The 115343-nt window shown below is 34.9% G+C and carries 98 protein-coding genes, 1 tRNA gene and 2 pseudogenes (2 of these 101 cut by a window edge); 57 read left to right on the top strand and 44 right to left on the bottom strand.

What is annotated here, in order from left to right:
* A protein-coding gene (gene murB, locus H3T80_RS00770) for a UDP-N-acetylmuramate dehydrogenase (protein WP_198199215.1) crosses the window boundary here: on the bottom strand, nucleotides 1-605 show its 5' portion. It extends 406 nt beyond the left edge of the window; the window shows 605 of its 1011 coding nt (coding positions 1-605); the start codon lies at nucleotides 603-605; the stop codon falls past the left edge of the window.
* A gap of 535 nt (nucleotides 606-1140) precedes the next feature.
* Between murB and H3T80_RS00765 the strand changes: the two genes are divergently transcribed.
* From H3T80_RS00765 to H3T80_RS00720, 10 genes and pseudogenes are all read left to right on the top strand, one after another.
* The gene (locus H3T80_RS00765; RefSeq protein ID WP_198199207.1) at nucleotides 1141-2370 is read left to right on the top strand and encodes a phosphopentomutase; all 1230 of its coding nucleotides are present in this window, start codon (nucleotides 1141-1143) and stop codon (nucleotides 2368-2370) included.
* 57 nt (nucleotides 2371-2427) lie between these two features.
* Entirely contained in the window at nucleotides 2428-3141 is a 714-nt protein-coding gene (gene deoD, locus H3T80_RS00760) for a purine-nucleoside phosphorylase (protein WP_110448263.1), read from the top strand.
* A gap of 199 nt (nucleotides 3142-3340) precedes the next feature.
* Nucleotides 3341-4594 carry a nucleoside permease gene (locus H3T80_RS00755; RefSeq protein WP_110448264.1) on the top strand — a complete coding sequence of 418 codons (1254 nt, stop codon included), beginning with the start codon at nucleotides 3341-3343 and terminating at the stop codon, nucleotides 4592-4594.
* Nucleotides 4595-4929: 335 nt separating this feature from the next.
* On the top strand, nucleotides 4930-6099 hold the full coding sequence (gene add, locus H3T80_RS00750) for an adenosine deaminase (RefSeq protein ID WP_198199205.1): 1170 nt from the start codon (nucleotides 4930-4932) through the stop codon (nucleotides 6097-6099).
* Between the two features lie 26 nt (nucleotides 6100-6125).
* Nucleotides 6126-8102 (top strand): bifunctional 2',3'-cyclic-nucleotide 2'-phosphodiesterase/3'-nucleotidase, encoded by a 1977-nt coding sequence (locus H3T80_RS00745; RefSeq protein WP_198199203.1) that lies wholly within the window; start codon nucleotides 6126-6128, stop codon nucleotides 8100-8102.
* A 46-nt stretch (nucleotides 8103-8148) separates the two neighbouring features.
* A pseudogene (locus tag H3T80_RS12285) lies at nucleotides 8149-8525 on the top strand (cytidine deaminase).
* 150 nt (nucleotides 8526-8675) lie between these two features.
* Nucleotides 8676-9977 carry a pyrimidine-nucleoside phosphorylase gene (locus H3T80_RS00735; RefSeq protein ID WP_198199201.1) on the top strand — a complete coding sequence of 434 codons (1302 nt, stop codon included), beginning with the start codon at nucleotides 8676-8678 and terminating at the stop codon, nucleotides 9975-9977.
* 29 nt (nucleotides 9978-10006) lie between these two features.
* The gene (ushA, locus tag H3T80_RS00730; RefSeq protein WP_198199200.1) at nucleotides 10007-11692 is read left to right on the top strand and encodes a bifunctional UDP-sugar hydrolase/5'-nucleotidase UshA; all 1686 of its coding nucleotides are present in this window, start codon (nucleotides 10007-10009) and stop codon (nucleotides 11690-11692) included.
* A gap of 130 nt (nucleotides 11693-11822) precedes the next feature.
* Nucleotides 11823-13370, top strand: a complete 1548-nt coding sequence (locus H3T80_RS00725; RefSeq protein ID WP_198199198.1) for a YjjI family glycine radical enzyme — start codon at nucleotides 11823-11825, stop codon at nucleotides 13368-13370.
* The gene (locus H3T80_RS00720) at nucleotides 13345-14211 is read left to right on the top strand and encodes a YjjW family glycine radical enzyme activase (protein WP_198199197.1); all 867 of its coding nucleotides are present in this window, start codon (nucleotides 13345-13347) and stop codon (nucleotides 14209-14211) included. Before H3T80_RS00725 ends, H3T80_RS00720 begins: the two co-directional genes overlap by 26 nt.
* Nucleotides 14212-14420: 209 nt before the next feature.
* Here the strand turns inward: H3T80_RS00720 and H3T80_RS00715 are convergent, their stop codons facing one another.
* Entirely contained in the window at nucleotides 14421-15908 is a 1488-nt protein-coding gene (locus H3T80_RS00715) for a hypothetical protein (protein ID WP_198199189.1), read from the bottom strand.
* A 639-nt stretch (nucleotides 15909-16547) separates the two neighbouring features.
* A pseudogene (locus H3T80_RS00710) lies at nucleotides 16548-18713 on the bottom strand (Tex family protein); the annotation flags it as partial.
* A gap of 44 nt (nucleotides 18714-18757) precedes the next feature.
* Between H3T80_RS00710 and greB the strand changes: the two are divergent.
* From greB to H3T80_RS00695, 3 genes are all read left to right on the top strand, one after another.
* Entirely contained in the window at nucleotides 18758-19240 is a 483-nt protein-coding gene (gene greB / locus H3T80_RS00705) for a transcription elongation factor GreB (protein ID WP_110448273.1), read from the top strand.
* Between the two features lie 95 nt (nucleotides 19241-19335).
* A complete protein-coding gene (locus tag H3T80_RS00700) occupies nucleotides 19336-20436 on the top strand; it encodes a YcbX family protein (RefSeq protein WP_198199186.1) in 1101 nt (366 codons plus the stop codon).
* A 65-nt stretch (nucleotides 20437-20501) separates the two neighbouring features.
* The gene (locus tag H3T80_RS00695; protein ID WP_198199185.1) at nucleotides 20502-22169 is read left to right on the top strand and encodes a tetratricopeptide repeat protein; all 1668 of its coding nucleotides are present in this window, start codon (nucleotides 20502-20504) and stop codon (nucleotides 22167-22169) included.
* Nucleotides 22170-22279: 110 nt separating this feature from the next.
* Here the strand turns inward: H3T80_RS00695 and H3T80_RS00690 are convergent, their stop codons facing one another.
* Together H3T80_RS00690 and ilvC are read right to left on the bottom strand one after the other, a co-directional pair.
* Complete coding sequence (locus H3T80_RS00690; protein ID WP_198199184.1) at nucleotides 22280-22861, bottom strand: cell division protein ZapC; 582 nt, start codon at nucleotides 22859-22861, stop codon at nucleotides 22280-22282.
* A gap of 293 nt (nucleotides 22862-23154) precedes the next feature.
* The gene (gene ilvC, locus H3T80_RS00685; protein ID WP_065614117.1) at nucleotides 23155-24633 is read right to left on the bottom strand and encodes a ketol-acid reductoisomerase; all 1479 of its coding nucleotides are present in this window, start codon (nucleotides 24631-24633) and stop codon (nucleotides 23155-23157) included.
* Between the two features lie 177 nt (nucleotides 24634-24810).
* Here ilvC and H3T80_RS00680 point away from each other — a divergent pair, with 177 nt between their 5' ends.
* From H3T80_RS00680 to fis, 5 genes are read left to right on the top strand one after another with little or no spacing between them, the layout of a single operon-like run.
* Entirely contained in the window at nucleotides 24811-25038 is a 228-nt protein-coding gene (locus H3T80_RS00680) for a YhdT family protein (RefSeq protein ID WP_198199183.1), read from the top strand.
* A gap of 11 nt (nucleotides 25039-25049) precedes the next feature.
* Nucleotides 25050-26501, top strand: a complete 1452-nt coding sequence (gene panF, locus H3T80_RS00675) for a sodium/pantothenate symporter (protein ID WP_198199182.1) — start codon at nucleotides 25050-25052, stop codon at nucleotides 26499-26501.
* Entirely contained in the window at nucleotides 26476-27342 is an 867-nt protein-coding gene (gene prmA, locus H3T80_RS00670) for a 50S ribosomal protein L11 methyltransferase (RefSeq protein WP_198199181.1), read from the top strand. The genes panF and prmA overlap by 26 nt, the downstream gene beginning before the upstream one ends.
* A 35-nt stretch (nucleotides 27343-27377) precedes the next feature.
* Nucleotides 27378-28376, top strand: coding sequence for a tRNA dihydrouridine synthase DusB (gene dusB, locus H3T80_RS00665; protein ID WP_198199180.1), 999 nt, complete (start codon nucleotides 27378-27380; stop codon nucleotides 28374-28376).
* Between the two features lie 16 nt (nucleotides 28377-28392).
* Entirely contained in the window at nucleotides 28393-28689 is a 297-nt protein-coding gene (gene fis, locus H3T80_RS00660) for a DNA-binding transcriptional regulator Fis (RefSeq protein WP_034883623.1), read from the top strand.
* A gap of 92 nt (nucleotides 28690-28781) precedes the next feature.
* Here the strand turns inward: fis and H3T80_RS00655 are convergent, their stop codons facing one another.
* Genes H3T80_RS00655 through rbsD form a run of 6 tightly spaced genes read right to left on the bottom strand, consistent with a single transcriptional unit; the run spans nucleotide 28782 to nucleotide 34570 of the window.
* On the bottom strand, nucleotides 28782-29774 hold the full coding sequence (locus tag H3T80_RS00655; protein ID WP_198199179.1) for a substrate-binding domain-containing protein: 993 nt from the start codon (nucleotides 29772-29774) through the stop codon (nucleotides 28782-28784).
* A gap of 11 nt (nucleotides 29775-29785) precedes the next feature.
* The gene (rbsK, locus tag H3T80_RS00650) at nucleotides 29786-30715 is read right to left on the bottom strand and encodes a ribokinase (protein ID WP_198199178.1); all 930 of its coding nucleotides are present in this window, start codon (nucleotides 30713-30715) and stop codon (nucleotides 29786-29788) included.
* Nucleotides 30716-30763: 48 nt separating this feature from the next.
* A complete protein-coding gene (rbsB, locus tag H3T80_RS00645) occupies nucleotides 30764-31639 on the bottom strand; it encodes a ribose ABC transporter substrate-binding protein RbsB (protein WP_110448282.1) in 876 nt (291 codons plus the stop codon).
* A gap of 31 nt (nucleotides 31640-31670) precedes the next feature.
* The gene (gene rbsC / locus H3T80_RS00640) at nucleotides 31671-32621 is read right to left on the bottom strand and encodes a ribose ABC transporter permease (protein ID WP_198199177.1); all 951 of its coding nucleotides are present in this window, start codon (nucleotides 32619-32621) and stop codon (nucleotides 31671-31673) included.
* Nucleotides 32608-34122 (bottom strand): ribose ABC transporter ATP-binding protein RbsA, encoded by a 1515-nt coding sequence (rbsA, locus tag H3T80_RS00635; RefSeq protein ID WP_110448284.1) that lies wholly within the window; start codon nucleotides 34120-34122, stop codon nucleotides 32608-32610. The genes rbsC and rbsA overlap by 14 nt, the downstream gene beginning before the upstream one ends.
* Before the next feature lie 28 nt (nucleotides 34123-34150).
* Nucleotides 34151-34570 (bottom strand): D-ribose pyranase, encoded by a 420-nt coding sequence (gene rbsD, locus H3T80_RS00630; protein ID WP_110448285.1) that lies wholly within the window; start codon nucleotides 34568-34570, stop codon nucleotides 34151-34153.
* 255 nt (nucleotides 34571-34825) lie between these two features.
* Between rbsD and H3T80_RS00625 the strand changes: the two genes are divergently transcribed.
* Together H3T80_RS00625 and ruvC are read left to right on the top strand one after the other, a co-directional pair.
* Complete coding sequence (locus H3T80_RS00625; RefSeq protein ID WP_110448286.1) at nucleotides 34826-35569, top strand: YebC/PmpR family DNA-binding transcriptional regulator; 744 nt, start codon at nucleotides 34826-34828, stop codon at nucleotides 35567-35569.
* Nucleotides 35569-36057, top strand: a complete 489-nt coding sequence (ruvC, locus tag H3T80_RS00620; RefSeq protein WP_198199176.1) for a crossover junction endodeoxyribonuclease RuvC — start codon at nucleotides 35569-35571, stop codon at nucleotides 36055-36057. Before H3T80_RS00625 ends, ruvC begins: the two co-directional genes overlap by 1 nt.
* A gap of 188 nt (nucleotides 36058-36245) precedes the next feature.
* On the opposite strand, the gene H3T80_RS00615 is transcribed toward ruvC, so the two are convergent.
* Both H3T80_RS00615 and H3T80_RS00610 read right to left on the bottom strand, forming a co-directional pair.
* Nucleotides 36246-39455 carry an efflux RND transporter permease subunit gene (locus H3T80_RS00615; protein WP_110448288.1) on the bottom strand — a complete coding sequence of 1070 codons (3210 nt, stop codon included), beginning with the start codon at nucleotides 39453-39455 and terminating at the stop codon, nucleotides 36246-36248.
* A 19-nt stretch (nucleotides 39456-39474) separates the two neighbouring features.
* Nucleotides 39475-40671 carry an efflux RND transporter periplasmic adaptor subunit gene (locus H3T80_RS00610; protein ID WP_110448289.1) on the bottom strand — a complete coding sequence of 399 codons (1197 nt, stop codon included), beginning with the start codon at nucleotides 40669-40671 and terminating at the stop codon, nucleotides 39475-39477.
* 375 nt (nucleotides 40672-41046) lie between these two features.
* On the opposite strand from H3T80_RS00610, the gene zipA reads away from it, so the two are divergent.
* From zipA to H3T80_RS00590, 4 genes are all read left to right on the top strand, one after another.
* Entirely contained in the window at nucleotides 41047-41973 is a 927-nt protein-coding gene (gene zipA, locus H3T80_RS00605; protein WP_370547453.1) for a cell division protein ZipA, read from the top strand.
* A gap of 176 nt (nucleotides 41974-42149) precedes the next feature.
* Entirely contained in the window at nucleotides 42150-44222 is a 2073-nt protein-coding gene (gene ligA, locus H3T80_RS00600; RefSeq protein WP_198199174.1) for an NAD-dependent DNA ligase LigA, read from the top strand.
* Between the two features lie 69 nt (nucleotides 44223-44291).
* The gene (gene luxS / locus H3T80_RS00595) at nucleotides 44292-44807 is read left to right on the top strand and encodes an S-ribosylhomocysteine lyase (RefSeq protein ID WP_110448292.1); all 516 of its coding nucleotides are present in this window, start codon (nucleotides 44292-44294) and stop codon (nucleotides 44805-44807) included.
* A 9-nt stretch (nucleotides 44808-44816) separates the two neighbouring features.
* Nucleotides 44817-45005: a 2-hydroxymuconate tautomerase gene (locus H3T80_RS00590; RefSeq protein WP_198199173.1), complete on the top strand. Its 189-nt coding sequence runs from the start codon at nucleotides 44817-44819 to the stop codon at nucleotides 45003-45005.
* Nucleotides 45006-45131: 126 nt separating this feature from the next.
* On the opposite strand, the gene ribA is transcribed toward H3T80_RS00590, so the two are convergent.
* Nucleotides 45132-45737: a GTP cyclohydrolase II gene (ribA, locus tag H3T80_RS00585; protein WP_110448293.1), complete on the bottom strand. Its 606-nt coding sequence runs from the start codon at nucleotides 45735-45737 to the stop codon at nucleotides 45132-45134.
* 101 nt (nucleotides 45738-45838) lie between these two features.
* Between ribA and H3T80_RS00580 the strand changes: the two genes are divergently transcribed.
* The 6 genes from H3T80_RS00580 (at nucleotide 45839) to H3T80_RS00555 (ending at nucleotide 51561) form a co-directional block, all read left to right on the top strand.
* Nucleotides 45839-46558 carry a phosphatase PAP2 family protein gene (locus H3T80_RS00580; protein ID WP_198199172.1) on the top strand — a complete coding sequence of 240 codons (720 nt, stop codon included), beginning with the start codon at nucleotides 45839-45841 and terminating at the stop codon, nucleotides 46556-46558.
* Nucleotides 46559-46635: 77 nt separating this feature from the next.
* Nucleotides 46636-46941: a LapA family protein gene (locus H3T80_RS00575; protein WP_198199171.1), complete on the top strand. Its 306-nt coding sequence runs from the start codon at nucleotides 46636-46638 to the stop codon at nucleotides 46939-46941.
* A gap of 11 nt (nucleotides 46942-46952) precedes the next feature.
* Nucleotides 46953-48131 (top strand): lipopolysaccharide assembly protein LapB, encoded by a 1179-nt coding sequence (lapB, locus tag H3T80_RS00570; RefSeq protein WP_198199170.1) that lies wholly within the window; start codon nucleotides 46953-46955, stop codon nucleotides 48129-48131.
* Between the two features lie 11 nt (nucleotides 48132-48142).
* Entirely contained in the window at nucleotides 48143-48925 is a 783-nt protein-coding gene (locus H3T80_RS00565) for a YchF/TatD family DNA exonuclease (RefSeq protein WP_198199169.1), read from the top strand.
* Entirely contained in the window at nucleotides 48918-50030 is a 1113-nt protein-coding gene (locus H3T80_RS00560; RefSeq protein ID WP_198199168.1) for a cupin domain-containing protein, read from the top strand. The genes H3T80_RS00565 and H3T80_RS00560 overlap by 8 nt, the downstream gene beginning before the upstream one ends.
* A gap of 289 nt (nucleotides 50031-50319) precedes the next feature.
* A complete protein-coding gene (locus H3T80_RS00555) occupies nucleotides 50320-51561 on the top strand; it encodes an MFS transporter (protein WP_110448299.1) in 1242 nt (413 codons plus the stop codon).
* Nucleotides 51562-51623: 62 nt separating this feature from the next.
* On the opposite strand, the gene H3T80_RS00550 is transcribed toward H3T80_RS00555, so the two are convergent.
* From H3T80_RS00550 to H3T80_RS00535, 4 genes are all read right to left on the bottom strand, one after another.
* Nucleotides 51624-52103 (bottom strand): hypothetical protein, encoded by a 480-nt coding sequence (locus H3T80_RS00550; protein WP_198199167.1) that lies wholly within the window; start codon nucleotides 52101-52103, stop codon nucleotides 51624-51626.
* Between the two features lie 182 nt (nucleotides 52104-52285).
* On the bottom strand, nucleotides 52286-53173 hold the full coding sequence (locus H3T80_RS00545) for an SDR family oxidoreductase (RefSeq protein WP_198199166.1): 888 nt from the start codon (nucleotides 53171-53173) through the stop codon (nucleotides 52286-52288).
* Nucleotides 53174-53585: 412 nt separating this feature from the next.
* Nucleotides 53586-53786 carry a hypothetical protein gene (locus H3T80_RS00540; RefSeq protein ID WP_198199165.1) on the bottom strand — a complete coding sequence of 67 codons (201 nt, stop codon included), beginning with the start codon at nucleotides 53784-53786 and terminating at the stop codon, nucleotides 53586-53588.
* A gap of 306 nt (nucleotides 53787-54092) precedes the next feature.
* Nucleotides 54093-54530, bottom strand: coding sequence for a hypothetical protein (locus H3T80_RS00535; RefSeq protein WP_198199164.1), 438 nt, complete (start codon nucleotides 54528-54530; stop codon nucleotides 54093-54095).
* Nucleotides 54531-55021: 491 nt separating this feature from the next.
* Here H3T80_RS00535 and ilvG point away from each other — a divergent pair, with 491 nt between their 5' ends.
* The 6 genes from ilvG to H3T80_RS00505 all read left to right on the top strand — a co-directional run bounded on the left by ilvG (nucleotide 55022) and on the right by H3T80_RS00505 (nucleotide 62232).
* Nucleotides 55022-56698, top strand: a complete 1677-nt coding sequence (ilvG, locus tag H3T80_RS00530) for an acetolactate synthase 2 catalytic subunit (protein WP_110448303.1) — start codon at nucleotides 55022-55024, stop codon at nucleotides 56696-56698.
* A 3-nt stretch (nucleotides 56699-56701) separates the two neighbouring features.
* Nucleotides 56702-56932, top strand: coding sequence for an acetolactate synthase 2 small subunit (ilvM, locus tag H3T80_RS00525; RefSeq protein ID WP_110448304.1), 231 nt, complete (start codon nucleotides 56702-56704; stop codon nucleotides 56930-56932).
* Between the two features lie 157 nt (nucleotides 56933-57089).
* Nucleotides 57090-58019: a branched-chain amino acid transaminase gene (locus H3T80_RS00520; RefSeq protein WP_110448305.1), complete on the top strand. Its 930-nt coding sequence runs from the start codon at nucleotides 57090-57092 to the stop codon at nucleotides 58017-58019.
* Between the two features lie 123 nt (nucleotides 58020-58142).
* A complete protein-coding gene (ilvD, locus tag H3T80_RS00515; RefSeq protein WP_065614101.1) occupies nucleotides 58143-59993 on the top strand; it encodes a dihydroxy-acid dehydratase in 1851 nt (616 codons plus the stop codon).
* Between the two features lies 1 nt (nucleotide 59994).
* Entirely contained in the window at nucleotides 59995-61533 is a 1539-nt protein-coding gene (gene ilvA, locus H3T80_RS00510; protein ID WP_294911959.1) for a threonine ammonia-lyase, biosynthetic, read from the top strand.
* A 189-nt stretch (nucleotides 61534-61722) separates the two neighbouring features.
* Nucleotides 61723-62232 carry a CbrC family protein gene (locus H3T80_RS00505; RefSeq protein ID WP_198199162.1) on the top strand — a complete coding sequence of 170 codons (510 nt, stop codon included), beginning with the start codon at nucleotides 61723-61725 and terminating at the stop codon, nucleotides 62230-62232.
* 96 nt (nucleotides 62233-62328) lie between these two features.
* Here H3T80_RS00505 and H3T80_RS00500 read toward each other — a convergent pair whose 3' ends face one another.
* Nucleotides 62329-62979 (bottom strand): hypothetical protein, encoded by a 651-nt coding sequence (locus H3T80_RS00500; RefSeq protein WP_198199161.1) that lies wholly within the window; start codon nucleotides 62977-62979, stop codon nucleotides 62329-62331.
* 514 nt (nucleotides 62980-63493) lie between these two features.
* Nucleotides 63494-64417 (bottom strand): L-lactate dehydrogenase, encoded by a 924-nt coding sequence (locus H3T80_RS00495; RefSeq protein ID WP_198199160.1) that lies wholly within the window; start codon nucleotides 64415-64417, stop codon nucleotides 63494-63496.
* Between the two features lie 222 nt (nucleotides 64418-64639).
* Here H3T80_RS00495 and H3T80_RS00490 point away from each other — a divergent pair, with 222 nt between their 5' ends.
* The 5 genes from H3T80_RS00490 (at nucleotide 64640) to H3T80_RS00470 (ending at nucleotide 70599) form a co-directional block, all read left to right on the top strand.
* Nucleotides 64640-66736 (top strand): autotransporter outer membrane beta-barrel domain-containing protein, encoded by a 2097-nt coding sequence (locus H3T80_RS00490; protein ID WP_198199159.1) that lies wholly within the window; start codon nucleotides 64640-64642, stop codon nucleotides 66734-66736.
* A gap of 388 nt (nucleotides 66737-67124) precedes the next feature.
* On the top strand, nucleotides 67125-68003 hold the full coding sequence (locus tag H3T80_RS00485) for a metal ABC transporter substrate-binding protein (RefSeq protein ID WP_363317467.1): 879 nt from the start codon (nucleotides 67125-67127) through the stop codon (nucleotides 68001-68003).
* Nucleotides 68003-68899 (top strand): manganese/iron ABC transporter ATP-binding protein, encoded by an 897-nt coding sequence (locus H3T80_RS00480; protein WP_198199157.1) that lies wholly within the window; start codon nucleotides 68003-68005, stop codon nucleotides 68897-68899. The genes H3T80_RS00485 and H3T80_RS00480 overlap by 1 nt, the downstream gene beginning before the upstream one ends.
* Nucleotides 68900-69766, top strand: a complete 867-nt coding sequence (locus H3T80_RS00475; RefSeq protein ID WP_198199156.1) for a metal ABC transporter permease — start codon at nucleotides 68900-68902, stop codon at nucleotides 69764-69766. It begins immediately after the preceding gene.
* A complete protein-coding gene (locus H3T80_RS00470; protein WP_110448314.1) occupies nucleotides 69763-70599 on the top strand; it encodes a metal ABC transporter permease in 837 nt (278 codons plus the stop codon). Before H3T80_RS00475 ends, H3T80_RS00470 begins: the two co-directional genes overlap by 4 nt.
* Before the next feature lie 59 nt (nucleotides 70600-70658).
* On the opposite strand, the gene dnaB is transcribed toward H3T80_RS00470, so the two are convergent.
* The 3 genes from dnaB to H3T80_RS00455 are packed head-to-tail and all read right to left on the bottom strand — an operon-like array spanning nucleotide 70659 to nucleotide 73930.
* Entirely contained in the window at nucleotides 70659-72083 is a 1425-nt protein-coding gene (dnaB, locus tag H3T80_RS00465) for a replicative DNA helicase (RefSeq protein WP_232350066.1), read from the bottom strand.
* Between the two features lie 49 nt (nucleotides 72084-72132).
* Nucleotides 72133-72924, bottom strand: a complete 792-nt coding sequence (gene truA / locus H3T80_RS00460) for a tRNA pseudouridine(38-40) synthase TruA (protein WP_086363187.1) — start codon at nucleotides 72922-72924, stop codon at nucleotides 72133-72135.
* A complete protein-coding gene (locus tag H3T80_RS00455; RefSeq protein ID WP_198199154.1) occupies nucleotides 72911-73930 on the bottom strand; it encodes an aspartate-semialdehyde dehydrogenase in 1020 nt (339 codons plus the stop codon). The genes truA and H3T80_RS00455 overlap by 14 nt, the downstream gene beginning before the upstream one ends.
* Before the next feature lie 179 nt (nucleotides 73931-74109).
* Here H3T80_RS00455 and H3T80_RS00450 point away from each other — a divergent pair, with 179 nt between their 5' ends.
* Complete coding sequence (locus H3T80_RS00450; RefSeq protein ID WP_198199153.1) at nucleotides 74110-75159, top strand: LacI family DNA-binding transcriptional regulator; 1050 nt, start codon at nucleotides 74110-74112, stop codon at nucleotides 75157-75159.
* Between the two features lie 30 nt (nucleotides 75160-75189).
* On the opposite strand, the gene truB is transcribed toward H3T80_RS00450, so the two are convergent.
* From truB to H3T80_RS00395, 11 genes are all read right to left on the bottom strand, one after another.
* Nucleotides 75190-76092: a tRNA pseudouridine(55) synthase TruB gene (gene truB, locus H3T80_RS00445; RefSeq protein ID WP_198199152.1), complete on the bottom strand. Its 903-nt coding sequence runs from the start codon at nucleotides 76090-76092 to the stop codon at nucleotides 75190-75192.
* A 65-nt stretch (nucleotides 76093-76157) separates the two neighbouring features.
* On the bottom strand, nucleotides 76158-76535 hold the full coding sequence (gene rbfA, locus H3T80_RS00440) for a 30S ribosome-binding factor RbfA (RefSeq protein WP_110448319.1): 378 nt from the start codon (nucleotides 76533-76535) through the stop codon (nucleotides 76158-76160).
* A gap of 66 nt (nucleotides 76536-76601) precedes the next feature.
* Entirely contained in the window at nucleotides 76602-79253 is a 2652-nt protein-coding gene (gene infB, locus H3T80_RS00435) for a translation initiation factor IF-2 (RefSeq protein WP_198199151.1), read from the bottom strand.
* 17 nt (nucleotides 79254-79270) lie between these two features.
* Nucleotides 79271-80746 (bottom strand): transcription termination factor NusA, encoded by a 1476-nt coding sequence (nusA, locus tag H3T80_RS00430; RefSeq protein WP_198199150.1) that lies wholly within the window; start codon nucleotides 80744-80746, stop codon nucleotides 79271-79273.
* A 16-nt stretch (nucleotides 80747-80762) separates the two neighbouring features.
* Entirely contained in the window at nucleotides 80763-81224 is a 462-nt protein-coding gene (rimP, locus tag H3T80_RS00425) for a ribosome maturation factor RimP (protein WP_065578449.1), read from the bottom strand.
* 192 nt (nucleotides 81225-81416) lie between these two features.
* Nucleotides 81417-81493, bottom strand: a tRNA-Met gene (locus tag H3T80_RS00420).
* A 216-nt stretch (nucleotides 81494-81709) separates the two neighbouring features.
* A complete protein-coding gene (gene trpA, locus H3T80_RS00415) occupies nucleotides 81710-82516 on the bottom strand; it encodes a tryptophan synthase subunit alpha (protein ID WP_198199149.1) in 807 nt (268 codons plus the stop codon).
* The gene (gene trpB / locus H3T80_RS00410) at nucleotides 82513-83706 is read right to left on the bottom strand and encodes a tryptophan synthase subunit beta (RefSeq protein ID WP_232350064.1); all 1194 of its coding nucleotides are present in this window, start codon (nucleotides 83704-83706) and stop codon (nucleotides 82513-82515) included. The genes trpA and trpB overlap by 4 nt, the downstream gene beginning before the upstream one ends.
* A gap of 23 nt (nucleotides 83707-83729) precedes the next feature.
* Complete coding sequence (trpCF, locus tag H3T80_RS00405) at nucleotides 83730-85112, bottom strand: bifunctional indole-3-glycerol-phosphate synthase TrpC/phosphoribosylanthranilate isomerase TrpF (protein ID WP_232350063.1); 1383 nt, start codon at nucleotides 85110-85112, stop codon at nucleotides 83730-83732.
* 15 nt (nucleotides 85113-85127) lie between these two features.
* Entirely contained in the window at nucleotides 85128-86759 is a 1632-nt protein-coding gene (gene trpD / locus H3T80_RS00400) for a bifunctional anthranilate synthase glutamate amidotransferase component TrpG/anthranilate phosphoribosyltransferase TrpD (RefSeq protein ID WP_110448326.1), read from the bottom strand.
* Nucleotides 86759-88321 carry an anthranilate synthase component 1 gene (locus H3T80_RS00395; RefSeq protein WP_198199147.1) on the bottom strand — a complete coding sequence of 521 codons (1563 nt, stop codon included), beginning with the start codon at nucleotides 88319-88321 and terminating at the stop codon, nucleotides 86759-86761. The genes trpD and H3T80_RS00395 overlap by 1 nt, the downstream gene beginning before the upstream one ends.
* A gap of 403 nt (nucleotides 88322-88724) precedes the next feature.
* Here H3T80_RS00395 and H3T80_RS00390 point away from each other — a divergent pair, with 403 nt between their 5' ends.
* Nucleotides 88725-89633: an SPFH domain-containing protein gene (locus H3T80_RS00390; RefSeq protein ID WP_086359750.1), complete on the top strand. Its 909-nt coding sequence runs from the start codon at nucleotides 88725-88727 to the stop codon at nucleotides 89631-89633.
* 92 nt (nucleotides 89634-89725) lie between these two features.
* A complete protein-coding gene (locus tag H3T80_RS00385; protein ID WP_198199146.1) occupies nucleotides 89726-90190 on the top strand; it encodes an NfeD family protein in 465 nt (154 codons plus the stop codon).
* Nucleotides 90191-90437: 247 nt separating this feature from the next.
* On the opposite strand, the gene H3T80_RS00380 is transcribed toward H3T80_RS00385, so the two are convergent.
* From H3T80_RS00380 to dapD, 7 genes are all read right to left on the bottom strand, one after another.
* A complete protein-coding gene (locus H3T80_RS00380; protein ID WP_198199145.1) occupies nucleotides 90438-92108 on the bottom strand; it encodes a bifunctional UDP-sugar hydrolase/5'-nucleotidase in 1671 nt (556 codons plus the stop codon).
* Between the two features lie 248 nt (nucleotides 92109-92356).
* Nucleotides 92357-94504: a carbon starvation CstA family protein gene (locus H3T80_RS00375; RefSeq protein WP_232350062.1), complete on the bottom strand. Its 2148-nt coding sequence runs from the start codon at nucleotides 94502-94504 to the stop codon at nucleotides 92357-92359.
* 286 nt (nucleotides 94505-94790) lie between these two features.
* Nucleotides 94791-95510 (bottom strand): two-component system response regulator BtsR, encoded by a 720-nt coding sequence (btsR, locus tag H3T80_RS00370; RefSeq protein ID WP_110448330.1) that lies wholly within the window; start codon nucleotides 95508-95510, stop codon nucleotides 94791-94793.
* Entirely contained in the window at nucleotides 95510-97204 is a 1695-nt protein-coding gene (locus tag H3T80_RS00365) for a sensor histidine kinase (protein ID WP_198199144.1), read from the bottom strand. The genes btsR and H3T80_RS00365 overlap by 1 nt, the downstream gene beginning before the upstream one ends.
* A gap of 53 nt (nucleotides 97205-97257) precedes the next feature.
* A complete protein-coding gene (bglX, locus tag H3T80_RS00360) occupies nucleotides 97258-99534 on the bottom strand; it encodes a beta-glucosidase BglX (RefSeq protein WP_198199143.1) in 2277 nt (758 codons plus the stop codon).
* A gap of 248 nt (nucleotides 99535-99782) precedes the next feature.
* Nucleotides 99783-100274, bottom strand: coding sequence for a YajQ family cyclic di-GMP-binding protein (locus H3T80_RS00355; RefSeq protein WP_110448333.1), 492 nt, complete (start codon nucleotides 100272-100274; stop codon nucleotides 99783-99785).
* A gap of 103 nt (nucleotides 100275-100377) precedes the next feature.
* Nucleotides 100378-101202: a 2,3,4,5-tetrahydropyridine-2,6-dicarboxylate N-succinyltransferase gene (dapD, locus tag H3T80_RS00350; RefSeq protein WP_065563367.1), complete on the bottom strand. Its 825-nt coding sequence runs from the start codon at nucleotides 101200-101202 to the stop codon at nucleotides 100378-100380.
* A 218-nt stretch (nucleotides 101203-101420) separates the two neighbouring features.
* Here dapD and H3T80_RS00345 point away from each other — a divergent pair, with 218 nt between their 5' ends.
* From H3T80_RS00345 to H3T80_RS00330, 4 genes are read left to right on the top strand one after another with little or no spacing between them, the layout of a single operon-like run.
* Nucleotides 101421-101897, top strand: a complete 477-nt coding sequence (locus tag H3T80_RS00345; RefSeq protein ID WP_110448335.1) for a prepilin-type N-terminal cleavage/methylation domain-containing protein — start codon at nucleotides 101421-101423, stop codon at nucleotides 101895-101897.
* Nucleotides 101891-102454 carry a prepilin peptidase-dependent protein gene (locus tag H3T80_RS00340; RefSeq protein ID WP_110448336.1) on the top strand — a complete coding sequence of 188 codons (564 nt, stop codon included), beginning with the start codon at nucleotides 101891-101893 and terminating at the stop codon, nucleotides 102452-102454. The genes H3T80_RS00345 and H3T80_RS00340 overlap by 7 nt, the downstream gene beginning before the upstream one ends.
* Nucleotides 102438-102875, top strand: coding sequence for a DUF2509 family protein (locus H3T80_RS00335; protein ID WP_110448337.1), 438 nt, complete (start codon nucleotides 102438-102440; stop codon nucleotides 102873-102875). The genes H3T80_RS00340 and H3T80_RS00335 overlap by 17 nt, the downstream gene beginning before the upstream one ends.
* The gene (locus H3T80_RS00330) at nucleotides 102868-103191 is read left to right on the top strand and encodes a prepilin-type N-terminal cleavage/methylation domain-containing protein (protein ID WP_146208344.1); all 324 of its coding nucleotides are present in this window, start codon (nucleotides 102868-102870) and stop codon (nucleotides 103189-103191) included. Before H3T80_RS00335 ends, H3T80_RS00330 begins: the two co-directional genes overlap by 8 nt.
* A gap of 49 nt (nucleotides 103192-103240) precedes the next feature.
* Here the strand turns inward: H3T80_RS00330 and H3T80_RS00325 are convergent, their stop codons facing one another.
* The 3 genes from H3T80_RS00325 to H3T80_RS00315 form a co-directional block, all read right to left on the bottom strand.
* Complete coding sequence (locus tag H3T80_RS00325; protein ID WP_181414689.1) at nucleotides 103241-103414, bottom strand: hypothetical protein; 174 nt, start codon at nucleotides 103412-103414, stop codon at nucleotides 103241-103243.
* Nucleotides 103415-103445: 31 nt separating this feature from the next.
* Complete coding sequence (locus H3T80_RS00320) at nucleotides 103446-103982, bottom strand: LysR family transcriptional regulator (protein WP_110448339.1); 537 nt, start codon at nucleotides 103980-103982, stop codon at nucleotides 103446-103448.
* A 369-nt stretch (nucleotides 103983-104351) separates the two neighbouring features.
* Nucleotides 104352-105101 (bottom strand): alpha/beta fold hydrolase, encoded by a 750-nt coding sequence (locus H3T80_RS00315; protein WP_198199142.1) that lies wholly within the window; start codon nucleotides 105099-105101, stop codon nucleotides 104352-104354.
* A gap of 123 nt (nucleotides 105102-105224) precedes the next feature.
* On the opposite strand from H3T80_RS00315, the gene H3T80_RS00310 reads away from it, so the two are divergent.
* The 9 genes from H3T80_RS00310 to ispA form a co-directional block, all read left to right on the top strand.
* Nucleotides 105225-107165 carry an exoribonuclease II gene (locus H3T80_RS00310; RefSeq protein ID WP_198199141.1) on the top strand — a complete coding sequence of 647 codons (1941 nt, stop codon included), beginning with the start codon at nucleotides 105225-105227 and terminating at the stop codon, nucleotides 107163-107165.
* A gap of 188 nt (nucleotides 107166-107353) precedes the next feature.
* On the top strand, nucleotides 107354-107596 hold the full coding sequence (locus tag H3T80_RS00305; RefSeq protein ID WP_110448341.1) for a YecH family metal-binding protein: 243 nt from the start codon (nucleotides 107354-107356) through the stop codon (nucleotides 107594-107596).
* Nucleotides 107597-107764: 168 nt separating this feature from the next.
* On the top strand, nucleotides 107765-108430 hold the full coding sequence (locus H3T80_RS00300) for a hypothetical protein (RefSeq protein WP_110448342.1): 666 nt from the start codon (nucleotides 107765-107767) through the stop codon (nucleotides 108428-108430).
* Nucleotides 108431-108450: 20 nt separating this feature from the next.
* A complete protein-coding gene (locus tag H3T80_RS00295) occupies nucleotides 108451-110010 on the top strand; it encodes a glucan biosynthesis protein G (protein ID WP_232350061.1) in 1560 nt (519 codons plus the stop codon).
* 21 nt (nucleotides 110011-110031) lie between these two features.
* On the top strand, nucleotides 110032-112392 hold the full coding sequence (gene mdoH / locus H3T80_RS00290) for a glucans biosynthesis glucosyltransferase MdoH (RefSeq protein WP_198199140.1): 2361 nt from the start codon (nucleotides 110032-110034) through the stop codon (nucleotides 112390-112392).
* Between the two features lie 64 nt (nucleotides 112393-112456).
* The gene (gene epmA, locus H3T80_RS00285) at nucleotides 112457-113431 is read left to right on the top strand and encodes an elongation factor P--(R)-beta-lysine ligase (protein ID WP_110448344.1); all 975 of its coding nucleotides are present in this window, start codon (nucleotides 112457-112459) and stop codon (nucleotides 113429-113431) included.
* Between the two features lie 2 nt (nucleotides 113432-113433).
* Nucleotides 113434-114807, top strand: coding sequence for a DNA recombination protein RmuC (gene rmuC, locus H3T80_RS00280; protein ID WP_198199139.1), 1374 nt, complete (start codon nucleotides 113434-113436; stop codon nucleotides 114805-114807).
* Between the two features lie 118 nt (nucleotides 114808-114925).
* On the top strand, nucleotides 114926-115171 hold the full coding sequence (xseB, locus tag H3T80_RS00275) for an exodeoxyribonuclease VII small subunit (protein WP_065614071.1): 246 nt from the start codon (nucleotides 114926-114928) through the stop codon (nucleotides 115169-115171).
* On the top strand, nucleotides 115161-115343 hold the 5' portion of the coding sequence (gene ispA / locus H3T80_RS00270) for a (2E,6E)-farnesyl diphosphate synthase (RefSeq protein WP_370548243.1). The gene runs 690 nt beyond the window's last position; only the first 183 of its 873 coding nucleotides appear in the window; it begins with the start codon at nucleotides 115161-115163; its stop codon lies off the right edge, out of view. The genes xseB and ispA overlap by 11 nt, the downstream gene beginning before the upstream one ends.

Here is a 115343-nt window from a genome sequence, read left to right as displayed (position 1 = left end):
AAGATCATTTGGGCTGTAACATTCTGCGGATCGAAATTTTTTAATTCCCCATAAGTTAGCACTGGGGTCCACTGTTTTGGTAATTTAATTCCTACATAGACAACCGCATAACCTTCGGCGTATTTTTGTTTAAAAATACTTTCACGATAACCATATTGACCATCAGTAATGCGAATAATTTGACCAGTCGCAAATTCAAGCAATTCAACATAATCTGCTACTTTTTCAAATTCAACACCATAAGCACCAATATTTTGGATTGGTGCAGAACCAACACATCCAGGAATCAGAGCTAAGTTTTCAAGTCCAGAAATATTTTGGTTAATAGTTTGAGAAACAATATCATGCCAATATTCACCGGCACCAACTTTTAAATGCCAGTGTGTTTGCGTTTCAGTAATAGTTAATCCTTTGATTCGATTAACAATGATTGTGCCAGCAAAATTTTCGGTAAATAACGTATTACTACCTTGCCCAATCATCATGATTGGCTGATTATTGGGGTTGTTTTTCCAAACTTGCATTAGTTGTTCAACTGTTGTGATAGTTTCAACTTGTTTAGCATAAACATCTAAGGCAAAAGTGTTAGGAATTTTTTGATTCATTAATAATGACCTTTTATAAAAACAGACTTTTAATTTTGTTTAAACCAATCTTATTTGGCATTTTTATGAATTATTCCATTTGTTTGATTAGTTTTAGCGTTTAAAAACATCAAATTAATGGCTTTATCAATTGCATATATGATATAGCTTCTTTATGCAATTGTATTTACTCTTCATTTAGTTACTATTTTAGCACAATGCAAAACGATCTTTTATTTATTAAAATTTTTTTACAGATCTTAATGAGTTACTTGAGCAAAAAAGTGCCAAAAGATTAAGCAAATAATCAAGTAATGTAGATCGATCTCTTTTTTGTTTTTTTTTATCATGTATTATAGTCAGCCAAGCGATCTTTTTTATAAATTGAGTTAAAATCTATTTTACTCAAACTAATGGTAAACGTTATTATTAAAAGGTTTTTAAAAAGCTGATAAATCAGTCATTGATCCTATTTTCTAAAGATCATGGCTTTAGATGGCTTAATAATTTAGAATTGTTGCTATATTTAAAAAGTAGTTGAGATTTAGAGGAAAATATGAAAAGAGTTTTTATTATGATCCTCGATTCCTTCGGGATCGGTGGTGCAGAAGATGCAAAAAAATATGGTGATGAAGGTTCTAATACATTAGGTCATATTGCCGAAGCTTGTGCTTTAGGTAAAGCTGATAACGGCCGTCATGGACCATTAAGTTTACCAAACTTAGGAAAGTTAGGTTTAATTGAAGCTGCCTACGAATCAACTGGTTCATACCCAAAAGGAATGGCTACTGAAGGTAATGTTATTGGTGCTTATGGCTATGCCAGTGAAATTTCATCAGGTAAAGACACACCATCAGGTCACTGGGAAATCGCTGGTGTTCCTGTGCTATTTGATTGGGGATATTTTACTAATACTACTAATAGCTTTCCGCAAGAATTATTAGATAATATCGTTATACGCGCCAAGTTGCCTGGTTATCTTGGCGATTGTCATTCATCAGGTACAGTGATTCTCGATGAACTTGGCCTTGAACATATGGCTACTGGTAAACCTATCTTTTATACTTCCGCTGATTCTGTGTTTCAAATCGCCTGCCATGAAGAAACTTTCGGTTTAGATAAGCTTTATGAAGTGTGTGAAATTGCTCGTGATGAACTTAATAAAGGCGATTATAACATTGGCCGAGTTATTGCTCGACCATTTTTAGGTAATAAACCAGGTGAATTCGTGCGTACTGGTAATCGTCATGATTTAGCTGTTGAACCACCAGCACCGACGATGATTAAAAAATTGGTTGATGAAAAACAAGGTAACGTTGTGTCAATCGGTAAAATTGCTGATATTTACGCCGAGGTAGGTATCACAAAGAAAGTGAAAGCAACTGGCATTGAAGCACTATTTAATGCTTCACTTGATGAAATTAAACAAGCTAAAGACAACACTATTGTATTTACCAATTTTGTTGATTTTGACTCATCATACGGCCACAGACGTGACGTTGCTGGTTATGCTGCAGCATTAGAATATTTTGACCGTCGTTTACCTGAAATGTTAGAACTGATTCAACCTGGTGATCTATTAATTATTAGTGCCGATCATGGTTGTGATCCTACTTGGCAGGGAACAGATCATACTCGTGAACATATTCCTGTTTTAGTTTATGGTGATAGTGTTCCTGCTGGGTCATTAGGTCATCGAAAAACATTTGCTGATATCGGGCAAAGTGTTGCGGATTATTTTGATTTATCACCGATGGATTATGGTGAGTCATTTATTCGCAAATAGTAAACTGTTTTTTTGTTAGTGTAGTAACGTATTTTAGACATAAATCAGGAGAGTTAAATGCCTACCCCACATATTAACGCCGCCGATGACGCTTTCGCTCAAACGGTTTTGATGCCCGGCGATCCATTACGCGCTAAGTTTATTGCCGAAACTTTTTTAGAGAATGCTAAAGAAGTAACCAATGTTAGAGGAATGCTAGGTTTTACCGGTGACTATAAAGGTAAGAAAATTTCTGTTATGGGGCATGGTATGGGCATTCCATCCTGTTCTATATACACAACCGAACTGATTAAATTTTATGGTGTTAAAAACATCATTCGTATCGGTTCCTGTGGCGCCATCAGCCCCGCTGTCAATCTTGGTGATGTGGTTATTGGTATGGGTGCCTGTACTGATTCAAAAGTCAATCGGTTACGTTTTAAAGATCATGATTTTGCTGCGATTGCTGATTTCGGTTTAATTTGTAATGCAGTTAATGCTGCTAAACAATTAAATGTTAATGTGAAAGTGGGTAATCTTTTTTCTGCTGATCTATTTTATAGCGTCGAGCCAGATCTTTTCGATATCATGGAAAAATACAATATTTTAGGTGTCGAAATGGAGGCCGCTGGTATTTATGGTGTAGCAGCAGAATACGGAGCTAAAGCATTAGCGATCTGTACTGTTTCAGATCATATTCGCAAAGGCGAAGCTATGTCATCTGAACAGCGCCAGCTGGGTTTTAAAGAGATGATTACAGTCGCTTTAGAATCGGTATTAGTTAATTCATAATAAATAATGGCAGAATATCTGCCATTTTTTTTGGTTACTCAAAAAAGAGGAGCCAATAGTTTTAACATTGACGTTATTATTAACGGTAAATGTTGTTGAGCGTTATAACTAGGTTATTAATAGTAATAACATAATTTTATCTTTATTCATTAATTTTTATCTAATAGGTTAGAAAGATCTCATTTAATAAGGAATCGAAATGAATACCAAGCTACAACTGAAAGTTATATTATTCTTACAATTTTTTATCTGGGGGAGTTGGCTAATTACCTTAGGCTCCTATATGATGATTAAATTAAAATTTACTGGTATTGAAGTTGGCGCCGTATATGGCACCATGGGTATTGCTTCAGTATTTATGCCTAGTCTGCTTGGTATCGTAGCTGATAGATGGATACCTGCTAATCGCTTATATGTGTTATGCCATTTGGTTGGCGCAGTAACCTTATTTATCGCTGCATCTATCACATCGCCATTTTTAATGATGATTGTGATGCTTATCCATTGCCTTGCATTTATGCCAACTATTGCCATTTCTAATTCAATTTCTTACTCTTGTTTAGAATCACAAGGACTAGACGTTATCGAACAGTTCCCTGCTATTCGAATCTTCGGCACTATCGGCTTTATCGTAGCAATGTGGATGGTTAGTTTTATGCAATTAGAACTCAGTAATATGCAACTTTATATTGCAGCTGGTAGTTCAGTTTTATTAAGTCTCTATTCATTAACCTTACCTTTAATTGAAGTTGCAAAAAATGATGGCAAAGAAAAGTCTATTGTAAGTTCATTAGGTTTAGATGCATTTGTATTATTAAAACAACCTAGATTGGCTATCTTCTTTTTATTTGCTGTATTATTAGGTGGGATTTTACAAATTACTAATACTTTTGGTAATCCGTTTCTACATGACTTCGACAAAGTACCAGAATATGCTGATAGCTTAGTGGTTAAATTCCCATCAGTGTTATTATCTATTTCACAAATTTCGGAAGTTGTATTTATCTTATTTGTACCATTTTTTATGAAAAAACTTGGTATTAAATATGTCATGTTAATCAGTATGCTGGCATGGGTTGCTCGTTTTGGTTTATTTGCTTATGGCGATCCATCACCATTCGGCTTTGTGCTGTTACTGTTATCGATGATCGTTTATGGTTGTGCCTTTGATTTCTATAATATTTCTGGCTCAATGTATGTTGAAAAAACAGTATCACCTAACATCCGTAACAGTGCTCAAGGTTTATTTATGACAATGACTAACGGTATTGGTGCTTATTTAGGTTCAATGATTAGTGGTATTGTTGTTGATCACTATACTTCAGAAGCGGGTATTGATTGGCATAATGTATGGCTTGTCTTTGCAGGTTATTCATTAGTGCTTGCAATTATTTTTGTTTTCATTTTCCAAAATGATACCGCTCAGCAAAAAACAGAAACCATTAGCAGTTAACTAAAATAAAATTCAAGTCAAAGAACCTTCTTTGACTTGAAATATTCAATTAATATTATAGTAAATAGTTGAATCAGATTATTCGTTAATAACTTGATAACATCAACAATTAGGCAACCGTTAAATAGTTGCCTAATTCTTAACTAGGCTAAAATGTTACCAGCCTCACAGAAATTTGATAAGTCACACAAAATGTATGGAAAATAAGTGTCTTATCAAGGTAGAATAAAACGCTTGTAAATAGGGCTTCAATTCGGCTTTTATTACTTAAATCAATTACCGAAATATGACTATTACAAGTGCCCTATAAGCATAATTGAACAGATTAGAACTAGATGAATAAACAAATAATCCCAAAAGTTATACTTCATGAGCATGTAGAAGGCAGTATTACTCCCTTTATGGCTAAAAAACTAGCCGATAAAAATCATTTACCTTTTCCTGATTCATTGTGTTATCAAATCGGCGATTATAATGAGATCGAGTATAAAAATGGTCGATATAATTATGATGAATCTGACTTTGTTTCATTTATCCAAACCTATGATACTGTTTCTAACTTTGTTAAAAGTCCTGACGATTATTACCTAATTACCTATGATTTTTTAAGTAGAAATGCTAAACAAGGGTTAATTTATTGCGAATTATTTTTGTCACCTTATCATATTTGTGCAATAGAAAACCAAGGTAAAGTTGTTTGGGATCAAGCAAGATTTCAACAAACACTAAATCAAATGGATAAAGCAATCATAGATGTTCAAAAAGAGCATAATATAACCGTACGATATCATGTTATTGGTGTACGCCATCTTGGCGCCGATGTAGTATACGATACATTGCAATTTATCGAAAATAATCCGCATCCATTTATTACTGGATTTAATATTGCAGGTAATGAAAAAGCTGGGCATTTTGATGATTTTGAAAAAGCTCATCAACTTGCTGAAAAATTAAATTTAAAAAAATCCTACCATGCAGGTGAAATTGATTCGGCTGAAAGTATTATTCAAGCCTTAAAACATGGTGCAAATCGAATCGGACACGGTATCGCGGCAATTGAAGATGATAGCTTGATTAAACAATTAGTTGATAATGAAATCACGTTAGAAATAGCTCTTACCAGTAATCGTATTTTAGTCAATAATTTACATGGTGATATTCATAATCACCCAATTCGACAACTTTATGATAAAGGGGTAAGAATTACCCTTAATACCGATGATGCTGGTATTTTTGGTACCGATATCGAAAAAGAGTATCAGCTAGCCGAGCAAGCGTTTCATTTTTCACGTTTGGAATTATTTGATATTACCCTTTGTGGAATTGATGCCGCATTTGTTGAGTCTAACGAAAAATCACGTTTACTCAAGGAGGTTCTATCTTGTTTTAACGACAATGATAAGCAATCTTTACAACAAGCAATTAATGCTAAGCAGTATCATCCGGCTATTATTGCCAGATTAAAAAAATACCAAGATTTATTATTACAACATGTTAATGGATAACCATATCAGAAAAATAGGAAATAAATATGAATAAAACTCGATTAACCCTAAGCCTACTGACCCTATTAATTTCTGGAACACTGCAAGCTGCAACGGTTGATTTAAGAATTATTGAAACGACTGATCTGCACGGCAATATGATGAATTACGATTATTTTAAAGATCAGTATATTGATACCTTTGGTTTAGCTAAAACAGCCAATTTAATTCATCAAGCGAGGGAAGAGGTAAAAAATAGCGTATTAGTTGATAATGGTGATCTGATTCAAGGCAGTCCAATGGCTGACTATGCGCTTAATAAAGGACTAAATAAAGGTGATATTCATCCAGTTTACAAAGCCCTTAATACCCTTGATTATGTTGTTGGTAATATTGGTAATCATGAATTTAATTTTGGTTTGGATTTTTTACAAAAAAGTCTAGCAGGGGCAAATTTTCCTTATGTTAATGCCAATGTTTATGATGCAAAGAGCAATAAGCCTTTCTTTAAGCAATATATTATTTTAGATAAAAAAGTGGTTGATAGAGAGGGTAAGCAACACTCTATAAAAATTGGTTATATTGGGTTTGTACCACCACAAATTATGCAATGGGATAAACTTAATTTGGAAGGTAAAGTGATAGTTAAAGATATCACTGAAACCGCCAAAAAATTAGTACCAGAAATGAAAGAGCAAGGCGCTGATATCATCGTTGCTATTCCTCACTCCGGTGTTTCTGCGGAACCTTATAAAGCATTAGCTGAAAACTCTGTTTATTATTTAACTCAAGTTGAAGGTATTAATGCCATTATGTTTGGTCATTCTCATGGCGTATTCCCAAGTGAGGATTTTAAATCGCTACCTAATACCGATATTAATACCGGAAATATTAACCATATTCCTGCAGTGATGCCCGGACAATGGGGAAGCCATTTAGGGGTAGTCGATTTAGTGATTGAGGGAGACAAATCTAACTGGAAAGTAGTTTCTGGTAAATCACAAGCCCGCCCTATCTTCGATAGTAAAAATAAAAAAGCACTAGTTGATGCAGATAAAAATATAACCAAGGTATTAAAAGATGATCATGAAGGTACCCGTGAATTTGTTGGTAAGCCAATTGGTAAGGTATCAACGGATATCAATAGTTATTTAGCCTTAATCGAAGATACATCTGCTTTACAGATTATTAGCGATGCCCAAATTGATTATGTAAAACAATTTGTTCAAGGTGATCCTGATCTAGATGGGTTACCAATTTTATCGGCTATTGCACCATTTAAAGCTGGCGGTCGCAAAAATGATCCTACAGCTTATGTTGATGTGAAAAAAGGTGATTTAACATTTAGGAATGCAGCCGATATCTATCTTTATCCTAATATTTTATCTGCCGTAAAAATTACTGGAAAAGAGGTTAAAGAGTGGTTGGAATGTTCGGCTGGTGTTTATAATCAAATTGACATCAATTCCTCAAAACCACAATATTTGATTAATTGGGATAAATTTAGAACTTATAATTTTGATACTATCGATGGAGTAAGTTATGAAATTGATATCACTAAACCAGCTCGTTACGATGGTAGTTGTCAATTAATTAATCCTGAATCAGAACGTATTATAAACTTAACCTATCAACAAAAAACAATTGATCCAAATCAAGCATTTTTAATTGCTACTAACAACTATCGTGCTTATACCGGTGCATTCCCTGGTACAGGTGGTAAAAATGTTAAATTTAATTCACCTGATGATTTAAGAGTTATTCTTTCAGCTTACATTACTAATTACACTAAAAAACAGGGACAAGTTGATGTAACTGTTGATAATAACTGGCGAATTGCACCAATTACCAGCCAAACTAAATTGGATATTCGTTTCGAATCATCACCAACTGATGAAGCTAAAACCTATATCGAAACATATTCATTGTATCCAACTAAGTTTGTTGAAAAAGATAATTTAGGCTTTGGTGTCTATCAACTTAATTTACAAGCACCAATAAATTTACAATCTAAAAAACAATAACATCTTGATGATGACAAGGATTATGACTATGCAAATTGAATAATTAATCGAACTAGCAAAAATAGCTCACTTTAAGGCTTATGTACCCTATCCTAAATTTCAAGTAGGTACGGTATTAATAATCGAAGATGACGAAGCAATTTTAGGTTGTAACATTGAAAATGCTTCCAATGGAATTGCTAACTATGCTGAAATAACAGCGATTTTTAAGGCAGTAGCAAAAGGAAAGAAAAAATCCGAAAAATTGTTGTGATTGATGATACTGAAGGGCCAATCTCAATTTATGTTGCTTGTCGTAAAGTAATTAGTGAGTTTTGTGCTAAAGATATGCCAGTGATTTTGATCAATATACAAGGGAAAATCCAAGAAACCACTGTTGGTGAATTGTTGCCTTGGTGTTTTTCACAATGTGATTTAGATTAATTTTATTGTTGAACAATATAATTTAACATATTGAAAAAGAAAAATAGCGATTGATGATAGTTAACCAAGATTAGCTCGCTCATCAGTCCAAATTTTGGATGAGAAGAATATAATACTAATTTGCTTTATTAATATTAAGAGAGAAGTGTAATGAGATTTGTAGATATTATTGAAAAAAAACGTGATGGTAATGCTTTAACAACCGAAGAGATTCAATTTTTTATAACTAACTATACCAATGGTTCTATTCCTGATTATCAAGTCAGTGCCTTACTTATGGCGATTTATTATCAAGGCATGACATCAAAAGAGTGTGCTGATTTAACTAGAGCGATGATGTATTCAGGTGATACCGTTGATCTATCATCAATTAAAGGCATTAAAGTTGATAAACATTCAACCGGTGGTGTGGGTGATACAACTACTTTAGTGTTAGCACCATTAGTTGCTGCATTAGATATTCCAGTAGCTAAAATGTCAGGTCGTGGATTAGGCCATACTGGTGGAACGACTGATAAATTTGAAACAGTACCGGGTTTTAAAATTGAATTAGATAAACAAGAATTTATTGATCAAGTTAATCAAAAAGGTGTCGCTGTTATTGGTCAATCCGGCAACCTAACCCCTGCCGATAAAAAACTTTATTCATTACGTGACGTAACAGGTACGGTTAACTCTATTCCTCTTATTGCTAGCTCAATTATGAGTAAAAAACTCGCAGCTGGTGCAGATGCTATTGTTTTAGACGTTAAAACAGGTGACGGTGCTTTAATGAAGACCATGGAAGACTCAGAAAAATTAGCTCATGAAATGGTTAATATTGGTAATCAAATTGGTCGTAGAACCATGGCGATTATCTCTGATATGTCTCAACCTTTAGGTTATGCGATTGGTAATGCGTTAGAAGTTAAAGAAGCCATAGATACATTAAACGGCCATGGTCCTGCTGATTTAACTGAACTGGTATTAACACTTGGCAGTCAAATGGTGGTGTTAGCGAATAAAGCTGAAACACTAGATGAAGCAAGAAAAAAACTACAAGAAGTGATTAAAAATGGTAAGGCCATTGAAAAATTCAAAACATTAATTGAAGCTCAAGGTGGTGATAGTTCAGTGGTTGATCATCCGGAGAAATTAGCTAATGCGCCTTACCAAATTGATCTACCAGCGCAAAAAGCAGGTTATGTATCACGCATTATTGCTGACCAAATTGGTATTGCAGCGATGCAACTGGGTGCAGGTCGAGCAACTAAAGAAGATGTTATCGATCCTGCTGTTGGTATCGTACTACATAAAAAAGTAGGTGATAAAGTTGAAGTAGGTGAAACACTGTTAACTATTCACGCAAGTAGTGATCGTATTGATACAATAAAACAAAAACTATATGACAATATTACTATTAGTGATAGCGCTGAACAGCCACAATTAATTTTTAAAGTAATTACGGAATAGCTTTAATAAATACGGATTCAGGAGACATCATGCATCGTTTAAAATTAAACAAAAAACTGTCACTACTTGTTATTTTAAGTTTGTTTTCAGTCAATTCATTCGCAGCTGTTGCTACCAAACAGTCTACGGCACCTGCTTGGGAAAAAGACAAGTCCTATTCTTTTACTATTTTACATACTAACGATCATCATGGCCGTTTTTGGCAAAATGATATTGGTGAATATGGGTTAGCAGCACAAAAAACAGTTGTTGACCAAATAAGAAAAGAAGTAGCAGAAAAAGGCGGAAAATTACTTCTGCTTTCTGGCGGAGACATTAATACTGGTGTTCCTGAATCCGATGTGTTACAAGCAAAGCCCGATTTTATTGGTATGAATGAAATTGGCTATGATGCAATGGCAGTAGGTAATCACGAATTTGATCATCCGTTAGCGATTATTCGTGAACAACAAAAATGGGCTCATTTTCCATTTTTATCAGCAAATACTTACTTCAAAAATACCGATAATCGTGTTTTTGATGCCTATAAAATATTTGATTTAAATGGTATTAAAGTTGCAGTATTTGGTTTAACTACTGATGACACTATTTTCCTTGCTTCGCCTAAAAATACCGATGGTGTTGAATTTCGTAAAACACTACCAGAAGCGGAAAAAGTCATTAGCCAAATTAAAAGCAATGAACGTCCAGATATGATTATTGCGGTTACTCATATGGGGCATTATGAAAATGGTGAGCATGGTTCAATGGCTCCAGGTGATGTTGAACTAGCCCGAGGATTAAAAGCTGGTGAATTAGATATGATCGTCGGTGGCCACTCACAAAACCCAGTATGTATGGCTAGTCCTAACAAACGTATTACCGAATATGTCCCAGGAACACCTTGTGCTCCAGATCAACAAAATGGTACGTGGATTGTTCAAGCTCATGAATGGGGGAAATATGTTGGTCGTGCTGACTTCGTATTCTTAAATGGTAAAATTAGCCTCAAAAATTATCAGTTAATTCCAATTAATTTGAAAAAAGAAGTTGATAACGGTAACGATACCAAACGTCTTGAATATTACACCAGTGAAATCGAACAGAATAAAAAACTGTTGGAAACACTAAAACCTTATCAAGAACAAGGTAAACAACAATTACTCATTAAAAGCGGTGAGTTAACCGGTCGTTTAGAGGGCGATCGTAACGTAGTTAGATATCAACAAAGTAATATGGGACAATTATTACTTAGCGCCTTTATTGAAAAGACAAATGCCGATATTGGTATTATGTCCGGAGGTATGATCCGTGACTCACTTATAGAAGGCGATATTACTTATCGTGATATTTTGAAAGTTGAACCATTTGGTAATAGTGTTGTTTACTTTGAATTAACGGGTAATGAATTAATCGATTATCTTAAGGTTGCATTAGGTAAAAAACCGGGTTCGGGTGGTTATACTCATTTAAAAAATATTAGCCTAACTAAAACTGGCGATACTATCAGCGACATTAAAATTAATAATGAACCAATTGATTTGCAAAAATCATATCGAATCGCAACATTAGACTTTTTAGCCGCTGGAGGAGATGGTTACCCTATCGTCAACAACTCGCCAACTTATGTAGATACAGGTTATCGAGATGCGGACGCAGTAAAACAATATTTTGAAGCGCATTCACCAATTAATGCAGCCGATTATCAACCGTCTAATTTTATTTTAGAAAAATAATTTCACGTTTTAAAACAGAAATATAAAAACTAATGGCACTGATAATCATAATTCTCAGTGCTAATAACTAAATGATTAGTCATAAAGATTTAATCTTTGCTTTCAGCATATAGGTAATATAGAGGTATTTATGAACATGACAGAATTTCAAAAAAATTGTTACGATATAGTGACCGATGCCAATTTGTCACCCAAACAAAAAGCGAACCTTCTCGCATTAGCCGCAGAAAATAATTTACCTTATGTTGATTTAGATAGTGAAACGCAAAATGCGCTCAATGAACGGGTAATTTGTGATATGTACGAAGGACATGCACCGTATAAACCTCGTTATGTGTTACCTGATTATGCAAAATTTCTTAAACAAGGATCTGAATACTTAGAACTCGAACCAGCAAAAACCTTTGATGATGCATTAAATATGCTCACTATTGCTTATCATCACGTACCTTCGGTCACCGGTATGCCGGTTTATTTAGGCTGTTTAGATCAAGTGTTACTTCCTTATGTTGGTGATTTGACAGAAGAAGAACTTTATCCACGATTAAAGCGTTTTTGGATTATGCTAGATCGCAATCTTCCTGATGCATTTATGCATGCCAATATTGGGCCAACCGATAATGTGATCTGTCGGGTAATTTTACGTGTTGATCGCGAACTTAAACAAGTTGCCCCTAATTTAACTTTTATTTATGATGAAGATATCACACCAGAATCTTTACTAAATACCGCAATTGGAAACATTTGTGAAACAGCAAAACCACATATTGCTAATAATATGATGATTAAAAAAGATTTTGATGAAAAAGGTTATGGTGTTGTGAGTTGTTATAACTCTCTTCCTGTGGCTGGTGGTGGTAGCACTTTATCAAGAATCAATTTAAAAGAGGTTGCGTTAAAAAGTAGAAGTATCACCGACTTTTTACAAAATACTTTACCTTATTATTGTCAATTGCAATTAAATTTGATCAAAGCAAGATCGGAATTCCTTTATGAAAAATCTAATTTCTTCCAAAATAGTTTTTTAGTGAAGGAAGGATTAATTGACGCTACCCGATTTGCACCAATGTTCGGTATTTATGCCATGGCTGAAGCAGTCAATATTTTACAAGAAAAATCTAACTTAACCGGACGTTATGGTGTTGACGAAGATGCGAATGAATTAGCAACAACCATTTCTAAACAGCTAGCTGACTTTATTGACAGCCATACAATTAAGCATGCTTGGAAAGGTAAAGCAATGTTACATGCTCAATCTGGCATCAGTTCAGATAGAGGCGCTACGCCAGGTTTACGTATTCCTTATGGTCATGAACCAGATCCAGTAACCCATATTATGGCATTATTCAAACACCATAAATATTATGCCTCTGGCATTAGTGATATTTTAACCATTGATGAAACGATTAAAAATAACCCATTAGCCTTAGTACAGATTTGTAAGGCGGCATTTAAATTTGGTTTTCGTGAATTTACCGCTAATATCAGTGGCAATGATCTGGTCCGTGTAACTGGCTATATGGTGAGATTGTCAGATATCAAAAAATATAAACAAGAAGGTTCACGAATTAATACCACATTTTTAGGTAGTGAAGCAGCCGAAGATACCGATAACAATAGTTACTTATGCCGAACACCTCGAGTAATTAGTCATGAACAAGTCATGGGCAATCGTTAATAAACTTTTACCCTTTTCTTGTGTTGACGGACCGGGAAACCGGTTAGTCATTTTTTTACAAGGTTGTAATTTTAAATGTTTAAATTGCCATAATCCTTACACCATTTCACGGTGTAAGAATTGTGGTGATTGCGTTACTACCTGTCCACATCAAGCATTAACATTTATCAATAACAAAGTGATTTGGCAATCTTCAAATTGCCAGCAATGTGATACCTGTATTAATACTTGTAGTTATCAATCCACACCAATGACCTATAACTACAATGTTGAAGATATTCTACTCGAAATTCGTAAATACTTACCTTTTCTAAATGGCATTACAATTAGCGGTGGTGAAGCGACATTACAATTACCTTTTATTGAAAAATTATTTCGAGTAATTAAACAAGCAGATGATTTAAAACACCTGACTTGTTTTATTGATAGTAATGGTTACTTAGCTGAAACTGGCTGGCAAAAAGTTGAAAAGGTTATGGACGGTGCGATGATCGATCTAAAAGCTTGGGATACTCAAGTTCATAAAAAACTCACAGGTCGGGATAATGATCGCGTCAAACAGACCATTGAATATCTAGCCAAAATAGAAAAACTATATGAAGTCAGATTTTTAGTGATTCCCGAGCATACTGATTTGCAAAACAGTGCTAAACAACTTGCTAATTTTCTAATAACACTCAATCCAGAAATTAAAGTCAGAATAAATGCATTCCACAATCACGGCGTACATGGCGTAGCCAAAACATGGCCATTGGCAACACAACAGCAAATCGAATCTTTTGCTGCTGAATTAAAACATTATGGATTGCAGAATATTACTTTGCCGAGTGTTTATTTATAATATCTTTATAGTCACATTAATTATAAGGTCGGATTATTTACAGGTACTTGCTAACCGGTAATTGTGATGGTAGTCATATTGCAAATGCAAAAATAATTATCTTTAATCAATACGAAACGACTGATAAGCATAATTATCCTTCCTGACAAAATAAACTTGCTGAAAGTTGGTAATATTTTTTACCAACTTTAGCAAATCATCAATTTTAATTAATATTTGGTACACATTGTATAGGCATTATCTGGTTCGACAATGACATTACCCTCAGAATTTCCTACACTATAGCGATGGATAAATCCATCGGAGTCAACCACAGAAGTCAATTCATTGGTGAAATAAAAATCATAATTAAATAATTTTTCGTAATCAGAATCACTGATACCAGCCATCATATCGCGCAAGTCACCATTTATTGGCGCATAATAGAAAATTTTACCCCACTCTCCCATTAAACTATTGCCAATAGCACGTTTATATCCATTTCCTTGGAGATACCATTCGGTATTAGTGTTATTATCATAAGCAAGAGGTGAATTAGTTAGTTCTGCTCTCGTTGGTAAGCGGTCACCACTGTTTCGGCATAAGGTTTCCGCATTATTGAAAGAGATGAAGCCAAGATTGCCTTTATGTACATAAAACCAATGTTGTATCGAGAATTGATAGAAGAAGGTTGCGTTTGTTTGCGTGTTGGTAAGTTGAATTACAAATTTATCTCCTTTACTAGGAACATTATTAGTAAAGATAAATTCACTTTTTGAGTCTGCAACCGAACTGCGTGGTACATTTTTTAGGGATGAATTTGGATTTTTAAGTATTTTGTATGTATATTGTGATATCGAATTAACTGGCACAATTCTGAAGCGAGCATATGGAAATGCAGTGCTTGGGAAATGATTACCGGAAGCATCAACAGCCGAGGCTATAAAACCAGTACCTTTAACAAATTGATTTGGATCATAAGGATCGGCTCGATTAACAACGTTACTCCCCCACCATGCATTATTATTGCCTTCCGGCCAGCCAGTTGGATAAAGGGTGTTAACTGCTAAAACGCCAGGTCTTATAAAACAAATACCATCGTTAGCTTTTACGGTAAATATTTTGGAAACTTCTTTAGGCTGAGATTCAGTTGGAACACCATACTGAGTTTTAGCAGAAATACTAAAAGTAAGCTTTAGTGTTGAATCACCTTTATAAGTAGATGAATTGCAAATATTACTACCTAATGGAGCGGTTGAATCAGAAGGAATTATATTATTATTACTATCACGCCATTCAGCTGTTACACTCTCCACTTTAAAATTATTGCTACTTCCCAAATAATCACCATCAATATCAATAATATCATCATTAGTCACAGTCGAAAAATCAACATCAAATGAATACATACTTGGTGAAGTATTAAAAGCAACAGATATTTGCTTAGATGAACCAGGGGTTATAACTAAAGGATCACTGTTTGGTACATTTAATTTTACTTTAATACCATTAAGCGCTTTTGTGCCGCCTGACTCTGAAATCTCCGGCGCATTACCATGAATATACATTTGCGTAGTCACGGATAATGATAAAATTGCAAATAGATTATTGGAAAAAATCAATAACATTAATAGCAATAATCTCTTTTTGAAAAATAATCTCAAAGAAATTTTTTTTAAAACAACAGTACAATTATTCATCGCTACTCCTCTACTCATAAACTTCTCCGCCTATCCGAATAAGATTATTGATTTGAAGCATTAGTGAATTAACAATTTTTATAAGTTGTTCAAAAATTGTTACCCGTTAATATCAGAGCTAAGACAATTAAAATCGTTATTTTTCTAACAGAAATTCATCCATATCTAATATACGGCTCGAACAAAATAATTTGACTACAACAATTTGTTTGTTGTTTAAGACTTAAATCGTAACATCCTAAATTTTAAAACTTGTAAAATAAGAACATCAGACAAAATTTGGAAAAGCTAAAAAGGTAAGACTCAATAAAGAAACTGAATTTGAAAACAGTTACTAATTAATTCAAATTCAGTAGTAGCATTATTATATATGATTATACTTTGATAAGGGAATAGTAAAAAAAATTATTTTCCGTTTATTAATACTAATTCATTGAAGAATTTAAAAGTAATGATATTAATTAAGTTATATCTCAATAATCAAAAAGGGGATAATTCCCCTCTTTTTAATTTGATATATAATTACTTGCCTTTTTTAAATGCGGCAGCAAATGCATTACCCATAGCACTGTTAGTCAGCGTTGCAGCAGATTGATTTTTATTAGATACCTTATTGTTAGCCGATCTGCTACTATCTTGTTTCGGCGTAGCTGCATCATCTAAACGCATTGATAAAGCAATACGTTTTCGGGCAATATCAACTTCTATTACTTTCACTTTAACAATATCGCCTGCTTTTACAATGCTTCGCGGATCATCAACAAATCGATCTGATAATGCTGAAATATGAACTAGACCATCTTGATGCACACCGATATCAACAAAAGCACCAAAATTTGTCACATTAGTTACAGACCCTTCCATAACCATACCGATTTTTAGGTCTTCCATTGTTTCAATGTTATCGGCAAATTGCGCTGTTTTAAATTCAGGCCTTGGATCTCGTCCTGGTTTATCTAATTCTTTAATAATATCAGTTACTGTCGGCACACCAAAATGGCCATCAACATAATCGATAGCTTTTAGTGATTTAAGATAATTCGAATCACCTAAAATGTCTTTTAAGGCTTTATGATTTTTTTCTAAAATCCTTTCAACAACAGGATAGGCCTCCGGATGAACCGCTGATGCATCAAGCGGATTTGCACCTTCCATAATTCTTAAAAAACCGGCACATTGTTCAAAAGCTTTGGGACCTAATCGTGACACTTTTAATAATTGTTTTCTATCAGTAAATTGACCATTTTGGTTACGCCAATCGACAATATTTTGGGCGATCACTTTATTAAGGCCAGCAATACGAGCAAGTAACATCATAGAGGCTGTATTTAAGTTAACCCCTACCGCATTTACCCCATCTTCAACTACTGCATCAAGTTTTTTAGCTAATTGAGTTTGACTTACATCATGTTGATATTGACCAACACCTATCGATTTTGGATCAATTTTCACTAATTCAGCTAATGGATCTTGTAAGCGTCGAGCGATTGAAACGGCTCCCCGAATTGAGACATCTAAATCAGGAAACTCTTGTGCCGCAAGTTCTGAAGCCGAATAAACAGATGCACCAGCTTCACTTACAATCACTTTTTGGCCTTTGACTTCTGGATATTTCTTTTGTACATCAAGATAAAAACGTTCTGTCTCTCGTGAAGCCGTACCATTACCGATTGCGACAAGTTCAACTTGATATTTTATACATAACGCCGCAACAACCATTGCCGCTTTATCCGCCTGACCGGTATGTGGATAAATAGTTTCGGTAGCAACTAATTTTCCTGTTCCATCAACAACAGCAATTTTAACACCGGTACGTAAACCCGGATCCATACCCATGGTAACTTTCATACCAGCCGGTGCGGCCATTAACATATCATGAAGGTTAGCCGCAAAAACGTTGATAGCTTCTTCCTCAGCTCTTTCTCGCAGCGTAGTCATAAGTTCAGTTTCCATATGCATTAAGATTTTAATGCGCCATGTCCAGTTGATCACTGCTTTTCGCCACTTATCAGCTGGCTGATCGTTGAAGCGCACACCTAAATGTTCAGTAACAATCTGCTCGCAATAACTCTCTTTAGGTGCTTCTTCAAACTGTGGATCAGCATTTAATGATAACTGTAAAAATCCTTCATTTCGACCACGGAACATCGCTAAAGCTCGATGTGATGGTACTTTGGAAATAAGTTCACTTTGGGCAAAATAATCTCTAAATTTAGCACCCTCTTCTTCTTTACCAGTAATAACTTGAGAAACAAGGTGGGCATTATTCCAAAGATAATGACGAACTTTAGCTAGTAAAGCTGCGTCTTCGGCAAAGCGCTCCATTAAAATATAACGAGCACCATCTAATGCTGATTTAGTATCAGCTACACCTTTTTCTGGATCAATATATTTTTCAGCTTCTGCTTCTGGATTGAGATCCGGGCGTTGCCATAAATCATCAGCAAGTGGTTCAAGACCTGCTTCGATTGCAATTTGCCCACGAGTACGACGTTTTGGTTTATAAGGGAGATAGAGATCTTCTAATTCGGTCTTACTAAGGGTATTGGTAATTTTTTGACTTAATTCAGAGGTTAATTTACCTTGTTCCTCAATTGATTTTAAAATCGTTAGTTTACGATCTTCAAGTTCTCGCAAATAACTTAAACGACTATCTAAAGTACGTAACTGGGTATCATCTAATCCTCCCGTTACCTCTTTACGATACCGAGCAATAAATGGCACGGTGCTTCCATCGTCTAATAATTGAATGGCTGCTAAAACTTGTTCTGGTTTTACGGTTAATTCACCCGCTATAATATGGCTAATTTGATTATTTATCATGGTATCTCTGTATATCTTGTCGATTAACGGAATTTATATTCATCATGCAAAAAGCTAATTATATAACAAGAGAAGGCTACTTGGCACTCGATCGTGAGTTGAAATATTTATGGAAAGAAGAAAGACCTAAAGTAACTCAGGCAGTATCTGATGCCGCAGCACTCGGTGATCGTAGTGAAAATGCCGAATACATTTATGGAAAAAGAAGGTTACGCGAAATTGATAGACGAGTTCGTTTTCTAACTAAACGTTTAGAGACGCTAACCATCGTTGATCCAGATCCACGTCAAGAAGGTAAGGTTTTTTTTGGCGCATGGGTAAAACTTGAAGATGAATCTGGAGAATTACATATTTATCGTATTGTTGGTGCTGATGAATTTGATCCGAAAAAAAATTGGATATCAATTAATAGTCCTGTTGCTAGAGCCTTAATAGGTCATAAAATTGATGATGAAATATCAGTTTTAACACCAAATGGTAAAACATATTATGTTATTGTTGATATCAGTTATCAAAAAATAAGATGATTAAGCAAACCAAAATAATTTACCATATTATTCTCCCACTATAAGAAATTGGCTATATAATTTTATTTAATAATAACTTTAAGTTTTTAAACATAATGATCAAAGTTAACCAACTATTTATCTATCCTATTAAATCGATGCAAGGTATAGCATTAACAGCCGCCAATAGTATTGATGGTGGTTTTGAATATGACCGTATTTTGATGATAAGTGAACCAGATGGCATCTTTATTACGGCTAGACAATATCCAGTACTTTTAAAACTTAAAACTACTTTACAAAATAATAAAATAAGGGTTTCGCTGCCAACTAACCAATCAATAACTATTGATTTTGATGAGTTTTCATTAAGCAATGAAGCCACAGAGGTCTGGGGAAATCACTTCACCTCACATATTGCACCAATAAAAGTTAATCAATTTTTTAGTCATATTCTCGAAAAAGATGTACAAATGCGCTGGATAGGCAAACAACTAACCAGAAGAACTAAACGCTACCCAGACGTACCGGTAAGTTTTGCCGATAGTTATCCCTATTTATTATTAAATCAAGCTTCATTCAATTATCTGCAACAGCAATGTCCTGAAACATTGGATATTCAGCAATTTCGTGGCAATATTATTATTGATGGTGCTCTTCCGTTTGCTGAAGATGGATGGAAAACGATTAAAATAGGCGAAGTAATTTTTGATATCGTTAAACCTTGTACCCGTTGTGTACTAACCACCTTCAATGTTAATTCGGCCAAAGCATTACCGAATAATGAACCTTTAAGAACTTTAGGTTACTTTAGAGCTGATTTAGAAGGGAAAATCGATTTTGGCATAAATATGATTGCTCGCAATCATGGCAGTGTATCTATTGGCGATAACATTGAGATACTTGAGCGGCAACCTGCTAAAAATTACATAAAAAACTTCCCTAAACAAACAACAAAAGACTCTCAACTTTGTACAATTACATTCGAAGATAAAAAAATTGTCGGTAATAATCAGCAAACAATTTTAGAACAACTCGAACAACATCATATTTCACTCCCTAATTCTTGTCGAGCTGGCGTATGTGGCCGTTGCTCAGTATTATTAAAAAAAGGAAATGTAAAATCTTTAACTCAATCAGCGGTCAAACAAAATAAACATATTCTTGCTTGTAGTTGTATACCTAAAGGGGATATCACGATAGAATTGGTAAAATGAAAATAACTTTTATTGCAGGACGCAAAATTTATTAAAATTATAAGAAAGATAAAAGGTTATCAAGGATGTTTAGAAAATTATTTTTATTTATATTTCTCTGTTCGCTTTCTACAGCTGCATTTTCTTTGGATCATTATAAAATGGTGTTTGATGATATAAAGGAAGGAAAAGAAGCTAAAATTCTTAAAGAACTAAATGAAGGCAATACAACAAACCTCAGTTCCCTTTCACAATTAGGTATGAATTATATCGAATTAGCGCATAATTTTAGCTTAAAAAATTGTAAAAAGGTTTACAAAATTAATGAGTTGGTGTCTAGTTGGAAGGATCATTTTGTTTTGACCGAAGATATCTACTATAACGAATATGATGAGGAAAAAGAATATAATGACTCCTTATCATATAGATGTAAAAAAGTAGATTATGCAGACATAAATTATTTTATTAAACCTAAATTAGTGGATAAAGGATTATCACTAATTCGAATAGCAATCCTGAATGGTGATTTAAACGCAGTTAGATTATTAATAGATTTAAAAGATTCAGATAAAATACCATACGGTTATGTCATTAATTTAATTGAATGTTTAAAAACAGATAATGAGATAAATGTTAATCAATATGCATCATTTTTAATTGGGCAAGAGTATCTTACCTCCCCACAGATTGATCCAACAAGCGCATTGCAACAATTTGCTAATGCAACAGATATTGATGATCCATCTTTATCCTATTTTATTGCTTACGCTAAAATTGAAAAGCTAATTGAGGATTTATTAGATAATAAATACAGTTTTAGTGACGAAGATTATAAACATGAAAACAAAATAATTGATAAAGATACCTTAGAAAATATTCAAGAGAAAGCTTCTCGAGGCAATATAAAATCCCTACTTTATTTGAGCAAATATTATGTAAACGAAGTAAAGCTAAGTAAAGCTTTGATGTATTTTAATCAAGCTTGCTCACTAGCGTCTTCACGAGCATGTGAAATGTATCAGTTACAGTTCAAGCTTTCAGAAAATCGAGAATTTTACACTTTATTAGAAAAATTTGATAAAGATACACTTGATCCTGAAATAGCCATTGCCATTGCTAAATGGTGTGAATCACACCACAAGTATTTAGCTGCAATTTATTTCTATTCACATGTTGCTGATAACAATCCTCAATTATTTCTTCATATAGCTGATTTATATCCTAAAACAGAGCTTTTTACCTCCGAAAAAGATGCAGAAATATTGAAAAATTATATCAACTATGTGAATTATGTTAAAAGTCCTAAAATCATGGAAAAGATTGCTTTCAAGTATGACGATGATTCAAATCTTGATAAAAAAATTTATTGGTTAGAAGCGGCTGCAAATGCGGGTAGTTTTTCATCTAAACAAACATTATCCGAAATGTATATGAAAGGCGATTATGTAACTCAAAATTATGACAAAGCAATTTACTGGCATCAAAGATACTGTTTCGATGAACAAGATGGATATACATGGGGAAGTTGTATTGCTTTAAATAAATTAAAACAAGATCCTCAATTACAACGTGCATTAGATAATGGTGATATGGAGGCCCAGTACAAAGTAGGTTCAATGTTTATTGAACATACAACATTGTATGAAATAGGGGTAGATTTACTTGAAAAAGCAGCCAAACAAGGTCATAGCTCAGCTGAACTGAGACTAATTTTGAATCGTAGTAAACGCAGCGATTTAAACTTTTCTCAATGATATTAAATTGAAAGTAAAATTATTTTATTAGATGGAATTGTTAATTTAAAAAAGAATAGATTAATAAATGAGTAGAAACTTGCTACTCATTTTGAATAAAATTATATTAATTAAGAAATGGCTTTTAATGCTAATTGCTCATTCTCAGAAACTGCTGAATTTTCTGTTTTTGCTAATGAGTTAACTAAAGCTAATCTGTCATTCATCACTTTGATTGCTTCTGAAAAATAGAAAGTTTTATTCATCGCTACAAATGTTGGTTGGGCAATAATACAAAGTGAGGCGTTTTCACCCGCTTCAACAACTAATAAACATACTTTTTGGCCATTCTCTTGCATATTTACGCTAACAACATCAGCTACTTTAGGTTGGTAAAACATTGGCTGTTGAGAAAAATACCAGCTTTTAGGCATTTGTGGCTTTAAAAAATTTGCTGCAACAATTGCATTAATGGATAATTCAATTTTTTGAGAGTCAGTTAACGCCAACGATTGACAGCTATCATAAAACTGATAATAAGCTGTTGCATCATCAACTGAAAAAGAAAACTCATTAAATACATCTGGAATTAATATTTTGCTAGCATAATTACAACGAAATAGCATTTCTGATGAAATTTCAAGCATTAAACTATCATATTCATTATCAAAATACCAACGCCAGCTGTCTGTTGGTCGAAAAGCCATTTTCATTGATATTTCATCCTTTCAAATTGAACTAAATTTGAACAAAATATATCATGATTTATATAAAAAATAAATAAAAATTTAAAATAAGAAAATTTTAATTATTTAATTTTTAAAAATTTTATGTCGATCCACTCAAGATCAAAATGATCTAAGTTAGATCTAAATTTAGATCTTAATGATCCTTTCGGATCAAATTTAATTTTAATGAAAATAGCATGTATATATAATTATAAATAACAAATTTTTAGCATAAAAAAAGGTGCTATTTAGCACCTTTTTATAATCAGTTAATAGAATTAACTTGCAACATTAATACGTTTCATATCAGTCATATAGCTACGAAGTTTACGTCCAATAACTTCGATTGGATGATGACGAATAGCTTCATTAACATCACGTAGTTGTGCGTTATCAACACTTCCTTCAGGGATTGCTTTCCCTAAATCACCAGCTTGTAACATTGGCATAAATTTCTCTTTTAATAATGGTACAGCAGCATTAGCAAATAAATAGTTACCATATTCAGCTGTATCTGAAATAACAACATTCATTTCATACAGACGTTTACGGGCAATAGTATTTGCGATAAGTGGTAATTCGTGTAATGATTCATAATAAGCTGATTCAGGTAAAATTCCAGACTCAAGCATGGTTTCAAATGCTAGTTCAACACCAGCTTTAACCATAGCAACCATTACAACTCCTTGATCGAAATAAGCTTGTTCATCAATCTTACCTTGGTATTCTGCCGCTTTTTCAAATGCAGTTTCACCTGTTTCTTTACGCCATTTCAATAAATTAACATCATCGTTAGCCCAATCTTTCATCATAGTAGATGAAAACTCACCAGAAATAATGTCATCCATATGTTTACGATAAAGATCGGTCATAATTACTTTTAATTCTTTAGCTAACGCATTAGCGCGTAACTTAGCTGGATTTGATAAACGATCCATCATTAAGGTAATACCACCTTGTTTTAATGCTTCAGTGATCGTTTCCCAACCAAATTGTAATAATTTACACGCATATGCTGGATCTACGCCATCAGCGACCAATTTATCAAAGCAAAGTAATGATCCTGTTTGTAACATACCACATAAAATAGTTTGTTCACCCATTAGATCTGATTTAACTTCAGCAACAAAAGAAGATTGTAATACACCAGCACGATGACCACCTGTTGCCGCCGCCCATGCTTTAGCAATTGCTAGACCTTCACCTTTCGGATCGTTTTCTGGATGCACAGCGATCAAGGTTGGTACACCAAATCCACGTTTATATTCTTCACGAACTTCTGTTCCTGGACATTTTGGCGCAACCATGACGACAGTAATATCTGGTCGGATTTTTTCACCAACTTCAACGATATTAAAACCATGTGAATAACCTAATGCCGCATCTTTTTTCATTAATGGTTGTACAGCTTGTACCACAGCAGAATGTTGTTTATCTGGAGTAAGGTTGATAACCAAATCAGCTGTTGGAATTAATTCTTCATAAGTTCCTACTTTAAAACCATTTTCAGTAGCTTTTTTCCATGATGCTCTTTTTTCATCAATAGCTTCTTTACGTAATGCATAAGCGATATCTAAACCAGAATCACGCATATTTAGCCCTTGGTTAAGACCTTGTGCACCACAACCTACGATGACAATTTTTTTGCCTTTTAAAAAATTAGCTTCTGATGCAAATTCATCACGCGCCATAAAACGACATTGACCTAATTGTTCTAATTTTTCGCGTAAATTTAGTGTATTAAAATAATTTGACATTATTCTCTCCATGAGTTGAATTTCTAATAATTAATTTGTATGCACTATACCGTAAAAGCATAATTGCGGAAATTGATATATTTAGAATATTGTGTTGCATAAATTGCAATATACTTGCTAAGTTAACTACTTTCTTTTACTCTAAGCCACCCCAAATCACTTAACCATTTATTTAATATGGATACTCGTTACAAGCAAGCTAATAAAGAAGCGAAACTTTCATTGCTACTGACTATCATTTACTTCGCTGCATGGGTAATTACTGCATATACTGTCAGAAATCAAACAGGATTTTTGGGTTTACCATTATGGTTTGAACTATCCTGTATATTTATACCATTGGGTTTTATCTTGCTGTGTTTTGCTATAGTAAAAAAACAATTTAAAAATATTCCACTAGAATAGGCCATAAAACCGTGCAAATAGATATTATTCTTCCTCTTGTTATTTATCTTATATTTGTATTTGCATTATCAATTTATGCATATGCAAAACGAAAAAAAGTAAACCAATTTACTGATTATTTTATTGGTAATCGGACTATGGGCGGTTTTTTACTGGCAATGACTTTAGCTGCAACTTATATTAGTGCCAGTTCTTTTATCGGTGGGCCAGGGGCTGCTTATAAATATGGTCTCGGTTGGGTTCTGTTATCGATGATTCAAGTTCCAACCGTATTATTATCACTTGGTATTCTCGGCAAAAAATTCGCAATTTTAGCGCGTAAATACAATGCAATAACGCTAAGTGATATGCTCTATTCTCATTATAAAAGCAAGCTAATTGTATGGCTTGCCAGCATTGCTTTAATTGCGGCTTTTATTGGTGCTATGACCGTACAATTTGTCGGTGGAGCCCGATTATTACAATCATCTGTAGGTATTCCCTATGATATAGGATTACTTATTTTTGGTATTGGTACCGTAATTTACACAGCTTTTGGCGGATTTAGAGCCAGCATATTAAATGATGCATTTCAAGGGTTGGTAATGATGATTGGTGCCATTTTGTTATTAATTGCCATTATTTATGCTGGCGGTGGCATTACAAATATAGTTGATCGTTTAAATCAGATCGATCCTGCTTTATTAACACCTCAAGGGCCTGACAATTTTATGGACTTCCCATTTATGGCATCATTCTGGGTTTTAGTCTGTTTTGGAGTTGTTGGTTTACCTCATACCGCTGTTCGTTGCATGGCTTATAAAGATAGTAAGGCTGTTCATCAAGGCATTATTATTGGTACTGCTGTTGTGACCGTTATCATGTTAACTATGCATCTATCTGGCGCCCTTGGAAGAGCAATAATAAGTGATTTAACCATTCCAGACCAAATTGTGCCAACATTAATTATAAAGGTTTTACCTCCTTTAGCCGCAGGAATTTTTTTGGCAGCACCATTATCAGCAATTATGTCCACCATTAATGCACAATTATTACAAGTTTCATCTGTAATTATTAAAGACCTGTTCTTAACGATGAGACCAAATACTAAATTTAGTGATAAAATGCTTACTCGCATATCAATTATCATCACCTTTATTTTTGGTGGTTTATTAATTGTCGCTGCATGGAACCCACCAGAAATGATCATATGGCTTAATTTATTAGCTTTTGGTGGACTTGAAGCAGTATTCTTATGGCCTCTAGTACTAGGATTATATTGGAAAAAAGCTAATTCAACAGGTGCTTTTTGCTCGATGTTTGCTGGTGCTATAAGCTACACATTACTTGCTGTTTATAACATTAAAATTTATGCTTTCCATCCAATAGTGCCATCATTACTTATTGGATTAGTTATATTTATTATTGCCAATCATTTTGGCCAGACGGGAAAATATTATGCCTTGGATTCAACTCAGAATTAACACAACTAGTGATTTAGCTGAAAGTATTAGCGAACAATTAGAAGAATCAGGGGCAGTGTCAGTCACTTTTCAAGATACTTTTGATAACCCTGTTTTTGAACCTTTACCTGGTGAAACAAAACTTTGGGGGAATACCGATGTTGTCGGATTATATGATGCTGAAACAGATATTGACGAGTTAAAAACAATTTTAAATCTTGAGCAATATTCTTATAAAATCGAACAATTGGAAGATAAAGACTGGGAACGAGAATGGATGGATAATTTCCATCCAATGCAATTTGGTAAACGATTGTGGATTTGCCCTAGCTGGCGTGAAATACCCGATCCCAATGCGGTTAATGTAATGTTGGATCCGGGTTTAGCTTTCGGTACAGGTACTCATCCTACGACGGCTTTATGTTTAACTTGGCTAGACAGTCTCGATCTTAATAACAAAATTGTGATCGATTATGGATGTGGTTCAGGTATTTTAGCCATTGCGGCGTTAAAATTAGGTGCAGCAAGAGTTATAGGCATTGATATTGATCCTCAAGCGATCCAAGCAAGTCATGACAATGCTGAACGTAACAAAGTAAGTGAAAAGATTGAGCTTTATTTAGCAAAAGATATTCCTAATAATTTACAAGCTGATGTGGTAGTAGCTAACATTTTGGCAGGCCCATTGAAAGAACTTAAACCCCAGATTAGTAAATTAGTAAAGCCATCAGGAGAACTTGGACTATCTGGAATTTTAGCTAATCAATCGCAAAGCGTATATGACGCATATCAAACTGAGTTTGTCCTTGATCCGGTTATTGAACAGGATGAATGGTGCCGTATAACCGGTAAAAAATTATAAAAAATTAACATTACCCCTTTTAACTTCGAGAAAAAATGCGTAATATAGCCGGCCTTAATTCGCTTAGTATCGGCAAGGTCAATTTGAAAAATAATCTGATTGCTGCTCCAATGGCAGGAATCAGTGATAAACCGTTTCGGAATTTATGTCACCGCTTTGGTGCTGGAATGACTGTCTCTGAAATGTTTTTAGCAAATTCTGATGTTTGGCATACTGATAAATCAGCATTAAGAATGATTTCAAATGATGATGTCGGTATACGTGCAGTTCAAATAGTTGGCTCAGACCCCGACGAAATGGCGAGAGCAGCTGAATTTAACGTCAAGCATGGAGCTCAGTTAATTGACATCAATATGGGATGTCCGGCTAAAAAGGTAAATAAAAAATTAGCTGGCTCTGCTTTAATGCAGTATCCAGAGCTAATAAAAACTATTTTGCAGAAAGTTGTTGGTGCTGTTGATGTACCAGTAACATTAAAAACTCGGACTGGATGGGATAAAAATAATAGAAATTGCATTGAAATCGCACAAATTGCGCAGGATTGTGGCATAAAGGCCATTACTATTCATGGGCGAAGTCGTGCATGCTTATTCAATGGAAAGGCTGAATATGAATCCATTAAAGCAGTTAAAGAAAAGGTTACTATTCCGGTAATTGCAAATGGTGATATTTGTACCCCAGAACAAGCAAAAGATGTTTTTAAATATACGCAAGCTGATGGTATAATGATCGGCCGAGCGGCACAAGGGCGACCTTGGATATTTGAAGAAATTGCATTCTATTTAGCACATGGACAGTTAAAAAAAAATAAGTCAATTGATGAAGTTGAGCAAATAGTGTTAACACACCTTGAAGAACTTTATCAATTCTATGGAGAATACAAAGGATTACGGATTGCCAGAAAGCATGTAAATTGGTATACCAAGAACTATGCTGACAGCGATCAATTCAGGCGCTTATTTAGTGTACTTAGCAATTCATGTGAGCAAGTAAAAACACTAAAAGCATTTTTTAGTCAAATTAGAAACAAATAAAAGAGTTAAATATACTATGTCAGAACAACGCGTTACAGCTGCAGCACTTAAATTTACAACTGTAAACTCACAAGACCAAATAACACAAAAACCTTTGCGAGATTCGGTAAAACAAGCTTTAAAAAACTATTTATCACAATTAAATGGTGAAGATCCTACTGATCTATATGAATTAGTGTTAGCTGAAGTTGAACACCCATTCCTTGATATGGTTATGCAATATACTCGTGGCAATCAAACTCGAGCAGCAAATATGCTTGGTATCAACCGTGGTACTCTACGCAAAAAATTAAAACAATATGGAATGAGTTAGTCTAAATCTCTAAAACCATATTATAGGATTATTTAAAAGCGTCTTCTTTGGAGGACGCTTTTTTTGTTCTCAATATATCAATTAGATGTTATTTACGCTGAAAAACGTTTAATTAATGTAGGAGTTAAAGTCAATATTTGTCGCGACTCTTGAGGATTTTGAATACGATTTAGTAAAGTTTCGACTGCTAACTGGCCTAATTCTTCTTTTGGTTGATGGATAGTTGTCAAAGAAGGAGTCATGTATTGCGCAATTTCAATATCATCATAACCAATAATAGCGATATCTTTGCCAACTTCAAGACCATTTTGATATAGAGTTTGGTAAGCACCAATTGCCATGGCATCATTAAAACAAAATACCGCTTCCGGCGGAATCGGTAAATCTAATAATTGCTGCATAGCAATCACGCCAGATGAAAAGTGAAAATCCCCTTGTACTTCATAGCCGTCAAGTATGGTTATATTAGCGGCTTGCAGAGCATTTCTAAAGCCTTTTAAACGCAATTGAGATTGGTTATTATTCAATGGCCCAGTAATACAAGCAATCTTTTTATAATTTTGTTCAATGAGATAATTGGTAGCTAAAGTAGCACCATATAAAGAATGATCCTTTATAATATCATAAAGAGCACTAAATGGTGTCCGGTCCACCATAACTATGGCAAGTTTAGGATATTTAGTGAATATCTGTTGTGGGATTGGCTGAGTTTCAGTACACATTGTTAGTAAACCATCAACACGTTTTTGTAATAAATGTTCAATATTAATTAACATTCGTTGCTGGTCACCTTCGGTATGACATAATATCAAATTATACCCCAGTCTATAACAGCATCTCTCAACGCCCTGCACTATTTCTGAAAAGAAGGGGTTATTACTTGCTGTTACTACCATACCAATAGTAAATGTTTTATTACTTTTTAAACTTCGAGCAATGGCTGAAGGTGTATAATTTAGTTGTTTGATTGCCAATTCAACTTTTTTGCGAATAGTTGGACTAACATAACGGTCATTATTAATGACATGAGAGACTGTTGATGTCGATACTTTCGCAAAATTTGCGATATCCTTCATAGTTGCCAAGTTTAAACTACCTATTTACTTTGTTGTTCAAGAAACTCTTCTACTTCATTTCGAGATGGTACTGCTGTTTGAGATCCCGATTTCGTAACTGATAATGCACCAGCTGCATGGGCATATTTAATCGCTTGTTCTAAAGTTTTACCTTCTAACAACGCGGTAACTAACATACCATTGAAAGTATCACCTGCACCAATAGTATCAATTGCTTTGACTTTAAATCCAGCAATGATTGCCCCTTGTTGTGCAGAACTTACCCAGGCACCTTTACAGCCTAAAGTAATAATAACCGTTTCGATACCTTTTTTATGTAAAAAAATCGCAGCTTGCTCGGCATCTTTTTCCGTTAAAACTTTAATACCTGTTAAGTATTCAGCTTCAGTTTCATTAGGGGTAATAATATCAATGTGTTTAAGTAAATCATCTGATAATTTTTGTGCTGGAGCCGGATTTAAAATAACTTGAGTCTGATGTTGTTTAGCCAATTTTGCTGCTTGTTCAATTGTTGCCAACGGTGTTTCCAATTGCATTAAAATAGCATCAGCATTGATAATATCTTCTTTATATTTAAGTAAATATTCTGTAGTAACTTGTGCATTTGCACCAGCATGGATAGCAATTTGATTTTCACCTTGTGCATTAACTAAAATCAAAGCTACCCCAGTATTTTGCCCTTCAATACAAGCTACTGAACAAGTATTAATATTATCATTGTTAAGCTGCTGTTTAATTTTGTTACCTAGTTCATCATTTCCGACAGCAGCAATAAATTGAATATTTGCACCCAATCGACCTGCTGCAACAGCTTGGTTTGCCCCCTTACCACCGAAAGAAATTTTATAGTTTGATCCTGATAATGTTTCACCCGGTTTAGGAAACTTAGGAACATTTAAAATATGATCAACATTAACACTACCTAAGACAATCAATTTTTTACGTTTCATTTATCTAATTCCTAATTAAATAGGACGTTTATCACGTCCTATACTAATCTATTTACTAATTAATTTTAACTCCACAGGAATACTCGGACTGACTTTTTCACCTTTTATAACTTTATCAGCGATTTCGACCCCAATTGCGCCAATTTTATCGGGTTGTTGTGCCACAGTTGCAGCTAATTTACCGCGTTCTACAGATTTGATACCATCATCAGTACCATCGAATCCAACGATCAAAATGTCAGTTCGACCAGCGGTTTGAATCGCTCGCATTGCACCTAATGCCATTTCATCATTTTCTGCAAATACAGCTTGAACAGTGGGATAAGCCGTTAATAAATTTTGCATAACATTCATACCTTTAGCTCTATCAAAATCCGCAGGCTGTGCAGTTAAAATGGTAAAATTATTTTCTTGTTGTGACTGATTAAATCCTTCACCTCTTTCACGTGAAGCCGAAGTACCTACAATTCCTTGTAGTTGAATGACTTTTGCCTGTTTACCTAACTTATTAACAATAAAATCACCAGCCATTTTACCGCCAGCAACATTGTCTGATGCTATATGGCTAACTACCTCACCTTTCACTGAACCACGGTCAAGGGTTATAACAGGAATATTTGCTTTGTTAGCCGCTAGAACAGCGTTACCAACTGCTTCCGAATCTGTCGGATTAATTAAAATAATCTTTGTTCCTTTAACAATTGTATCTTCAACATTTGCTAACTCTTTGGCGGGATTATTTTGGGAATCTAATACTACTAAATCGTAACCTAGTTCATTAGCTTTTTTTACGGCTCCCTCTTTTAAAGTAACAAAAAATGGATTGTTTAGCGTGGATATTATTAAAGCAATATTCTCTTTTGCCGAAGCTTGAAAGACAAATAAAAAACTTATTAATACAGCAATGTACTTATTTAATCTCATAACTTTCTCCTAGCTACTTTTATTAAAAAAATTACTTATTAGTTTTTTTATCAACTAAAACCGCAAGTAATATGACGCCACCTTTGACTATCATTTGATAATACGCATCGACCCCTAACATATTTAAACCATTATTCAAAAAACCTAGAATTAACGCACCGATTAGGGTCCCAATAATTTTACCGCGCCCTCCTGACATACTTGTGCCGCCAAGAACAACAGCAGCAATTGCATCCATCTCGTAACCCGTTCCTGCTGTGGGTTGAGCAGAGGACAATCTTGAAACCTCAATTGTACTGGCAACAGCACACAGTAAACCACTCATCGCATAAACAATAATTTTTACCTTATCAACATTGATACCTGATAATTGTGTTGCTGATTCGTTACCGCCAAGGGCATAAATATAGCGACCTAAACGCGTATATTTCAACAAATACCATGCCGCGGCAAACACAACCAACATAATGATAATTGGTACTGGAATACCGAATACTCGACCAAATGCGATCCATTCAAACATTTCGGAATTATCATTAGTACCAATAGAAATTGGACTTCCTTTTGTATATACCAGTGTTGCACCACGTAAGATTAACATCATCACTAATGTTGCAATAAAAGCTTGAAGCTTTCCTTTCGCGATAATGACTCCAGAAAAGGCCCCTAATATTGCACTTAAAATTAAAGCAGTACATATAGCAATAAATGGGGAAATGTCGGCACCAATCATCGATGCGGTCACAGCGCCCGCTAGTGCAAATATCGAGCCAACTGTAAGATCAATACCGGATGTTAGAATGACTAAAGTCATTCCAACCGCGATAATGGCGTTAATTGAGGTTTGCTGCAAAATATTAAAAATATTATTTAACGTGAAAAAGTTATCACTTAAACATGAAACGATTAAGATTAATACCAGTAACGTTATTAATGACTTCTGCTCAACTAATACATTTTTGAGCGTTTTATTTTGCAGCATCAGATTTCTCCTGTGTTTTTCCTACGGCAGCGGCCATAAGTTTTTCTTGTGTTGCTTCATTAATAGTAAAATTTCCGGTTACTTTTCCTTCATGAATAACTAAAATACGATCACTCATGCCAAGAATTTCGGGCATGTCGGACGAAACTAAGATAACACTTAATCCTTGTTGTTTGAATTGATTGATCAGTTGATAAATTTCCTTTTTAGCGCCAACATCAACACCTCTGGTTGGTTCATCCAAAATTAATATGCTTGGGCGTGTCATTAATCCTTTAGCAATAGCAACTTTTTGTTGATTACCACCTGATAATAAACCTATAGTTTGATTAATTGATGGGGTTTTAATATTGAATAGTCCCACATAATCATCAACCGCTCGTCGTTCATTTTTTAGTTTTAACTGTTTAAATTGATTAACAAAATAACCAAGGGAGTTGAGTGACATATTATCTTTAACTGACATGCCTAAAATTAATCCATCTCTTTTGCGGTCTTCAGAGATATAAACAATGCCGTTCATTAAACCATCTTTTGGCGAACGTGTTTTAATGGCTTTGCCATTTAAAGTTATTGTTCCTGATTTAGCGGGATTTGCGCCATAAATCATCTTCATCAACTCGGTTCGTCCAGCCCCCATAAGACCAGAGATGCCTAATATTTCTCCTTCATGAAGAGAAAAACTAACATCATTCACACCATCACCAATAAGGTGGTTAACCTGTAACGTGATATTTCCTTTTTCCATTTCGATGCGTGGATATTGTTCTTCAAGCTTACGACCCACCATCATCTCAATTAAACTATCTTCATCCAATTGCGTGATCTTCTTTTCACCCACAAATTGACCATCACGTAATACAGTCACTGCATCGCAAATTTGAAAGATTTCTTTTAGACGATGCGAGATATAGACAATGCCACAATTTTGTTTTTTGAGTTTATTAATGACTTCAAATAATGAAGCGGTTTCTGTATCGGTGAGAGCATCGGTTGGTTCATCCATAATGATAACTTTAGAATCAAAACTTAGCACTTTGGCAATTTCAACCATTTGCTGTTCACCAATCGACAAATCACTAATCAATCTTCGACTGTTATAATTCAAATGCAATTGCGCTAATAATTTATCGGCTTCAGCATAGGTTTTTTGCCAATCAATACAACCGAATTTATTGGTAAATTCTCGACCTAAAAAGATATTTTCGGCGATGGATAATTGCGGTATTAAATTCAATTCTTGATGAATTATACCTATTCCGGCTAATTGCGAAGCTTTGGGACCATTGAAGTTAACTTTACTACCTTGATAAATAATTTCACCAGAATCTTTTTTATATATTCCTGTGAGTACTTTCATTAACGTAGATTTACCCGCGCCATTTTCGCCGATTAAGGCCATAACTTGACCAGCTTTAACAGTCAGATTAGCGCCTGAAAGCGCTTTAACACCGGGAAAAGATTTAGATATATCAGTAAGCTGTAATAAAATATCACTCATAAAATTCCCATTATTTTAATTGTTGTTTTTAAAAAATTACTCCCGACTGTAGAATAATATTCGCGTAAGGTGAACATTCACCAGTCCTAATTACCGCTTTGCATTCGCTGGTTTGCTGTTTTAACATTTCGTGAGTGACATATTCTATATCAATTATATTTTGTTGTGATTCCTCAATTTGTTTAATCTGAGCTAATATTTTTTTATTTATCTCTGGATTATGTTCAAGGATCTCTTCTGCCAGAAGAACTTTTTCAATTTGCATAGATTCAGTTACAGTTTCCAAAACTTGCATAAAAGATGGCACGCCAGATGTCAGCGCCAGATCTATTCTTTCAACATTTTCAGGTATGGGTAAACCTGCATCACCAATAGCAATTTGATCGGTATGTCCCATTTTGGCTAAAGTCTGAACTATTACTGAATTGAACAACTTACTTTTATACATAATGCAATCCTAAGAATAATAATGAAATTGTTTATCGAAACGTTTCGATGAAGGCTTAATCTGTCAAGACTAAAGATATAATGAATTAAAACTAAATGAGTTGCAATGAATAAAATATGAATATTTGATACAAATCAATATAATTATTCATTATTAAAATGACATGAACCAATGAAAAAATAGATTGATAATGAACTTTAGTTAAAAGTTTGTTAAAATGATGCGATTTTTAAATTATTTAATCTGGAGAACTCTATGGCAGGTCATAGTAAATGGGCCAATACCAAACACCGCAAAGCAGCTCAAGATGCTAAGCGCGGTAAAATCTTTACCAAAATTATTCGCGAACTTGTAACGGCAGCCAAAATTGGTGGTGGCGATCCAGCGTCTAACCCTCGTCTACGTGCTGCTATGGACAAAGCATTATCTAATAACATGACTCGAGATACCATGAACCGAGCTGTTGCTCGTGGTGTCGGAGGTGAAGATGATACTAATATGGAAACTATCATCTATGAAGGTTATGGACCTGCAGGTACTGCAGTAATGGTTGAATGCTTAAGTGATAACCGAAACCGTACTGTATCTGAAGTTCGTCACGCTTTCACTAAAACTGGCGGTAATCTAGGTACTGACGGCTCAGTATCTTATTTATTTACTAAAAAAGGTGTGATCTCTTATCCTGCAGGCACTGATGAAGATCAAGTAATGGATGCGGCACTTGAAGCTGGTGCTGATGATGTGGTTACTTATGATGATGGTGCAATTGATGTATTTACTACACCTGAATCATTCGGTGAAGTTAAAGATGCACTCGATGCAGCTGGTTTAGTGGCTGAATCCGCTGAAGTTTCAATGATTCCAGCAACCAAAGTTGATCTTGATATTGAGTCTGCACCAAAATTACTACGTCTTATCGATATGCTTGAAGATTGTGATGATGTTCAAGAGGTTTATCATAACGGAGAAGTGTCAGACGAAGTTGCTGCAACACTCTAATGACTATTATTCTGGGTATTGACCCAGGCTCTCGTTTGACGGGTTATGGCGTAATTCGTCAAACGGGACGACAACTCACCTATCTTGGCAGTGGCTGTATTCGCACTGCTGTCGATGACTTACCCACACGTTTGAAACGTGTCTATGCAGGAGTAAGCGAAATCATTCTTCAATTTCAACCGAACATGTTTGCTATTGAACAAGTATTTATGGCACGTAATGCCGATTCTGCTTTAAAATTGGGTCAAGCACGAGGCTCTGCAATTGTCGCAGCAGTCAATCATGATTTACCCGTTTTTGAATATGCTGCACGCTTGGTCAAACAAAGTGTAGTTGGCACTGGAGCTGCCGACAAAAAACAAGTTCAACATATGGTTAGACTACTATTAAAATTACCTGCAAGTCCTCAAGCAGATGCGGCAGATGCACTAGCTATAGCAATTACCCATGCCCATATGAGTCAACAATTAATCAAATCACATAAATAATCTAATACTATTCCATATTAACGCCTGCTTTTATAACTTAAAAACCCCTTTCCTCAACTTTTATTTCAACTGCATAAAAACTGTTAAACAAAATATCGAATAGGTAATCTATTAAAAGTTAAATAAAAAAAGCACCAATATTATTGGTGCTTTAAATTCATATTAATTAGGTATTAATTATTCATTAACTATTTCTCTGTTTTACCAGTATAGTTAGCAGGCAACACCACTTTATTCTTATGTTTAGTGAATAATTTCGTTATAAACAAGAAGAATAACGGAACATAGAATATCGCTAAGAACGTCGCCGTTAACATACCTCCAATAACCCCAGTACCTACCGCATTCTGACTTACAGAACCGGCACCGCTACTGGTAGCCAGTGGATAAACACCGAGGATAAAGGCAAATGAAGTCATTAAAATTGGGCGTAAGCGTAAGCGACACGCTTCTAATGTTGCATCAATTAATGACTTACCTTCTTTTTCAAGCGCATCTTTAGCAAATTCTACGATCAGAATAGCATTCTTAGCCGATAGACCCATTGTTGTTAATAGACCAACGATAAAGTAGATATCATTATCAAGGCCTCTAAACATAGTTGCATATACAGTACCAATAATACCTAATGGGATAACGAATAAGATAGAAATAGGTACAGTCCAACTTTCATATAATGCAGCTAACGATAGGAACACTACGATAAGTGAGATAATATAAAGTGTTGTCGTTTGTGAACCTGTTTGACGTTCTTGGTAAGAAATATCTGTCCAATCATACGAGAAACCTTTCGGTAAGTTTTTAGATAGTTCTTCCATTATTGCCATAGCTTGTCCTGAACTCATACCTGGTGCAGCGGCTCCACTGACGCCCATGGCTGCAACTCCATCATAACGAACAAGAGATGGCGAACCATAACTCTTAGTTGTAGTGGCAAATGCATCATAAGGAACCATTTCACCTTTTTGATTTTTAACATGCCAAAAGCTGAAATCATCAGGTAACATTCGATAAGCCGAATCTGATTGTAAATAGACTTTTTTAACCCGATTGTTATAAACAAAGTCATCAATATAAGCTGAACCCAATGCTGTTGAAAGTACGGTATTTACGCTACTTACTGCAACACCAAGTGCTTGAGCAGTTTCAAAATCGACATTAATCTTATATTGTGGGACATCTAGCATACTACCTGGACGAACTTGTTGTAGATTAGGATTCTGTGCAGCTTGCCCCAATAATTGGAAAAATGCCCCCATTAGTGCCTCATGGCCAAGTCCAGCGGTATCTTTTAACATGTAAGAAAAACCATTTGCCATACCAAGTGATGGTACAGCCGGTACATTCGTAATAATGACCCGACCTTCAGTAATAGTAGAAGCGAATCCCCAACCACTACCAACTAATGCATCAACTTTTTGATCCGGGCGTTTACGTTCATCCCAATCTTTTAATCGAATAAAGCCAAGTCCCATGTTTTGTCCACGACCAACCATGCTAAAACCTGCAACGGTGAAAATCTCTCTGACTGAATCAGCTTTTTCATTCATATAAAATTGAGAGGTTTTGTTCAATACACCCATGGTTTGTTCTAATGTCGCACCGGGTGGTAACTCAACCATTACAATCAACACCCCCTGATCTTCATTTGGTAAGAAACCAGTTGGTAAACGGTTAAAGCCAAATACTAAGCCAACAACTATCAAGACATAGCAAACAAATGAAATCAGTGGATAACGAATAAACTTAATTACCCCTTTTTCATAGGCATATAAACTTTTGTTATACAAATTATTGAACTTATTGAAAAACCATTTAGTTCCAATTGAAAGCCACGTAAACGGAGGTATGGTTTGTAATTTTTCGCCTAATGTTGTTATCTTAACTTTATTTTTCGATGGTGCTTTTAAAATTTGTGCGCAAAGTGCTGGCGTTAATACAATTGCCATCAATACGGATAAAGCCATTGACGTTACAATTGTGATTGAAAATTGACGATATATCCCCCCTGCAGCACCACCATAAAATGCCATTGGTACGAATACGGCGGATAATACCACAGCAATACCCACTAATGCCGAAGTAATTTGTTCCATCGATTTAACCGTTGCATCATAAGGCGAAAGGCCTTCGTCATGCATAATACGTTCAACGTTTTCAATTACTACGATGGCATCATCGACCAGAAGACCGATGGCCAGCACCATAGCAAACATAGATAACGTATTAATGGTAAATCCAAATATATATAAAACTGCAAAGGTACCTAACAATACTACTGGTACGGTAATAGTTGGAATAAGTGTAGAACGCAGATTTTGTAAAAAGACATACATAACGATAACAACCAATATGATTGCTTCAATTAATGTATGCACAACGTTATTAATCGATAATTTAACAAACGGAGTTGTATCATAAGGATAGGCAAATTTGATATCTTCAGGAAAAATCTGTGATAATTCTTGAATTTTTTGGTCAACTTTTGCTGATGTATCGAGTTGGTTTGCTCCTGTCGCCAAATAAATACCTAAACCAGCTGATGGTTTACCGTCATAACGTGAAAGAAAGTTATAATCAGCAGCACCAATTTCAACATTGGCAACATCTTTTAATAAGATGTTTGAGCCATCTGTGTTAACACGTACTAAAATATTTTGAAATTGCTCAGGTGTTTTTAACCGAGATTGAGCTGTAATAGTTGCATTGAGCTCTTGACCTTCAGTTGCTGGTAAAGCACCTAATTGCCCTGCAGTAACCTGCGCATTTTGTGCTTGAATAGCAGCAATAATTTCTTCAATAGATAAATTAAAATAATTTAGTTTATTAGGATCTAACCAAATACGCATTGCATATTCAGAACCAAACAACTGAGTATCACCGACTCCTTGTACACGACGTATCTGATCTTGTACTGTTGAATAAATAAAGTCAGCGATATCTGCTTGTGTTTTTTGAGGATTGGTAGAATAGAAACCAATAACTTTTAAAAAGTTGGTATTATTTTTAGCAACCGATACCCCATTTTTTTGCACGCTTTCTGGCAAACGAGATTTAATACTTTCTACTTTATTTAAAACCTGTACTTGCGCAAAATCAGGGCTAGTGCCGGGAGCAAAAGTCAGAGTGGTTTGTACAACCCCCTGAGCACTACTGGTTGATTTCATATAAATCAAATTATCCAAACCAGTCAAGTTTTGCTCAATCAATTGGGTAACTGTATTCTCAATAGTTTGAGCATCAGCCCCTGGATAAACAGCAGAAACCGTAACAGCTGGTGGTGCGATATCAGGATACTGTTCAACAGCGAGTAGCTTAATACATAAAGCACCGCCCAGCATCATCATGATAGCAATTACCCATGCAAAAACAGGTCTATCAATAAAAAACTTAGCCATAATTAACTCTACCCCTGTTTTATTTCACGCTGCTTTTGATGATATTGTCTAATTGCTCTTGAGAAAGAGTAGCTGGCTTATCTACTACTTGAGCCTTCATTGGTTGCCCCCTTTCTACTGCGGTTAAATTAAGTAAACCGGTAGTAATCACTTGTTCACCAACATCAATGCCACTGGTAACAACCCAATAACCACTGATGCCAGTATAAACTTTAATATCTTGACGATATTCAACTGTATTATCTGGTTTTAAAATCTTAGCTGTATATTGACCTTTTTGGTTACTAGTAATGCCCTGCTGAGGAACTAGTACTGCATTTTTGATAGTACCTAATGTCAATTGTGGTTTTACAAACATCCCCGGTAAAATTTTACCTTCAGCATTTGAAAATTGTGATCGCAGAGTAACTGTTCCAGTCGTTTCATTAACCGTCATATCTGAAAATTTAATATTTCCTGATAGAGCATATTTTGATCCATCATTAAAAAACAATTCAACATTATCGCCTTGAGCTGGTTCATAAATTATATTTTCATCTTGAAGATATTTATTATAACGAGTTGCAGCTTCAGTCATATCAACATAAATTGGATCAAGTTGCTGTACCAAAGCTAATGGAGCAGCTTGCCCTGCTGACACTAATGCCCCCTCCGTGACACTTGATTTACCAATATACCCATCAATTGGCGAGTATACTTTCGTGTAGTCCAAATTAACTTTGGCTGCGTGCTCTGCTGCTTGAGCAACTAAAACACTTGCCTCAGCTTGTTTGGCATCGGCAGCCGCTTTATCATATTCTTGTTGACTGATAGATTTAGTATTCAAAAGTCCAGCATAACGCTTTAAGGTTAGTTGAGCTATATTAGCGTTAGCTTTCGCACTAGCTACACTGGCCACCGCACTATCATAATTCGCTTGATAAATGGCTGGGTCAATTTGATAAAGTGATTGACCAGCTTTAACATTTGAACTTTCTTCAAATTCTCGATTTAGTACAATCCCACTAACCTGTGGTCGGATTTCAGCGATCTGGGAAGCAACGACCCGTCCAGGTAAGTTTATTTTTAGAGTATAGTCTAAAGGTTCAACTTTAAAAACAGTTACCTTTGGTAATTGGCCAGCACCATCTTGTGATTGATTATTATCACAACTTGTTAATAACAATAGACTAGTTAATGCCGCTGGCAGAGTAAGTAATAGCTTATTAAATCTCATATAAAAAAGACCTCGGTAACTTAATAATTATTTTTTAAATAAAAACAATGAATATTATTCAAAAGTGATCGGAGATTTTACAAAAAATATGCATAGATTGTAAGAGTCTTAACGCCTTAATAGCACAGAGTTCTAAAAATTATCTGACTTATTAGCCTTAAAAGCAAATTAATAAAAAAATTCTATTGATAATTATGATTATTGCTAGAAATAAAGTAATATAGACTAATAGTTTTTTTGCGCTGTAATAAGTGAGTATGGATTTAACTTAAATGTAAAAAGTAAAAAAATTTCGTTGTGGTATTTTTTAATCCTTTTTTTTCAATTATATTATTGAATAATTTGAATCTATATTTAATTTAATTCTGAGTGGGTATTATGGATAATTTACGTACTGTTCTAATTGTAGTGGCATCCTTGGTCATCATTGCATTATTAATTCATGGGCTTTGGATCAATAAGAAAGAACGTTCTTCTTTATTTAAGTTAGGCAAAAAAGATAAATTCACAACAAATACTCAGCAATATGAAGACATCTATAATGATGAAGATGATGTGATTTTACTCACGCCAAAAAGCAAAACAAATCAGGACGATGCTAATATTTCTATTAATAAAGCACTAGTAGTAGAAGAAGAACAACTACCCCTTCAAGTTGATCTATTTTCAGATGATGACGAACAACAACCAAAAATCGAAACTAAGGTTTCTAATGAGTCGACTCACGATGTTCAACAGGATATCTTTACTGATGAGCCAATGAAAGAAACTTCTAAAATCGAAAAAACAACCAAAGCTAACGAGGATATAAAAACAGATGCTCCTCAACCTGAAGAAAAACTCGAAAAACAAGACAAACTAACGATAGACGATAGTGAAGAAAGCAAAACTGAAATTATTGTATTAAATGTTACTGGCTTAAATGGCAAGGAATTACAAGGTGATATGCTATTAGCTAGCATCATGCAATCAGGATTTCAATTTGGTGATATGCGTATTTTTCATCGCCATGTTGACCCAGCAGGTAATGGGCCGATATTATTTAGTTTAGCAAATATGATTAGTCCGGGGCATCTAGATCCCGAAACTATGCACGAATTTACAACACCAGGTGTATCAATTTTTATGGTTGCACCAACCCATGGAAACAATCAACAAAATTTCAAATTAATGCTACAAACAGCACAACGTATCGCCGATGATGTTAATGGTGTCGTTTTGGATGATGAACATCATATGATGACACCTCAAAAAATCGATAGTTATAAAGAACGCATAAAAAAAGCTTGTAATGAAATTTAAGCTAGCTATTTAAAATTCCTCATTTTTGCTACTATTCCACTAAAAAATTAGTGGAATAGTCTGACTTATATTAGATAATTGACTATATTTAGTAAAATCTGTTGTTCTAAATACAGTTAAATACTATTTTAGTAATAAGCTTAAAAACCTTCTTGATAAATTAAGAGTTTAAAATCATGCCACAATCAAATATAACTGAACATTCAGTAGCGCCATCTAGCTCTAACCAAGATGTAATAACACAGATCTCGACTTTACGTGATCTGATAAGACATCATGAATACTGTTATTATGTGTTAGATGCTCCCGAAATACCCGATGTGGAATATGATAAATTAATTAAACAGCTGCAAAATCTGGAGCTGACTCATCCTGAACTTATTACCCCTGACTCACCAACCCAACGTGTTGGAGGAGCACCATTATCACAGTTTTCGTCGATCAGACATCAATTACCTATGTTATCATTGGATAATGTTTTTGATGAATCGAGTTTTATCGCTTTTAATAAAAGAATAAAAGATCGCTTAGAGCTTGATGAAGAGCAAGCCGTTGAATACTGTTGCGAGTTAAAACTTGATGGATTGGCGGTAAGTCTGTTATATGAAAATGGCCAATTAATTCAAGCTGCTACACGAGGAGATGGAACGACTGGTGAAGATATTACAGCCAACGTTCGAACAATAAAAACTATTCCACTCGTATTGCAGGGTGAGAATATTCCGTCTCGCCTAGAAGTTCGAGGTGAAGTTTTTATGACGCATAAAGGTTTTGCTAAATTAAATGCAGAAGCTGAAAAACGTAACGAAAAAATATTTGCTAACCCTCGTAATGCTGCTGCCGGTTCATTGAGACAGTTAGATCCTAAAATCACGGCTAAAAGACCACTTACTTTTTTCTGTTATGGCGTTGGTATTAATGAAGGAGCAGATTTACCCAATACTCACTATGCAAGACTAATGCAATTTAAAGCTTGGGGCCTACCAGTAAGTGACAAAGTTCAAATTCGCCATGGTGCACAAGAAGCACTAGATTATTTTAAGCAAATTGGTGATCAAAGAATGTCATTAGACTTTGATATCGATGGTGTTGTAATCAAAGTCAATAGCATTACAGAACAAGAACAACTTGGCTTCGTTGCTCGTGCGCCTCGTTGGGCTACTGCATTCAAATTTCCAGCACAAGAAGAAGTAACAAAGTTAAATAAAGTTGACTTTCAAGTCGGGCGTACTGGAGCGATAACGCCAGTAGCCAGATTAGAGCCAGTATCAGTTGCCGGGGTAATTGTCAGCAATGCCACACTGCATAACAGCGATGAAATCATCCGGTTAGGTATTCGTGAGGGTGATTATGTCACCGTTCGTCGAGCTGGCGATGTTATTCCACAAATTGTCACAGTAATTAAAGATCGAAGACCCGCTGATACTAAAGAAATTATTTTTCCAACTCACTGCCCGATTTGTGGTTCAATCATTGTCCGTGATGAAGGGCAAGCGATATCTCGTTGCGCAGGGGGATTAATTTGTCAAGCACAACGCAAAGAAGCTTTAAAACATTTTGTTTCTCGTCGAGCGATGAATGTCGAAGGTTTGGGCGATAAAATAATTGAACAATTAGTAGATAAAGAATATGTCAAAACACCAGCAGATCTTTATAAACTTACAGTGCCAATTTTATGTTCATTAGATAAAGTTGGTGAAAAGTTAGCCAACAATTTAATGGGCGCATTAGATAAATCTAAAAATACAAGTTTGAATCGATTTATTTTTGCGCTTGGTATTCCGAATGTTGGTGAAGTCACTGCGGAAAATTTAGTTAATCAATTAGGAAATTTAACCGCAATTGAAAACGCATCTTTGGAACAATTACAATCGGTAAATGATATTGGCGCTGTTATTGCAGAAAGTATTATCGACTTCTTTCAAGAACCTCATAACCGCACAGTAATTGATCAGTTAATTAGTGAGGAAATTGGTATACACTGGCCAGATGTTGAAATACAACTGCTAACAACTGACTCACCATTTTCTGACAAAACCGTCGTGTTAACAGGAACTTTATCAATATTAACACGTGACGAAGCAAAAGCTAAATTAAAACAACTTGGTGCTAAAGTAACAGGTAGTGTTTCAAAAAAAACCGACTTTGTAATTGCTGGAGAAGCAGCTGGTTCAAAATTAACCAAAGCTCAAGAACTTGGAATAAAAGTGATTGATGAACAAGAATTGATAAACTTATTAAATCAATGAATATAAAATAGTGGAGTATATTAAGCTAATCAAGCAAAATGGCTTAATCCCAAATTCAAGGAGAAAATTATGCCTTTATTAGACAGTTTTAAAGTTGACCATACCAAAATGAAAGCGCCTTTTGTACGAATAGCCAAAACCATGGTAACCCCAAAAGGCGATGATATTACGGTATTTGATCTTCGCTTTACCATTCCTAATAAAGCACTATTACCTGAAAAAGGTATTCATACCTTAGAGCATTTATTTGCAGGCTTTATGCGTGACCATTTAAACAGTGATAAAGTTGAAATCATTGATATCTCACCAATGGGTTGCCGAACTGGTTTTTATATGAGTTTAATTGGCAAACCAGAAGAATCTTCAGTTGTTAATGCTTGGTTGCAAGCTATGCATGATGTTATGAATGTAAAATCTCAATCAGAAATTCCTGAATTGAATGAATATCAATGCGGAACCTATACCATGCATTCTTTAGATGAAGCCAAAGCGATTGCTGAAAAAATTATCCAAACTGGAATTGGAATATGCCATAATCAAGACATCGCATTAACCGATGAACAACTAGCCTCCATTAATAATTAGGAAATATTTATGCCAAATGTAGTGATTGATTTTTTAGAAGGACGCACCATTGAACAAAAACGTGAAATGGCAAAACGGGTAACTGATGCCATTGTTGAAACGCTTAACTGTAAACCTGAAGCGGTACAAATTATTATGCATGAAGTCTCAAAAGATCAAATTGCTAATGGTGGCGGACTAAGATGTGACAAAGATTAATAAATTTTTTATTAGCAGATAAAAATTAACCTCAAAACCGCTGATAGATTTTGAGGTTAACGATTAAATAATTATAACAACTAAATTAACAATACGGCAACTTCGTAAAACTCACCTTTTAAAGTGTTAGTGATTACAGTGGTGTAAATGTAATAAATGCCCCAATTTATTAGCTTTAGTCGCTAAATAATGCTCGTTGCTCGGGTTTTCGCCTACTTCCAAAGGTACTCTTTCAGTAACATTAATACCTGCTTGCTCAAGAACTTTTATCTTTTCTGGATTATTCGTTAATAATCTAACTTGAGAAACATTTAATAACCTTAGCATATCAGCACACAAAGTAAAATCACGCTCATCAGCAGCGAAACCTAATTGCTCATTTGCTTCAACCGTATCTAACCCCTGATCTTGAAGCGCATAAGCCCTAATTTTATTTAGCAAACCGATATTGCGCCCTTCTTGACGATGATAAATTAAGACACCTTTACCCTCTTTAGCTATCTGCTTCAATGCAGCTTCTAATTGAAAACCACAATCACAACGTAAACTAAATAATGCATCGCCCGTCAAACATTCTGAATGAACGCGTGTTAATATGGATGAATGATCATTAATGTCACCAAACACTAATGCGACATGATCCTTACCTGTTGCAATTTCTTCAAAACCAACAATAGTAAAACATCCCCAAGGGGTTGGTAGTTTAGCTTGTGCAACATGTTTTAATTGCATTATTATCTCCAAGTTTCGTCACAACATGATTAAGATTTTTTAAAAATAAATCGTATTTCCATGTTAAAATAAATAAATTTTTATGCTTAATTGAGTTTTAAATGGGGTTAGTAATAAAAAAAACAATAGTGCCATTGATCTTATTTCTGATTATACCTTTATCTGTTATAACCGTAAATTGGCAGTGGCAACCAACGTCAATAAATAATACATCTAAATATTTATTTTGGGTAACTGAAACTGCTAGTTTTCCGTGGGCAATAATAACATCTGGACTGTTTTTTTTACTCTTTTACCTAAAACTAGTTAATAAAAATAAAAAAACATTATTACTATTATGGCTAGTTTTAGTCAGTGCTATGTTAGGTGGTCAAATTATTAAAAGCATAATCAAACAACAAACTGCTGAAGCCAGACCTTATGTGATATGGTTAGATAAAGAGTTTAATCTTAATCAACAGCAATTTTATTCACAAGCAAGAGCAGAACGTAAAGCTAATATTGAAAAATTGTTAGCCAATTCAACCATTATTCCTAGATGGCTATCTAATCATTGGCAGAATGAAACAGGTTATGCTTTTCCTTCTGGGCACACCTTATTTGCAGTAACTTGGGCTTTATTAGCCATAACACTACTAAGTTTTAAACGACATTTTTTTATTGTATCAATCATTACTATTTGGTCATTGCTCATTGAAACGAGTCGGCTATTACTAGGCATGCATTCTGCTTATGATTTAATATTAGGGATATTGCTTGCTTGGTTAATTTCACTTATCTGCTGTTTTTATGTTAAAAAATGGCATATAGTAATGGAATAACACTAGGAAAAAGAATAGTTTTAAAGAAAAGAATTAGATTAAATCAATATTTTTAATAAAATAATAAGGTTAGCATTATGAAATTAGTAATATCAATTTTATTGATAATTCTTATTTTCGCCATTTCGATAACAATAGGTTCGGCTAATAATCAAATAGTGACTTTTAACTATTTAATTGCTAAAACTGAAGTCAGATTATCAGTATTATTGGCAATATTATTTGGCTCAGGTTTTTTAGTTGGTTGGATATTAACTGGAATATATTTCTTAAAATCTAAATTCCAACATTCATCGACTAAACGTAAATTAAATAAATTGCAAAAAAAATATGATGAAGACATATCAAATCATCAAAAAATGAATTTAACCAATACCAATTAAAATAGGTAATTATGTTTGAATTGTTATTTCTGTTACTGCCAATAGCCGCTGCCTATGGCTGGTATATGGGTGACAGGAATGCCAAACAAAAATATTTAAATCAATCGAATCGATTATCTCGAGAATACGTAGATGGTCTAAATTTTCTTTTGTCTAATCAAAAAGATAAAGCGGTTGACATCTTCCTTGATCTACTTAAAGAGGATGAAGGTACTCTCGAAGCGCATCTAACATTAGGAAACTTGTTCCGTTCGAGAGGCGAAGTTGATCGAGCAATACGTATTCATCAAGCATTAATGGAAAGTTCATCATTATCATTCGATCAACGATTATTGGCAATTCAGCAACTCGGCCGAGACTACATGGTTGCAGGCCTTTATGATCGTGCTGAAGAGATGTTTTTACAATTAGTTGATGAAGAAGACTTCCAGCAACATGCTCTACAACAATTACTTATTATTTATCAATCTACAAGTGAGTGGATAAATGCAATAAATACCGCATCTAGACTAGTGAAACTTGGCAATGAAAAATATAAAATCGAAATCGCCCAATTTTATTGTGAACTAGCCGCACTCGCTATAGCTAATGATGATTTAGATCAAGCATACAACCTATTAAAGAAATCCGCTACAGCCGATGCTAACTGTGCTCGCACGTCATTAATGCTTGGAGGAGTATTCATGGTCCAAGACAAAACCGAACAAGCAATTGAATCTTTTCAACAAATAATAAACCAAGACAAGGCTTTTATTGGCGAAGCATTGCCACTATTAAAAGCATGTTATGAAAAAATAAATCAGCCACAACTATTAAAACAGTTTTTAGAAATTTGTGTCAAACAGGACACTGGTAATGTAGCCGAACTAATGCTTGCCGATATTGTTGAAAAGAACAACGGATTAGATGCCGCCCAATATTACCTTTATCGTGAACTATTAAAACACCCAAATCTTAAAGGATTCTACCGTTTAATGGATTACCATGTGGCAGATGCTGAAAAAGGAAAGGCTAAAGAAAGTCTACTACTACTTCGAAATATGGTAGGCGAACAAATAAAATCAGTTCCTAATTACCGGTGTCAAAAATGTGGATTTACCGTTAATACTCTCTATTGGTTGTGCCCAAGTTGTCGCTCATGGTCAACCATAAAACCTGTTCGTGATTTCGAACATCATTCAAATAATTAAAAGAGCTTAATATGTTTCTAATTGATTCGCACTGTCATTTAGACAGTTTGGACTATACTAATAAAACGCTTGATAGCGTTTTGCAAGAAGCACTACACAATGATGTGAAACATTGTCTAAGTGTTGCAACAACGTTGTCGGGTTATGAATCGATGAAAGCAATGCTAATGCCCTATAAAAAACAGTGCTCGTTTTCATGCGGTATTCACCCTCTCAATTTAGATGACGAACCTTACGATGCCGAGCGTTTTGCCCGCCTCGCTCAAGAAGACAATGTTATCGCTCTTGGCGAAACAGGTCTTGATTATTACTATCAACAAGATAATCTTGAACTACAGCAATACAATTTTATACAACACATTCATTTAGGTAAGCAATTAAAAAAACCAATAATTGTCCACACCCGTAACGCTAAACAAGATACCCTAAAAATATTAAAAGAAGAGCAAGTTTACTCGGGGGTTTTACATTGTTTTACTGAAGATATTGATACAGCTAAAGCTTTATTAGATATTGGTTTTTATATTTCATTTTCAGGAATTATCACCTTTAAAAATGCCGAATCTCTTCGAGAAGTAGCAAGAGTTGTGCCATTAGATCGTATGTTGATTGAAACTGATTCCCCTTATTTAGCACCTGTTCCCTATCGGGGAAAAGAAAATCAGCCCGCTTATGTTAGAGAGGTAGCTAACTATTTAGCCGCACTAAAAGGCGTAACTCTTGACACTATTGCACAACAAACTACAACAAACTTTTGTCAATTATTCAATTTACAAGGAGTAATTAATGAGTAATAAATTAACAATCAATTGGGATGACTTTTTAACTAATTATTGGCAAAAAAAACCAGTTATTTTACGTAATGCTTTTAGTAATTTTATCGACCCAATTTCTCCTGAAGAACTAGCTGGTCTTGCCATGGAAGAAGAAATCGAAAGTCGAATTGTTACCAACAAAAATGGGGAATGGGACGCAAAATATGGGCCATTTATCGATTATAGTGACTTAGGTGAAGATCATTGGAGCCTGCTTGTCCAAGCTGTCGATCATTGGCATGAGCAAGCAGCCAGTTTAGTCGAACCATTTAAATGCATTCCACAATGGCAATTTGAAGACCTAATGATATCTTATGCAACCCAAGGTGCTGGTGTTGGCCCTCATATTGATAATTATGATGTCTTTATCATTCAAGGTAAAGGCCGCCGCCGTTGGCAAGTCGGTGATCGTAATCCTAACTATAAACAGTTTAGTGCTCATAAAGCTTTATTACATGTTGAAGATTATCAACCTATTATCGATGAGGAAATCACTGCTGGAGATATTTTATATATACCAATTGGTTTTCCACACAATGGAGTATCGATTGGCGAATCACTTAGTTACTCAGTAGGATTTAGAACCCAAACATCACAAGAATTACTCAGTGGATTTGCCGATTATATTATTGATAATTTGCCTAATGGTATTTTTTATCAAGACCCAGAGTTAAGATTACCAAAAGATCCTTATTTAATTCAACCATATGAAATTGAAAAGCTTCAAAGTCAAATGATTGATTTAATAAAAAATCCTGCTTTGTTTAATGATTGGTTTGGTAAACATATCACAATGCCTATGCATGAACTAAACATCATTCCTATTGAACCAGCTTATGATTTAGATGAATTCGAAGCAATTCTCAAAGCTGGAGCTGAACTCTACCGAGTTCCTAGCATTCGTATCTTAAAAATCGATGATACCGCCTATATCAACGGCAAAAAAATACCTTTACCAATGACAACAATCAATCTGTTATGTGAAACTGAAGTACTTTACTACGAGCAAATACAAGACCAAACAACCTTAGATGTCATGTTAAAATTTGTTAATCTCGGTTATTGGTATTTTGCTGAAGAGTAAAATTTCATCTCAATAATATCGGTTACTAAGCTATCAGCTAACATCCGTAAAATGGCAAAATTATCGGTTAATTTGTCTAAAAAATTAGATATTTTTCAATATTAAACAGATAATTTTGCCAAAACAACAATAAATAAAATAAAAGCTGATATTTTTGGATTTTCATTTAGCTTTTTGCCATTTTTAAGTATATACTTGCCCCCGCTTTTTGAGCCCCTTCGTTTAATGATGAGTTAAACAAAATAACGCTTATATTGAACCACTATCTTTTTATTGACTTGAGGTAAACATGAATATTAACGCAAACATGACCAACCAAGCTGAGAGTGAAAGCGCACAAACAACTCCTTATCAAAAACGTACTTTATTTGCATCAACGGTAGGATATGCATTAGATGGTTTAGATATGATGATTTTAGGTGTTTGTTTTAGTCTAATTGCAACCACTTTTAACCTAACTAAACCCGATCTAGGTACATTAACTTCAGTAACATTATTAGGAGCTGTATTAGGTGGAATTCTTTTCGGCGTGCTTGCTGATAAATTTGGCCGTGTTAGAGTATTTTCATGGACAATCTTAATCTTTTCATTATTTACAGGCCTTTGTGCTATTTCACCAAATTACGAAAGCTTTTTAATTTTTCGCTTTGTTAGTGGCCTTGGTCTAGGTGGTGAATTTGGTATCGGCATGACATTGGTATCAGAAAGCTGGCCTAAACATAAACGTTCCAGAGCAACATCGATTGTGGCATTAGGCTTTCAAGTGGGTATAATTCTTGCCGCTTTAACAGTTAATTTTATTGGTGAAGTGCATGGCTGGCGTTGGGCATTTGCTATGGGTGTATTACCAGCACTATTTGTTGCATGGACACGTAAAGGATTAAAAGAGCCTGAAATTTGGCAAAACTTAAAAGACCAAAACAAAAATAAAATTGCTATCGGTAAACTATTTAAATCCCCTAGAATAACAGCTACTACTATTGGCTTAACTATTGCTTGTGCAGTACAAAACTTTGGTTTTTATGGGCTTATGGTTTGGATGCCAAACATGATTGCGACTGAATTAAAACTACCGTTCAAAAACACGATGTTTTGGACAATATCAACCACGATTGGTATGTCATTAGGGATCTTAATTTTCGGCTGGTTGTGTGATAAATTTGGTCGTCGCCCATCTTATATAATATTCTTACTTATATCAGCTATTTCAATATGGTTTTATTTTCACCAAACTGATATGTTAGTTTTAATTCTATTTGGTTCAGTAATTGGCTTTTTTGTTAATGGTATGATGGGTGGATATGGGGCTTTACTGGCTGAACATTACACTACTGATGCCCGTTCTAGTGCTGAAAATATTATCTTTAACGTGGGTCGTGGTATTGCGGGTGTCTCGCAAGTACTCATTGCCTATTTAGCAACTGTTTACTCTATCAGTTATGCATTAGCATTACTTTCTGGAGCTTACTTATTATCAGCAATAGCCTTTATCTTCTTGATCCCTGAAACCAAAGGCAAAGCATTAGAATAATTACATAAAAAAACAGGGCTAAATAGCCCTGTTTTACTAATAAAAGTAATAGTTATTTTTAACTATTTTGCATCACAATCAGAAGGTTTTAAGTGAATACTAAATACCACTTCATCTTTAATATAATAATTATGAATCGCACCATCAGGGAAAGCATTTTTAAAAGCTTTCATTTCACTATTATCTGAACAATAAAGAGTTTTTAATGCATCAGCGGTAATTTTTTTACTTTGGTCAATATCTAACTCATCTTTAGATATATCCATTACATATTTATAGTTAATTGAATTATTTTCTTTATAAAGATCAACTAGGCTTGAATTTGAATTCACTTTTGTTGGTAAGAAACCTTTAGCTTCACTTATATAATTGTCTTGAGCTTTACTTAGATCTGTCTTGGCTGCCTCCGCATCATTAGAAGCTGGTGCAGTTTTGGCTGGCTCACTATTGGCACTGTTATCTGCTGGTTTAGATTTTGAATCATCACAACCAAATAGAGCGGCAGCCATTAGGACCAATGCCGAATATTTTAAACCTTTCATATAAATTCCTTATTATAAAATTAATTAATGAGTTAATCAGATTAAAAAGACTATTAAATTTTAAAATATAAACTTAAAAAAATACACAACTTTTCACATTGAAAAAGAAAGAAAATAATTGTTCATATACAATATAGAAAAAGGGCCAATACAGCCCTTTAATATATTATAATTATTGAAAATTAATTAATATGCATACCGCCAGTTACACCATATACTTCCGCGGTGGTATAGCTTGATTCTTCTGATGCAAGATGAACATAAACGCCAGCAAGTTCAACAGGCTGACCAGCACGTTTTAATGGCGTCTGTTTACCAAATTCCGGTATTACTTCGCTTGGTTGACCTCCACAGATTTGTAATGGCGTCCAAACTGGACCAGGAGCTACACAGTTGACACGGATACCTTTACCACCTAATTGTGCAGCTAAACCTCGAGTAAAAGCTATAATTGCAGTTTTAGTTGCAGCATAGTCCAATAAATTAGCACTTGGTTGATAAGCCTGAACTGAAGAAGTGGTAATAATCGTTGCCCCTGGTTTTAAATACTCCAATGCAGCTTTAGTTAGCCAAAAGAGTGAAAAAACATTAATTTCAAAGGTTTTTTTAATCTGTTCAGTAGAGAGATGCATAATATCTTCAACGGCTGTTTGTTTACCAGCAACTAAGGTTAGATTATCAAGCCCACCTAATTTTTTATGCGCTTCATCAACTAATTTTTTACAAAATCCCTCATCACTTAAATCCCCAGGAATCAACACTACTTTACGCCCTACAGATTCGATAACTTTAGCAACATCTTCAGCATCTTTTTGTTCAGCTGGCAAATAGTTGATTGCCACATCAGCACCTTCTTTTGCATAAGCAATAGCTGCTGCACGACCAATCCCTGAATCCCCACCAGTAACCAACATTTTTCGACCTTCTAACCGTTGATGACCTTGATAACTTTTTTCACCACAATCAGGCACTGGATTCATTTCATATTGTAAGCCGGGAGGAGTTTGCTTTTGTTTAGGAAACTTGTCATGATGATATTTAGTTATCGGATTATAGGTTTGCTTGCTCATAATTTTCTCCTAAGTTAGACATGTATTTGTAGACAAATTCAATATAACTTAAATGAAATCAATTAATAATCACAAATTCCTATTGCTAGATTTATTTTATATCTTTAAAATATTTAATTAATTCAATTAATTATATTAACCGATAAAACACTGTAAAAATATTAATCATTAATAACCAAAATTTGAGAATAAAGTAACAGTGACTTCCTTGAATGGCCTAGCGAGGACAGAATAGACTTATGCTAAAACCATGACTGATTATAAATTGAACAGCAAAAATAGTGTAACAAATAAATAAACATTAAGCTAGCAACGCCTGCTTAATAATCGCTATTTATTAGTTGAGCAAGCAATCACGACTATAGTTAACACACTTTTCCTTTCAATATAATAGATAAATTTCGCACCTTGATTAAAATATTTTTTTCACCCTTTTCATTTGGGGAATCTCTTTGCAATAACTTTCAACCATTCCCTGACGAATTTGCTGTTTATTTTTTGGCGACATTAAAAACTTTCTAGCTATCCCTTTAATTTTATAATGATAAACAATAATATTATTTTCAGCTGTAACATCAAATAAGATCGTATGAACATCAATAGTAATAGACAATATTTCCTTAATTATACTGATGGCAGCAGCTTTATCATCATCTAAACCATAAGGTTTATTATTTTTTAACGCATTGTATTTTGCATAATTAGCTTGATCGATCAGTTATAATCGCTTCTCGGTCTTTTCAGCTCCAACATTTTACACAAGTCTATCAATTTTCTTATTACCTATCGGTGAATTATCACAACCAAATTGGAGCATAACCAACACAATAAAACAAATAATCTTCTTTATTCCTAATCCTTAGCTAGCCTATTTCTTATACCTTCTTCGAAGAATGATCATTTTATTAATTACAGATAATTATTTAACATGACAATCTGCCGGGGTTAATTCAACTACGATAATCTCTTTATTATCAATAAAATAATGATAGTTTGCGCCATCAGGAAATGCTGTTTTTAACTGTTGCATTTCTTCATTATTTTCACAATAAGCCTTAAACAAAGCTTGACGGATAGTATCAAGAGTACTTGGCAATAATAACGTATGTTCAGAGGTATTTTTAACCTCATATTGGTAATTAATGATGTTACGATCTTTATCTTTATCGATACCGATCAAAGTCGTTAACTCATCAATCACAATGGGTAAAGCTTTCTTGATGGGTTCAATCATTGCATTTTGTACCGCAACAAGTGATTCATCATTAACGTTATCCACGCTATTGTTTTTTGCTTTCTTACAACCAAACACCAAAAAACTCACTAGCAAAAATGCAACCAATCTAAGTATTTTCATATAAGCATCTCTTAATGAGTAATGAGTAATAATTAGTAAGACTAGGTTAAAACAGCTAGCTTAACCTTAAGAACAATGATTAATATTTATACACTAACCAGCCATAAAAATCCAAATTAAAACCGAAAATAATCTTTTTTTAAGTCTAAAAAACCCCTTTCCTCAAACTTTTTTCAAACAATAAACAAATTAATTAAAGCTGCTTTTGAAAAAAGCATAAAAAATTGTTGCACTTTTTTTTAAAACGAGTATTTTGATTAAACATCTTTCAAAAATGACAAAATAATTACAAAAGCATTATGATTTTTTCACTCATCGTCGTCCTCATTAACATTATTGTCAGCGTGGTCATTATTCCAACGCGGGGGCGTCTTTTGAGTTAAATATATGGTTACCATATTTCAAAAACCCCCGCCCCAAAAAGCGGGGTTTTTTTTATGAAAAATTTTGACATTAACAATAAATGAGCAAAAGTAACAAGTGAGGAATAAATGTTAGGAACACAGTGGATAGTAAGAACCTTAAAAGAAAAAGGCATTACCACCGTTTTTGGATATCCTGGTGGTCAAATTATGCCTCTATACGATGCACTTTATGATGGTGGAATTGAACACGTATTATGTCGTCATGAACAAGGTGCCGCAATGGCAGCCATTGGTTATGCTCGCGCCACCGGAAAAATTGGAGTTTGTATTGCAACATCAGGCCCTGGCGCGACCAATATTATTACTGGCCTTGCTGATGCATTAATTGATTCAGTACCTGTTATAGCCATTACAGGACAAGTTCCAACCACATTAATTGGTACTGATGCCTTTCAAGAAGTTGATGTTTTAGGCTTATCCTTAGCTTGCACCAAACATAGCTATTTAATTAATGATGCCACCCAGTTGCCAAATACCTTACAAGAGGCCTTCAATTTAGCCAATTCGGGTAGGCCGGGACCAATATTAATTGACATCCCAAAAGATATCCAGCTTGCCGAACATGATTACCAAACCTATTTAACACCGACAACCATAAAAACTCCTTCTGATAATGCTCAATTATATCCAATCTCATCTGACGAGATAGCACTTGCTAAACAAATGATTGGCCAAGCCGAAAAACCCATGCTTTATATTGGTGGTGGCGTTGGACTATCAAATGCAATTGCTGAAATGCGTGAATTTATGAACTTAACGCAAATACCTAGTGTATCGACATTAAAAGGACTCGGTGTTGCTGATCTTAACAATCCTTATTACTTAGGATTAATTGGTATGCATGGCGCCAAAGCAGCTAATTTAGCGGTACAAGAGTGTGATTTACTGATTGCTTTAGGAGTTAGGTTTGACGATCGAGTAACTGGCAAACTCAATGAATTTGCTAAACATGCTAAAGTCATTCATATTGATATTGATCAGTCTGAAATAAATAAATTACGCCAAAGCCATCTAGGATTGCAAGGCGATATTAAACATGTTTTGCCAATGCTTCATCAAACAGTCTCTATTAAAGATTGGCACGAGAAAATTAAACAATTGAAGGCGCAGCACCCTACTCGCTATGATCATCCAGGTGAAGCAATTTATGCGCCAGCATTATTAAAACGTATTTCGGAAAGAAGGCCAGTCAACAGCGTAATTACCACTGATGTTGGTCAACACCAAATGTGGACAGCGCAACATATGAGTTTTAATCATCCACAAAACTTTATTACTTCTAGTGGATTAGGAACAATGGGCTTTGGTCTACCCGCAGCTATAGGTGCACAACTGTCCAGACCTGAAGATATGGTGATTTGTGTATCTGGTGATGGTTCTTTTATGATGAACGTACAAGAATTAACCACAATAAAACGTAAAAAATTGCCAGTAAAAATTGTACTAATTGATAATCAACGTTTAGGTATGGTGAGACAATGGCAAGAGCTGTTTTTTAATGAAAGATATAGCGAAACCAATTTATCGGACAACCCTAATTTTCTAATGTTAGCTAAAGCATTTGATATTCCGGGACAAATGATCAGTAAAAAGTCGGAAATCGAATCAGCGCTTGACAATCTATTTAATTCATCTGGAGCTTACTTACTGCATGTATGTATTGATGAACTAGAAAATGTATGGCCACTAGTACCACCAGGGGCAGCAAATGAAAATATGTTAGATAAAAGTAATAAGGAGTAAGTGATGAATCAAATAGCAACACATCAATTTACTATAAAAGCCAATGATAAATTGGGTTCTCTTGAACGCATTTTACGCGTTGTTCGCCACCGTGGCGGACATATACAACAGATGCAAATGCAATCAATTGATAATCATTTATTTATCTTAAATCTAACATTAACTACGGAACGATCACTATCATCATTACAAAGCCAAATTAGCAAATTGGAAGATGTTATAGAGATAGAATAAAGTATAAAATAAACCTTAGTGAAACAATAAGTTAAATAAAAAAAAGTAATTTTTTTAGCAGTTAAACAAACAAAAAAGTGATGTATAATGCTTACCATTAAATGAATAAAAGCAGTATACATGCTTAACAAAAGTAAATTTAAGAGGAAAACAAAAAATGGGTACTACAGCAAAATCTGATTATATTTGGTTCAATGGCGAAATGGTTCCATGGGCAGATGCGAAAATTCACGTAATGTCACATGCTCTGCATTATGGTACTTCAGTATTTGAAGGTGTCCGTTGTTATGAAACTAACAAGGGGCCAGCAATTTTTCGTCATAAAGAGCATGCGCAGCGCCTATTAAATTCAGCTAAAATTTATCGTTTTCCTGTTCCTTATTCACTTGAAGAGATCATGGAAGCAACACGTCAAGTAATTAAGAAAAACAACTTAAAAAGCGCATACATTCGTCCATTAGCATTTATTGGCGATGTTGGTATGGGTGTTATTCCACCAGCAGGTTATCAAACAGATGTTATGATTGCCGCTTTCCCATGGGGAGCCTACCTTGGTGAAGACGCCTTAGAACAAGGTATCGATGCAATGGTATCATCATGGAACCGTTTTGCTCCAAATACCATTCCAGCAGCAGCAAAAGCTGGTGGTAACTACTTATCATCACTACTTATCGGATCTGAAGCTCGTGCTAATGGCTTCCAAGAAGGGATTGCATTAGACGTTAACGGTCAGCTTTCGGAAGGCTCAGGTGAAAACCTATTCATCGTTAAAGACGGTATATTATTTACCCCATTACTATCATCATCTGCCCTTCCAGGGATCACTCGTGATGCGATCATTACTCTTGCACGTGATCTAGGCATTGAAGTACGTGAACAGACTCTGTCTCGTGAATCACTATATCTTGCTGACGAAGTGTTTATGACCGGTACTGCTGCCGAAATCACACCAGTACGAAGTGTTGACCGTATTCAAGTTGGTATTGGTCGTTGTGGCCCAATCACTAAACAAATCCAACAGACATTCTTCGGATTATTCAATGGCAAAACTGAAGATAAATATGGTTGGTTAGATCTAATTAAATAAGCATTAATAAGAGCCGCCGATTAAGATTAATTCGGCGGTGTCATCATTTTACTATTTATTAAGAACTCAAAAATGTACCGATAGAAATCGGTCACTTGCATTAGGAAAAATTGGGAGCAACAAATGCCTAAATATCGTTCAGCAACCTCAGTTGAAGGTCGCAACATGGCAGGCGCCCGCGCCTTATGGCGTGCAACAGGCGTAAAAAATGAAGACTTTGGTAAACCCATCATTGCAGTGGTTAATTCATTCACACAATTCGTACCTGGCCATGTCCACTTAAAAGATATTGGTCAACTAGTGGCAAAAGAAATTGAAGCTTGTGGTGGTATTGCCAAAGAGTTTAACACTATTGCTGTTGATGATGGTATCGCTATGGGCCATGGTGGTATGCTTTATTCCTTACCATCTCGAGAACTCATTGCCGATTCAGTTGAATATATGGTTAATGCACACTGTGCTGATGCTATGATCTGTATCTCAAACTGTGACAAAATTACCCCAGGGATGTTAATGGCGTCACTGCGTTTAAACATTCCAACTGTGTTCGTCTCTGGCGGTCCAATGGAAGCTGGTAAAACTAAACTGTCAGATCAAATCATCAAACTCGACTTAGTTGATGCTATGATCCAAAGTGCTAACCCCAATGTTAGCGATGCCGACAGCGAGGCAATTGAACAATCTGCCTGCCCGACTTGTGGATCATGCTCTGGGATGTTTACTGCTAACTCAATGAACTGTTTAACCGAAGCATTAGGTCTCTCTTTACCGGGTAATGGCTCACTGGTTGCCACCCACAAACAGCGTGAACAACTTTTCTTAAATGCGGCTAAGCGCATTGTTGAAATAACCAAACAGTATTACGAACATGATGATGTAGCTTATTTACCTCGATCAATTGCAACTAAAGCTGCTTATGAAAATGCTATGTCTCTTGATATCGCCATGGGTGGCTCAACAAATACCGTATTACATTTACTTGCCACAGCGCAAGAGGGTGAAATAGACTTTACCATGTCAGACATCGACAGATTATCACGCAAAGTTCCTCATTTATGTAAAGTTGCGCCAAGTACCGCAATTTATCATATGGAAGATGTCCACCGTGCTGGAGGTGTGGTATCTATCATGTCTGAATTGGACAAAGCAGGATTACTAAACCGTAACGTACATAACGTACTTGGTTTAAGTTTACAAGAAACCTTTGCCAAATATGATATTACGCAAACAACTGACGAAGCCGTTAAAAAAATGTATCGCAGTGGTCCAGCAGGCATTCGCACCACCAAGGCCTTCTCTCAAGATTGTTATTGGGATAGCTTAGATGATGATCGTGAAAATGGCTGTATTCGTGATAAGGCACATGCTTATAGTCAAGATGGTGGATTAGCAACCCTTTATGGTAACGTTGCCCAAGATGGCGCTATTGTAAAAACCGCCAGTGTTGCTGCCGAAAACCTAGTTTTCCGTGGTCCGGCCAAAGTTTATGAAAGCCAAGAAGATGCCGTTGATGCAATTTTAGGTGGCAAAGTAGTGGCAGGCGATGTGGTAGTAATTGTTTACGAAGGACCAAAAGGTGGGCCGGGTATGCAAGAAATGCTTTATCCGACAAGTTACTTAAAATCAATGGGGCTTGGTAAAGCCTGTGCATTAATCACTGATGGCCGTTTTTCTGGTGGTTCATCTGGATTATCTATTGGTCACATTTCACCAGAAGCCGCTAATGGTGGGGTGATTGGTCTTGTGCGTGACGGTGATATTATCGATATCGACATCCCAAATCGTAAATTAGAGCTCATCGTACCAGAAGATGAATTAGAACGTCGCCGTGTCGCAGAACTTGCTCGTGGTGATAAAGCCTTTACTCCTCATAATCGTGACCGTTATGTCTCATATGCACTAAAAGCTTATGCTAGCTTAGCAACTAGTGCAGACAAAGGTGCGGTACGTGATAAAAGCAAATTAGGTGGTTAATGTGAATCAACAAGCTAACAAACTAACCGGCGCTGATTATTTAAAAGCTACACTATGCAGTGCCGTGTATGATGTCGCCCAAGTGACGCCACTGGAACATATGGAAAAAATATCCACTCGTTTAAAAAATCAAATTTTTGTTAAACGGGAAGATCGTCAATTAGTCCACAGTTTCAAAATTCGTGGCGCTCAAGCCATGATAGCCAGCTTAACCCCCGAAGAACGTGAATGCGGCGTAGTTGCCGCATCAGCCGGTAATCATGCCCAAGGCGTTGCATTTTCAGCAACTAAATTAGGGATTAAATCGCTAATTGTCATGCCATTAAATACAGCTGATATCAAAGTCGAAGCCGTAAAAGGCTTTGGTGGTGAAGTACTACTTTATGGAGCCAATTTTGATGAAGCTAAAGCCAAAGCAATGGAACTGGCTAAGCAACAAAACCGGATATTTATTCCACCTTTTGATCATCCACTAGTTATCGCAGGTCAAGGCAGTATAGCTATGGAACTGTTGCAACAAAATGCCAAGCTTGACCGTATTTTTGTGCCTGTCGGTGGTGGCGGACTCGCTGCCGGTATTGCCGTATTAATTAAGCAAATCATGCCATCAATCAAAGTGATTGCAGTTGAACCTGAAGATGCTGCCTGCTTGAAAGCGGCTTTAGTGGCAGGACATCCAGTCGATCTTGATCGGGTTGGTTTATTTGCTGAAGGTGTTGCAGTTAAACGAATTGGTGATGAAACATTTAGACTCTGTCAGCAATATATTGACGATATCATTACTGTTGATAGCGATGAAATCTGTGCGGCAGTTAAAGATCTATTTGATGATGTACGTGCCATTGCAGAACCATCGGGTGCAGTAGCATTAGCTGGCCTTAAAAAGTATGTCGAACAGAATAATATCTGTGGTGAAAATTTAGCCCATATTTTATCTGGCGCTAACTTAAACTTCCATAATCTACGATATGTATCTGAACGTTGTGAATTAGGTGAAAAACGTGAAGTACTCTTAGCGGTAACTATACCTGAACAAAAGGGTAGCTTTTTAAAATTTTGCCAATTATTAGGTGGACGAGCAGTCACAGAATTCAACTACCGCTATCATGACGATAAATCGGCTTGCGTTTTTGTTGGTGTTAAAATTGCTAGAAGCAATGAAAAAGACGAAATCATGCAAGAACTCAGCGCAGCTGGTTATCAAGTAGTCGATCTCACTGATGACGAAATGGCCAAACTACATGTTCGTTATATGATTGGCGGTAAACCATGCCAACCTCTTAACGAACAAGTCTACAGTTTTGAGTTTCCTGAATCACAAGGTGCATTGCTTAAGTTTTTACAAACGCTAGGTACTAATTGGAATATATCAATGTTCCATTATCGTAGTCACGGTACCGATTATGGCCGAGTACTAGCTGCTTTTGAAATTGATAAAGCCAGCCATACAACCTTTGTCAAACATTTAACCGAGTTGGATTATGGTTTTAATAATGAAACTGAAAATCCATCACTTAAATTATTCTTAACCAATGAATAATTCAACAGCCCCTAAAATAAATTAGGGGCACTTTTTCTGCCTAATAAATAGCATAATTTTTTAATTCATAATGATAATTTTGGGCAATTAAATAGACTAAAAAACGTCGTTCCTCACATTTTATTGCCAATAATTATCTTTCGATTATTATGAGATATGCACTAAGTCATTTAATATGGGAAATTAATTATGTGTCGCCCAACCTTTAAATATCATCCTAATGCCTACGAACTTGATATATTTATTCATGAAGAGGGGGAGTGCTCGGTCTGTAATCAATTACGCCATCTTAAATATTCAGCAGATTTTTATAGTGAAGAAGAACCAGAATATATTTGCCCATGGTGCATAGCTAATGGCCTAGCAGCGGAAAAATTTGCTGGTTCATTCAATGATTATATTGGCGTCGAAGTTATACCTAAGGATAAACTTGATGAAGTGTTATATAGAACACCAAGTTATATATCTTGGCAACAACAAGTATGGCTATCACATTGTAATGAACCATGTGCTTTTTTAGCTTATGTTGGTGCAAAAGAGATATTACCTTTTTGGGATGAGCTTATTAAAGATATAGAACAACAGGAACTTTCTGCAGATTTTGTTAAAGCCAATTTATCCAAAGATGGGGATATGATTGGATATTTATTTGAATGTCTTCATTGTTCAAAAAAGAGATTACATATTGATTTAAATTAATATTATTTATTAATAGATGAATTTGGTAAACTAATTTAATTAGCATTTATAGAATAAAAAACCCTCATGCGAGGGTTTTATTATTTAGTTAGGTTCTTATTTTTCTAATTTCATTCTATTGCTTAAATCTTCATAAATAATTGATACACCATTATCAAATGCAGATGACACAGAAACATCAGATAATTTAAAAGTGTTTTCTTTTCCAGCTAACAGTGTGTAAGTCGATACAGTCATTGGCTTACCATTTAGATATGATGCATGAGCAACAATATCAACATTTTCGCTAGTATCATTTTTAAGTTTTATTGTTACTGATGGCTGTATTTTAGACATTCCTGACTTACTGACTTTGTCAATTTTAGTTTTTAAGTTTGGTGACATTTTTACCACCAGACCTCCACCAAAATCGGCATTAGCTAATTGTATATCACCAGTTAACTCTTTACCACCAACAGTGATAGGAATTTCAAATAACGCTTTTGAATCCATTTTTTCTCTATAACATTCAATATATTTGGCATCACCAAATACTTCTGTTATCCCCTTTTTAGCTTGGATTAAGCTAGATGATTCATTACGAGAATCTTTATAATCAGCACATGCTGTCACTTCTACAATTAATTTTGATGAAATAGTTTTCGCTGTATCACTATTTATGTCGCTTAAATTTACGGTTGGAGCCAATTCAACTTTACAGCCAGTTAATAACACCACTGACATTAAAGACATAAGTACTTTTTTCATGTATTACTTCCTTTTATTAAAACAATCTCATTAAGGTTATTGAATTAGATTTAATTAGTAATAATTAAAGTTAAGATTATAACTAAGATATATAACGATATATTACATAATAATGATTCCAATCAAATCGGCAAATAAACACTTTGTATAGTAGCAATTGTGTAAATAGTTTTTAATTATATGATAGTTATAAAAATAATATTATTAACTGAAAAATATGCCATTCAAAACTATCCACCAACTTCAGTTGATCCCATTGAAATAATGAAAATTAGAATGTAACAATAAAGATTATCTACTAAGGATTTAGTTAATACGATTGATCAATCCAACAGGGATTATGAAATTTTAAATGGAAAACATCAATTGCCTTAACAACGATAAAAAATCTAAATCATATACTGAATATTTCATTTGAGAGCTTAATTAGATAATTTGTATTGAGATAACATTGGGCGTAATCAATAACTGATAATAAATCTGAAAACGCCCCTATATTCAAATTTTTTAACAATTAGAAACTAATATGATCAATATATCCTTTCACAATATCGACACTATTAGTGAATAATTTTTTTTCGTTGTCATTAAAATTGAGTTCAATAACTTTTTTAATTCCATGTTGATCCAAAATTGCCGGTACGCCTATTGCCAAATCTTTACAGCCATACTCACCATCTAATACGCAACTAAGGGCTAATGCTCGGTGACTATTGGTAAAAATATGTTGGCAGATCTCTGCAATAGTGCTAGCTATACCATATTCAGTACAATGCTTATATTTGGCAATTTCAAAGCCTTTGTTTTTTGCTTTTAGCCCAATATCATTAAAATCGATGTTTTTACTTTCTAAATCGTTGAGATTGATACCATAAACCGATGAGTGTGACCAAACTGGAAATTGGGAATCACCATGCTCGCCCACAATAAATGCATCAATACTTTGTGGTCCAATATCCATCTGTTCTCCTAATAGCCGTCGTAAACGCACGGTATCAAGCCAAACACCAGTACCAATAACTCTATGACGAGGTAAACCTGATAACTTCCACACTTGATAAGTAATCGCATCACACGGATTAGTAGCAATTAAAAATATCCCTTTAAAGCCACTTTTCATCATACTAGGAATAAGATTAGCCATAATTTTAGACGTACCTACAAGTTCTTCAGCCCTGCTTTTTTGCGCTAATCCGGAGGTAACAGTAATGACTGCAATATCAATATCCGCACAGTCAGTCGATTCACGCAAACTGACTTTAATCATATTTTGTCGATATGCTGCGGCGTCTAATAAATCTTGCCCATGCCCGTAAGCTAAATCCTTATTAAGATCAACCAGTGCAATTTCTTCACAAAAGCCACGATTGACCAATGTATAAGCGGTAGTTGAACCAACATTACCTACACCAATAACCATTACTTTACGTAGTTTCATATTTAAATCCACCTTTTTAAATTACTGATTTTTAAGTTGTATAAATATCGTTGATTACTTCTCCATCATATACCTTTACCATTAATAAGCAAAGATCGACTAATAGTTGATATAAATCGTTTTTAATAATAATTATTCGATAATAACAATTACTAATTTGAGTAACCTATTTCATTTTGTTAAGCTGTTTGGGAATATATAAGGAAAGAAAAGAGGAAAGAGATGAAAAAGAAGAAGCTAATTACACTATTATCCCTAGCTATGCCATTAACGGTTAACGCTTTGAATTTACAAGGTACACAAACTTTTACTGATGAAGTAAATATTCCAGTTACTCATGATTTTGAAACATTTGAGAATAAGATTACATCGGGCATAAATATAACTTCTGGAAGTGAAACTGTTTTTGAAAAAAACGTATCAATAAACATCTCAAGAGATAAATTATCGGATGATAATAATTTTCTTATTAGCGGCGTTCAAGGATTTATATTACCAACTATAACGGCACCTTCATCTACCATCTTCGAACAAGATCTAAACATCAAAATAAAAGGTGAAGATGTGTACGCAATAAATTTAGCTAATAAAAATAGTACCGTAATAATTAATGGCAAAGCAAACTTAAGCGTTGATAGCAAATATGATGATGATGATGAAACAATTTACATAACGGGTGGAAAACTTGTATTTAATGGTGAAACGCATATAGATAATAATTTTGATGCTATTTACTTAGCAGGAGAAGGAACAAATATAATATTTAATGGCGATTCTTACATAAATGGTAATATTGAATCTTATGGAGATGCATTATTAGAAATCAAAAATAAATCCATAATAAAAGGCGATATATGGGCTGATTATGGAGGTAAGGTAATTATGGATTTAGCCGCCGGCTCTAAAATTGTTGGCAATGCCATAGCATTTGATCCCTCTGATGATATTGACTATTCTAATCAAGATACCACAGGAATCATAAAAATAAATCTGGCCAAAGGCTCTTCTTGGGAAATTATAGGCGACTACTCTTATATTACTGAACTATCAGGACAAGGAAATATAACCTTCACTAATTTTGCAAAAAGTAATAACTACGGTGAACTTGTTATCGAAAATTTAAAAGGAGCTTCGACGTTTAATTTACGTACCGATATTGCCGCTCAACAAAGCGACAAAATTATTATCTCAAAATCATCTGATACCAATCGAACAGTTTCAGCTGAAGGAACCCATACGATTAACCTAATTAATAATGGTTCTGCAAAAACTACTGGCAATGAAAAGTTAACTCTAGTGGAAATCGATGAGAATGCGACAAATACAGCAGAATTTAAAACTAATCATGATGTAGAACTCGGTGGTTATCAATATAGTTTAAATAAAGAAGGGAAAGATTATGTCCTCACAGGACAACCGATTACCTCATCGGCTATGGCGAGTGTTAGTTTTCTTAATGCTAACTATTTGATGAGCTATGTTGAAACTCAAACCCTTTTAAAACGTTTAGGTGATATGAGAACTAGTGGTGAATTTGGTGATGTTTGGCTACGTGGTTTCACCGGTAAATTAGATTCATTTTCAAGTGGTAAATTAAGTCAATTCGATATGCGCTATCATGGTTTCCAATTTGGGGCTGACAAACAGTTATCTGAAAGTTCACCATTTGTCATTGGTGCTTTTGTTGGACAAACTTATGGTGACCCAAATTATCGTAAAGGTGATGGTTCACTGCGTTCATTTAACACCGGTGTATATGCAACTTATTTAGATAATAGTGGCTTTTATATTGATGGTGTTGCCAAATATGACCGTCTAAAAAATCAATTTAAAGTTAGAGATACAGCGAATAATCGTGTGCAAGGTTCAGGACATTCCAATGGAGTTGGTGTATCAATGGAATTAGGTCAGAAATTTAAAATTAATGATTTCTATATCGAACCACAAACACAGTTATCATATAGTCATCAAAATGGTACTACGATTAATGCTTCTAATGGCCTTAATGTTAAATTAGGCAATTATAATTCATTACTAGGCCGAGCATCAGCTCTATTTGGTTATGAATATAAATCAGATAAAAATAGCATCAATCTCTATGCTAAAACCGGTATTGTAAGAGAGTTTGATGGTGATACTTACTATAAACTAAATAACCATAAAGAAAGCCATTCATTTAAAGGCAATTGGTGGAATAATGGCGTTGGTATAAACGCTCAAATAAATCAAAATCATAATATTTATTTAGATTTAGAAAGCTCACCAGGGAATAAATTCGATTTATTACAAGTTAATGGTGGTTACCGCTATTCGTTCTAATGCATAACTTTATTTAAATCGATCATATCAATCACACGCTGATTAACTGAGCGTGTGATTTTTCAATTATCATTAAGTTTAACACTACATTAGCTATCAATCTAATAGATGTATCTATCTACGCTTTTTTTGTATCTTTATTTAACATTAATAGAATTAGTTATAAAAAATAATTTGACTTTCATTAATTAAATGATAATAATTCTCATTAACATTTAAATGTTACGGTTTTGTTATTAATAATTTATTTAGAAAAGGATTTCATTCATTTCTGACTAATTTTATCTATAACTTATTTTTGTATTTCGATCTAGCTTGAGCAAGTAGTATTAATAAGGATTCGCTAATGAAATTTAATTTTTTTAAAAGCCGCAAAACGTTATTAAATATGATATTAACATCATTGTTAGTTTTAACTGGCTTAGCTAATTCAGCATCGGCTGATGAAAAGAAATTTAAAGTGGTTACCACATTTACCGTCATTCAAGATATTGCCCAAAACGTTGCCGGTGATGCTGCAATTGTTGAATCCATTACCAAGGTAGGAGCCGAAATTCATGAATACGATCCCACCCCAAAAGATATTACTAAAGCTCTCTCTGCCGATTTGGTGCTTTGGAATGGTTTAAATTTGGAACTTTGGTTTAAACGTTTTTTTGAGGATATTAAAGATGTACCTTCAGTTGTAGTTACAGAAGGAATCGATCCTATGCCAATTCAAGAAGGCAGTTATAAAGGTAACCCAAATCCACATGCTTGGATGTCACCAACCTTAGCTTTAACCTATATTGAAAATATTCGAGCCGCTTTTGTTAAATATGATCCTAAAAATGCCGAAATTTATAATAAGAATGCCGCAGATTATGTAGCTAAAATTAAAGCGCTAGATGCCCCACTTCGTGAGCGTTTAGCTAAAATTCCAGAATCACAACGTTGGTTAGTCACCAGTGAAGGGGCATTCAGTTATTTAGCTCGTGATTATAATCTTAAAGAAGCTTACTTATGGCCAATTAATGCGGAACAACAAGGTACTCCCAAACAAGTTAAGAATCTTATTGACTTAGTTCGAGCGAATAATATCCCTGTCTTATTTAGTGAAAGCACCATTTCAGATAAACCTGCTAAACAAGTCAGCAAAGAAACCGGTGCTAAATACGGTGGTGTGTTATATGTTGATTCACTTTCAACTCAAGATGGCCCAGTACCAACTTATATCGATTTATTAAAAGTGACTGTTGAAACAATCGCTAAAGGATTTGAAAAATAATGACTCAAATTTGCTTAAATGTTGATGATATTACCGTGACTTATAATAACGGTCACACCGCAATTCATGATGCAAGCTTTCGTTTAAATGGTGGCACAATCTGTGCGCTGGTTGGCGTTAATGGTAGTGGTAAATCAACACTATTTAAAAGCATTATGGGAATGATAAAACCAACTAAAGGACAAGTGACTTTTAATAATATTTCGGTAAAACAAGCATTGAAGCAAAATATTATTGCCTATGTTCCACAAACAGAGGAAGTCGATTGGGATTTTCCGGTTTTAGTTTCTGATGTGGTAATGATGGGACGCTATGGTCACATGTCTTTTTTGCGAATACCAAGTAAAGAGGACAAAAGACAAGTCGATTTGGCGCTAGAACGGGTCAATATGTTGGATTTTAAACATCGCCAGATTGGTCAACTTTCTGGTGGTCAAAAAAAACGTGTTTTTTTAGCAAGAGCTTTAGCTCAGCAAGGTAAGGTATTGTTGTTAGACGAGCCATTTACCGGCGTCGATGTTAAAACAGAAAATGCTATTATCGATCTGCTTAAAGATCTTCGTGATGAAGGCCATTTAATTTTGGTTTCTACTCACAATTTAGGTAGCGTACCTGAATTTTGTGATCAAGTGGTGTTAATTAACCAAACCGTATTGGCTTTTGGCGAAACAAAAACCACCTTTACACCACAAAATTTGATGACTACTTTTGGTGGTGCATTACGTTATTTAAGCTTGTCAGGTGAACAATTGCATGAGGATGAAGATCCTCGCAAGATGTCGATTTTAACTGATGACGAACGTGCTGCTGTATTTTACGGTGAAGGTAGTGATAGTTCACCTCATCAAGATTTATTAGTCGAACCAACGATAATTGAACCTAAAGGGCAAAACTAAATGGAACTACTTCTGGAACCTTTTACCTATGGCTTTATGTTAAAAGCAATTTGGGTAAGTAGTATAGTTGGCGCCGCTTGTGCATTTTTATCGGCGTTTTTGATGTTAAAAGGCTGGTCTTTAATGGGTGATGCCCTTTCCCACTCTGTAGTACCTGGTGTAGCTGGTGCCTATGCGATCGGCTACCCTTATTCGGTTGGGGCGTTTTTTACAGGCTTGTTGGCAGCTTTATCAATAATCATTGTCCGTGCTTTTACCCGTTTAAAAGAAGATGCAATTATAGGTTTTATCTTTTCCACCTTTTTTGCTATTGGCCTTTTAATCATCTCATTAAATCCAACCTCAATTAATGCTCAAACCATTATTTTTGGGAATATTTTGGGAATTGATGATAGTGATATGAGACAAGTGCAAATCATCATTCTGGTTTCGTTTATTTTGTTATTCTTATTCTGGAAAGATCTGTTAGTGGTGTTTTTTGATGAAACACATGCACGCTCTATTGGTTTAAAACCATTACCATTAAAGATTCTATTTTTCACTATTTTAAGTGCTTGTACGGTTGCAGCTCTGCAAACTGTGGGGGCAATATTAGTCATTGCGATGGTGGTAACGCCAGGCGCAACCGCTTACTTACTCACTGATAGGTTTACAAGGTTATTAATTATTTCTGTGGTTATTGGTGCATCAACTAGTGCAATTGGCGCTTGGATAAGTTATTTTTTAAATGGCGAAACCGGTGGCGTGATTGTGACACTACAAACCTTAATCTTTTTGACTGCTTTCTTCTTTGCACCAAGACAAGGATTGATTTCCAACCGTCGTCGAATTAGACAAGCAAGACGCATTAAAGGGGGAGTGGTATGACTATGTTATGGGAGCTTATTTATCATCCCCTAACAATTCCTTTTGTTCAACGTGCTATTCTGGCTGCCTTAGCTACGGGGATTGTTTGTGCTTTGCTATCGTGCTTTTTAGTATTAAAAGGCTGGTCATTAATGGGGGATGCTATTTCTCATGCAGTATTACCTGGTATTGTACTCGCTTATTTAATTGGAATCCCCCTAATGATAGGTGCGTTTACTTCAGGATTATTTTGTTCTGTCGCCACCGGTTATATTAAGGAAAACAGTCGAATTAAAGAAGATACCGTGATGGGTATTGTTTTTTCGGGAATGTTTGCTTTTGGCTTGGTGCTATTTTCTAAAGTTGAAACATCCCAACATTTAAACCATATTCTATTTGGTAGCGTATTAGGTACTAGTTATCAAGAATTAATACAGATTATTGCTATTGCGGGCATTGTTTCGGTTATAGTGATTGTTAAGCGCCGTGATTTAATGTTGTACTGCTTTGATGCCGTACAAGCCAAAGTGGTAGGTTTGCCTGTTAAATTATTGCATTACGGTTTATTAAGTATTTTAGCATTAACCATTGTTGGATCACTAAAAGCCGCGGGTGTTATATTGGTTATTGCAATGCTAATTGCACCTGGTATCACTGCATTTTTATTAACCAAACGATTTGAGAAAATGTTAATAATTGCCGTGATTGTATCGGTTTTTTCGACAGTAACGGGCACATTAATCAGTTTTCATTTAGATGCATCTACCAGTGCTTGTATTGTGATTTTACAGGCGTTTATCTTTATTGTTGCTCAGTTTTATCGAGTCTATGCTAACCATAAGATAAAGCGTTAATTGTTCTAGTGTAAATGTTATATTTTTTCACATTTACACTAGTTATTTAGTTGATTTTATTATTCATCATCTAAATATTTACTGGCATCAGCATAATTATCAAATCTTGAAAATTGACCTTGGAATTTTAATCTCACTTTACCTATTGGACCATTACGCTGTTTACCTAAAATGATTTCGGCAATACCTTTATGTTCCGAAGCTTCATTATAGACTTCATCACGATAGATAAACATAATCACGTCAGCATCTTGTTCAATAGATCCTGATTCACGTAAGTCAGAGTTAACAGGTCGTTTATCGGCACGTTGCTCTAAGCTACGGTTAAGCTGAGAAAGTGCAACAACTGGGATTTGCAATTCTTTTGCTAATGCTTTTAATGAGCGTGAAATTTCAGCGATCTCAAGTGTTCGGTTTTCAGAAATATTAGGTACACGCATAAGCTGTAAATAATCGACCATGATCATACTTAATCCTTTATGTTCACGATAGATTCGCCGTGCTCGTGAACGCAACTCCATAGGTGTTAATCCTGATGAGTCATCGATATAGATATTTTTCTTCTCAAGGAGTAAGCCCATAGTGCTCGATATCCTAGCCCAGTCATCATCTTGTAGTTGACCAGTACGAATACGAGTTTGGTCGACACGTGATAGCGATGCTAACATACGCATCATAATTTGCTCTGACGGCATCTCAAGACTAAAAATAAGAACCGGTTTTTCTTGCATCATGGCGGCATTTTCACAAAGATTCATAGCAAATGTGGTTTTACCCATTGATGGACGAGCAGCAATAATAATTAAATCTGAACGTTGTAAACCTGCGGTTTTCTTGTCTAGGTCAAGGAAGCCTGTTGATACGCCAGTCACTCCATCATGTGGGCGTTGGAATAGTTCTTCAATTTTTGCTACCGTAGCTTCAAGCACATCGGTAATATTTTTAGGCCCTTCACCTTGCTTGGTACGACTTTCGGCAATTTGGAAAATTTTGCTTTCAGCTAAGTCTAAAATTTCCGTACTATCTCGACCTTCAGTTGAATAGCAGTTGTCGGCTATTTCATTTGAAGCACTAATCAGTTCACGCAATATAGCTTGTTGACGAATAATATCGGTATATGCAACCACATTAATCGCACTAGGGGTATTTTTAGAAAGTTCAGCTAAATAGGCAAATCCACCAACATCGATCAGCAAATCCTTACTTTCTAAACTTTCAGAAAGTGTTATTAAATCTATCGGAGTGCCACGACTGACTAAGGTATGCATTTCTGAAAATATTAATTGATGATGACGAGAATAAAAATCACGGTCTGTAATCATTTCTGCGACAACATCCCAACGTTGATTATCCAACATTAGGCTACCAAGCACAGCTTGTTCTGCCTCGATTGAATGAGGAGGCAACTTTATATTTTGCAGTTTTGATTTTTTTGCGTCTTGATTTTTGAGTTCTTTATTCGAACTTGTTTCATCATTTTTCATTGCATTCATCTTTGTGTTTTTAAATTAATTTAACCTATAACTAATTCGCTTACTGTATAAATAATGGACCTAAAGCGCAATTAGGAATTTGATATTCTAATGGATAATCCACCTGAACCAAATATAATCCTTCAGGTTTTGCCGTTGCTGCTGCTTGGGTACGATCTTTTGCCACTAATAAAGCTTCGATCCATTGTGGTGATTGGTTACCAGCACCAACTTCCAACAAACTGCCAACAATATTACGCACCATATGGTGAACAAAAGCATTAGCTTTAATATCGACAACAACATATTCACCCTGTCTTGTAACTTCAATATGGTGAATATTACGCCATGGAGTCCGTGACTGACATTGCGCAGCTCTAAATGATGAAAAGTCATTTTCACCTAATAAATATTGTGCTGCTTGATGCATGAGTTTTTCATTTAATGGCAAATAATAATGTGACACACCTTTAGCTAAAATAGCCGGACGATAACGATGATTATAAATGATATATCGATAACGGCGAGCTGTTGCGCTAAATCTAGCATGAAAACTATCATCAACACTTTTTGCCCAGCGTACAGCGATATTGTCAGGAAGATGTGAATTGACTCCCATTGTCCATGCTCCTTCAGCACGCTGAGCAGTGGTTTCAAAATGAATTACTTGCCCTGTTGCATGGACTCCGGCATCAGTTCTCCCTGCGCAAAATACCGCGATAGGTTCATTAGCGATTACTGACAAGGCTGATTCTAATCTTTGTTGTACTGAATCAACATGCTGTTGACGTTGCCAACCAAAATAACCGCTACCATCATATTCAATACCTAAGGCAATCTTACAGGTAGTCATTAATTAAGATCTCTAACGTCTCGATTAACATTAAACCACCTAAATAACGGACATTATCCGCCACTGACCAAAATTGAATTTGCTCATAATTACCATAACTGTGTCGTAAATTAGCAAGTTTGATCGTCAGATTACTTTCAGAATCAGTATTTACTTCGGTTACCGGTGTTGGTAAATCTTCACTTTTTACTTCAACGCCAAATTCACCAAAACGGGCCATATCTAATTCAATTGGTAAACTGCTTGAAACATTAACTGCTTGGGCCAATCCATAAAATACGGGAACAATAACTGATTCAATAGAGATAGGTAAATCATAATTGCTTATCACTTTACGAATTTGATTAATTTGTGAGTGTTCACCTAAACTTAAGTGGTCAGACTCATGAGAAACAGGTAACAAATTAAAAGCAAGTTGATTGTCAAACAGTTGATTATCAACAGGCATACCATTTAGTAACCGAGCACTTTGCCCAGCAAGTTCGTCAACACCTGGTTTGCCATATAATGAAGAAGGAATAAAACTACTTAAATGTAAATTAGTCAATAACTGAATATCGGTTAGCGAAGCAACACAGCGTAGTAATTGTGAAACGGTAGGGCTAGCAACAGCTATAATGTTTTCATTGCGATATTCGGTGAGTACACTGTCATTTACTTTCGGTACAATTAATGGAATATGATCCTGATCAGCAAAAAAACCACTAGCATCAATAACAATACAGCCTGCTTGCGTTGCTGTTTGAGCATATTTTTCACTGGTTTTACTGCCGGCAACAAAAAAAGCAAAATGACATTGACTCCAATCCATCTGCTCACTATCAATAACCGTTAAATTTTTACCAGCAAAACGCACCACTTCGCCAGCGCTGTTATCACTACCAACTAGGTAAAGATTATCAATTTCAAAACTTTTTTTTGGTAAGCTATGTTCTTGCAATAACTCAACCAACGCAGAGCCTACTTGCCCTGTTGCACCAACAATAGCTATATTCCATGCAGTCATATATTAAACCCAAATTAAAAAAATATGGCAGTAATTATACCACTATATTGCCAAAGATTTTGCAAAAAAGATGTTTTCTAACTTTGGAATATTGCTCGAAAAAATAGATATTAGCTAATTACAATTTCGCTGTTGTTCGTTAAAGTGATTTTATCAGTTATTCGATTGCAGTGAAAATTATGGCAAAAATCACTTTATCAGCGATTGCAAAAAAAGCTAAGGTTTCAGTAGCATCTGTATCTAGAGTACTAAGAACTCCTAATATGACATCGTCACAAACCCAATCTGTTGTTTATCAAGCTATGAAAGATTTAAATGTTGATTTGTCTGAAAACTTGAAAGACTACCAACTCAATCATTCCAGCAATAGAATATTAATTATTGATAATCAACTTATTTCAAAAAGTTTAATCAATTTTGGTATTGAACAAGCTTTATGTGAAGTTAAATTACAATTTTGTTATTTACAATTTTCTTACCAAGACGACTGTGATATTTATCATTTGATTCAGTACATTACTCAAAATCGCTTTATTGGTATTTTAATAATTAATCAAGCACCTTATTTAGACAATCTGTATAGTTATAAAAAATCATTACCACCAATGGTATTTGTGAATCATTTTAAACATAATTTTTCTTGTGTCTATTTTGATCATCTCACCATTGGTTTTAAAACAACGCAATATTTAATTAAAAAAGGCAACCAACGGATCGCTATTTTTGTTAATAGCGATAAAAGCATCAACTCATCGTTTTTCCTACAAGGTTATCAACAATCCTTACAACGACATAATTTACCAATTGATTCTGACTATATCATTCAAGGCTGTTTAACTTATGAACATGGTCGAGATGCAATTAAAACTTTATTAAATAGTAATAAACCACCAACAGCTATTATTTTTGAAGATTTAAGCAGTTTATCTTTCTTCAATTCAGATAGTTATCATGCACAAAATTATTTATCTTGTTATCGTTCTCTATTTGGTGCCTTACATCAAATCAATAAAGGCCAATCAAATCAGTTAAAATCACTGTCAATTGCTTATATTAGCCATAGCAATGAGTATCAATATAATGACTTGGATAAATTGAATAGAATTAACAAACCACTCTATGAGATGGGCAATAAATCAGTACACTTACTTTGTGATTTACTTAAACAAAATATGACATCGTTAGCACGATGCCATATTATTGAAACCGAAGCTTTTTTTATCAACTAATTATTTGTTAATAAAAGGTAGTTAAAAAAGTTAAGAAGTTGAAATCAATCTTTTAGGTGACAATTTATCCAATAGTTGTATACCTGCACCAATAAATTGCTGATCTTGATAAATTCTAACTAAAGTTTCTACTGCTACACTGTCAGCTAATTTGATAGTTCTACCTAATAAGATATCGCTACCTTGGCTATCATTCAATTGCACTTTCGGACTATCTTGTAATGGACTATCTACCGGCATGAGTAATTGTGTTTTATCAGTAATATTTTCTAACTCATCCAAGCCAATCATTTTATCGATTGGATAATTTGACACTTGTAAACGTCTTAAATAAATCACATGGGCTCCACAACCGAGTAATTCACCTAAATCATCAATGATAGTACGGATATAAGTCCCTTTTGAACAATGGATCTCTAACGTTAATTCCTGTTTAGCCGAATCATATTGAATAAACTGGTTTTCGTAAACCGTGATCGGTCTGGCTTCCCGTTCAATGACAATACCTTGACGAGCATATTCATAAAGCGGCTTACCTTGATATTTTAAAGCAGAAAACATGGTGGGAACTTGTAAAATATCACCACGAAAATGAGTTAATGCTTGCTCAATTTGAAGTTGAGTAACATCAACGGATTTGTTACAGATTATTTGCCCATCAGCATCAGATGTGTCTGTACGCTCACCCAATTTAGCAATTACTCGATAACGCTTGTCAGAATCTAATAAGTATTGTGAAAATTTAGTTGCTTCGCCAAAACAAATCGGTAACATTCCTGTTGCTAAAGGATCGAGAGCACCAGTATGACCAGCCTTTTTAGCATTAAATAGTCTTTTCACTTTTTGTAAGGCATCATTTGATGTCATGCCTTGTGGTTTGTCTAATAACAAAACGCCGTGAACATCACGGCGAATTTTTTTTATATTCATCATAGATATTTAAATTGAAACGGATAACACTCCTCAATATTTTTACAAAAATTGAGTGCTTTTAATTATTAATCTTTATGACGTTCGTTGTCTTGCTTAATCACATCAGAGACTAAACTAGACATCTGCATACCTTTGACAAGCGATTCGTCATAAAAGAATTTAATTTCAGGAATAATTCGTAAACGCATAGCTTTACCGATCAACGTTCGAATATACCCTTTTGCATCATTTAAGACATTCAATCCTTGTTCAATAACTTGTGGATCATCATCATTTAAAAAAGTGACAAATACTTTGGCATAAGAGAGATCACGTGAAATCTCTACACCAGAAACAGTCACCATTCCTAAGCGTGGATCTTTGATTTCACGCTGTAAAATAATCGCAATCTCTTTTTGTAATTCATGTCCAACTCGAGATGATCGATTAAATGCTTTTGCCATATCTATTTTCCTTAAAATGTGAATAAGCAAGGCTAAAACCTTGCTTATAACATGTTAACGTATTAATTAAATAGTACGTTTGATTTCAACAGTTTCAAAGACTTCGATATTATCACCAACACGAACATCGTTGTAGTTACGAACACCAATACCACATTCCATACCATTACGAACTTCGTTAACATCATCTTTGAAGCGACGTAATGATTCAAGTTCGCCTTCATAGATAACCACGTTATCACGTAATACACGAATTGGATTATGACGCTTAACCACGCCTTCAGTAACCATACAACCAGCAATTGCTCCAAATTTAGGTGATTTAAAGACATCACGGACTTCGGCAAGACCAATAATTTCTTGCTTATATTCTGGAGCAAGCATACCGCTCATTGCTTGTTTTACTTCATCAATAAGATCATAAATAACTGAATAATAACGTAGGTCTAAGTTTTCAGCCTCTACAACTTTACGCGCAGATGCATCAGCACGAACGTTGAAACCTAAAATGATTGCATTAGATGCTGCAGCAAGTGATGCGTCAGTTTCAGTAATACCACCTACACCTGAACCAATGATTTTAACTTTAACTTCATCAGTAGATAGTTTAAGTAATGAATCAGAAATTGCTTCAACGGAACCTTGTACGTCAGCTTTAAGGACGATATTAAGTTCAGATACATCACCTTCAGTCATGTTAGTAAACATGTTTTCAAGTTTAGCTTTCTGTTGACGAGCTAGTTTAACATCACGGAATTTACCTTGACGATATAGGGCTACTTCACGAGCTTTCTTTTCATCTCGAACAACTGTCGCTTCATCACCTGCTGACGGTACACCAGAAAGACCTAAAATCTCTACCGGAATTGAAGGACCAGCTTCAGTAACTTCTTTACCTAATTCGTTACGCATCGCACGAATACGGCCATATTCGAAACCACACAGTACAATATCGCCTTTACGTAAAGTACCTGATTGAACCAGCACAGTTGCTACTGAACCACGACCTTTATCAAGGAATGATTCAATAACCACACCACTAGCCATACCCGTTTCATAAGCAGTAAGCTCAAGAACTTCCGCTTGTAACAGAATCGCTTCTAATAATTGGTCAATACCCGTTCCCGCTTTTGCTGAAACATGAACGAATTGAGTATCTCCACCCCAATCTTCTGACATAACGCCATATTGAGCTAGTTCGCCTTTAACACGATCTGGATCGGCTTCAGGTTTATCAATTTTGTTAACCGCAACGACAATTGGTACATTAGCGGCTTTAGCATGTTGAATCGCTTCGATGGTTTGTGGCATAACACCATCATCTGCTGCAACAACTAATACCACGATATCCGTTGCTTTAGCACCACGAGCACGCATTGAAGTAAATGCAGCATGGCCCGGAGTATCTAAGAAAGTGATTTCACCACTTGAGGTTTTAACATGGTAAGCACCAATATGCTGAGTAATACCACCTGCTTCACCTGAAGCAACTTTCGCTTTACGAATATAGTCAAGAAGTGATGTTTTACCATGGTCAACATGTCCCATGATAGTCACAACTGGAGCACGTGAAACTTTTTCTGCACCTGTATCACGGTCGCTCATTAGTGATTCTTCAAGTTCGTTTTCACGACGAAGTACCACTTTGTGTCCCATTTCTTCAGCAACCAATTGTGCTGTTTCTTGGTCAATAACCTGATTAATAGTTGCCATTGCCCCCATTTTCATCATGGTTTTGATAACTTCTGAACCTTTTACAGCCATTTTGTTGGCTAGTTCGGCAACAGTAATGGTTTCACCAATAACTACATCTCGGTTAACAGCCTGAACTGGTTTATTAAAACCTTGCTGTAAAGTACTTTTGCCTTTTTTCTTGTGGTTACCACGAGTGACAGCTCGAGCTTCTTCACGTTCAGCTTTACCTTCAGATAATTTGCTGGCTTTTTTCTGTTTAGTCTGTTTAGTACCACGACCACGACCTCGACCGCCTTCGACTTCACGATCGGTATCATCTTCAGCAGCACGAGCATATTTAGAAGTAGTTACGTGATAATCTTCATCATCACTGTTATTATTGATTTCTTCTGTTTCGTTATATTGTTCAGCAAGTTTACGCGCTTCTTCCGCCATACGTTTGGCTTCTTCTTCAAGTTTACGGCGGTTTTCTTCTTCAGCTTTACGTTTAATTTCGTTAGCTTCAGCTTCTAAACGTGCTTTTTCTTCTTGTGCTTTTTTCACTTTTGGATCAGCTGCTTGTTCTTGAGCTGCTTTAGCCTTTTGTTCTTGACTACGCTTTTTAGCTTCTGCTTCTTCACGTTTCTTTTGTTCTTCAGCAGCTAATTTTGCCTTTTCTTCGGCTTCTTTACGCGCTTTTAACTCAGCTTCTTGTTGCGCTTTTTGTTCTGCTTCAAGACGTGCTTTTTCTAATTCAGCTGGATCTTGTTTAACAATAGTTCGTTTTTTACGAACTTCAACTTTAATTTCTTTGCTTTTACCACCGCCACTTGACACATTCAATGTTGAATGTGTTTTACGTTGTAGTGTTAATTTTGTTGGGCCTTGCTGAGGATTTAAATGCGCAAGCAAAGCTTCTTTTTCCTTTTGGGTAACAGAATCAGATGCAGTTTTTTTAATACCAGCATCAGCAAACTGTTGCAAAAGCGTTTCCACTGGAGTTTTTATCTCTTGAGCCAGTGTTTCGATTGATACTTTGGTCATGTATTACTTTCCCTCAATTATTCATTTGCAAACCAACAAATATTACGGGCAGCCATAATAAAATCGCCAGCTTGTGTGCTTGTTAAACCTTCAATATCCGCAAGATCATCTGTACCTTGTTCAGCTAAATCTTCTAAAGTTACCACATCTCGTTGTGCTAATTGATAGGCTAATTCTTGTGTCATACCTGGTAGATCTAATAAATCTTGAGCAGGTCGTTTATCACCACTATGAGCAAGAGCGATAGTTGTTAATGCATCTTTTGCTCGATTTCTTAATGCTTCAACCAGCTCTTCATCAAGTTCATCAATTTCTAATAACTCTTCAACTGGTACATAAGCTAGTTCTTCTAATGAAGTAAAACCTTCTTCAACTAAAAGCTGGGCAAGATCTTCTTCAATATCTAAATGTTTCATTAGATTATTAATTGCTGCAAAAGATTCTGCTTGATGTTTTTCTTGCAAATCTTCTGTGCTCATAACATTTAACGTCCAACCAGTAAGTTGTGATGCTAAACGAATATTTTGTCCATTACGACCAATTGCTTGTGGTAATGTTTCAGCATTAACTGCGACATCCATAGTGTGTTTATCTTCATCAACCACGATTGACACAACATCGGCTGGCGCCATAGCATTGATAACATATTGTGCAGGATTATCATCCCAAAGAACAATATCGATACGCTCACCACCAAATTCATTTGAAACCGCTTGAACACGAGCGCCTCGCATACCAACACAAGCACCAACAGGATCAATACGACGATCGTTACTGCTAACAGCAATTTTAGCACGAGAACCTGGATCACGAGATACACCTTTAATGTCTATCATCTCTTCACCGATTTCCGGCACTTCAATGCGGAATAACTCTTCCATCATTTTCGGATTTGAACGGCTAACACAAAGTTGTGCTGGTTTATTATCTTGTTCAACAAGATATAAAATACCTCGCACACGATCACCAATTCGGAAATTTTCACGAGGTAACATATCATGGCGAGACATCATTGCGTCAGCGTTATTACCTAAATCGAGGATAACGCTATCACGATTGGTCTTTTTAACAATACCAGTAACGATATCACCGATTCGGTTTCTAAACATGTCAATCACCATTGCACGCTCAGCTTCACGTACTTTTTGGACAATAACTTGTTTAGCGGTTTGAGTTGTAATACGGTCAAACGCGACTGACTCAATTTGTTCTTCTACGTAATCACCTAATTTTACATCAGGCTCTTCAAACTGTGCTGCTGCAAGGGTTATTTCTTTGGTAGGTTGAGTTACTTCATTTACCACTAACCAACGACGGAACGTATCATAATCACCAGTTTTATGATCGATTTTTACAATAACATCGATATCAACAGTATGTTTCTTTTTAGTGGCCGTCGCTAATGCGGTTTCAAGCGCTTCGAAAATCTTATCTCGGGTAAGTGCTTTTTCATTAGATACTGCTTCAACAACAGCTAAAATTTCTTTATTCATCCTTTACACCTGTACTCTATTTAAGGTTAAAATTCGGTACAATGTTTGCTTTTTGAATATTACTAAAAGCAAACACTTCATCATTTCCATCTACATTAAACGTAATCATTTCATTCTCAATGGATTTAATCTGTCCTTTCCACTTGCGACGATTGGCAACAGGAATACGCAAACTGACGATGACTTCTTCACCAACAAAACGTTGATAGTGTTCAAGCGTAAACAAAGGCCTATCCATACCTGGAGATGAAACTTCAAGATTGTAGGCATCTGTGATAGGGTCTTCAACATCAAGTACCGCACTAATTTGTCGACTAACATCAGCACAGTCATCAACGGTAATACCATTTTCACTATCAATATATACGCGTAAAACGGGATAACGACCACGAATATATTCAATACCAACTAGCTCAAAACCAAGCGCATTAACTGGTTCTTGAATGATATCGGTCAATTGCTGTTCTAAATTAGCCAAACAAACCTCCACTGCAGAAAATAAAAAAGGGCATAAAGCCCAACATTCCTTTTAAACTCACGTTTGAATCATAACGCATAAAAAAACCCCGACAAGCGAGGCTACATTTAAAATTTAACATAATGAAGCCACTTGATTCGAACTTTCAGACAATAATAATAGGATAGATTAATGTATGAATGAAAATTTAAGTGGTTGCGGGGGCTGGATTTGAACCAACGACCTTCGGGTTATGAGCCCGACGAGCTACCAAGCTGCTCCACCCCGCGATAGATGGCTGAAGATTATACTATGTTTTGTAAAATATGCAACCCAAAATCATACTAGAATTATCAAAATCGTTTAAAGTCATTGAAAACTAAGCAGCTATAATTTTGTGTCGCAACTAATTACAATTAATCTCAAGTTATGATTAATATAAGTACAATTATTGTTTTTTCAAGTAATAAATTCCGCTGAATAATCAGCGGATAATTTTACTGTTATTATTTCTGCGTTGCAGCTTTCATCGTTTTAACGAAACTCGCTAGTTCGCTCAACATTTTGGTTGGATTATTAAGGTTATTCTCAATAATTTTGACCGTTGCCGATCCTGCAATTGCGCCAGTGGCACCAGCTTTAATTGCTTCACTCACTTGATTTGGTTCTGAAATACCAAATCCTTGAATCGCAGGCGGTGCTTTAAACTCTGTCAATTTTTCCAGTAAATGAGTTAACGGTTTATTCGCACGATTTTCAGTACCGGTTACACCAGCCCGTGAGACTAAATAAGTATAACCTTTACCATGCTTAGCAATATTTTTTATCACCTCATCATCAGCATTAGGTGGACAGATAAATATCGGAGCTATGCCATGTTTTTCTGCAGAACCAGTAAACTCTTGTGCATATTCAACCGGTAAATCAGCAACTAATACAGAATCAACACCAGCTTTAGCGCATTTAGCATAAAAGTTATCAATACCATTTTTAAATACTAAATTGGCATAGATTAACAATCCAACAGGAATATCTGGATTGCTAGTTCGAATGTTAGTTAAGATTTCGAAGCATTTCTCAACAGTTATACCGCCATTAAAAGCACGAATATTAGCATTTTGAATTGTTGGTCCATCCGCCATTGGGTCAGAAAATGGAATACCTAATTCTAACGCATCAGCCCCTGCATCAATCATGGTTTGAATAATTTGACTTGAAAGTTGTGGATTTGGGTCACCAACTGGAACAAAAGGAACAAATGCACCTCGTTTTTCGACTGTTAAACGATCAAACAGTTTTTGATAACGACTCATTCTATTTCTCCTTTTGCTTTAAATATATCATAAACCGTAAAGATATCTTTATCACCACGACCAGATAAATTAACAATTAATAATTGTTCTTTATTTGGATTTTCTTTAATCATTTTCAGTGCATAAGCTAATGCATGCGATGACTCTAATGCAGGAATGATACCTTCACTTCGAGATAATGTTTTGAGGGCTTCAAGCGCTTCATCATCAGTGGCAGAGACATATTCTGCTCGACCAATACTATCTAAATATGCATGTTGTGGTCCTACTGCTGGAAAATCAAGGCCAGCAGAAATCGAATAAGACTCTTCAATTTGCCCTTCATCCGTTTGCATCATTGGTGTTTTCATACCAAAGTAGATACCGAGTTTACCATGTTTTAGCGATGCACCATGTTCACCACTTTCAATACCATGTCCACCTGGCTCTACACCAATTAATCTAACTGATTTATCATCAATAAAATTAGCAAACATACCAATTGCGTTTGAACCACCACCAACACAGGCGATGACTGCGTCAGGCAAACGACCTTCTTTTTCCATAATTTGCTGTTTTGCTTCACGACTAATCATTTGTTGAAATTCACGCACAATGGTCGGAAATGGATGAGGGCCAGCAGCGGTACCTAACATATAGTGTGCGGTTTCATAACTACCAGACCAATCACGTAATGCTTCATTACAAGCATCTTTTAACGTGGCAGAACCGGTTTCAACTGGAATGACGGTAGCACCCATTAATCGCATTCTAAATACATTTGGAGCTTGGCGTTGAACATCTTTTGCTCCCATGTAAATTCGGCATTTTAAACCTAATAATGCGCAAGCTAATGCTGAAGCGACACCATGCTGACCAGCACCCGTTTCGGCAATAATCTCTGTTTTACCCATTCTTTTAGCCAGTAATGCTTGGCCTAGGACTTGGTTAGTTTTATGGGCACCACCATGGACTAAATCTTCTCGTTTTAAATAAAGTTTTGTTTTGGTACCTGCAGTAAGATTTTTACACAATGTTAATGCGGTTGGTCGACCTGCATAGTTCACCAAAAGGTCATTAAATTCTTTTTGAAAACTTGCATCGTGTATCGCCGATATAAAGGCATCCTCAAGTTGTTCTAGCACTGGCATTAATATTTGTGGTACATATTGACCACCAAATTCGCCAAAATAAGGATTTAATTTAGACATAACCATTCCTTCAATATAATTAGTTAAATTTGTTCAAATACTGCTGTAATTTTTTGTTTATCTTTAATTCCGGCCGATATTTCAACACCTGAGTTAAGGTCAACGCCAATAACATCAGTAGCGAGTGCTTGACTTACATTTTGTGGATTAATACCACCAGCCAAAATGACATTACTTAAATCTTTACCCTTTAATAATGACCAATCAAAACTTTTACCCGTTCCGCCAGCACCATTATCAAATATATAACGAGAGACTAATGGATTATCATGGTTCGGAATACTATCACTAATACTTAATGCTTTCCAAATTTGACAAGTTGTTGGCAATTGTTGGCGGAGTGTTTGAATATAATTATCATCTTCATGACCATGTAATTGTACTGCGTACAGTGATAATTGTTGCGCTATTTGGCAAACTTCGTCTATATCACTATTTTTAAAAACTCCCACCCAATTTAATGGTGCTGCTGCAATAACACTACGTGCTTTAGTTGGTGTAATATATCTTGGTGAATTAGAGACAAAAATTAATCCGCCATAAATCGCACCTGCTTGATAGACAGTTATCGCGTCCTGCGCTCTGGTTAAACCACAGACTTTATTTTCACCTAGGATCACCTTACGAATAGCTAGATTTAAATTTGACTCAGACATTAACGCGCTACCAATTAAAAAACCGTTAGCATAATGGCTAAGATCTTTAACTTGATTATGAGTGTAAATACCCGATTCACTGATAATAATTCGATCATCAGGGATAGATTTAGATAATGTTTTTACTCGATTTAAATCTACTGACAGATCACGAAGATTACGATTATTAATACCAATAACTTTGGCGCCAAGATTAATGGCTCGCTCAACTTCTTGTTCCGTACTGGCTTCAGTCAAAATTCCCATATTAAGTTGATGAGCAATTTGGCTAAGATGGCGATACTCATCATCATTTACCACTGATAACATTAATAAGATAGCATCCGCTTGATAATATCGCGCTAAGTAAATTTGATATTCATCGATAATAAAATCTTTGCAAAGTACTGGTTGTGTGACTTCATTACGTACCATAGGCAAAAATTCAAAGCTACCTTGAAAATATTTTTGATCAGTTAAAACTGAAATCGCTGAAGCATAATCTTTATAAACTTTAGCAATAGTTGCCGGATCAAAATCATCACGAATTAAGCCTTTAGATGGTGACGCTTTTTTACATTCTAAGATAAATACCGTTTTCGGTTGATTTAATGTTTGATAAAAATCACGATCACTTGCTACTACTTTACTTTTAAAGTTAGTTAGTGGTTTTTTAGTTTGCTGTTCGGCAAGCCATAACTGTTTATCTTCAATGATTTTTTTTAATACTGTTGCCATTTCAACATTTTCGGTTAATGCTGCAATTGCCATGTTATTCTCCACTTATTATCTTGCTGCTAACTTTTGTAATAGCTCATAAGCCTTGCCACTATGCATCAATTCAATTGCACGTTGTGCATTTTGTTTTAAGTCTGGTTCACCAAACAAGCTAATTAACATAGCTACATTTGCAGCAATAGCCGCTTCATGAGCTGGTTTACCATGTCCTTGTAAAATAGCTAACAACAAATCACGATTCATTTCCGGTGTACCACCTTCAATATCTTTTAAAGTATATTGTTGTAAACCAAAATCCTTTGGTGTTAGCGTAAAATAGCTGATTTCACCATTTTTTACTTCGGCTACTTGAGTCTCGCCATGAATAGCCACTTCATCCATACCTGCACCATGTACTACATATGCATGGGTATAGTTCAACATTTTTAATGTTTCTGCAATCGGTTTTATCAAATCAGGATGATAAACACCGAGTAAAATACGTTTTGGTCGTGATGGATTTATCAACGGACCTAGCACATTAAAAATTGTTCGTGTTTTTAATTGTTGACGAACTGGCGCAGCATGACGGAAACCTGAATGATATTGTTGAGCAAATAAGAAACATACCCCTAATTCATCAAGCGCTTTACGTGAGGCTTCCGCTGACATGTTTAATTTAATACCTAAAGCAGATAGTACATCGGAAGATCCTGATTTACTTGATACCCCTCGGTTACCATGTTTAGCGACTTTATACCCTAAGGCTGCAGTAACAAAAGCACTAGCTGTTGATATATTAATACTATTCGTGCCATCACCACCTGTACCAACAATATCGGTAAAATCATAATCAGGAACTTCAAAAGCATCTGCATTTTCAAGTAATGCTTGCGCAGCACCAGCAATTTCATCTGGTTTTTCACCTCGCACTTTCATACTTATAATCGCAGTTGCCAAAACAGTTGGTTCAATTTTACCTTGAATAATTAAGTTAAATAGTATTTTGCTCTCTTGTTGTGACAATACTTGTCCTAAATACAATTTATTTAAAATCGGTTGAATGTTGTATTCTTGCTTATCGACAATTGCCTCTTGTTTTGCTTGCGGTTGTTTTTGGACTGGATTAAGTGCCCATTCAATGGTTTGCTCTAATAATTTTACCCCTTGAATGGTTAAAATCGATTCAGGATGAAATTGAAAACCACAAACCCGATCCTCATCATTACGTACTGCCATAACAATGTTATTACACATGGCATTAATCGTTAATGTTTTCGGTATATTTTCACCTTTTAAAGAGTGATAACGAGCCACCGGTAATGGATTTGGTAAGCCTTTAAACATAGCTTGACCATCATGTTCAATTAATGAGGCTTTACCATGCAAAATATCACCAGCTGGTACAATCATACCACCATAAGATTCGACAATCGCTTGATGGCCTAAGCAGATACCAATAATCGGTAATTTCCCTTTTAAACGTTTTAGTAATTCAGGCATTGAACCAGCTTCACTTGGCGTACCTGGACCTGGCGATAACATTAAGATAGGATTTTGCATATGTGATAATTTTTCGATAATCACATCTGCCGGAATAGTATTACGGTAAATCGTCACGTTATGTTGATTATGACGTAACTGATCAACTAAGTTATAAGTAAACGAATCAACATTATCAATAAATAAGATATTAGCCATTAGAATACACCTTCTACATTATGTGCTGCCATAATCGCGCGAACAACAGCACGAGCTTTGTTACGTGATTCGTCCGATTCTGATTGAGGTTCTGAGTCTAAAACCACCCCACCACCTGCTTGCACCGTGGCAATGTTATCTTCAACATAAGCACTACGGATAACAATACAGGTATCCAAATCACCACTAGCGGTTAAATACCCCACTGCTCCACCATAACTGCCACGTTTTATTTTTTCCGATTCAGCAATTAGCTGCATTGCTCTTACTTTCGGTGCGCCGGTTAATGTTCCCATATTCATTGTTGCTTGATAAGCATGTAGTGCATCAAGATCAGTCCGCAACTGGCCAACTATTCTTGAAACAAGGTGCATAACACACGAATAACGGTCAACTTTTAATAACTCTTTAGTATAACGAGTGCCCGGCTGGCAAATACGAGCTAAATCATTACGGGCTAAATCAACCAGCATTAAGTGTTCAGCCAACTCTTTTTTATCAGTGCGCATATCAAGTTCCAGTCGGCTATCCAAATCATAATCAATCTCACCACTTGCGGTTAAACCACGAGGTCGAGTACCGGCAATAGGGTAAATTTCAACTTGATTATTGGTCTTGTTATATTTAAGAGCACTTTCCGGTGATGCACCAAACAGAACAAAATCGCTATCTTGCATATAAAACATATATGGACTTGGATTGGTATTTTTTAACACTTGGTAAGCAGATAATGGTTCAGGACATGGTAATGAAAAACGTCTTGAAGGAACGACTTGGAAAATCTCACCTTGTTGGATAGCATCCTGCATTTTTTTAACTATAGTATTGAAATCATCATCACTCTTATTACATGAAACATTTATTTCTGCTAAAGATTGAGTCTTAATCGCTTTCATCGGTTGATTGAGTTTACTTTGCAACTCAGTTAAGCGCTGATTCAAGCGTTTTGTCTCATCAGGACAAGAAGTAAATGCCGTTGCTTTTAACAATGAAACACGGTCTTTATGATTAATTTCCAGTAATGTTTCAGCTAAATAAAAGCGAAAGTCTTGGCAACGTTGTTCGGTTGGTAACAGAGGTAAATCCTCAAAGCCAGCAACAAGATCATAAGCAAATAAACCACCGACAAACACTGCATCAGAACTCGCTTGTTGTGGGATATTAACGATGTTTAATAATGTTCTTAGTGCATCAAAAATTGATAATGACTTTAAGCGAGAATCTTCATCTTGCAAATTATCAATAGCCGGAAAAATTAGCTGAAGATTATGTTCATCTAATTGTGTTTTAGCGACGTTATCAGGAAAAGCTTGTAGCAATAAAGGCAATAATTTTTGTCCGTTACTGGTTAAAGCTTGAAAAGTGACTTGGTTATTGAGTGCAGAAATAGTCAAAGCGCTATCAACTATCATTACACTTTTAATACCTTGCTTATTATCAATTTCAGCTGATTCCAGTAACAATGTTGCCGGTTTGTTATCACAAAGTTGATAAAATACCTGAGTCGGATCCTGATAATAACCAATGGTTTTAATTATCTGTGTTAATGTAGGCTTATTCATTGTTGACTCTCTTTTATAAAATTATTTTTATCTTTGCAAAACTAAAATACCCGCACTGAGCGGGTATTATGAAAAAAGGATATCATCACATCACCCGCAGAAAGTGATGCGCCACCAACCCAAAACGGTAGTTTGTTTACAATGCGTTAATGTGAATTGCTGATTTATCATTATTATATCTGCTAGAAAATATTTTGTACTATTAAACTAGTTCAGTGATGTATTGTCAAGTGAATATTTTATGTACATTTAAATTAAGTCTACCTGCTATCAATCAAAAGATCTTTTTACAGTAAAAATTTATTATTTTTTAACAAACAAATTAAAGCTAGCCAAACAAGATATTAGTCTTTAAAATGAACGACTCCGATAAATAATTGATAAAAATTAGAGAGTTTGATCTATGCCTATATTTTATATTTTTATAGCAGTAATCGTTTTACTTGCTTTAGTTACTGTTTTTAAAACCATCACTATTGTTCCGCAAGGATACCAATATACTATCGAGCGTTTCGGTAAATACACTCATACCTTAGAACCGGGCTTAAATATTATTATTCCTTTTATGGATGGTGTGGGCCGTAAAATTAATATGATGGAACAAGTGCTTGATATCCCATCTCAAGAAGTTATTTCTAAAGATAATGCAAATGTACAAATTGACGCAGTTTGTTTTATACAAGTACAAGAAGCAGCAAGAGCAGCTTACCAAGTTAACCAACTTGAGCGTGCTGTTATTAATCTGATGATGACAAATATCCGTACAGTACTTGGTAGTATGGAACTAGATGAGATGTTATCACAACGTGACCATATTAACTCAAAACTACTTAGTATTGTCGATGATGCAACTAGCCCATGGGGAATAAAAATTACTCGTATTGAAATTCGTGACGTTCGACCACCGGCAGAACTAATTGCAGCCATGAATGCACAAATGAAAGCTGAACGTAATAAACGTGCGGAAATCCTTGAAGCGGAAGGTATCCGTCAAGCAGCTATTTTACGTTCTGAAGGTGAAAAACAGTCAGAAATTTTAAAAGCTGAAGGTGAAAAACAAGCAGCATTTTTACAAGCTGAAGCACGTGAACGTGCGGCCGAAGCAGAAGCTAAAGCAACACAAATGGTTTCGGACGCTATTGCAGCAGGTAATATTAATGCTATCAACTACTTTGTTGCGCAAAAATATACTGAAGCGTTACAACAAATCGGTGCTTCAGATAACAGTAAAGTTGTGATGATGCCGCTTGATGCTTCAAGTCTAATGGGTAGCATTGGTGGTATTGCCGAATTAATCAAAAATACTAAATAGACTAAGTTTAGCAAAATCATATCCCTAACTGATAATAAATTGGTTTGAGAGATGATTGGAAATATAATTTAATTAATAATAGGTAACAACCAATGACAGATTTTTTAATGGTTATTTATGATTCTCCTCACTGGGTATTTTTTGCTTTAGGCGGTATTTTGCTGATAGCTGAATTATTAGGAACTGGCGGATATGCACTTTGGAGTGGAATGGCAGCCATTATTGTTGGCTTAATTGCTTGGATTTTACCACTGTCTTGGCCTGTTTTATGGATTTTGTTTGCTATTTTTACGTTAATATCCGCTTATCTTTGGTGGGCTTGGTTAAAAAAACGCGATAATAACAAATCAAGTAAAGTTGAAATTAATCAACCACAACAAGAATTAATTGGCATTAGAACAATCGTTACCGAAGCCATTACTAATGGTTCAGGTCGAATAAAAATCAAAGACGGCACATGGTCAGCAAAATGTAATCAAGATCTAGAAGTAGGTCATCCTGTTGAGGTTGTTGCAGTTGAGGGCATAATACTGAAAGTAAAAGCACTCAATAAATAAATTAATAATTAAATACGAGTCAATGACTCGTATTTTTTTGTTTATCATAAAAAATAATCAATCAGATAAACCGATTATTAAATATCTTCTATAGTAAAAATTCATGGTAATTATCATAATAAGATAATTACTGTTAATCCAGCTTCAATATAAAATTTAAAGTGCTTAAGTACTTATAACAGTAATTATCATTTTTACTAAAAACTAGTGTAAAAATAAGCCAATAAGAATGCTAACACTAATTCGATTATTTAGGAACAATACCAATAACTTTCCAATTATTATTTGATTCATCGGTAATCTTACCTTTCTTCACATCGGTAATATATTTAATGGTCATATTACGAATGGTACCTTCTTCATCACCTAATGCCGTGCGAGAATTCCAAATTGGCTCGACTCGGCGCCCTTCTAATGGACCACCTTTTTTCACCAGCATTTCATAACGATAAGCATTCATACCTAGTTTGAGTTTCATATCATCAGTAATAACTTTACCATTTAAAAGTGTTAGATTTTTAATTCGATTTCCTACTGGTTCACTTAAATCAATAATATATTTAACGCCACCAAACATATCATAAGTCATATATTTAGATGCGCCTCGCACTGAATCATATTGATAATTTTTATCCGTTGGTTGTACTTGAGCAAAATATGCCGCAGACCATTCCATATAATCTTTAAGATCCTTCCCTGTAACTTCAAAAATAGAGGTTTCACCAGCAGTATATTGATAATTGTTAGCAATATCTTTGCGAGCGATTGGCCCTTTATTTAATATCGCTTTTTTATTATCGACTAAAACCGCAGTCACATCCGCACCGCTATAATAAATTTGTACAGAATTAAGTAAATTAGTTAAACCACTTTCTTGCAAGTAAACCGCTGGTATACCATGTATTATCTCTTGTGGTACAAGATCTTTATCTGTTTCACCAATAACTTGATTAGAAATTTCTCTTAATTGTTGATGATAAGGTGAATAAATTTTTTCGATTTCAGGATCAGCTGGATAAGTTTTTACTGGTAATGTTTGCGATTTTTTTGCTTTTAAGGTTTTTTTATTGCCATCAATATCAAATTTAAGATCAACCACCGATACTACTGTTCCATAGCGATGAGGTTCAGTAATAACCACATTATTAATGACTTTTTCACTAATATTTTGATGATTATGTCCGGCAATAATTATGTCAATTTCAGGTAATTGATTAGCAACATCGGCAACACCTGTACCAGGTTTATTGTTTTCATTATCTAATCCCATATGGGTAACTAAAACAATAGCATCAACTGATTGTTGTTTGAGATTAGCAATTTGTTTTTTTATTTCCGGTATTGGCATGGTAAATTCCATTTGATTTACATAGCCAGTTTTATTCTCGTATTCAGGAACAAAAGGGGTAGTTGCACCAATAAAGCCAATTTTAATACCTTCTTTCTCAATAATGGTTGTGGCGGGTAAATAAGGTTTACCGGAATCTTTATAATAAATATTAGCAGCTAAAGATTGGCCTTTAAATTCAGAAATAACTTTATCGACTATCGGCATACCAAAATTAAATTCATGATTGCCAAGTACCATAATGTCATAATGCATGGCATTTAATGCCGCAATAGCCGGATGATTTTGCACATTGTGAAATCGTTCAATTTGATTATCTTGAATAATATCACCAGCATCAACCACAATGACATTTTCATGTAGTGAACGGTACTCCTTTAAAAACGAAGATATCTGCGCATAAGAGCCTGAAGAGTCTGCTTTGTCAGTACCATAATCCCATGGTAACATTCGCCCATGCACATCTGACGTTGCTAAAATAGCAACATCAACTTCTTTTGCATTAACCTGAAATACACAACCTAATATGAATAAACCGCTTAACAAAGCACGTTTTTTGCTTACCAACATCCTTATCTCCTATCACTATTATGTAAAATTAATATCCTAATTAATTTAAATCATTTTTATAAAAACAGTCTATTATTCTAAATTATTATTTTTTCAATTAAAGCGTTTTTATAAAAAAATAAACTGCTTAATCAGTGATAAAAAATGCCTAACGATAGTGACTATTGTTAGGCAAAATAAGGAGTACGAAAGTTATTTTCATAAACAGACAGAATGTTACTTAAATTTAACATTCTGTTTACTGTTAATTAATGTGACATCGTAGTTTTAACACCACCTTCAGGAATAGGCACATAAGCGGTTTCTTTATCAGTTCTTTGTTTATTATTACGCACTTTAAGTGCAGTTTTAATACCAAAGAAGATAATGCTATACACAACCACTAAGAATAAGATACTTAAACCGGCGTTAGTGTAGTTATTAATGACAATATGATGCATATTATCAATTTGTTGTGCTGTTAATTCGCTACCTTCGGCAATTCGACGGTTATACTCATTAGCTAAATAGAAGAATCCTTCTAAATTAGGATCATTACTAAATAGTTTAAGTGCCAATGCCCAAGTAGTACAAATTAATAACCAAACGGCAGGAATAATAGTCACCCAAACAAATTGAGCTCGTTTCATTTTAATTAATACAACTGTAGCTAATACTAATGCTACGGCTGCTAGCATTTGATTTGAAATACCAAATAATGGCCATAAGCTCTTAACACCACCTAATGGATCAACCACACCTTGGTAAAGTAGATATCCCCATAAACCAACACATCCTAAAGTACCAATAAAGCCAGCAATAAGTGAATCGGTTTTTTTCAAGAATGGTACAAAGTTACCTAATAAGTCTTGCAACATGAATCGTCCAGAACGAGTTCCTGCATCAAGCGCGGTTAGAATAAATAGTGCTTCAAATAAGATACCAAAGTGATACCAGAAGCCCATATTTGCGCCTGGAAGAATTTGATGGAACACATGCGCAATACCTACGGCTAAGGTTGGTGCACCACCGGCACGATTTAATACAGATGGTTCGCCAATATCTTTGGCTGTTTGTAAAATTTGCTCAGGTGAAATCACAAATCCCCACGAACTAACTGTAGCCGCCGCGTGTGCTGTTACATCTTGTAGTTGAGACATTATCATCGCCGCATCGCCAGTACCTAATTTATGTAAATCAGGCATAGTTATTCCTAGCGCAGCTGGTGGAGTATTCATAGCAAAATATAAACCTGGCTCAATAATTGATGCAGCCACTAAGGCCATAATAGCCACGAAAGACTCCATTAACATAGCACCATAACCGATAAAACGAGCATCCGTTTCATTAGCAAGTAATTTTGGTGTTGTACCTGATGAAATTAAGGCGTGGAAACCAGAAACGGCGCCACAAGCAATAGTAATAAATAAGAATGGGAATAAAGAACCTTTCCAAACAGGGCCTGTGCCATCCACATATTTAGTTACATCTGGCATTTTTAAATCAGGATTTAAAATAACAATACCAATAGCTAAACCAACAATTACACCAATTTTTAAGAAAGTGGCGAGATAATCACGCGGTGCTAAAATTAACCATACAGGCAACATCGCAGAAACTAAGGCATAACCAACTAAAGTAAAAGTAATCGTGGTTGCTTTGAAAGTTAATGCTGGTCCCCAATATGGGTCATGAGCAATAACACCACCAAACCAGATAGATAAGATGAGTAATACAATACCAATTATTGAAACCTCTAAAACACGACCCGGTCGGAGGTATCGCATATAAATACCCATAAATAATGCGATTGGCACGGTAGAACAAACAGTAAATACGCCCCAAGGACTTTCAGCTAATGCGTTAACAACAATCAATGCCAATACAGCTAAAATAATTAACATGATTAAGAAACAACCAAATAAGGCAATTGTTCCAGGAATTGGTCCCATTTCATCTTTTATCATTTCACCTAATGAAGCCCCTTTACGGCGTGATGATAAAAATAGCACCATAAAGTCTTGTACTGCACCAGCAAATACCACACCAGCCAATAACCATAGAGTACCCGGTAAATAACCTACTTGTGCTGCAAGTACAGGGCCTACAAGCGGTCCAGCTCCGGCTATTGCCGCAAAATGGTGTCCAAATAAGACATATTTATTGGTTGGAACATAATTTAAACCATCATTATTGATAACTGCCGGCGTCGCTCGTGTCGGATCTAACTGCATTACTTTATTGGCGATATATAAACTATAATATCGATAAGCAACGAGATAAATGGACACTGCAGCAGCAACAATCCACAATGCACTAATATGTTCCCCTCGACGTAGTGCGATGACAGCTAAACAGCATGCACCAACGATAGCAAGAATAACCCAAGGTATATGCTTTAGTATTCTATTATTCATAATAATTCTCTTTATCGCTTTAAGATTAATATCATCTATTTTATTTTTAACTTAATTATATAGTTAAAAAGGTAGATAAAATTTATTGATATTAACTTCAAATTGTTTTTGAATTTTGTTGTATTGAATCATGAGATAAAGCTTACTTTATGCTCAAGGGTATAGTAATTTTTTAGTTAATTGAATGGTATAGGAAATTTAGCTACAGGTTGAAACAACTATATGAGTGGTTAAAAATGGTTGGTAAACGGTATCTCTATCGATAAAATAAACCCAGATAAAATGATTATAGTCCTAATATCTCTTTAAGCGATTTTAAATATCGACGACTCACAGGCACAGCAACATCATTATTTAAAATAATATCAACGCTACCTGCTTCATTAAAACGAATCTCTTTTAACTTTTTTAAATTAACTAAATATTGTCTATGACAACGAATAAGCGAGGTTTTATCTTCTAACGTTTTTAGTGTCAGTTCAGTAAAATATTCATTATTATTTTGATTAAAAACATAAATACCACAGACTTTAGATGAAATATAAAAAACATCATCATTAGATAGTAAATAAATTCGATTATGACCAATACAAGGTATATATTTTAACTGTTGATCAATGCCTGATAATTGATTTATATCAGCTACAGGACATTTTTTATGTAAGCGGCTTAATGTTTTATTTAGCCTATCTTGTTCAATAGGTTTTAATAGGTAATCAAAAGCTTGTTCCTCAAAGGCTTTTACAGCAAACTCACTATAAGCAGTTAAAAAAACAATATGAGGCATAGTTTGTGGATCAAGCATTGATAACATTTCAAGACCATTTATCTTCGGCATTTGAATATCAAGAAAAACAACATCAGGCGCTAACCGATGAATTTCACGTATAGCATCCATTGCATTATTACATTCTGCGACAATATTAATTTGGCTATCGTTGTCTAGCAAACAACGTAAATTTTCGCGAGCAAGTAATTCATCATCAACAATAATCACATTTAACATTAAACTACGACATCCTCTAGCAAAGGCAAAGATAACATTACATTTGTATATTCGTCTGGTTTACAGATTATCTTTATACCATAGTTTTCACCATAGCGGATCTTAATTCGTTTATCTACTAAATTAAGACCAAGCCCTTTATTATCTTTTTTATTTTCTCGATAATTACCTGCATTATCAATAACCTCTAAAATTAAAGTCTGATCATTTTCATAGGCTCTAATCGTTACTGCTCCTTGACTAATTAATTGTGATGTACCATGTTTAATGGCATTTTCCACAATTGGTTGTAATGAAAATGCTGGTAATTGCGCATATTCGAGTTGTTCAGGAATATCAAAATTTATACTTAACTGCTCCATAAAACGCATTTTTTCAATCTGTAGGTAAGCATTTACATGCTCTATTTCATCTCTTAACGTTACTATTTCATCAGTACGTTTTAAGTTTTTACGGAAAAAAGTTGATAAGTTTTGCACTAATTGCGATGCTTGTTCTTTATCACGCCTAATAATAGCCAGTAAAGTATTTAAGGCATTAAATAAGAAGTGAGGATTTACTTGGGCATGTAATAGTTTAATCTCAGTTTTAGACAATAACTGTTTGTAGTACTCATTTTGCCCGGCCAATATTTGCGCAGATAACAAGCTGGCAATACCTTCACCTAAAGTTCTATTTATTGAGCTAAATAATGTATTTTTACCTTCATAAAGTTTAATAGTACCAACTACATTATTATTTTCACCACGCAGAGGAATAACCAAAGTTGCACCTAAACGACAATTTTTATTGATTGAACATTGATAAGGTTGATGTGTACCATCAAGATATTTAACATCATTTTGCTCAATTGCTTCTAAAGTAACATTTGAAGTAATTTGAGTACCAGGTAGATGATGATCGTCACCTACCCCAATAAAAGCAAGAATTTTTTCTCTATCTGTTATAGCTACAGCGCCAATATCTAATTGTTGATAAATAATTTCTGCAACTTTAGTACTATTTTCTTGATTGAAGCCTTCGCGCAATAGACCTTCAGTACTCACTGCGATTTTAAGAGCCTTGGCAGAAAAAGCCGATGTATAACGTTCAAAAATCGCCCGTCTATCTAGTAAAATTCGCATAAACATTGCAGCGCCAATACTATTAGCAACAATCATCGGTGCAGCAATACTACGTACTGCATGTAGAACAACATCAAAAGGTCTCGATATTAATAGGACTTGAATCATTTCTAACGATTCAACAAAAACACCTAATACTCCGACTAAAAATGGATTATAGACTAAATCAATTCGACCTCTTTTCATTAAGGTATAGTGAAATAGCCCACTAATTAAACCTGTCAAGATAGTCGATAACATACAACTTTCAGCTGTAATACCACCTAATGTATAACGATGAATACCACCAGTTAAGCCAACTAAAAGGCCTACTACTGGACCACCAAGCAACCCTCCTAAAATAGCGCCAATAGCACGAGTATTCGCAATAGTATCTTCAATATGTAAACCAAAATAGCTACCCATAATGCAAAATAAAGAAAAAATAAAATAACAGACTAATTTATGAGGTAAATGGATGGTGACTTGCATTAAAGGAATAACAATTGGGGTTTTACTTAACAAATAAGCAATAACCAAATACACGCACATCTGCTGTAAAAGCTGTAGTACAAGATCAAACTCAAACATAACAATAACCACGGCACAAAACCGCCGACCAAAGTCGACGGAAAATGCTAACTTTAATTATCAAGTAAAGTAAATGTTTGCTTATCTTTAGTTGTAGAATCCGCACCTACAAACACATTAAATTTACCAGGTTCTGCAACATATTGCATTTTATCATTCCAGAATTTTAACATGTCATATTTGATAACAAATTTTACTTGACCTTTTTCATGCGGTTTAAGAGTAATAAATTCAAAACCAATTAACTCTTTTACCGGTCGGCTTACTGATGCTGTCACATCTTGCAAATAGAACTGCACCACTTGTGAACCTTCTCTTTCACCAGTATTTTCCACATTAGCAATAACTTCAATTTCCCCATTTGGTGACATTTCAGTTTTTGATAATGAAAAATCAATAGTAAAATCAGTATAACTTAAGCCAAAACCAAATGGAAATAAAGGCTCATTCGGGCTATCAAAGTAAGACGTTGTGTATTTACCCATATTAACTGTACCATGTGGTCGACCAGTTTTTAAATGGCTATAATAAACAGGGATCTGGCCAACATTATCTGGAAAAGACATAGGTAATTTAGCTGACGGATTATAATCACCAAACAGCACATCGGCCACAGCATTCCCGCCTTCAGTACCTAAAAACCACGTTTCAAGCATAGCATCAGCTTGCTGATATTCTTCTTTCACAGTAAGTGGACGGCCATTCATTAAAGCAATAATAAGTGGTTTACCAGTGGCTTTTAATGCTTTAATTAATCGTTTTTGACTAGCTTGTAGATCAAGATCGGTTCGACTTGATGATTCATGAGCCATGCCTTGTGCTTCACCAACAAAAACCACAACGACATCTGATTTTTTAGCTTGAGCAACAGCTTCGGCTATCATCTTATTAGCGGGTCGTTTATCAAATTTGCTGCTTTCACCATATAAATTTAAAAATTTATCAAGGTTAGGATCATCCGAGAGATTAGCCCCCCATGCGTAACTCACTAATTTGGGATTTGCGATGGCATTTTTAATGCCTTGCAACGGCGTTACCGCTAAATTAGCACGCCCAGCACCTGACCAGCTACCTAGAATATCTCGTTTTGAATCAGCCAATGGTCCAATGACAGCTATTTTTTTATTTTTGTCTAACGGTAATAAATTATTTTCATTTTTTAATAATACAATACTACGACGAGCTACATCTCTGGCTTCAGTACGATGTAGGCGATCGTTAGCAAACATAGTTTCAATATCAAAATTAGGATCTAAATTTCGATGCGGATTTTTAAACAACCCCATATCATATTTAAGCTCTAACACATGGCGACAAGCTTGATTAATCAGATCTTCTGAGATTGCACCTTCATCAACCAATTCTGGTAAAAACTGTAAAAAGTATTCATCATTCATACTCACATCAATACCAGCTTTGATAGCAATACGTACCGCATCTTTAGCATCCTGTGCAACGCCGTGATTAATTAATTCACGGATAGCACCATGGTCACTAACAACTACTCCATCAAAGTGCCATTGGTTGCGTAATACATCAGTTAATAACCAATGATTAGCTGTAGCAGGAATACCATTTACACTAACCAGCGCAACCATAACCGCTCGGCTACCGGCATCAATAGCCGCTTTATAAGGCACAAGATATTCTTGAAACATTTTGCGTTCACTCATATCGGTGCTGTTATATTCGCGTCCTGCTTCTACCGCACCATAAAGTGCAAAATGTTTAACCGTTGTGACTAATGATTTTTTATCAGCCAAGGATTGCTTTTGCATTTTTTCAACAAAAATTCGCCCTGCTTCTGAAGCTAAATAAGGATCTTCACCAAATCCTTCGGAAACTCGTCCCCACCTAGGATCACGAGTAATATCCACCATTGGAGCCCAAGTAACATTAAGTCCATCAGATGTAGCTTCATCAGCAGAGACCTCAGCCACTTTAGCGAAAGCATTACGATCCCAAGTTGCAGCTATACCTAAATTAATTGGAAATACTGTACGATGCCCATGAACAATATCAAAACCAAAATAAACCGGAATTTGGTTTGGTGATCTTAAAGCTCTTTCCTGCATTCTGGATAGATCGGGTTCCACAACAGTATTAAAAATGCCACCTATTTCACCAGCTTCTATTTGATCAAGTACTTTGTCTAAGGTTAGATCACCGCCGACACTAATTAACCGCAATTGCCCCACTTTTTCTTTAATAGTCATTTTTGATAATAAGTTATCAATAAATACTTTCTTTTCTTCGTCATTGGGATTTTGTGCAAATAAAGGACATGAAAAAATAAAAAAAACAAAAAAGAAAACTAATTTTTTCAGCATAATAAGTATTGTTATAATATAAGAGGATAGACAAGCAAATAGAATAACGTATTTAGTCAAAAAAATCTCGTTATTTGAAATAATGCCTCACCAAAAATAAAAATAAAAGCACATATTATTAAAAATTTAGCCGCAAAAAAGTGCTTTCCTCAAATTTTTTAAAAGTTGATTCTGTGAATAAATAAAAACATATTGCCGAACAATTTTGTCAAAACAATGTCGGCAATAATAAAGATTAGAATGATTGATTAGTCGCGGAAATTAGTAAATTGAAATGGTTGACCTAACTCACCATTTTTAACTAGTGCCATAGTTGCTTGTAAATCATCACGTGATTTTCCAGTAACCCGAACTTGGTCACCTTGTACTTGTGCTTGGACTTTAATTTTACTATCTTTGATTAATTTAACTATTTTTTTAGCTAATTCTTTATCGATACCTTGTTTCAGCTTAACTGTAATACTATAAAACTTACCACTATGTTCCATCTCTTCTGGAATTTCCAGCGCGCCACCATCAATACCACGCTTAGCTAACTTATCACGTAAAATATCCAGTAATTGTTGTACTTGGAAATCTGATTGGCTCGTCGCTTTGATAGTTTCATTTTTCTCATTAAGCTCAAATGATGCTTCGACATTTTTGAAATCCCAACGTGTTGCCAATTCTCGAGTCGCATTTTCGACCCCATTTTTGACTTCTGGCATTTGAATTTCTGATACAATATCAAAAGAAGGCATAAATTTTCCTCTTCTAATCGTTATAAGATATAACTCACTTTAAACAACTCATTTTATTGCTACCGTAACATTTACGGTAGCTTTAATAGATAGATTAATAAAATTAATCAATAGTACGAAGTAATTCGTTAATACCGACCTTACCTAACGTTTTAGCATCTACTTTTTTAACGATTACTGCACAATAAAGGCTGTATTTACCATCTTTAGTTGGTAAGTTACCTGATACCACCACAGAACCAGCCGGTACGCGACCATAGTGAACTTCACCAGTTGCACGATCATAAATTTTAGTACTTTGTCCAATAAATACACCCATTGAGATAACGCTGCCCTCTTCGACAATCACACCTTCAACAATTTCACTACGAGCACCGATAAAACAGTTATCTTCAATAATAGTTGGATTTGCTTGTAATGGCTCTAATACACCACCAATACCAACGCCACCAGATAAATGGACATTTTTACCAATTTGTGCACATGAACCTACAGTTACCCATGTATCAACCATAGTCCCTTCATCAACATAAGCACCGATGTTGACGTAAGAAGGCATTAATACTGTATTGCGAGCTACATAAGCGCCTTTACGTGCAATTGCTGATGGAACTACGCGGAAACCTTCTTGTTGGAAACGCGCTTCATCATAATCAGCAAATTTTAACGGTACTTTGTCATAATAATTAGTTGCGCCACCATCAATAAGTTGATTTTCATTAATACGGAATGAAAGCAACACTGCTTTTTTTAACCATTGATGAGTTACCCAATCGCCATTAATCTTTTCTGCGACACGCATTTTACCGCTGTCTAATAAAGCGATACATTGATTAATCGCATCACGTGTCACTGTATCAACATTTGAAGGGGTAATTTCAGCACGACGTTCAAATGCTGCCTCAATAATAGTTTGTAATTGTTGCATTTCTCGTTTCCTTTAACTTAAAGTCCGTTAGCAAATTTAATTGGCCTAACAGTATAATATAATATGCCGCTATTTTTAAGTGGTTTATCTTATCATTAAGATCTCTCAAAAAAAGTTAATTATTTGGAATACCTTTCACAAAATCTTAGTAAAAGTTAATACCGTGATTTTATTTGGATATAAAGTTTAATTCTCATTAAATTTCTCAATAAAAAATAATGCAAAACAGCGGATTTTCTTTATTAGAGCTTTTATTAGTTATCAGCATTAGTGCTATTTTGGCCGCAATTGGTGTACAACATTGGAAAGAATTACAACTGCGTAATGAACTAACAACCACCACAAAACAGCTTGCCTATTTTTTAGAAGAGGCTCAAGCAAGAGCTTACAACACTAATGAAAACTATCACGTATATTATTTTTTTAAGCCTTGGTGCATAAGTATTGGCAAGGGCGAAAAACCAACCACTTGCCAAGAAGGCACCGCCTATTTTATGAAGCCTAATAATTCTGTTGAATTGAGTGATTTAACTGATAAAAAAACCATCTCCTTTTGGGGCCGGAAAAATATGGCACAAACGGGGACAATCGAATTACACAACGCCATTGGTACCACGCAAATTATCATTTCTTATCGAGGGCGGATCCGATTTTGTAAGAAAAATAGTTATTTACCCGGACTACCGCGATGCTAAAACAAAATGGATTTTCATTATTTGAAATAATGTTAAGTATTGCATTTTCCAGTTTAATATTTATAGGTATCACCTCATTCTATAGTAAATTACAATCGATATTGTTGGAAAAAAATTTGCATATTCATTTAGAAAAAAATATTCATCAAGGTTTAGCTAGTATAACCAAAGATCTAAAACGTGCTGGATTTATTGCCAATAGCCCCGAAAAAATGAAACAATATCCAATTGAAATCAATACTTCAAACAATTGTTATATTTTCCGTTATGATAGTGAAATTCGCAATGATTGGATTTATGATCGTAATGCGCCAAGTAAATCAGACATCTTTGCTTATCGTTTCTACAAAAATAATTTGGAATATAAAGTAGGTTCAATAAGTTGTGAGGGTGTAAATTGGGAGAAAATATTCGATCCACATGACATTAAAATAACGCAATTTTCAATAAAACAGCAAAACAGCTATTTTGTAATAAATATTGCTGCTCAATTAAAGAAAAACAAAAAAATAATCTATCAAACGGTAACCATTATCAAAAATGAAAATCCATTTTAATAAAAAAACAACGCAAGCCGAAGGTTTTAGCACGCTAATAATGGTAATTATCCTAACCATTGTCGGCCTCATTTTATTAACCGGTTTTCAGGCTCTAGTTAATTCATTAAAAAAAACCTATTTGATTGAGATTCAATATTATCGTCAGTTTAATCAAGCAAGCTCAAGTTTAAATTGGGCAAAAAAACAGGTTTGGCAACCTCCGAGTGAGCAATGGCAATGTTTATTAGATAATCAATATCAATTCAAGGCTTGCATCAAAAAATCACGATTAAAAATCGATAACTATACTCTACTGAGAGCTCAAGCTGATGACTATTATCTTTATATGTTAACGTATTTTGCTGATAATCACTTGATTATTGAAAAAGGCCATTGGCTAGATTATTGTCCAGAAAAAAGGCTCGTTGATTGTGAATAGTAAAAATATAGCCGGATTCAGCTTAATTGAAGTCATGATTTCTTGCTTAATGTTTGCCATCATTATGCTAGGTTTTAGTGGTTATTTAACCGCAATCATTAGTCAACACCACTATTTCCAAAAACAGTTTAAAGCGGAACAAATCGCCTTTGCTTTACTTGATAGTTATCCTCATAATGTACAGCAAATCATACCAAATAATTGGCAATATCAAGTTTATAGCCAACCTTATGGTAGGTCTTGTCAGATGGTTTTTGTTAGCGTCACCCCTATTCATCACAAAACGATTAAACAACAACGTTTTTTATGTGATTAATATTTATGTCCAAAAATAAATCGCGCTTTTTATTTTCAATTCTTTTATTTCACGCCACGGCAATATCCCATCCCAGTTGCGCTAAATCTAGTGTAATGAGTTTCACACCTTTAGGTAAAAAATGACGAACACTAGCTGGTACAAAAGCAATTCCATTTTTAGCGGCAATTAACGCTAAAAGCGTAGGAAGATCATTAGTTGTTCCTCCTTGTATTAAAGTCACATTAATTCCTTCAAGCATTAATTGGGTTTGTTCAGTTAAACAAGGGGGCTAAATCTGGATTTATCTGCAATAACGGGTGCGTTGCCAGTATCTCGTTAATATTACCGGAACTCACTTTTACCTCAGTTGGTACCGCCAATACAATATACTCTTTAGATAATATAATTGAACGCAATGATTCTGGCACCGGCATCCGGACAAAACCAATATCGAGTTCACCTTGCATTAACAGATTTATTTGCTCACTAGAAGGTAGTTGTTTAGTCACAATATGACATTCAGGGGATCCATCAGAAAAAGTCCGAATCCATTTAGGCACCTGTTGAAAACAAGAGATACCAAAACCAATTGATAAGCATTCATTCGCTTTTTTCTTAATATTATCGGCAAATAACAGGAATTTCTGATGTTGTTGCAGTAGTTTTTTAGCTTCGGGATATAACGCATTGCCTATTGCAGTCAATGTTGCTCCATTCCGACCACGGATAAACAGTTTTTGATCGATGACTCGTTCAAAAGATTGAATTTGTTTAGTTAACGCTGGTTGTGTTATGAATAGCCGGTGCATATTGTGTCGGCATTGGTAATGCTGAACTGATCCAACATGGTGCTCAAACCGCAATTGCTAATTTTTCTAAAGTCAAAGTTATGAACCAAAACAACAATGATATTCGTATCTGGTTAGATAATGAACATAAATTGATTTATAATAAATAAATCACACCATAAAGAATAAAAGAAATACGTATTGGCTAATACTGCTTATACTATGACTATTCATGTTGGTTGATTGAATTTACCAAACAACCAATCTTATTTTTTAGTGTTACTGCTTATTAAATCATGCAATCTTTAGTTTCAATTAAAAAATAAAAATCAGTAACCATCAATTAAGCAATGGTGGTACTGATTAATTTTATTGTGGAAATAATTATAATCAGTCAGCTAACCAATGATATAAATGTTGCAATACTTGCTCTGTTTTTTCAGCATGAACATTATGACCAGCGCCTTCTACAATATCAATTTTTGCATTGGGAAATTGATTAAATATAGCTGGATAATTTTTATCAGTGATATAGCTAGAATTACCACCGCCAATAAATAACGTTGGTATGGCACTGGCTGAAATAGTTTGCCAATCACAAATATTAGCATACTGATTAATAATTACATTAGCATTAAATAGCCAACGTTCATGTTTAAAGGATTTGAGTAAAAATAAAATCGTTGGTTCATTCAATCCATGTTGTCGCATAACTTCAGCGATTTGCTTTCTATCAACTAATTGTTGATCAATGCATTGTGCCAATGCTTTTATGACCGGAGTATTAATTGTTTGAGTATATTTAACTGGCGCAATATCAATTGCACAAATGTTGCTAATCAGTTGCGGAATAAGTTGGCTTAATTGTAAAGCAACTTTGCCACCCATTGAATGACCAATTAAGATTAAGTTCTGTAATTGCAAACCATGGCATAGTTCCGCGATATCTTCCGCCATAGCTTGATAATTCATGATATTTGACCATGGCGATTGGCCATGATTACGTAAATCAACTTGTATAGTTTGATAATTTGCAACGAGGTCTTTAGCTAACATGTTTAAGTTATCTAAACTACCAAATAGCCCATGCATTAATAAAATCGGTTGTTTATTGCCTTGTAATTTATAATTTAATTTCATGTTTTAACTCTTTATTTATTGTAACTGACTTCAATAGCCAGTCATTGATGAACAATTCAATAACCCCTAAAAGCATAAGTATGATAGAATTTAGTCTAAATTTTTCAATTAATATTAAGCCATATGTTTCAAAATAACCCATTACTCGCCCAACTTAAACAAGAATTTGCAGAACAAAAACCTTATGTTGAAGGTATCGTCCGAGCACACGAAAAAGGATTTGGTTTTTTAGATGTTGATAATAAAAAAAATTATTTTATTCCTGTTGCCAAAATGAAGCAGCTTTGCCATGGAGATAAAGTATCGGGAACCATCATCAGCAATAATGATAAAGAGTCATTTGAACCTGAAATATTAATTGAAAGTAGCTTACAAAAATTTATTGGTAAAATCGGCTTTTTAGATCGCGCTATGGTGATTTATCCTGAAAATATGCCAACTAAGTTTGCCATACGTTGTCAAGTTAACACCGAAGTTAAGCAAAAATTAACCGAAGGTGATTGGGTTGTGGCAACATTACAATCGCATCCATTGCAAAAAGATAAACAACAATTTCTTGCTCAAGTAACACAATTTATCGCAAGTTCTGATTCAATTTATCAATTATGGTTGAAAACCTTAGCTCGTTACCAATTAGAGGATAATGCACCCCAAGCTGAATCATTCATCATTTCTGAAAGTGAACAACAAAATCGACAAGATTTAACCAATGTGTCGTTTTTCACTATTGATAATGAAAATACCGAAGATATGGATGATGCAATTGCTATTTGCCAAGATGAAATGGGTAATTATAACTTAATGATAGCTATTGCCGATCCTACGGCTTATATTTTACCTGATAGTGAGCTGGATAATATTGCCAAAGTTCGTAATTTTACAACTTATCTTCCCGATTTTAATATTCCAATGTTACCTAAGCAATTGGCTGATGATCTATGCTCATTAAAAGCCAATCAAAAACGTCCAGCAATGGTATGTAAAATTCACCTAGATAAAACGGGACAATTTACTGCTGAGGATATCCATTTCACCCCGGTTTGGATTGAATCCAAAGCTAAGCTTTGTTATAACAATGTTTCTAATTTCCTTGAAAATCAAAGTGATTTAAATATTGCTAACACAGAAATTAAAACCCAATTGAAATTGTTAGCTGATTTAGCAAAAGTTCGTATCAATTGGCGACAACAAAATGCATTAATTTTTAAAGCAAACAATGATTATCGATTTGTACTTGATGATAATCGCCAAGTGCAATCAATCCTCAAAGAAGAACGCGGCATCGCCAATAATATCGTTGAAGAAATGATGATTATTGCTAATTTAGCTTTGACCTTATATTTAACTGAAAAGATTGGTACCGGTGTCTTTAATACTCATTCAGGCTTTGATAGTAAGCACATTGAACAAATTTTAAAAATATTAGTTGATAATGGCATTTCTGATTTTGATAAAGAGTCACTAACTTCATTTGAAGGATATATTAGATTACGCCGATTAATTGATAATAATGATTTTCTATCAACTAAGTTGCGTAAATTCCAAAGTCCTGCTGATTTTTCGATAACGCCACAACCCCACTATGGTTTGGGGTTTTTGGCCTATGCCACTTGGACTTCACCAATTCGCAAATATGGTGATATGATAAACCATCGTTTACTTAAAGCTTCTCTTAAACAGCAACCATTCCCTGCACCAACTAACGAACAATTAGAAAGTATGGCAGATCGTCGTAAGAAATTACGTTTAGCTGAACGAGATATCGCCGAAAATCTTTATAGCCAATACTTATACGATAAACAAGAGCAATGTTTTACTGCTGAAATAGTTGACATTAATCGAGGTGGGGCCCGAGTTCGATTAACAGAGATAGGCGCATTCGCATTTTTACCACTATCAATGATTCATAACGCTCGTGATGAAATAACCTTAAATATTGATGAAGGTTCAATTAAAATTAAAGATGAACTGATACTTAAACTAGCTGACAAACTATCAGTTGTGATCCATCAGGTTAAAATTGAAAACCACTCAATTATTGTAAAAATCGGTGAAAATAAATAAAGATTATCTTGTGAATTTGTCTTTTTTCACTCTAATTATTTAACCCTGATAATAATCAGGGTTAATCTAAATACAATTAATGATTTTTTTAACATTTAACCTCTTTTTTTTATTAAAAATATCTGCTATCTTTCACCGCTTAAAAAATAATAATTAGAGCGAGATAAACCGCAATCTAGGAGAGGAAAATGATATCAATTCACGGTCATGAAGTACTACAGATGATGGATGGAAACAATTATACCGAATCATCTTTACTTAATGCTATCCATGAAAAATTTGGTACCGAAGCTAGATTTCATACCTGTTCTAACTCCGATATGAATGCCGAGCAGCTTATTGCTTTTTTAAAAGCAAAAGGAAAATTTAAGCCAGCTTTAACCGATGATTCACAATTTACTGTCGATATTAAAAAAATATGCCGACATTAAACAAAATCGGCAAACGAATATTTAGTGCGTTTTTTACTAAATTAATGTAATCATCTAGTGTTTTTAAAAGAATAAGAGTATATAATTTCGCGTTACGACTTCACTACAAAGTGTTAAGTTTCTCAACCTGAAATTTCAACTCAAGAATATGTTCATGGAATTTGATATATGAAAATAAGTAATATCCTTACATGTGCCATTGTCTTTATTCTTGCCACAGGCTGTGTAAAAAACAATATGTCTAAAACAAAAAATAATGGCAAAAATATTGAAGTCGATCCGTTAACAATATTAAAAGAACAAACGGAACAAAATAACCCGTTTGTATCTAATGCCAAAAATCAATTACTTCAATTAGTTGGCGATAAACAATTTGACAGTTATATAAAAAAACAAGGTATTTTAGACTGTAAAGATGATAGTAACGAATCATCCTGTGTGTTAAATTTTTATCTTAACGAATTTTATAAGTTAAAATATGATATACAACTCAAAAAAGTGATTGAAGAAAATCAAGCCGAACATAAAATTGAGTTAAAAAAAATTAATCCAACCGACAATAACCTAAACAATTACTGTCAATGGTCAGCTGATTTCGTTGCCGCAGTTTACAGCAAAGATACCGAAAATATAACCAATCGCTATCAACCATTATTTAGAATGTCAGAACAAGATTTGGCTGCATTAAAAACTAAAATTCTCAAAGATAATTACTCTCATTTTTTAATAGATGAAAATCCAAGTATTCTTGATGAAATGAAAACCGATTATCTTGAAAATTGTTTAAGTAGCCCTAAAGACAATATTATCAATTACATTAATATTTTTAGATAATACTTAAGTGAGTCTTTTTTATGTACAATTTATTACCTATTAGTCGATTTAGTAAAACAATAACTTGCAAGATGTTATGCATAGCATCAATATCTTGTTTGAGTTTTTCTTCATGGGCTTTTACTTTTAATGATGTAGTGACAAAAGCAGAAAAATTATCAAAAAAGTCTTATGTCCAACCATCTAAAAATATTCCTAGTGAGCTATCTTCACTGCAATTTGCTGATTATCAAAAAATTTCTTTTAAACATGATAAAGCTTATTGGAATGATCGCAAAAGCCGCTTTAAACTTGAGTTTTATCATGAAGGTATGTATTTTGACATGCCAGTTAAAATTAACGAAATTGTCAATAACCAAGTTAATGAAATTAAATACGATCCAGATTATTTCGACTTGAGTCAACTTCATTTAGATAATTTAAATACCAAAAATCTTGGTTTTGCCGGTTTTAAAGTTCATTATCCAATTAACAAGCCAACAAAAACCGATGATGAAATATTTACTGCGCTTGGTGGTAGTTACTTCCGTGCCGTTGGAAAAGATCAACGATATGGCCTTTCTGCTCGAGGTCTTGCTATCGACACCGGTGAAATGTCTGGAGAGGAATTTCCTCGATTTAAAGAATATTGGATTGAACGTCCAGAACCAAATCAAAAGCATTTAGTCATTTATGCATTACTTGACTCTCAAAGTGTGACTGGTGCTTATAAAATCACCCTAGTACCAAGTATTGATACCACCGTTACGGTTGAAGCTAAAGTATTCTTCCGTAATTCAGTTAAAAAATTGGGTATTGCGCCATTAACTAGTATGTTCTTATATGGCCCAAATCAACCATCACCACTACTTAATTATCGTCCAGCAATGCATGACTCAAACGGGTTATCTATTTTGGCTAATAATAATGAGTGGATCTGGCGCCCCTTAAACAATCCTAAACGTTTATCTTTTTCATCATATAGTTTAGAAAATCCAAAAGGTTTTGGCCTAATCCAACGAGATAAAGGGTTTGATGATTATCAAGATTTAGATGACCACTACGAACTACGACCAAGTGTTTGGGTTGAAATCTTAAATGATTGGCAAAAAGGACGAGTTGAACTTGTCGAAATTCCAACAGCAGATGAAACCAATGATAATATTGTTTCTTTCTGGGTTCCTGAAAAGCAATATAAAGGCGGTGATCAACTTACTTTTAAATATCGACTACATTACACACTAAACGAACAAAATCGTTATCCGGCTAACGTCGCTAGAGCAGAAAGTACTCGTTTATCGCTAGGTGATATCAAGCAAGCCAATTTAATACGTAAACTTGATGGTTCTAATGCATATGTTATTGATTTTACTGGACCTCAGTTATCTGATAAAAATCCTGTTAAAGTTATTTCAAGTATTAATAACGGCTCAATTGTAAGTTGTGATTCCCAATACAATTCAGTAACTAAAGGTTGGCGTGTTATTATTCGATTCAACGTTGAAGATAACAAAAAAGCAACCGATCTGCGGGTTCAACTCGCTTCTCAAACGGGTGAAGTTTTGTCCGAAACTTGGAGCGGGCAATATCCTGCTCAATAATTATAATAATCAGCCAATAATATGAAAAAAGATTACTTCGAAAATCTTCCTGACGCCGAAATTTGGCGTCAGAAATCGGAAAACAATAACTCTCTTGCCAATGATGTCGATTTCTTAAAATATCGATTGAATCAAGTCGGCAACATTGAACATTTTAATGAAGCAAGACAACAGCAACCTAGTTATCCCAAAGTTGAACGTGTGTCAGTACAACCACAAATTTGGAATGAACGGTATACAGCTAAATCAAAACCTCGTGTGAATATTATCGCACTTATTCGTCGTCTAATTATGTTTGTGCTTATAGCAGTTCAAACATACTATGGAACAATTTATTTATCGTCACTTTTGCCGTATCAAAGCTGGCAAAAGATTAGTTTTATGGCTAATTGGGACATCAATCCTGAACTGGCTATCTATAGTATTATTCCTTATATCATACAGGGCTTCATTATTGGTCTCTTTGCTATTTTATTTTGTTGGATCTCAATCGGTTTTTGGACTAGTATCATGGGTCTTATTTTGGCAGTGATAAAAAAAGACCGTTATACCATTGCTATTCCAAATGATCCCGCAGCTCATATTGACGCAAAACATCGTACCGCTTTAGTTATGCCTATCTGTAATGAAGATGTTTCACGAGTATTCGCTGGACTTGAAGCCACCTATGAATCACTGGTTGAAACAGGACATGCTCAATGTTGTGATTTTTATATTCTTAGTGATACTAACGATCCTGATTTGTATGTTAATGAATTAAAGGCTTGGGCTGATTTTAATGCTAAAAAAGCAGATAATGGTTGTAATATTTTCTATCGTCATCGTAAACGCCGTGTAAAACGTAAAAGTGGTAATATCGATGACTTTTGTCGTCGCTGGGGCCATCAATATGAGTATATGATGATTCTTGATGCTGATAGTATTATGACTGGCGATTGTATTTTAAAAATGGTTGCCATGATGGAAATGAATCCAACAGCGGGTATATTACAATCACCACCAAAATCGGTCAGAATGACAACCTTATACGGCCGTATTCAACAATTTGCCAATCAAATTTATAGCGATATTTTTTGTTCAGGTACTCACTTCTGGCAACTAAGTGAAGCCCAATATTGGGGTCACAATGCCATGATTCGCCTCAAACCATTTATTGAACACTGTATTTTATCACCATTGCAAAAACGTAAAGGTCCGATTCATATCTTATCGCATGATCTGGTTGAAGCAACTTTAATGCGCCGAGCTGGTTATGGAGTATGGATTGCTTACGATATGAACGGTAGTTATGAAGAGTTGCCAGGTAATATGATTGAAGATCTTAAACGAGATAATCGTTGGTGTATGGGTAATCTGATCAATCTTCGATTAATATTCAAAAGTGGCATTACTTTAACTCATAGAGTTATGTTTTTAACCAGTGGTATGGCTTACATTTCATCATTATTGTGGTTGGTATTTTTAATTTTCTCAACACTATTATTATTAGTGTTCAATATTTCTGAACCACAATATTTTTTCCAACCAAACCAATTTTATCCAACTTGGCCAAGATGGGATGAACAATTAGCGATTCAACTACTTTCAACCACGATGGTATTGCTGTTTGCACCTAAATTATTTAGCTATGGTATTATTATAGCCAGAACAGGAGCAAAAGATGTTGGTGGAATATTTAAACTAACCTTATCAATTCTTATTGAAATGGTGTGGTCTATGATCCTTGCTCCAATCCGTATGATCTTCCATAGCAAATTCGTTGTTAAAGCATGGCTTGGTAGCAAAATTCAATGGAAGTCACCATCACGAAGTGATGATGCCTTAACTTGGGGGGAATCATTCTACTTTTGTTGGCCTTTATCGTTATTAGGAATTGTGTGGTTATGTGTGATTATTTGGTTAAACCCACAATTTACCTATTGGTATATCGCAATTTTAATTCCATTAACTATTTCACCGCTAGTAATTCGCATTTCTGGTTTATCCAGTATTGGTATGAAAGCTAAAAAAGCAGGGTTATTTTTAACGCCTGAAGAAACTCACCCTTCACGTGCAGTAAAACTCACTGGTGACTATTTAGCGCAAACCGAAGCTGCTTTTATGGAACATGGCTTTATTATGGCACTTGTTGATCCTATTTATAATGCATTAGCCTGTGCATTATCGACTTCTCGTCATTTACCTAATACAAAAAATCAGCAATTGCGCCAACAACTGATTGAGCACTATCAGCAAGTGGATTTAGAAAAAATCAGTAAAGAACAACAATTAGCGATTTTAGAAGACCCTATTATTCTTTCTGCACTTCATTGCCACATCTGGCATCAGCAAGAAAAATACGACAATTTGTTCTCATTATGGCAAAATGAACGCCAGCAATAAGAGATAGGGCTTAATGCCCTATTTCTTCTTTTAGTAATTAATCAAAATCCATGGATATTTTTTTATGACTTGGCAACCAACTGCATCAATTAATAATTTACTTAAGCGCGCTAAAATTGTATCTCAAGTAAGACAGTTTTTCGCTGATCGCTGTATATTAGAAGTCGAGACGCCAACCTTAAGCCAATATGCAGTAACAGATGTGCATCTGAGCTCATTTCATACCTTATTTTTAAAACCTGGTGAAACCAATGAACAACAAGGGCAGAAAATGTCATTAATCACCAGCCCTGAATATCATATGAAGCGTTTATTAGCGGCTGGCAGTGGCCCTATTTATCAAATATGTAAATGCTTTCGTAATCATGAAGAAGTGAGTCGCTATCATAATCCTGAATTTACCATGCTTGAGTGGTATCGTATCCAATTTGATATGATGCAAATGATTAACGAGGTCGATGATCTTCTACAAAACATTTTAGATTGCGAACCAGCCGAACGTATCTCTTATCAAAAAGCATTTCAACGTCATCTAAATATTGACCCATTGGAAGCTGATCAAGCAAGCCTAATTGATGCGATGAAAAAGCTTAATATCGAGCTCAATACTGATGATTATGATCGCGACACTTTATTACAATGCCTATTTAGTTTCGGCGTCGAACCTCATATTGGTCAAGAGAAACCGGTTGCAGTATATAATTTCCCTGCATCTCAAGCAGCATTAGCAGCGATCAGTTCGGAAGACCATCGAGTCGCCAGCCGTTTTGAGTTTTATTATAAAGGGGTAGAACTGGCTAATGGATTTAAAGAATTAACCAATCCGCAAGAACAAAAGATGCGTTTTGAACAAAATAATATTGATAGGGCTAATCAAAATTTACCGCCACAAAATATTGATATTGAGTTAATTGCGGCTATGGAAGCTGGTTTACCTGATTGTGCCGGTGTTGCCGTAGGACTTGACCGCTTAATTATGTTAGCACTTGATGCCATGAATTTAGACGATGTCATTTCATTCACTTTTGCAAGGGCTTGATCATGTTTGGAAGTTTAGGCTTAAGTGAATGGACAGCGATAATAATTGCTATTATCGCCGTTGTTTTATTAATCGCTTTATTAAAAACGCAATTTAGAGCCAATAATCTACATGCTTTATTTGATTTACAACTAAATCAAATAAAACAAGAAAATCAAGTTTTAACCACTCAAATAACACAGTTGGAACAAGAATTAAACCAATGCCAACAACAAAATATCGCCCAAAATATCAAAATTAGCGAGTTACAAACTCGTTTGGAAGAGACCATGAATGCGGCACAGCAACGGCAAACCATTCTGGAACAAAGTGAGCAACGCTTAACAACTCAGTTCGAAAATTTAGCTAATCGAATTTTTGAACAAAGCGGCAAAAAGATTGAGCAACAAAATAAACAAAGTTTAGATTTTCTACTTTCACCACTAAAACAACAATTAGAAAGCTTTCAGAAACAGGTTCAAGACAGCTTTGGACAAGAAGCCAAAGAGCGTCATACTCTCACCCATGAAATCCGCAATTTGCAACAGCTTAATGAATTAATGACTAAGGAAGCCACTAATTTAACTAATGCATTAAAAGGCAATAACAAAACTCAAGGTAATTGGGGAGAGTTTATTCTTAGTCAAATTTTGGATAATTCAGGACTCCGCTTGGGACATGAGTATCACACTCAGGTTAATTTAACCAATGAAAATAATCAACGATTGCAACCAGATGTAATTGTTCATTTACCTCAAGGTGGTGATGTTGTCATTGATTCAAAAGTTACTTTAGTTGCCTATGAACGTTACTTTAACAGTGATGACGATGATATTAGAACTAAGGCTATTGCCGATCATCTTGCTTCGGTACGTAATCATTTAAAACAGCTTAGCCAAAAAGATTATCACAAACTAATTGGTATCAATTCATTAGATTATGTTTTAATGTTTATTCCAGTTGAACCAGCATTTTTGTCAGCAATTGATCAAGATCCTACATTAATTAATGATGCTTTAAAAAACAATATTATGATTGTTAGTCCAACAACCTTATTGGTAGCGTTAAGAACTATTCATAATTTGTGGCGATTTGAATACCAAAATCGTAACGCCGAACTTATTGCTGATAGAGCAAGTAAACTATATGATAAAGTTCGTGGTTTTATTGAGGATATGGAAAACCTAGGTAACTGCTTAGATAAAGCGCAACAAACCTATCAATCTTCAATGAACAAACTATCTAAAGGACGAGGTAATGTTGTTGGTCAAATAGAACGATTCAGGGAATTAGGAATTGAAGTAAAAAAACCGATCAATCCTGATATAGCCCAACTATCAGTTGATGAACTTGAACGTGAACAAGAAGATTATCCATCTTGCCACGATACTCAATAAAACTAATCACAACTCATTGTGCAATGACGTTTTAATTAATGTAAAAATTTAACTTAAATATCTTAATTCACCATCAGAAAAAATACGTGTATACTCATTTAACACAGAGGGGGACGATATGGCAAAAAAACAAGATAAAGAAGCAAGTTTTGAAGAAACGATCAAACAACTTGAAGCAATTGTCACTCAACTTGAAAATGGTGATTTACCATTAGATGAAGCTTTAAATGAGTTTGAAAAAGGGATTAAATTAGCCCGTTCAGGTCAAAAACAACTTAATGAGGCTGAACAACGCATCCAAATTTTGTTATCTGAAAATAGTGATGCTCAATTATCTGAATTTTCAATTGATAATAATGAATAGCACAAAACCATTACAAGAACGTATTGATAATTATTTAACAACGTATATTTCGCAATTTGCCCCTTCAAACTTGCAACAGGCGATGAGCTACAGTCTGCTTGCCGGAGGCAAACGAATCCGCCCCATTCTAGTTTATCTAACTGGGCAGATGTTTAATTGTCCTTTAGAAAAA

This window comes from Gilliamella sp. W8145 (genome assembly GCF_016101145.1).
Classification (GTDB): domain Bacteria; phylum Pseudomonadota; class Gammaproteobacteria; order Enterobacterales; family Orbaceae; genus Gilliamella; species Gilliamella apis_A.
The sequence above is the reverse complement of the archived record's forward strand: the minus strand, read 5'-3'. Positions and strand labels throughout refer to the sequence as shown.

Excerpts from the sequence above, each read along its gene's own strand:
- H3T80_RS00335 (WP_110448337.1), top strand. The coding sequence starts at position 102,438 with ATGAAAATCCATTTTAATAAAAAAACAACGCAAGCCGAAGGTTTTAGC.
- H3T80_RS00470 (WP_110448314.1), top strand. The coding sequence starts at position 69,763 with ATGACTATGTTATGGGAGCTTATTTATCATCCCCTAACAATTCCTTTT.
- H3T80_RS00755 (WP_110448264.1), top strand. The coding sequence starts at position 3,341 with ATGAATACCAAGCTACAACTGAAAGTTATATTATTCTTACAATTTTTT.
- H3T80_RS00375 (WP_232350062.1), bottom strand. The coding sequence starts at position 94,504 with ATGAATAATAGAATACTAAAGCATATACCTTGGGTTATTCTTGCTATC.
- H3T80_RS00680 (WP_198199183.1), top strand. The coding sequence starts at position 24,811 with ATGGATACTCGTTACAAGCAAGCTAATAAAGAAGCGAAACTTTCATTG.
- H3T80_RS00535 (WP_198199164.1), bottom strand. The coding sequence starts at position 54,530 with ATGAAAATACTTAGATTGGTTGCATTTTTGCTAGTGAGTTTTTTGGTG.
- prmA (WP_198199181.1), top strand. The coding sequence starts at position 26,476 with ATGCCTTGGATTCAACTCAGAATTAACACAACTAGTGATTTAGCTGAA.
- trpD (WP_110448326.1), bottom strand. The coding sequence starts at position 86,759 with ATGGCTAATATCTTATTTATTGATAATGTTGATTCGTTTACTTATAAC.
- H3T80_RS00500 (WP_198199161.1), bottom strand. The coding sequence starts at position 62,979 with ATGAAAAAAGTACTTATGTCTTTAATGTCAGTGGTGTTATTAACTGGC.
- trpA (WP_198199149.1), bottom strand. The coding sequence starts at position 82,516 with ATGAGTCGTTATCAAAAACTGTTTGATCGTTTAACAGTCGAAAAACGA.
- dapD (WP_065563367.1), bottom strand. The coding sequence starts at position 101,202 with ATGCAACAATTACAAACTATTATTGAGGCAGCATTTGAACGTCGTGCT.
- rmuC (WP_198199139.1), top strand. The coding sequence starts at position 113,434 with ATGTTTGGAAGTTTAGGCTTAAGTGAATGGACAGCGATAATAATTGCT.
- H3T80_RS00450 (WP_198199153.1), top strand. The coding sequence starts at position 74,110 with ATGGCAAAAATCACTTTATCAGCGATTGCAAAAAAAGCTAAGGTTTCA.
- fis (WP_034883623.1), top strand. The coding sequence starts at position 28,393 with ATGTCAGAACAACGCGTTACAGCTGCAGCACTTAAATTTACAACTGTA.
- H3T80_RS00560 (WP_198199168.1), top strand. The coding sequence starts at position 48,918 with ATGAGTAATAAATTAACAATCAATTGGGATGACTTTTTAACTAATTAT.
- ilvC (WP_065614117.1), bottom strand. The coding sequence starts at position 24,633 with ATGTCAAATTATTTTAATACACTAAATTTACGCGAAAAATTAGAACAA.
- rbsK (WP_198199178.1), bottom strand. The coding sequence starts at position 30,715 with ATGAAACGTAAAAAATTGATTGTCTTAGGTAGTGTTAATGTTGATCAT.
- H3T80_RS00735 (WP_198199201.1), top strand. The coding sequence starts at position 8,676 with ATGAGATTTGTAGATATTATTGAAAAAAAACGTGATGGTAATGCTTTA.
- truA (WP_086363187.1), bottom strand. The coding sequence starts at position 72,924 with ATGACTACCTGTAAGATTGCCTTAGGTATTGAATATGATGGTAGCGGT.
- H3T80_RS00550 (WP_198199167.1), bottom strand. The coding sequence starts at position 52,103 with ATGAAAGGTTTAAAATATTCGGCATTGGTCCTAATGGCTGCCGCTCTA.
- H3T80_RS00765 (WP_198199207.1), top strand. The coding sequence starts at position 1,141 with ATGAAAAGAGTTTTTATTATGATCCTCGATTCCTTCGGGATCGGTGGT.
- H3T80_RS00545 (WP_198199166.1), bottom strand. The coding sequence starts at position 53,173 with ATGAGCAAGCAAACCTATAATCCGATAACTAAATATCATCATGACAAG.
- H3T80_RS00390 (WP_086359750.1), top strand. The coding sequence starts at position 88,725 with ATGCCTATATTTTATATTTTTATAGCAGTAATCGTTTTACTTGCTTTA.
- H3T80_RS00395 (WP_198199147.1), bottom strand. The coding sequence starts at position 88,321 with ATGAATAAGCCTACATTAACACAGATAATTAAAACCATTGGTTATTAT.
- epmA (WP_110448344.1), top strand. The coding sequence starts at position 112,457 with ATGACTTGGCAACCAACTGCATCAATTAATAATTTACTTAAGCGCGCT.
- H3T80_RS00700 (WP_198199186.1), top strand. The coding sequence starts at position 19,336 with ATGATCAAAGTTAACCAACTATTTATCTATCCTATTAAATCGATGCAA.
- H3T80_RS00565 (WP_198199169.1), top strand. The coding sequence starts at position 48,143 with ATGTTTCTAATTGATTCGCACTGTCATTTAGACAGTTTGGACTATACT.
- H3T80_RS00715 (WP_198199189.1), bottom strand. The coding sequence starts at position 15,908 with ATGAGTAGAGGAGTAGCGATGAATAATTGTACTGTTGTTTTAAAAAAA.
- rbsA (WP_110448284.1), bottom strand. The coding sequence starts at position 34,122 with ATGAGTGATATTTTATTACAGCTTACTGATATATCTAAATCTTTTCCC.
- H3T80_RS00695 (WP_198199185.1), top strand. The coding sequence starts at position 20,502 with ATGTTTAGAAAATTATTTTTATTTATATTTCTCTGTTCGCTTTCTACA.
- ruvC (WP_198199176.1), top strand. The coding sequence starts at position 35,569 with ATGACTATTATTCTGGGTATTGACCCAGGCTCTCGTTTGACGGGTTAT.
- rbsB (WP_110448282.1), bottom strand. The coding sequence starts at position 31,639 with ATGAGATTAAATAAGTACATTGCTGTATTAATAAGTTTTTTATTTGTC.
- H3T80_RS00315 (WP_198199142.1), bottom strand. The coding sequence starts at position 105,101 with ATGAAATTAAATTATAAATTACAAGGCAATAAACAACCGATTTTATTA.
- H3T80_RS00580 (WP_198199172.1), top strand. The coding sequence starts at position 45,839 with ATGGGGTTAGTAATAAAAAAAACAATAGTGCCATTGATCTTATTTCTG.
- H3T80_RS00320 (WP_110448339.1), bottom strand. The coding sequence starts at position 103,982 with ATGCACCGGCTATTCATAACACAACCAGCGTTAACTAAACAAATTCAA.
- H3T80_RS00385 (WP_198199146.1), top strand. The coding sequence starts at position 89,726 with ATGACAGATTTTTTAATGGTTATTTATGATTCTCCTCACTGGGTATTT.
- H3T80_RS00305 (WP_110448341.1), top strand. The coding sequence starts at position 107,354 with ATGATATCAATTCACGGTCATGAAGTACTACAGATGATGGATGGAAAC.
- H3T80_RS00690 (WP_198199184.1), bottom strand. The coding sequence starts at position 22,861 with ATGAAAATGGCTTTTCGACCAACAGACAGCTGGCGTTGGTATTTTGAT.
- H3T80_RS00345 (WP_110448335.1), top strand. The coding sequence starts at position 101,421 with ATGCAAAACAGCGGATTTTCTTTATTAGAGCTTTTATTAGTTATCAGC.
- mdoH (WP_198199140.1), top strand. The coding sequence starts at position 110,032 with ATGAAAAAAGATTACTTCGAAAATCTTCCTGACGCCGAAATTTGGCGT.
- H3T80_RS00475 (WP_198199156.1), top strand. The coding sequence starts at position 68,900 with ATGGAACTACTTCTGGAACCTTTTACCTATGGCTTTATGTTAAAAGCA.
- H3T80_RS00520 (WP_110448305.1), top strand. The coding sequence starts at position 57,090 with ATGGGTACTACAGCAAAATCTGATTATATTTGGTTCAATGGCGAAATG.
- H3T80_RS00480 (WP_198199157.1), top strand. The coding sequence starts at position 68,003 with ATGACTCAAATTTGCTTAAATGTTGATGATATTACCGTGACTTATAAT.
- rbsD (WP_110448285.1), bottom strand. The coding sequence starts at position 34,570 with ATGTATAAAAGTAAGTTGTTCAATTCAGTAATAGTTCAGACTTTAGCC.
- luxS (WP_110448292.1), top strand. The coding sequence starts at position 44,292 with ATGCCTTTATTAGACAGTTTTAAAGTTGACCATACCAAAATGAAAGCG.
- H3T80_RS00505 (WP_198199162.1), top strand. The coding sequence starts at position 61,723 with ATGTGTCGCCCAACCTTTAAATATCATCCTAATGCCTACGAACTTGAT.
- greB (WP_110448273.1), top strand. The coding sequence starts at position 18,758 with ATGCAAAAAGCTAATTATATAACAAGAGAAGGCTACTTGGCACTCGAT.
- bglX (WP_198199143.1), bottom strand. The coding sequence starts at position 99,534 with ATGCTGAAAAAATTAGTTTTCTTTTTTGTTTTTTTTATTTTTTCATGT.
- trpCF (WP_232350063.1), bottom strand. The coding sequence starts at position 85,112 with ATGGCAATTGCAGCATTAACCGAAAATGTTGAAATGGCAACAGTATTA.
- H3T80_RS00495 (WP_198199160.1), bottom strand. The coding sequence starts at position 64,417 with ATGAAACTACGTAAAGTAATGGTTATTGGTGTAGGTAATGTTGGTTCA.
- H3T80_RS00310 (WP_198199141.1), top strand. The coding sequence starts at position 105,225 with ATGTTTCAAAATAACCCATTACTCGCCCAACTTAAACAAGAATTTGCA.
- trpB (WP_232350064.1), bottom strand. The coding sequence starts at position 83,706 with ATGTCTAAATTAAATCCTTATTTTGGCGAATTTGGTGGTCAATATGTA.
- H3T80_RS00610 (WP_110448289.1), bottom strand. The coding sequence starts at position 40,671 with ATGAGATTTAATAAGCTATTACTTACTCTGCCAGCGGCATTAACTAGT.
- H3T80_RS00365 (WP_198199144.1), bottom strand. The coding sequence starts at position 97,204 with ATGTTTGAGTTTGATCTTGTACTACAGCTTTTACAGCAGATGTGCGTG.
- truB (WP_198199152.1), bottom strand. The coding sequence starts at position 76,092 with ATGATGAATATAAAAAAAATTCGCCGTGATGTTCACGGCGTTTTGTTA.
- H3T80_RS00615 (WP_110448288.1), bottom strand. The coding sequence starts at position 39,455 with ATGGCTAAGTTTTTTATTGATAGACCTGTTTTTGCATGGGTAATTGCT.
- dusB (WP_198199180.1), top strand. The coding sequence starts at position 27,378 with ATGCGTAATATAGCCGGCCTTAATTCGCTTAGTATCGGCAAGGTCAAT.
- H3T80_RS00300 (WP_110448342.1), top strand. The coding sequence starts at position 107,765 with ATGAAAATAAGTAATATCCTTACATGTGCCATTGTCTTTATTCTTGCC.
- H3T80_RS00745 (WP_198199203.1), top strand. The coding sequence starts at position 6,126 with ATGAATAAAACTCGATTAACCCTAAGCCTACTGACCCTATTAATTTCT.
- ushA (WP_198199200.1), top strand. The coding sequence starts at position 10,007 with ATGCATCGTTTAAAATTAAACAAAAAACTGTCACTACTTGTTATTTTA.
- H3T80_RS00625 (WP_110448286.1), top strand. The coding sequence starts at position 34,826 with ATGGCAGGTCATAGTAAATGGGCCAATACCAAACACCGCAAAGCAGCT.
- deoD (WP_110448263.1), top strand. The coding sequence starts at position 2,428 with ATGCCTACCCCACATATTAACGCCGCCGATGACGCTTTCGCTCAAACG.
- ilvD (WP_065614101.1), top strand. The coding sequence starts at position 58,143 with ATGCCTAAATATCGTTCAGCAACCTCAGTTGAAGGTCGCAACATGGCA.
- ilvG (WP_110448303.1), top strand. The coding sequence starts at position 55,022 with ATGTTAGGAACACAGTGGATAGTAAGAACCTTAAAAGAAAAAGGCATT.
- lapB (WP_198199170.1), top strand. The coding sequence starts at position 46,953 with ATGTTTGAATTGTTATTTCTGTTACTGCCAATAGCCGCTGCCTATGGC.
- H3T80_RS00725 (WP_198199198.1), top strand. The coding sequence starts at position 11,823 with ATGAACATGACAGAATTTCAAAAAAATTGTTACGATATAGTGACCGAT.
- btsR (WP_110448330.1), bottom strand. The coding sequence starts at position 95,510 with ATGTTAAATGTGATTATTGTTGATGATGAATTACTTGCTCGCGAAAAT.
- infB (WP_198199151.1), bottom strand. The coding sequence starts at position 79,253 with ATGACCAAAGTATCAATCGAAACACTGGCTCAAGAGATAAAAACTCCA.
- rbfA (WP_110448319.1), bottom strand. The coding sequence starts at position 76,535 with ATGGCAAAAGCATTTAATCGATCATCTCGAGTTGGACATGAATTACAA.
- H3T80_RS00720 (WP_198199197.1), top strand. The coding sequence starts at position 13,345 with ATGAACAAGTCATGGGCAATCGTTAATAAACTTTTACCCTTTTCTTGT.
- H3T80_RS00490 (WP_198199159.1), top strand. The coding sequence starts at position 64,640 with ATGAAAAAGAAGAAGCTAATTACACTATTATCCCTAGCTATGCCATTA.
- rbsC (WP_198199177.1), bottom strand. The coding sequence starts at position 32,621 with ATGCTGCAAAATAAAACGCTCAAAAATGTATTAGTTGAGCAGAAGTCA.
- xseB (WP_065614071.1), top strand. The coding sequence starts at position 114,926 with ATGGCAAAAAAACAAGATAAAGAAGCAAGTTTTGAAGAAACGATCAAA.
- add (WP_198199205.1), top strand. The coding sequence starts at position 4,930 with ATGAATAAACAAATAATCCCAAAAGTTATACTTCATGAGCATGTAGAA.
- H3T80_RS00295 (WP_232350061.1), top strand. The coding sequence starts at position 108,451 with ATGTACAATTTATTACCTATTAGTCGATTTAGTAAAACAATAACTTGC.
- H3T80_RS00485 (WP_363317467.1), top strand. The coding sequence starts at position 67,125 with ATGATATTAACATCATTGTTAGTTTTAACTGGCTTAGCTAATTCAGCA.
- ilvM (WP_110448304.1), top strand. The coding sequence starts at position 56,702 with ATGAATCAAATAGCAACACATCAATTTACTATAAAAGCCAATGATAAA.
- ligA (WP_198199174.1), top strand. The coding sequence starts at position 42,150 with ATGCCACAATCAAATATAACTGAACATTCAGTAGCGCCATCTAGCTCT.
- H3T80_RS00340 (WP_110448336.1), top strand. The coding sequence starts at position 101,891 with ATGCTAAAACAAAATGGATTTTCATTATTTGAAATAATGTTAAGTATT.
- nusA (WP_198199150.1), bottom strand. The coding sequence starts at position 80,746 with ATGAATAAAGAAATTTTAGCTGTTGTTGAAGCAGTATCTAATGAAAAA.
- H3T80_RS00555 (WP_110448299.1), top strand. The coding sequence starts at position 50,320 with ATGAATATTAACGCAAACATGACCAACCAAGCTGAGAGTGAAAGCGCA.
- H3T80_RS00355 (WP_110448333.1), bottom strand. The coding sequence starts at position 100,274 with ATGCCTTCTTTTGATATTGTATCAGAAATTCAAATGCCAGAAGTCAAA.
- ribA (WP_110448293.1), bottom strand. The coding sequence starts at position 45,737 with ATGCAATTAAAACATGTTGCACAAGCTAAACTACCAACCCCTTGGGGA.
- H3T80_RS00575 (WP_198199171.1), top strand. The coding sequence starts at position 46,636 with ATGAAATTAGTAATATCAATTTTATTGATAATTCTTATTTTCGCCATT.
- H3T80_RS00380 (WP_198199145.1), bottom strand. The coding sequence starts at position 92,108 with ATGTTGGTAAGCAAAAAACGTGCTTTGTTAAGCGGTTTATTCATATTA.
- H3T80_RS00590 (WP_198199173.1), top strand. The coding sequence starts at position 44,817 with ATGCCAAATGTAGTGATTGATTTTTTAGAAGGACGCACCATTGAACAA.
- dnaB (WP_232350066.1), bottom strand. The coding sequence starts at position 72,083 with ATGAAAAATGATGAAACAAGTTCGAATAAAGAACTCAAAAATCAAGAC.
- H3T80_RS00455 (WP_198199154.1), bottom strand. The coding sequence starts at position 73,930 with ATGACTGCATGGAATATAGCTATTGTTGGTGCAACAGGGCAAGTAGGC.